General features: G+C 68.0%; 97 protein-coding genes and 1 pseudogene (1 of these 98 running past the window's edge). 45 read left to right on the top strand and 53 right to left on the bottom strand.

The window, feature by feature from the left end:
• A protein-coding gene (locus tag RN02_RS21990; protein WP_043316803.1) for an NADH:flavin oxidoreductase/NADH oxidase family protein crosses the window boundary here: on the bottom strand, positions 1-287 show its 5' end (the start). 946 nt of this gene lie to the left of the window's left edge; only the first 287 of its 1,233 coding nucleotides appear in the window; the start codon lies at positions 285-287; its stop codon lies off the left edge, out of view.
• 297 nt (positions 288-584) lie between these two features.
• On the opposite strand from RN02_RS21990, the gene RN02_RS21985 reads away from it, so the two are divergent.
• Positions 585-1,487 carry an acetoacetate decarboxylase family protein gene (locus tag RN02_RS21985; RefSeq protein ID WP_236695211.1) on the top strand — a complete coding sequence of 301 codons (903 nt, stop codon included), beginning with the start codon at positions 585-587 and terminating at the stop codon, positions 1,485-1,487.
• Positions 1,488-1,811: 324 nt separating this feature from the next.
• On the opposite strand, the gene RN02_RS21980 is transcribed toward RN02_RS21985, so the two are convergent.
• Positions 1,812-2,273 (bottom strand): MerR family transcriptional regulator, encoded by a 462-nt coding sequence (locus RN02_RS21980; protein WP_009621970.1) that lies wholly within the window; start codon positions 2,271-2,273, stop codon positions 1,812-1,814.
• 133 nt (positions 2,274-2,406) lie between these two features.
• Here RN02_RS21980 and RN02_RS21975 point away from each other — a divergent pair, with 133 nt between their 5' ends.
• Together RN02_RS21975 and RN02_RS21970 are read left to right on the top strand one after the other, a co-directional pair.
• Entirely contained in the window at positions 2,407-3,237 is an 831-nt protein-coding gene (locus RN02_RS21975) for an alpha/beta fold hydrolase (RefSeq protein WP_043316799.1), read from the top strand.
• Positions 3,238-3,367: 130 nt separating this feature from the next.
• Entirely contained in the window at positions 3,368-4,354 is a 987-nt protein-coding gene (locus RN02_RS21970) for an NAD(P)H-quinone oxidoreductase (protein WP_043316840.1), read from the top strand.
• A 183-nt stretch (positions 4,355-4,537) separates the two neighbouring features.
• On the opposite strand, the gene RN02_RS21965 is transcribed toward RN02_RS21970, so the two are convergent.
• The 5 genes from RN02_RS21965 to RN02_RS21945 all read right to left on the bottom strand — a co-directional run bounded on the left by RN02_RS21965 (position 4,538) and on the right by RN02_RS21945 (position 8,947).
• Complete coding sequence (locus RN02_RS21965; protein WP_043316797.1) at positions 4,538-5,311, bottom strand: alpha/beta fold hydrolase; 774 nt, start codon at positions 5,309-5,311, stop codon at positions 4,538-4,540.
• Between the two features lie 66 nt (positions 5,312-5,377).
• Entirely contained in the window at positions 5,378-5,881 is a 504-nt protein-coding gene (locus RN02_RS21960) for a cytochrome P460 family protein (RefSeq protein WP_043316794.1), read from the bottom strand.
• A 13-nt stretch (positions 5,882-5,894) separates the two neighbouring features.
• The gene (locus RN02_RS21955) at positions 5,895-6,884 is read right to left on the bottom strand and encodes an alpha/beta fold hydrolase (protein WP_043316791.1); all 990 of its coding nucleotides are present in this window, start codon (positions 6,882-6,884) and stop codon (positions 5,895-5,897) included.
• 46 nt (positions 6,885-6,930) lie between these two features.
• Positions 6,931-8,280, bottom strand: coding sequence for an epoxide hydrolase family protein (locus tag RN02_RS21950; RefSeq protein WP_043272814.1), 1,350 nt, complete (start codon positions 8,278-8,280; stop codon positions 6,931-6,933).
• Positions 8,281-8,530: 250 nt separating this feature from the next.
• The gene (locus tag RN02_RS21945; RefSeq protein ID WP_043272815.1) at positions 8,531-8,947 is read right to left on the bottom strand and encodes an organic hydroperoxide resistance protein; all 417 of its coding nucleotides are present in this window, start codon (positions 8,945-8,947) and stop codon (positions 8,531-8,533) included.
• A gap of 225 nt (positions 8,948-9,172) precedes the next feature.
• Between RN02_RS21945 and RN02_RS21940 the strand changes: the two genes are divergently transcribed.
• The 3 genes from RN02_RS21940 to RN02_RS21930 are packed head-to-tail and all read left to right on the top strand — an operon-like array spanning position 9,173 to position 12,633.
• On the top strand, positions 9,173-11,566 hold the full coding sequence (locus RN02_RS21940; RefSeq protein WP_043316789.1) for a PAS domain-containing protein: 2,394 nt from the start codon (positions 9,173-9,175) through the stop codon (positions 11,564-11,566).
• Positions 11,563-11,934, top strand: coding sequence for a response regulator (locus RN02_RS21935; RefSeq protein WP_009621952.1), 372 nt, complete (start codon positions 11,563-11,565; stop codon positions 11,932-11,934). Before RN02_RS21940 ends, RN02_RS21935 begins: the two co-directional genes overlap by 4 nt.
• A 27-nt stretch (positions 11,935-11,961) precedes the next feature.
• The gene (locus tag RN02_RS21930; RefSeq protein WP_043316786.1) at positions 11,962-12,633 is read left to right on the top strand and encodes a response regulator transcription factor; all 672 of its coding nucleotides are present in this window, start codon (positions 11,962-11,964) and stop codon (positions 12,631-12,633) included.
• 20 nt (positions 12,634-12,653) lie between these two features.
• Here RN02_RS21930 and RN02_RS21925 read toward each other — a convergent pair whose 3' ends face one another.
• Complete coding sequence (locus RN02_RS21925) at positions 12,654-13,859, bottom strand: MFS transporter (RefSeq protein WP_236695210.1); 1,206 nt, start codon at positions 13,857-13,859, stop codon at positions 12,654-12,656.
• A gap of 281 nt (positions 13,860-14,140) precedes the next feature.
• Here RN02_RS21925 and RN02_RS21920 point away from each other — a divergent pair, with 281 nt between their 5' ends.
• Positions 14,141-14,890, top strand: coding sequence for a creatininase family protein (locus tag RN02_RS21920; protein WP_043316783.1), 750 nt, complete (start codon positions 14,141-14,143; stop codon positions 14,888-14,890).
• A gap of 92 nt (positions 14,891-14,982) precedes the next feature.
• Here RN02_RS21920 and RN02_RS21915 read toward each other — a convergent pair whose 3' ends face one another.
• The 4 genes from RN02_RS21915 to RN02_RS21900 all read right to left on the bottom strand — a co-directional run bounded on the left by RN02_RS21915 (position 14,983) and on the right by RN02_RS21900 (position 20,501).
• Positions 14,983-16,422 carry a catalase gene (locus RN02_RS21915; RefSeq protein WP_177331071.1) on the bottom strand — a complete coding sequence of 480 codons (1,440 nt, stop codon included), beginning with the start codon at positions 16,420-16,422 and terminating at the stop codon, positions 14,983-14,985.
• A gap of 268 nt (positions 16,423-16,690) precedes the next feature.
• Positions 16,691-19,558: an ATP-binding protein gene (locus RN02_RS21910; protein WP_043316781.1), complete on the bottom strand. Its 2,868-nt coding sequence runs from the start codon at positions 19,556-19,558 to the stop codon at positions 16,691-16,693.
• Positions 19,559-19,666: 108 nt separating this feature from the next.
• A complete protein-coding gene (locus tag RN02_RS21905) occupies positions 19,667-20,083 on the bottom strand; it encodes an organic hydroperoxide resistance protein (protein WP_043272823.1) in 417 nt (138 codons plus the stop codon).
• Positions 20,084-20,123: 40 nt separating this feature from the next.
• A complete protein-coding gene (locus RN02_RS21900) occupies positions 20,124-20,501 on the bottom strand; it encodes an RNA polymerase subunit sigma-24 (RefSeq protein WP_161796258.1) in 378 nt (125 codons plus the stop codon).
• 408 nt (positions 20,502-20,909) lie between these two features.
• Between RN02_RS21900 and RN02_RS21895 the strand changes: the two genes are divergently transcribed.
• Both RN02_RS21895 and RN02_RS21890 read left to right on the top strand, forming a co-directional pair.
• Positions 20,910-21,974 (top strand): Dyp-type peroxidase, encoded by a 1,065-nt coding sequence (locus RN02_RS21895; RefSeq protein ID WP_177331070.1) that lies wholly within the window; start codon positions 20,910-20,912, stop codon positions 21,972-21,974.
• Positions 21,967-22,773: a family 1 encapsulin nanocompartment shell protein gene (locus RN02_RS21890; RefSeq protein WP_043316778.1), complete on the top strand. Its 807-nt coding sequence runs from the start codon at positions 21,967-21,969 to the stop codon at positions 22,771-22,773. The genes RN02_RS21895 and RN02_RS21890 overlap by 8 nt, the downstream gene beginning before the upstream one ends.
• Before the next feature lie 414 nt (positions 22,774-23,187).
• Here RN02_RS21890 and RN02_RS21885 read toward each other — a convergent pair whose 3' ends face one another.
• On the bottom strand, positions 23,188-25,512 hold the full coding sequence (locus RN02_RS21885; protein ID WP_043316776.1) for an FdhF/YdeP family oxidoreductase: 2,325 nt from the start codon (positions 25,510-25,512) through the stop codon (positions 23,188-23,190).
• A gap of 487 nt (positions 25,513-25,999) precedes the next feature.
• On the opposite strand from RN02_RS21885, the gene moaA reads away from it, so the two are divergent.
• Positions 26,000-27,004: a GTP 3',8-cyclase MoaA gene (gene moaA, locus RN02_RS21880; protein ID WP_043316773.1), complete on the top strand. Its 1,005-nt coding sequence runs from the start codon at positions 26,000-26,002 to the stop codon at positions 27,002-27,004.
• 20 nt (positions 27,005-27,024) lie between these two features.
• Positions 27,025-27,924: a bestrophin family protein gene (locus RN02_RS21875; protein ID WP_043316770.1), complete on the top strand. Its 900-nt coding sequence runs from the start codon at positions 27,025-27,027 to the stop codon at positions 27,922-27,924.
• Here the strand turns inward: RN02_RS21875 and RN02_RS34595 are convergent.
• Complete coding sequence (locus tag RN02_RS34595; protein WP_052267791.1) at positions 27,909-28,088, bottom strand: helix-turn-helix domain-containing protein; 180 nt, start codon at positions 28,086-28,088, stop codon at positions 27,909-27,911. The genes RN02_RS21875 and RN02_RS34595 overlap by 16 nt on opposite strands.
• 14 nt (positions 28,089-28,102) lie before the next feature.
• A pseudogene (gene moaB, locus RN02_RS21865) lies at positions 28,103-28,642 on the bottom strand (molybdenum cofactor biosynthesis protein B).
• 512 nt (positions 28,643-29,154) lie between these two features.
• Here moaB and fdhD point away from each other — a divergent pair.
• On the top strand, positions 29,155-29,985 hold the full coding sequence (gene fdhD / locus RN02_RS21860) for a formate dehydrogenase accessory sulfurtransferase FdhD (protein WP_043316767.1): 831 nt from the start codon (positions 29,155-29,157) through the stop codon (positions 29,983-29,985).
• Between the two features lie 167 nt (positions 29,986-30,152).
• On the opposite strand, the gene RN02_RS21855 is transcribed toward fdhD, so the two are convergent.
• Both RN02_RS21855 and RN02_RS21850 read right to left on the bottom strand, forming a co-directional pair.
• Positions 30,153-32,897, bottom strand: coding sequence for an ATP-dependent Clp protease ATP-binding subunit (locus RN02_RS21855; RefSeq protein ID WP_407733531.1), 2,745 nt, complete (start codon positions 32,895-32,897; stop codon positions 30,153-30,155).
• Between the two features lie 392 nt (positions 32,898-33,289).
• Positions 33,290-34,228: a Dyp-type peroxidase gene (locus RN02_RS21850; RefSeq protein ID WP_043316765.1), complete on the bottom strand. Its 939-nt coding sequence runs from the start codon at positions 34,226-34,228 to the stop codon at positions 33,290-33,292.
• A gap of 1,027 nt (positions 34,229-35,255) precedes the next feature.
• Between RN02_RS21850 and RN02_RS21845 the strand changes: the two genes are divergently transcribed.
• The 5 genes from RN02_RS21845 to RN02_RS21830 all read left to right on the top strand — a co-directional run bounded on the left by RN02_RS21845 (position 35,256) and on the right by RN02_RS21830 (position 39,021).
• Entirely contained in the window at positions 35,256-35,528 is a 273-nt protein-coding gene (locus RN02_RS21845) for a DUF1652 domain-containing protein (RefSeq protein ID WP_009621889.1), read from the top strand.
• 223 nt (positions 35,529-35,751) lie between these two features.
• Complete coding sequence (gene ftsH / locus RN02_RS21840; RefSeq protein ID WP_043316819.1) at positions 35,752-37,566, top strand: ATP-dependent zinc metalloprotease FtsH; 1,815 nt, start codon at positions 35,752-35,754, stop codon at positions 37,564-37,566.
• A gap of 178 nt (positions 37,567-37,744) precedes the next feature.
• Positions 37,745-38,167: a hypothetical protein gene (locus RN02_RS21835; protein ID WP_043316762.1), complete on the top strand. Its 423-nt coding sequence runs from the start codon at positions 37,745-37,747 to the stop codon at positions 38,165-38,167.
• 151 nt (positions 38,168-38,318) lie between these two features.
• A complete protein-coding gene (locus tag RN02_RS33990; protein ID WP_009621884.1) occupies positions 38,319-38,474 on the top strand; it encodes a hypothetical protein in 156 nt (51 codons plus the stop codon).
• Positions 38,475-38,652: 178 nt separating this feature from the next.
• Positions 38,653-39,021: a DUF3509 domain-containing protein gene (locus RN02_RS21830; RefSeq protein ID WP_043316759.1), complete on the top strand. Its 369-nt coding sequence runs from the start codon at positions 38,653-38,655 to the stop codon at positions 39,019-39,021.
• A gap of 1 nt (position 39,022) precedes the next feature.
• On the opposite strand, the gene RN02_RS21825 is transcribed toward RN02_RS21830, so the two are convergent.
• Entirely contained in the window at positions 39,023-39,988 is a 966-nt protein-coding gene (locus RN02_RS21825) for an AraC family transcriptional regulator (RefSeq protein ID WP_043316757.1), read from the bottom strand.
• Positions 39,989-40,132: 144 nt separating this feature from the next.
• Between RN02_RS21825 and RN02_RS21820 the strand changes: the two genes are divergently transcribed.
• The 3 genes from RN02_RS21820 to RN02_RS21810 are packed head-to-tail and all read left to right on the top strand — an operon-like array spanning position 40,133 to position 43,544.
• Positions 40,133-41,056: a bile acid:sodium symporter family protein gene (locus RN02_RS21820; protein ID WP_043316755.1), complete on the top strand. Its 924-nt coding sequence runs from the start codon at positions 40,133-40,135 to the stop codon at positions 41,054-41,056.
• On the top strand, positions 41,053-41,793 hold the full coding sequence (locus RN02_RS21815) for a sulfite exporter TauE/SafE family protein (RefSeq protein WP_043316753.1): 741 nt from the start codon (positions 41,053-41,055) through the stop codon (positions 41,791-41,793). Before RN02_RS21820 ends, RN02_RS21815 begins: the two co-directional genes overlap by 4 nt.
• A complete protein-coding gene (locus RN02_RS21810; protein WP_043316751.1) occupies positions 41,790-43,544 on the top strand; it encodes an N-acyl-D-amino-acid deacylase family protein in 1,755 nt (584 codons plus the stop codon). The genes RN02_RS21815 and RN02_RS21810 overlap by 4 nt, the downstream gene beginning before the upstream one ends.
• Before the next feature lie 224 nt (positions 43,545-43,768).
• On the opposite strand, the gene RN02_RS21805 is transcribed toward RN02_RS21810, so the two are convergent.
• On the bottom strand, positions 43,769-45,163 hold the full coding sequence (locus tag RN02_RS21805) for a spinster family MFS transporter (protein WP_052267789.1): 1,395 nt from the start codon (positions 45,161-45,163) through the stop codon (positions 43,769-43,771).
• Positions 45,164-45,429: 266 nt separating this feature from the next.
• Between RN02_RS21805 and RN02_RS21800 the strand changes: the two genes are divergently transcribed.
• Positions 45,430-45,813 carry a cupin domain-containing protein gene (locus tag RN02_RS21800; protein ID WP_043316748.1) on the top strand — a complete coding sequence of 128 codons (384 nt, stop codon included), beginning with the start codon at positions 45,430-45,432 and terminating at the stop codon, positions 45,811-45,813.
• Between the two features lie 7 nt (positions 45,814-45,820).
• Here RN02_RS21800 and RN02_RS21795 read toward each other — a convergent pair whose 3' ends face one another.
• A complete protein-coding gene (locus RN02_RS21795; protein ID WP_082033859.1) occupies positions 45,821-46,867 on the bottom strand; it encodes an MBL fold metallo-hydrolase in 1,047 nt (348 codons plus the stop codon).
• A 496-nt stretch (positions 46,868-47,363) separates the two neighbouring features.
• Between RN02_RS21795 and RN02_RS21790 the strand changes: the two genes are divergently transcribed.
• Both RN02_RS21790 and RN02_RS21785 read left to right on the top strand, forming a co-directional pair.
• Positions 47,364-48,233, top strand: coding sequence for a 3-hydroxybutyryl-CoA dehydrogenase (locus RN02_RS21790; protein ID WP_043316744.1), 870 nt, complete (start codon positions 47,364-47,366; stop codon positions 48,231-48,233).
• Between the two features lie 196 nt (positions 48,234-48,429).
• Positions 48,430-49,686, top strand: a complete 1,257-nt coding sequence (locus tag RN02_RS21785) for an OprD family porin (protein ID WP_152623802.1) — start codon at positions 48,430-48,432, stop codon at positions 49,684-49,686.
• A 591-nt stretch (positions 49,687-50,277) separates the two neighbouring features.
• Here RN02_RS21785 and RN02_RS21780 read toward each other — a convergent pair.
• Positions 50,278-50,760, bottom strand: a complete 483-nt coding sequence (locus tag RN02_RS21780; protein WP_043316742.1) for a sigma-70 family RNA polymerase sigma factor — start codon at positions 50,758-50,760, stop codon at positions 50,278-50,280.
• 161 nt (positions 50,761-50,921) lie between these two features.
• Between RN02_RS21780 and RN02_RS21775 the strand changes: the two genes are divergently transcribed.
• Both RN02_RS21775 and RN02_RS21770 read left to right on the top strand, forming a co-directional pair.
• Positions 50,922-51,926 carry a FecR family protein gene (locus RN02_RS21775; RefSeq protein ID WP_043316739.1) on the top strand — a complete coding sequence of 335 codons (1,005 nt, stop codon included), beginning with the start codon at positions 50,922-50,924 and terminating at the stop codon, positions 51,924-51,926.
• A gap of 250 nt (positions 51,927-52,176) precedes the next feature.
• Positions 52,177-54,636, top strand: coding sequence for a TonB-dependent siderophore receptor (locus RN02_RS21770; protein WP_052267788.1), 2,460 nt, complete (start codon positions 52,177-52,179; stop codon positions 54,634-54,636).
• A gap of 285 nt (positions 54,637-54,921) precedes the next feature.
• Here the strand turns inward: RN02_RS21770 and RN02_RS21765 are convergent, their stop codons facing one another.
• From RN02_RS21765 to RN02_RS21745, 5 genes are all read right to left on the bottom strand, one after another.
• On the bottom strand, positions 54,922-55,422 hold the full coding sequence (locus RN02_RS21765) for a VOC family protein (RefSeq protein ID WP_043316736.1): 501 nt from the start codon (positions 55,420-55,422) through the stop codon (positions 54,922-54,924).
• A gap of 117 nt (positions 55,423-55,539) precedes the next feature.
• Entirely contained in the window at positions 55,540-56,646 is a 1,107-nt protein-coding gene (zapE, locus tag RN02_RS21760; RefSeq protein ID WP_043316734.1) for a cell division protein ZapE, read from the bottom strand.
• 9 nt (positions 56,647-56,655) lie between these two features.
• Entirely contained in the window at positions 56,656-57,159 is a 504-nt protein-coding gene (locus RN02_RS21755) for an OmpA family protein (protein WP_009621860.1), read from the bottom strand.
• On the bottom strand, positions 57,134-58,441 hold the full coding sequence (locus tag RN02_RS21750) for a diguanylate cyclase domain-containing protein (protein ID WP_043316732.1): 1,308 nt from the start codon (positions 58,439-58,441) through the stop codon (positions 57,134-57,136). The genes RN02_RS21755 and RN02_RS21750 overlap by 26 nt, the downstream gene beginning before the upstream one ends.
• Positions 58,438-59,001, bottom strand: coding sequence for a YfiR family protein (locus tag RN02_RS21745; protein WP_043272878.1), 564 nt, complete (start codon positions 58,999-59,001; stop codon positions 58,438-58,440). The genes RN02_RS21750 and RN02_RS21745 overlap by 4 nt, the downstream gene beginning before the upstream one ends.
• A 275-nt stretch (positions 59,002-59,276) precedes the next feature.
• Between RN02_RS21745 and RN02_RS21740 the strand changes: the two genes are divergently transcribed.
• Positions 59,277-59,918 carry an HD domain-containing protein gene (locus RN02_RS21740; protein ID WP_043316730.1) on the top strand — a complete coding sequence of 214 codons (642 nt, stop codon included), beginning with the start codon at positions 59,277-59,279 and terminating at the stop codon, positions 59,916-59,918.
• Here the strand turns inward: RN02_RS21740 and RN02_RS21735 are convergent.
• The 5 genes from RN02_RS21735 to RN02_RS21715 all read right to left on the bottom strand — a co-directional run bounded on the left by RN02_RS21735 (position 59,890) and on the right by RN02_RS21715 (position 67,039).
• The gene (locus RN02_RS21735; protein ID WP_052267787.1) at positions 59,890-62,712 is read right to left on the bottom strand and encodes a bpX6 domain-containing protein; all 2,823 of its coding nucleotides are present in this window, start codon (positions 62,710-62,712) and stop codon (positions 59,890-59,892) included. The genes RN02_RS21740 and RN02_RS21735 overlap by 29 nt on opposite strands.
• A complete protein-coding gene (locus tag RN02_RS21730; protein WP_052267793.1) occupies positions 62,705-64,543 on the bottom strand; it encodes a hypothetical protein in 1,839 nt (612 codons plus the stop codon). The genes RN02_RS21735 and RN02_RS21730 overlap by 8 nt, the downstream gene beginning before the upstream one ends.
• Positions 64,540-64,968, bottom strand: a complete 429-nt coding sequence (locus tag RN02_RS21725; RefSeq protein ID WP_043316728.1) for a bpX5 domain-containing protein — start codon at positions 64,966-64,968, stop codon at positions 64,540-64,542. Before RN02_RS21725 ends, RN02_RS21730 begins: the two co-directional genes overlap by 4 nt.
• Complete coding sequence (locus RN02_RS21720) at positions 64,965-66,077, bottom strand: AAA family ATPase (protein WP_043316727.1); 1,113 nt, start codon at positions 66,075-66,077, stop codon at positions 64,965-64,967. Before RN02_RS21720 ends, RN02_RS21725 begins: the two co-directional genes overlap by 4 nt.
• A gap of 62 nt (positions 66,078-66,139) precedes the next feature.
• Positions 66,140-67,039 carry a LysR family transcriptional regulator gene (locus tag RN02_RS21715; protein WP_009621852.1) on the bottom strand — a complete coding sequence of 300 codons (900 nt, stop codon included), beginning with the start codon at positions 67,037-67,039 and terminating at the stop codon, positions 66,140-66,142.
• A gap of 122 nt (positions 67,040-67,161) precedes the next feature.
• Here RN02_RS21715 and RN02_RS21710 point away from each other — a divergent pair, with 122 nt between their 5' ends.
• Positions 67,162-67,920 carry an SDR family NAD(P)-dependent oxidoreductase gene (locus RN02_RS21710; RefSeq protein WP_043316725.1) on the top strand — a complete coding sequence of 253 codons (759 nt, stop codon included), beginning with the start codon at positions 67,162-67,164 and terminating at the stop codon, positions 67,918-67,920.
• Positions 67,921-68,445: 525 nt separating this feature from the next.
• Here RN02_RS21710 and RN02_RS21705 read toward each other — a convergent pair.
• The 6 genes from RN02_RS21705 to RN02_RS21680 form a co-directional block, all read right to left on the bottom strand.
• Positions 68,446-68,766: a DUF2025 family protein gene (locus RN02_RS21705; RefSeq protein WP_009621849.1), complete on the bottom strand. Its 321-nt coding sequence runs from the start codon at positions 68,764-68,766 to the stop codon at positions 68,446-68,448.
• Between the two features lie 63 nt (positions 68,767-68,829).
• Positions 68,830-70,002 (bottom strand): 5-demethoxyubiquinol-8 5-hydroxylase UbiM, encoded by a 1,173-nt coding sequence (ubiM, locus tag RN02_RS21700; protein WP_043316723.1) that lies wholly within the window; start codon positions 70,000-70,002, stop codon positions 68,830-68,832.
• 128 nt (positions 70,003-70,130) lie between these two features.
• A complete protein-coding gene (locus RN02_RS21695) occupies positions 70,131-71,267 on the bottom strand; it encodes a saccharopine dehydrogenase family protein (protein WP_043272884.1) in 1,137 nt (378 codons plus the stop codon).
• Between the two features lie 86 nt (positions 71,268-71,353).
• A complete protein-coding gene (locus RN02_RS21690; protein WP_043316721.1) occupies positions 71,354-71,755 on the bottom strand; it encodes a GFA family protein in 402 nt (133 codons plus the stop codon).
• An 81-nt stretch (positions 71,756-71,836) separates the two neighbouring features.
• The gene (locus tag RN02_RS21685; protein WP_236695209.1) at positions 71,837-72,100 is read right to left on the bottom strand and encodes a DUF6021 family protein; all 264 of its coding nucleotides are present in this window, start codon (positions 72,098-72,100) and stop codon (positions 71,837-71,839) included.
• 79 nt (positions 72,101-72,179) lie between these two features.
• Positions 72,180-73,064, bottom strand: coding sequence for a LysR family transcriptional regulator (locus RN02_RS21680; RefSeq protein ID WP_043316719.1), 885 nt, complete (start codon positions 73,062-73,064; stop codon positions 72,180-72,182).
• Between the two features lie 104 nt (positions 73,065-73,168).
• Here RN02_RS21680 and RN02_RS21675 point away from each other — a divergent pair, with 104 nt between their 5' ends.
• Complete coding sequence (locus RN02_RS21675) at positions 73,169-73,891, top strand: CTP synthase C-terminal region-related (seleno)protein (protein WP_043316716.1); 723 nt, start codon at positions 73,169-73,171, stop codon at positions 73,889-73,891.
• On the top strand, positions 73,888-74,220 hold the full coding sequence (locus tag RN02_RS21670; protein ID WP_043316713.1) for an antibiotic biosynthesis monooxygenase family protein: 333 nt from the start codon (positions 73,888-73,890) through the stop codon (positions 74,218-74,220). The genes RN02_RS21675 and RN02_RS21670 overlap by 4 nt, the downstream gene beginning before the upstream one ends.
• Positions 74,221-74,477: 257 nt before the next feature.
• Here the strand turns inward: RN02_RS21670 and RN02_RS21665 are convergent, their stop codons facing one another.
• Both RN02_RS21665 and RN02_RS21660 read right to left on the bottom strand, forming a co-directional pair.
• On the bottom strand, positions 74,478-74,792 hold the full coding sequence (locus RN02_RS21665; RefSeq protein ID WP_009621832.1) for an AzlD domain-containing protein: 315 nt from the start codon (positions 74,790-74,792) through the stop codon (positions 74,478-74,480).
• A complete protein-coding gene (locus RN02_RS21660) occupies positions 74,789-75,487 on the bottom strand; it encodes an AzlC family ABC transporter permease (RefSeq protein ID WP_043316711.1) in 699 nt (232 codons plus the stop codon). The genes RN02_RS21665 and RN02_RS21660 overlap by 4 nt, the downstream gene beginning before the upstream one ends.
• 202 nt (positions 75,488-75,689) lie before the next feature.
• Here RN02_RS21660 and RN02_RS21655 point away from each other — a divergent pair, with 202 nt between their 5' ends.
• A complete protein-coding gene (locus RN02_RS21655; protein WP_236695208.1) occupies positions 75,690-76,235 on the top strand; it encodes a C40 family peptidase in 546 nt (181 codons plus the stop codon).
• Between the two features lie 276 nt (positions 76,236-76,511).
• Here the strand turns inward: RN02_RS21655 and RN02_RS21650 are convergent, their stop codons facing one another.
• From RN02_RS21650 to tpx, 5 genes are all read right to left on the bottom strand, one after another.
• Entirely contained in the window at positions 76,512-77,999 is a 1,488-nt protein-coding gene (locus RN02_RS21650; protein ID WP_043316708.1) for an efflux transporter outer membrane subunit, read from the bottom strand.
• Positions 77,996-81,106: a multidrug efflux RND transporter permease subunit gene (locus tag RN02_RS21645; protein WP_043316705.1), complete on the bottom strand. Its 3,111-nt coding sequence runs from the start codon at positions 81,104-81,106 to the stop codon at positions 77,996-77,998. The genes RN02_RS21650 and RN02_RS21645 overlap by 4 nt, the downstream gene beginning before the upstream one ends.
• Positions 81,106-84,231, bottom strand: coding sequence for an MdtB/MuxB family multidrug efflux RND transporter permease subunit (locus RN02_RS21640; protein WP_043316702.1), 3,126 nt, complete (start codon positions 84,229-84,231; stop codon positions 81,106-81,108). The genes RN02_RS21645 and RN02_RS21640 overlap by 1 nt, the downstream gene beginning before the upstream one ends.
• On the bottom strand, positions 84,228-85,538 hold the full coding sequence (locus RN02_RS21635; RefSeq protein WP_043316700.1) for an MdtA/MuxA family multidrug efflux RND transporter periplasmic adaptor subunit: 1,311 nt from the start codon (positions 85,536-85,538) through the stop codon (positions 84,228-84,230). Before RN02_RS21635 ends, RN02_RS21640 begins: the two co-directional genes overlap by 4 nt.
• Positions 85,539-85,858: 320 nt before the next feature.
• Entirely contained in the window at positions 85,859-86,359 is a 501-nt protein-coding gene (gene tpx, locus RN02_RS21630; protein ID WP_009621821.1) for a thiol peroxidase, read from the bottom strand.
• Positions 86,360-86,972: 613 nt separating this feature from the next.
• Here tpx and RN02_RS21625 point away from each other — a divergent pair.
• Positions 86,973-87,452 (top strand): thermonuclease family protein, encoded by a 480-nt coding sequence (locus tag RN02_RS21625; RefSeq protein WP_043316697.1) that lies wholly within the window; start codon positions 86,973-86,975, stop codon positions 87,450-87,452.
• 51 nt (positions 87,453-87,503) lie between these two features.
• Here RN02_RS21625 and RN02_RS21620 read toward each other — a convergent pair whose 3' ends face one another.
• Positions 87,504-88,112: an FMN-dependent NADH-azoreductase gene (locus RN02_RS21620; protein ID WP_043316694.1), complete on the bottom strand. Its 609-nt coding sequence runs from the start codon at positions 88,110-88,112 to the stop codon at positions 87,504-87,506.
• Between the two features lie 114 nt (positions 88,113-88,226).
• Between RN02_RS21620 and RN02_RS21615 the strand changes: the two genes are divergently transcribed.
• Positions 88,227-89,132 (top strand): LysR substrate-binding domain-containing protein, encoded by a 906-nt coding sequence (locus RN02_RS21615; RefSeq protein WP_043316692.1) that lies wholly within the window; start codon positions 88,227-88,229, stop codon positions 89,130-89,132.
• 6 nt (positions 89,133-89,138) lie between these two features.
• On the opposite strand, the gene RN02_RS21610 is transcribed toward RN02_RS21615, so the two are convergent.
• Positions 89,139-89,825, bottom strand: a complete 687-nt coding sequence (locus RN02_RS21610) for a DUF1294 domain-containing protein (protein ID WP_043316805.1) — start codon at positions 89,823-89,825, stop codon at positions 89,139-89,141.
• Between the two features lie 16 nt (positions 89,826-89,841).
• Positions 89,842-90,672 carry an undecaprenyl-diphosphate phosphatase gene (locus RN02_RS21605; protein WP_043316690.1) on the bottom strand — a complete coding sequence of 277 codons (831 nt, stop codon included), beginning with the start codon at positions 90,670-90,672 and terminating at the stop codon, positions 89,842-89,844.
• 604 nt (positions 90,673-91,276) lie between these two features.
• Here RN02_RS21605 and RN02_RS21600 point away from each other — a divergent pair.
• The 6 genes from RN02_RS21600 (at position 91,277) to RN02_RS21575 (ending at position 96,230) form a co-directional block, all read left to right on the top strand.
• Entirely contained in the window at positions 91,277-91,723 is a 447-nt protein-coding gene (locus RN02_RS21600) for a hypothetical protein (protein WP_043272901.1), read from the top strand.
• A 1-nt stretch (position 91,724) separates the two neighbouring features.
• Positions 91,725-92,300, top strand: coding sequence for a hypothetical protein (locus RN02_RS21595; RefSeq protein ID WP_043316687.1), 576 nt, complete (start codon positions 91,725-91,727; stop codon positions 92,298-92,300).
• A gap of 52 nt (positions 92,301-92,352) precedes the next feature.
• On the top strand, positions 92,353-93,381 hold the full coding sequence (locus tag RN02_RS21590) for a hypothetical protein (RefSeq protein WP_043316685.1): 1,029 nt from the start codon (positions 92,353-92,355) through the stop codon (positions 93,379-93,381).
• A gap of 75 nt (positions 93,382-93,456) precedes the next feature.
• Positions 93,457-94,137 carry a C39 family peptidase gene (locus tag RN02_RS21585; protein WP_009621806.1) on the top strand — a complete coding sequence of 227 codons (681 nt, stop codon included), beginning with the start codon at positions 93,457-93,459 and terminating at the stop codon, positions 94,135-94,137.
• Positions 94,138-94,180: 43 nt separating this feature from the next.
• Positions 94,181-94,915 carry a hypothetical protein gene (locus RN02_RS21580; protein ID WP_009621804.1) on the top strand — a complete coding sequence of 245 codons (735 nt, stop codon included), beginning with the start codon at positions 94,181-94,183 and terminating at the stop codon, positions 94,913-94,915.
• Between the two features lie 55 nt (positions 94,916-94,970).
• Entirely contained in the window at positions 94,971-96,230 is a 1,260-nt protein-coding gene (locus tag RN02_RS21575) for a hypothetical protein (protein ID WP_043316683.1), read from the top strand.
• Positions 96,231-96,284: 54 nt separating this feature from the next.
• Here the strand turns inward: RN02_RS21575 and RN02_RS21570 are convergent, their stop codons facing one another.
• The 3 genes from RN02_RS21570 to RN02_RS21560 form a co-directional block, all read right to left on the bottom strand.
• A complete protein-coding gene (locus tag RN02_RS21570) occupies positions 96,285-97,622 on the bottom strand; it encodes a sigma-54 dependent transcriptional regulator (protein ID WP_009621799.1) in 1,338 nt (445 codons plus the stop codon).
• A gap of 258 nt (positions 97,623-97,880) precedes the next feature.
• A complete protein-coding gene (locus RN02_RS21565; RefSeq protein WP_009621797.1) occupies positions 97,881-98,315 on the bottom strand; it encodes a carboxymuconolactone decarboxylase family protein in 435 nt (144 codons plus the stop codon).
• A gap of 108 nt (positions 98,316-98,423) precedes the next feature.
• Positions 98,424-98,852 (bottom strand): Lrp/AsnC family transcriptional regulator, encoded by a 429-nt coding sequence (locus RN02_RS21560; RefSeq protein ID WP_043316681.1) that lies wholly within the window; start codon positions 98,850-98,852, stop codon positions 98,424-98,426.
• 265 nt (positions 98,853-99,117) lie between these two features.
• Between RN02_RS21560 and RN02_RS21555 the strand changes: the two genes are divergently transcribed.
• On the top strand, positions 99,118-100,800 hold the full coding sequence (locus RN02_RS21555; RefSeq protein WP_043316679.1) for a flavin monoamine oxidase family protein: 1,683 nt from the start codon (positions 99,118-99,120) through the stop codon (positions 100,798-100,800).
• Between the two features lie 16 nt (positions 100,801-100,816).
• Positions 100,817-101,605 carry a carbon-nitrogen hydrolase family protein gene (locus RN02_RS21550; protein WP_043316677.1) on the top strand — a complete coding sequence of 263 codons (789 nt, stop codon included), beginning with the start codon at positions 100,817-100,819 and terminating at the stop codon, positions 101,603-101,605.
• A 404-nt stretch (positions 101,606-102,009) separates the two neighbouring features.
• On the opposite strand, the gene fusA is transcribed toward RN02_RS21550, so the two are convergent.
• A complete protein-coding gene (gene fusA / locus RN02_RS21545) occupies positions 102,010-104,118 on the bottom strand; it encodes an elongation factor G (RefSeq protein WP_043316676.1) in 2,109 nt (702 codons plus the stop codon).
• Between the two features lie 251 nt (positions 104,119-104,369).
• On the opposite strand from fusA, the gene RN02_RS21540 reads away from it, so the two are divergent.
• From RN02_RS21540 to RN02_RS21530, 3 genes are all read left to right on the top strand, one after another.
• The gene (locus tag RN02_RS21540) at positions 104,370-104,873 is read left to right on the top strand and encodes a sigma-70 family RNA polymerase sigma factor (RefSeq protein ID WP_043316674.1); all 504 of its coding nucleotides are present in this window, start codon (positions 104,370-104,372) and stop codon (positions 104,871-104,873) included.
• Positions 104,873-105,847, top strand: a complete 975-nt coding sequence (locus tag RN02_RS21535; RefSeq protein WP_043316672.1) for a FecR domain-containing protein — start codon at positions 104,873-104,875, stop codon at positions 105,845-105,847. The genes RN02_RS21540 and RN02_RS21535 overlap by 1 nt, the downstream gene beginning before the upstream one ends.
• A gap of 160 nt (positions 105,848-106,007) precedes the next feature.
• Positions 106,008-108,416 (top strand): TonB-dependent receptor, encoded by a 2,409-nt coding sequence (locus tag RN02_RS21530; protein ID WP_043316670.1) that lies wholly within the window; start codon positions 106,008-106,010, stop codon positions 108,414-108,416.
• Between the two features lie 36 nt (positions 108,417-108,452).
• Here RN02_RS21530 and RN02_RS21525 read toward each other — a convergent pair whose 3' ends face one another.
• Together RN02_RS21525 and RN02_RS21520 are read right to left on the bottom strand one after the other, a co-directional pair.
• Positions 108,453-109,943: an AbgT family transporter gene (locus tag RN02_RS21525; protein ID WP_043316668.1), complete on the bottom strand. Its 1,491-nt coding sequence runs from the start codon at positions 109,941-109,943 to the stop codon at positions 108,453-108,455.
• Between the two features lie 130 nt (positions 109,944-110,073).
• Positions 110,074-111,234, bottom strand: coding sequence for a M20 metallopeptidase family protein (locus RN02_RS21520; protein ID WP_043272916.1), 1,161 nt, complete (start codon positions 111,232-111,234; stop codon positions 110,074-110,076).
• A 135-nt stretch (positions 111,235-111,369) separates the two neighbouring features.
• On the opposite strand from RN02_RS21520, the gene RN02_RS21515 reads away from it, so the two are divergent.
• Positions 111,370-112,257: a LysR family transcriptional regulator gene (locus RN02_RS21515; RefSeq protein WP_043316665.1), complete on the top strand. Its 888-nt coding sequence runs from the start codon at positions 111,370-111,372 to the stop codon at positions 112,255-112,257.
• 445 nt (positions 112,258-112,702) lie between these two features.
• Entirely contained in the window at positions 112,703-113,362 is a 660-nt protein-coding gene (locus RN02_RS21510) for a DsbA family oxidoreductase (protein ID WP_043316663.1), read from the top strand.
• Positions 113,363-113,588: the final 226 nt, after the last annotated feature.

Genomic DNA, 113,588 nt, shown 5'->3' with positions numbered 1-113,588 from the left:
TGCCCGCCGTGGGAGCGGGCGGCTTGCGCCCAGGCCCGGAAGCGCTCGCCAAACCGCTCGGACTCCAGCACCACCCCGCCCGGCCCGGTCATGGCGCGGCGGTCGATCATGACGTTGCCGGTGATCATCAGCCCGACCTCCCCTTCGGCCCAGGTGCGGTAGAGGCGGATCAGGGCGTCCGAGGGCGCATGGTCCTTGTCCGCCATGTTTTCTTCCATGGCGGCTTTGGCGAGACGGTTGGAAATGACGGCCCCATTGGGCAGGGTCAACGCAGTGAACACTGTCATCACAGGCTCCAGGATTGGCGACTGCCGCACCGTAACCTTTAAGTCAACTTTAATGTCAAGGGTGTTTTCGCGTTCAGTGCCAACCACTCGGAATCCGGGATTGCAGGGGCTTGACCTTAAAGTTCAGTTAAAGGTTAGGGTTCGCCGGCAAGCTGCTGGCCAGCGTGCCGCAAGCCCCACGCCTAACCCTGGAGAGAGTGAACAGTGAAACTCGGAAGTGTTGCCGCGATAGCCGGACTTTTCGTCAATGCCCTTGCAGCCTCCGCATGGACCGAGGTTCCAGCGACCGAAAGCACGATGATCGACATCGCCGGCCATGAAGTGCCTGTGGTGAAAGGCGGGTTGTACGACCGCTACCGTTCGAACCCGCCCCTCTCGGTGATCGCCGCCGAGGCGCCGGACGTCGACCTGAGCTGGTTCAAGGGGCTGACCAAGACGAAGGTGGACATAGGCTTCGAATCCTACTCGCCGAACTTCTACTACAAGAACAGCCGGGTCACCGCCGTCTACACGGCGGACATCGACAAACTGAGGGAGCTGATACCCGCCAAGGTCCTGGAAAAGGTGCAGCCCCTGCAGGTCTGGCCGGGGCGCGGCCTGGTGGCATTCACCGCCTACTCCTATCACTACTGCGACAACGACAGCTACAACGAAGTCGCCCTTTCCATCATCACCAACAAGCCTGGCCGCTCGAACCTCGGCCCCCTCACGCTGGTTGGCCAGTCGCTGTCCAAGGATTATTGGGGGTACGTGCTCAAGCTCCCAGTGAACACCGAACTCGCAAGGGTTCGTGGCGTGGTTGGCTACAACCTGCCGAAGTGGCTGACCGGCATCGACGTCACGGAGGATGCGCACAAGGTGACCTACAACATCGTCGATAGCCGGACAGGCAAGGTGGATGTGGTGTTCCAGGCGGCCAAGCTTGCCGAGCTTTCGCAGAAGGACGAGTTGGTGACCAACAGCTTCACCAATACCGACCGGAACGGCGAGCTGACCTATGGCTACGCGGTGTCGCGCCAGCTCAGCCATGCCTCCAGCAGCGACGGGGATTCGGCGCGGCTGATCCTCGGCGACGGCGAGCTTTCCAGCTACATCAAGTCGCTGAAGCTCGGAAAGATGCTGAAGTACGAGTACGTTCCGCAGTTCCAGAGCGCGCTTTATGCGCCCAAGCCGCTGGGCGCGCTTGTCGGCAAGGACTGACCAGGCGTAGGGCGGATAACCGTTCGCGGTTATCCGCCGTTTGACCTTGCCCCCCGGCGCGCCGCGGATTCCATCCGCGATCGCGGACAAGGTCCGCTCCTACGAAAAGCCGTGCTCGCCTGCAACGTAGGAGCAACTGTCTTGCGCCGAGGTGCTCTTCGTAGGATGGGTTGAGCTTGCGAAACCCATGCGGTTGCGCTGATGGGTATCGCTTCGCTCAACGCCATCCTACGAAAAATCGTGCTTCCTGGAACGTAAGCGGACTCTGTCCGCGATTCGGCGAATAACGTCGTAGGCGGAGAAACAACCGGGAGCTCCGATGGCTCACTCGGCAGAAACGCTACCGACCTTGGCCTGCCTACGGACCGGCATTGCCACACTGCCCTCCTCCCGCAGCCGCTCCAGCACCCGCTGGGTGTTGTCTGCGCACTGCATCCCTTCCGGCTTGCTCTCGATGCTCTCGATGGCCACCAGCAACTGTGCCTTGTTCTGCTCCAGGCGCTTCTGCAGCACCTCGATCTCGCCCACCTTGCGCCTGAGGCCCTCCAGCAATTCGCCATGCTGCCAGCCACTGGCGTTCAACGGCAGCAAGGGGCGGATCTCCTCCAGCGAGAAGCCCGCGCTCTGGGCGCCGGTGATGATCTCCAGGATCACCAGCGTCTCCGGCGCGTAGTCGCGGTAGCCATTGGCCTTGCGCTCGACCGAGTTGATCAGGCCGCTGGCCTCGTAGAAACGAATGCGCGAAGGCGCCAGCCCACTGAGCTTCGCCAGCTCTCCAATTCTCATGCCGCACCCTCGAAAAAGCGTTGACCTTAAAGCTTACTTTAAACCTACAGTGATTGGACGGCCAAGCGATGGGGCGTCCACGCGGTGTCGCATCGCTGGTCACCGAACTCCACCTCACACAGGAGATGCGAACATGGGATATGTCACCACGAAGGACGGCGTCGAGATCTTCTACAAAGACTGGGGCCCCCGCGATGCCCAGGTGATCCACTTCCACCATGGTTGGCCGCTGAGCGCCGACGACTGGGATGCCCAGATGCTCTTCTTCCTGGCCAACGGCTTCCGCGTCGTCGCCCACGACCGCCGAGGGCATGGGCGTTCGAGCCAGGTGTGGGACGGCCACGACATGGACCACTACGCCGACGACGTGGCCGCGGTAGTCGATCATCTCGGCACCCGGGGCGCGGTTCACGTCGGCCACTCCACCGGCGGCGGCGAGGTCGTCCACTACATCGCCCGCCATGGCGAGGACCGTGTTTCCAAGGCCGCCATCATCAGCGCCGTCCCACCGCTGATGGTGAAGACCGACAGCAACCCCGGCGGCCTGCCCAAGGCGGTTTTCGACGACCTGCAGGCCCGACTCGCGGCCAACCGCGCACAGTTCTACTACGACGTGCCCGCAGGCCCCTTCTACGGCTACAACCGTCCAGGCGCGAAGCCCTCGCAAGGCATCATCTGGAACTGGTGGCGCCAGGGCATGATGGGCTGCGCCAAGGCCCACTACGACGGCATAGTCGCGTTCTCGCAAACGGACTTCACCGAGGACCTGAAGAAAATCACCATCCCGGTCCTGGTGATGCATGGCGACGACGACCAGATCGTCCCCTATGAGGATTCGGGCCTGCTCTCGGCGAAGCTGCTTCGCAACGGCACGCTGAAGACCTACTCAGGCTTCCCCCACGGGATGCCGACCACCGAGGCCGATACGATCAACGCCGACCTGCTCGCCTTCATCCGCGGCTGACGAGCCCGGGAGCCAGGTGCGCCTATCCTGGCTCCCCTTCTTTCCTGGCCGATCAGATCGGCCATTTCCACGCTGCGTCAATGCTTATACCGAGGTTCGCAATATGAACGCGCCCAACATTCCTTCCCACATGACAGCCATTGAGATCAGCCACCCGGGAGGACCGGATGTTCTGGTCCCGGTCCAGCGGCCCACTCCCCGCCCGAGCGAAAGGGAAGTGCTGATCAAGGTGCATGCCGCCGGCGTGAATGGGCCCGACGTCCTCCAGCGCAAAGGCCTTTATGCTCCGCCGCCTGGCGCCTCGGATATTCCCGGGCTGGAAATATCCGGCGAAATCGTGGCGCTGGGCGCCGAGGTAAGCAATTTCGCCATCGGTGACAAAGTGATGGCCCTGGTTCCCGGTGGCGGCTATGCCCAGTACGCCGTTGCAGACGAGCGCACCACCCTCCATCTGCCCGAAGGCTTGAGCCTGGAAGAAGCGGCGGCCTTGCCGGAAACCTTCATGACCGTCTGGACCAACCTGTTCCAGCGAGGGCAGTTCAAGGCCGGGGAAGCGGTGCTGATCCATGGCGGCGCTTCCGGCATCGGCACAACGGCCACCATGCTGGCCAGGGCTTTCGGCGCCTCGCAGATTTTCACCACGGTGAAGAACGAGGAACAGCAGGCTGCCAGCCGGTCCCTGGGCTCGGATCACCCCATCGACTACACCCGGCAGGATTTCGTGGCAGAGGTCATGCGCGAGACCGGGGGGCGCGGCGTCGACGTGGTGGTCGACATCATCGGCGGGGACTACGTCGATCGAAACTTCCAGGCAGCGGCCATGAACGGCCGCATCGTTCAGATCGGGCTGGTCAAGGGGCCCGCGGCCACCGTCAATTACTTCCAGATGCTGGTGAAGCGCCTGACGCATATCGGCTCGACCCTGCGTTCTCGAAGCCACGACGAGAAAAAGGCGATCATCGATGAGCTCGAGAGCCAGGTCTGGCCCCATGTCCGCAAGGGCGAGGTCAAGCCCCTGGTTTTCAAGGTCTTCGGCCTGACGCAGGCAAGTGCAGCCCATGAGTTGATGGACTCGGGCCTGCATATCGGCAAGATCGTTCTCGCAAGCCAGCCTTGACGATCCGACCGGCTCGCCATGAAACCTCGGCGAGGCCGGTCTCCCCGCTATCTCCTTTTCCCTGCATCTCATAGCGACGCCGTTTCCCGGAGCCTGCGCGGGAAAGACCAGGGGCCAGCGAATCTGGGTGTCGCTGGCCGCTCCGCAAGGAGCGGCCAGCGCCGTCACCGGCCGAGCGAACCTTTACAGCGAAGCCGCAGCCTTCTCGATCGAGCGCGCCACCGCATCGGGATGCGAGACCATCACCACGTGGGAGGCGCCGCGGACCACTTCGACGTCTTTCGCGTGGGCCCGCTGGGCCATGAAGGCCAGGGCCTGCGGGGGGATGTTGCGGTCCTGGTCGCCGTAGACGAACCACGAGGGAATGCGCTGCCAGGCGGCGGCGCCGGCCTTCTCGTTCAGCGCGGCCTCGGTGACCGGGCGTTGGGCGGCGGCCATCAGCTTGGCCTGCGCAGCGGGCACGTCGGCGGCGAACTGGTCGTGGAACTTGTCCTGCTGGATGTACAGGTCCTTGCCGCCGCCGCTGAGCGCAACCGGCGGCGCCAGGGTCGGGCCGAGGGTGCTGCCGGGGAACTTCCCGGCCAGGTCCGCGGCGCTCTCCCCCGCCTCGGGGGCGAAGGCGGCGACGTAGACCAGCGCCTTGACGTTGCCGGCGTCGCTGGCCGCGGCGCTGATGACGTTGCCGCCGTAGGAGTGCCCGACCAGCACCACCGGCGTCTTCAGGCTGGCGAGGATGTTGGCGACGTAGGCACCGTCGCTGGCGACGCCGCGCAGCGGGTTGGCGGCGGCCACCACGGTGTAGCCGTCATGTTCGAGGATGCGCGTCACGCCGTTCCAGCTGGAGGCGTCGGCGAAGGCGCCGTGGACCAGCACCACGGTGGGTTTCGCGGCGGCGGACGCGCCGGCGGCCATGAGCAGGCCGGCGGCGCAGGCCAGGGCACCGAGGGTTGTTTTCATCGGGGTTCTCCTTGCAGGGGAATGAGGCCGGGGCGCGCGGCCCCGGCCGGTGGTGGGAAATCGGCGCTAGGGCGCGTAGCGGGTGAACACCAGGTCATGGTTCTTCACCCGCGCCTGGTGGCAGGCGTAGCAGGTCTGGTGCTGCGCCTCGTCGGCCGGCTTGCCGTCGATGAAGCGGGCGAAGCCCCAGCCGCCGGTGGCCGCGTACTTCTTCGAGTCCTTGACCATGAACTGCACGGTGGTGGCCGCGCCGGGGATCGAGGCCGGCTCGAATTCCGGCGACTGCACGTGCTTCCAGGCCAGCTTGGCGAGCACGCTGCCGTCGGGGAACGGCAGCTTGCCCGCGCGGTAGGCCCGCATGGCGATGTCGTTGCCGAGCACCGCGCGCAGCTCGTTCAGCGGCGCCGCTTCCTGCGCCGGGGCGACCAGCTGCCAGTTGCGGTAGCCCTCGGGCATGCGCACGCCGTAGATCGGCGAGGCGTCCGCGGCGGGCGCCGGGTCGGCACTGGCGCCGGCGGCCAGGGCGAGCGCCAGGGCAGCCGCGGCGAGTGCGGGGAGTCTGGGGATCATGGCTGCGCTCCGCTCACAGGTGGTCGGCGTCGACCACCGCCTGGACGAAGGCCTGGGGCGCCTCCTGCGGCAGGTTGTGGCCGATGCCGCCCTTGATCAGGCGGTACTCGTACTTGCCGCTGAAGCGCTTGGCGTAGGCCTCGGCCGGCGGGTGCGGCGCGCCGTTGGCGTCGCCTTCGAGGGTGATGGTCGGCACGCCGATCGTGGGGAAGGCCGCTAGGCGCTTCTCCAGTTCCGCGTAGCGCGCCTCGCCCTCGGCCAGGCCCAGGCGCCAGCGGTAGTTGTGGATGGCGATGGGGCCCTGGTCGGGGTTGTCCAGCGCCGCCGCGCTGCGCGCGAAGGTGGCGTCGTCGAAGTTCCACTTGGGCGAGGCCAGCTGCCAGATCAGCTTGGCGAACTCGTGGCGGTACTTGTCGTAGCCTTCGCGGCCGCGCTCGGTGGCGAAGTAGAACTGGTACCACCACTGCAGTTCGGCGCTGGGCGGCAGCGGCGCCTTGCCCGCCGCCTGGCTGCCGATCAGGTAGCCGCTGACCGAGACCAGGGCCTTCACCCGCTCCGGCCACAGCGCCGCGACTATGTCGGCCGAGCGCGCGCCCCAGTCGTAGCCGGCGAGCACCGCGCGCTTGATCTTCAGCGCGTCCATGAAGTCGACGACGTCCACCGCCAGGGCCGCCGGCTCGCCGTTGCGCGGCGTTTTGGCGGAGAGGAAGCGGGTGTCGCCATAGCCGCGGGCATAGGGGATGAGCACGTGGTAGCCCTTGGCCGCCAGCTGCGGCGCCACTTCGCTGTAGCTGTGGATGTCGTAGGGCCAGCCGTGCAGCAGGATGACCGCCGGGCCGTCGGCGGGGCCGGCTTCGGCGTAGGCCACCTTCAGCAGCCCGGCGTCCACGTGGCGCAGCGCGCCGAAGGCGTCGTCGGCGGCCTGCGCCAGCGGGGCGGCGAGGTTCGCCAGGGCGAATGCGAGCACCGGGGCGCCCAGGGCTTTGTACTTGAACGGGTTCATCAGGGGTTCTCCCTTGCTGTGTGCCGGGAATCGGCGGGGCTTCGGTCTAGCGCTCGGCCAGCGAGGCGCGCTGCGGGCGGAAGGCCTCGCGCAGTTCCTCGCTGAACAGCTGCGGTTGCTCCCAGGCGGCGAAGTGGCCGCCCTTGTCCACCGCGTGGAAGTAGTCCAGCGAGGGATAGGCGCGCTGCGCCCAACTCTTCGGCGCGCGGTAGATTTCGCCGGGGAACACGCTGATGGCCACCGGCACCTTGATCTGCGCGGTCTTCTGCGCGGCGGCGCTGAAATTGTTGTTGTTGTTTTCCCAGTAGAAGCGCGAGGACGAGGCACCGGTGTTGGTCAGCCAGTAGAGGGAGATGTCGTCGAGCATCTCGTCGCGGCTGAGCACGCGCTCCGGCTCGCCGCCGCTGTCGGTCCAGGCGGCGAACTTCTCGTACATCCAGGCGGCCATGCCGGCCGGCGAGTCGGCCAGGGAATAGCCGATGGTCTGCGGCCGCGTCACCATCATCGCGCCGTAGGCGGCGTTGCGCCCGAAGAAGGTGCTCAGCGCCTGGTAGGCGGCGCGCTCGTCGGCGGACAGGCCGCTGGGCGCCGGGTCGCCGCTGTTGATCGGCTTGACCAGCTCCGCCGGGATGGTCGCCGGCATGTTCAGGTGGATGGCCAGCAACCCGGGCGGCGCCAGGCGGCCCAGGGCGTCGGAGATCACCGAGCCGTGGTCGCCGCCCTGGGACACGTACTGCCGGTAGCCCAGGCGCTTCATCAGCACGTCCCAGGCCCGGGCCACCCGGTCGGGGTTCCAGCCCAGCTCGGTCGGCTTGCCGGAGAAGCCGTGCCCGGGGATCGCCGGGATCACCACGTCGAAGGCGTCCTCGGCCTTGCCGCCGTAGGCGGTGGGGTCGGTCAGCGGGCCAATGGTCTTGAGGAACTCCAGCGGCGAGCCGGGCCAGCCATGGGTGAGGATCAGCGGCATGGCGTGGGGCTGGCGGGAGCGCACGTGGATGAACTGGATGTCCACGCCGTCGATGCGGGTGACGAACTGCGGCAGGGCGTTGAGCTTCGCCTCGGCCTTGCGCCAGTCGTAGCCGTTGCCCCAGTAGTCGACCAGCGCCTTCAGCCTGGCCAGCTGCACGCCCTGGGAGGCATCGGCGACGGTTTCCTTGTCCGGCCAGCGGGTGGCGGCGATGCGCCGGCGCAGGTCGTCCAGCTGCGCCTGGGGCACCTCGATGCGGTACGGCCGCACGCTGTCGTCCTCGCTCGCTGTGGCGTTGGCGGACGCGACCAGCGCCAGCGGCGCCAGGTGCGCGTGGCTGCCGCCGAGGAGGAACAGGCCGACGGCGCCGGCCAGGAGCGAACGGGTGAACAGGTGCTGAGTCTTCCGTGGGTGCGATGCTGCGAGCATGGTCGATCTCCTTGAGTGGGGGCCGGGGCGTGGACGCAATCGTTCGCCCTCGGCGAAGCGCGAAGCTGGCCACTGTCGGTCGCGCCCGTCCCGCCGGTGGAGGCGCCGCGCAACCCGTGGCATCGATCAGAACAAAGGACGGCGGGCCTGGGGATTGCACGAAGGTGTCGGTCGATACCTTCGTATCGTTGGCCCGCCGACGCCGGGGCGCTGCGGCCACGCCGGCCTGGCGTGGCCGCAGCGGGCTCGTTCAGGCGAGTGAGAGCGCCACGTCGATGTTGCCGCGGGTGGCTTTCGAATAGGGGCAGGTCTGGTGGGCTGTCTCGATCAGGTCCAGGGCGGCGTCCCGTTCCAGCCCCGGCAGGCTGACCTGCAGGCGCGCCCGCAGGAAGTAGCCTTCGCCGCCCTGGCACAGCTCCACCTCGGCGTCGATGGCCAGGTTCGCCGGCAGGGCGATCTTCTTCCGCCGCGCGGCGAGGCCCAGCGCGCCTTCGAAGCAGGCCGACCAGCCGGCGGCGAACAGCTGCTCCGGGTTGGTGCCGGTGCCTGGCGTGCCGGGCAGCGAATGGCGGATGTCCAGGCGCCCGTCGTCGCTGCGCGAGGTGCCGCCGTCGCGGGCCCCGGTGGTGTGGACCCTGGCGGTGTAGAGAACGGTTTCGGTGGTCATGGCTGCCTCCTGGCATGTGCTCGTGCATACCGGGTTCGGTATGTGCCGCCGATCAGAGCAGAGGCCGGCTGCCGGGGACGATTGCACGAAGGTATCGAGCACCCCCGCGCAGCCCCCTGCCCCGTCAACGGCGCCGCTTTCGCCCAGCCGACACCAAGGTATGATGGGCAGCTCCGCCAAGGTGGCGCATGCTCGCGAAACGGCTACCGCCGAGAGAGGATCGGTATGCACAACGAACCCGGCCCTGTCGTCGACAGGCTGCCCGGCCTGGCCTGGACCGCCGCTGCCGACGGCCGGGTCGACTCCGTCAACCGCCCCTGGTGCGCGTACACCGGCCACTGCGCCGACGCGGCGCTGGGCGATGGCTGGCAGTCGGCGGTACACCCCGACGACCTGCCGGCGCTGCTCCAACGCTGGGCCGCCATCTTTCACACAGGCCAGGCGCAGGACATGCAGGCGCGCCTGCGGCGTTTCGACGGCGCCTACCGGCGCTTCCTGCTGCGCGTCGAGCGCCTCGACGCCGCCGCCGGCACCTGGTGCGGCCTGGCCATCGACATCGAGGACCTCGGCCCGGGCCCGGCGACCACCAGCACCCCGGCCCTGGACGCGCTCATCGACAGCATCCCCGGCTTCGTCTGGCGCACCGCGCCCGACGGCAGCGTCGAGTTCCTCAACCAGCGCTGGTTCGACTACACCGGCATGACCCCCGACGAGGCCCGCGGCGTCGGCTGGATGAACGCCGTGCACCCGAGCGACGCGCCGGCGCTGGGCGCCTACTGGCAGGGCCTGCTGGCTGCGGGGCTTGCGGGCGAGTTCGAGGCCCGCCTGCGGCGCTTCGACGGCAGCTACCGCTGGTTCCTGATCCACGCCGTGCCGCAGCGCGACGAAGCCGGCCGCGTGCTCAAGTGGTACGGCGGCAACACCGACATCGACGCACGCAAGCGCGCCGAGCTGCTGCTGGCCGGCGAGAAACGCCTGCACAGCCTGATGGCCGGCGCCGCCGCCCTGCCCCTGGTGCTCGAAGCGCTGTGCCAGCTGGTGGAAGCCAGCCTCGACGACTGCCTGTGCGGCATCACCCTGGTCGCGCCCCGCCGCAGCCGCCGCGCCGTGCAGGCACCGGGCGAACTGCGCCTGCAACCCGGTGCCGGCCCCGGGCTGCCGCCGGACCTCATGGCCAGCGACGGCCAGGCGGTGGACGCCGGCAGCAGCCCTGAATCCCTGGTCGTGCTCGGCGGCGAAACCCTGGTGGTGGCCGACCTCTCCGCCGAAACGCGCTGGCCCGCCTGGTGCGCCGCCGCCCTGGCCCACGGCCTGCGGGCGAGCTGGGCGACGCCGGTGATCGCCACCGGCGGCGAAGTGAGCGGCGTCCTCTCGCTGTTCTTCCGCCACGCCTGGCAGCCCGACGAGGCGCAGCGCAACCGCATCGCGCAGTTCAGCCAACTGGCCAGCATCGCCATCGAGCGTGCCCGCGGCGAGGCCGCGCTCAAGCAGAGCGAGGCCTTCCTCGCCAAGGCCCAGCGCATCAGCCTGACCGGCACCTTCTCCTGGCACGTGGACAACGACGAGATCGCCTGGTCCGACGAGATCTACCGCCTGCTCGACCTGGACCCGGGCCTGACGCCGAGCTTCGAGCTGGTCTATTCGCGGGTCCACCCCGACGACCTCTCCCGCCTCGACGAGGTGTTCCAGCGCCAGCGCCACGCCGCCCGCGACTTCGAACACGAGCACCGGCTGCTGCTGCCCGGCGGCGTGGTCCGCCACGTGCACATAGTGGCCCAGGCGATACGCGACGCCGACGGCGCCCTGGAATACATCGCCGCCGTGCAGGACGTCACCCAGCGCCGCCTTGCCGACGAGGCCCTGGGCCGGGTCCGCGCCGAGCTCGCCCACGTGGCCCGGGTCGCCAGCCTGGGGGCGCTCACCGCGTCCATCGCCCATGAAGTCAATCAGCCGCTGGCCGGCATCATCACCAACGCCAACACCTGCCTGCGCATGCTCGGCGCCACCCCGCCCAACGTCGATGGCGCCCGCGAGACCGCGCGGCGCACCATCCGCGACGGCAACCGCGCGGCCGACGTGATCAAGCGCCTGCGCGCGCTGTTCGCCAAGGACGGGGTGGCCAGCGAGCCGGTGGACCTCAACGCGGCGGCCCGGGAAGTGCTCGCCATGCTGCAGAACGAACTGCAGCGCAACGGCGTGGCCGTGGTGCCGCAGTTCAACGAGCAGCTGCCGCCCGTGCCCGGCGACCGCGTGCAACTGCAGCAGGTGATCCTCAACCTGATCATCAACGCCATGGACGCCCTGGCCGAGGTGCACGGCCGCCCGCGGCAGTTGCGCATCAGCAGCGGCTACGACCTGGACTCCAGCGTGTTCCTGGCGGTGCGCGACAACGGCAACGGCTTCCCCCCGCAGGACGCCCACCGGCTGTTCGACGCCTTCTACACCACCAAGCGCGCCGGCATGGGCATCGGCCTGCTGGTCAGCCGCTCCATCATCGAACACCATGCCGGGCGGATCTGGGCCACGGCCCACGACGGCCCCGGCGCGACCTTCATCTTTTCCATCCCGCTGCCGGCCGCCGACGCCGACGACGACCACGCCAGGGGGAACGCCCGATGACCACGCCTTTGCTCGTGTCGCTGGTGGATGACGACGAGTCCGTGCGCGAATCGCTGCCGGACCTGCTGCGGGAGTTCGGCTTCGCCGTGCAGGCCTTCGCCTCGGCGCCGGCTTTCCTCGACTCGGACTGCCTCGCGCAGACGCGCTGCCTGATCCTCGACGTGGCCATGCCGGAAATGTCCGGGCCGGAGCTGCAGAAGGAACTGGCCCGGCGCGGCTGGCGCATCCCCATCATCTTCATCACCGCCCATGGCGACGCGGCCACCCGCCCGCGCCTGATCGCCCAGGGCGCCGTGGATTGCCTGCTGAAGCCCTTCAGCGAGGCGGAACTGCTCAAGGCGCTCAGCGCCGCGCTGCCGGTCGGCTGACGCCGCAGGCCACCAGGAGAACCAGGCATGTTGAACGCTGTCCCTGCCCCCCAGGGGGGAACCCGGCCACAGGCCGACGCCACGCCGCTGGTCTACGTGGTCGACGACGACGTCTCGGTGCGCGAGTCGCTGGAGCTGCTGATCCGCTTCGCCGGCTGGCAACCGGTGTTGTTCGATTCCGCCCGGGCCTTCCTCGACCAGCCCGCGGCCCTGGTGCCCAGCTGCCTGGTGCTGGACGTCAACCTGCCCGACCTCAATGGGCTGGACCTGCAGCGCAGCGTGGCCGGCGAGCGCCCGGCCATGCCGATCATCTTCATCACCGGCTACGGCGACGTGCCGCTCACGGTGCGCGCGATGAAGGCCGGCGCGGTGGAATTCCTCACCAAGCCCTTCGACGACGACACCCTGCTGCGCGCCATCGCCGAGGCCCTGGCGCACAGCCGCGTGGCCCTGCAGCAGCAGGAAAGGCTGCGCACCCTGCGCGCCGCCTACGCCAGCCTCACGCCGCGCGAACGGGACGTGCTGCGCAGGGTCGTTGCCGGGCGCCTGAACAAGCAGGTGGCCGCCGACCTGGGCATCAGCGAGATCACCGTGAAGGCCCACCGCGGCCGGGCCATGCGCAAGATGAAGGCGCGCTCGCTGCCGGACCTGGTGAAGATGGCGGCGCTGCTGGAGATCGCCCCCGACGGCGAGCGCTGAGTCGCCCTCGCCGCCCGGGCTCAGGCCGGGACCGACAGCGGCCGCCGGCAGCCCAGCCAGACCAGCAGGGCCGCCAGCAGCTGGCTGCCGGCGAAGAAGTCGAACAGGTCCTGCGTGCTCCACTGGGCATCGAGCAGCACCCCGGCGATGGCCGGCGACAGGATCGCCCCCAGGCGCCCGGTCGCCAGCACCAGGCCCACGCCGCTGGTGCGAATCGCGGTGAAGAAGGCCTGGGGCGCGAGGATGAAGAGCGCCGCGATGGCGCCATTGAGCGACAGCCCCGCGCCGAAGCCCACGGCGATGGCCAGCAGCGGGACGCGGGTGGCCGGCACCAGCAGCGTCATCAGCACGGCATTGAGCAGCAGCAGGCCCAGCAACAGCTGGCGGCCCCCCGCCCGGTTCGCCGCCAGGCCCACCAGCAAGGCGCCGAGCATGCCGCCGAGGCCCAGCAACAGCCCGCCGGCGGAGCCCTGCTTTTCGGAAAAGCCGTTGTGCAGCATCAGCGTCGGCGTCCAGCTCATCACGAAGTAATAGCCGAACATGAGCAGCAACAGCCCCAGGGCCAGCGAAAGGGTCAGCTGCCACTGGCCGGGCGCGAACAGCTGCCGGTATTCCGCGCCTCGCGATGGCCGCGAGCCTTCATTCGGTTGCCGGTCGAGGGCCAGGAATTCCGGCGACTCGCGCAGCCAGCGCGCACCCGCGGCCACCGCCGCGAGCGTGGCCGCGCCGCCGGCGAGAAACACGTAGCGCCAGCCGAGCCACTCGTTGAACAGGTGGGCCAGCAGCCCGCCCAGGCTCACGCCCAGCGCGAAGGCCAGGGACTGCAGGGCGATGGCCAGGCTTCGCCGATCCGCCCCGGTGTACTCATGGGCCAGCACGTTGGCCCCCACCAGCACCGCGCCGGTGCCGACGCCGGTCAGCATGCGCAGGAGCATCAGCACGTAGTGGTTCGGGCTGCAGAACGACAGCAACATGCTGATGCCGCTGAGCGAAAGGCCCGCCAGCAGCAAGGGCCGGCGCCCGTAGCGGTCCGCCCGGGGGCTGATGAACGAGCCGCAGGCCATGCCCACCAGGCTGGCGCTGAGCAGCGCGCCGAGCTGGGTCGCAGTCAGCCCCCACTCCGCCGAAACGCTGCCGCCGGTGAAGGCCATGGCCATCGCGTCCAGCCCGTCGATCACGTTGAAGAGCATGCACAGGCCGACGACACCCCACGGGGACGGGGCCATTGCAGCATTGTTGTTCATAGCCTTGGGCACGCAGCCTGTTTCCTTTTTGACGCGCGGTTCGAAGCGCTGCTCGGCCATACCCTTGCGTGCATACCTAAGTATCGACCGACACCATCGTGCAATCGCCGAAGCGACATCCGGGTGCTTTGATCGACCTGCGCAAGCGGCGCCGAATGCAGGGCCGGAAGCATATTACGTCCCGGCCGCTACAGACAGGGCCCCGCGCCTCGAACCCCACCCCACCGGGTTCCGCCAGGAACCTTTCCAAGGAGAGCCCCCAGATGTTCCTGCATCTATCGACCTGGGCCGAGATCGGCCAGTTTCTCGAACGCAGCTGCACCATCGTCATCCCCATCGGCTCCAATGAACAGCACGGCCCCACCGGCCTGCTGGGCACCGACTGGATGTGCCCCGAGATCATCGCCGGCGAAGCGCAGAAGCTGGCGGACATCCTCATCGCCCCGACCTTCAACATCGGCATGGCCCAGCACCACCTGGGCTTCCCCGGCACCATCTCGCTGCGCCCCTCGACCTTCATGGCCGCCATCGGCGACTGGGTGCGCTCGCTGGCCGGCCACGGCTTCGAGAAAATCTTCTTTCTCAACGGCCACGGCGGCAACATCGCCTCGATCGAAGCGGCCTTCTCGGAACTCTATGCCGAAGCGAGTTTCGCCCGGCGCCGCGCCGGCTTCGCCCTGAAGCTGTGCAACTGGTGGGACCTGGAAGGCGTCGATGCCTTGGCGCGGGAGCAGTTCCCCACGGGCCACGGCATCCATGCCACGCCCACCGAGGTCGCCGTGACCCAGTGGGCCTATCCGGACTTCATCAAATCCGCCGAGTATTCGCCACGGATCGCCAACTGGGGCCCCATCCGCGAAGCGCTCGACTTCCGCGCGCGCCACCCGGACGGCCGCATGGGCTCGGACCCGGCGCAAGCCTCCGTCGAAAAGGGCCGGCAACTGGTGGCCCTGGCCGCCCAGGGCCTGGTGCAAGAGGTCCAGGCCTTCGGCGACGAGTCGATACCGGGCTAGATCCGCTGCGAACCGGCCGCGCGCCCATGGATGGGCGCGCGGCTTTTTTCTATAGGCTGCAGAAGCGGCAACGGCCGCTTCTGCCCCGGGCGCTAGCCCCGGCCCAGCCGTTCGATGGCGCTTGCCACGCCCGCGCCGTACGCCGGGTCCGCCTTGCTGCAGTTATCGATATGCCGCTGTTTGGTCTGCGCCGAGGCGCCCTGGATCGAACGCGCGGTATTGTCGAACAGCGCCTGTTGCTGCTCGAAGGTCATCAGGCGGAATAGCGCGCCGGGCTGGGAGAAATAGTCCTGGTCCTCGCGATGGTCCCAGTGGCCCGCGCTGCCTTGCAGCGCCAGGGGCGGCTCGCTGAAGTCCGGCTGTTCCTGCCATTGCCCGTAGCTGTTGGGCTCGTAGCCCAGGGTGCTGCCGGCGTTGCCGTCGGTGCGCATCTGCCCGTCCCGGTGATAGCTGTGGAACGGACATTTCGGCGCGTTCACCGGAATCTGGTGATGGTTGACGCCCAGGCGGTAGCGCTGCGCATCGCCATAGGAGAACAGCCGCGCCTGCAGCATCTTGTCCGGCGAGAAGCCGATGCCGGGCACCACGTTGGCCGGGCTGAAGGCCGCCTGCTCCACCTCGGCGAAGTAGTTCGCGGGGTTGCGGTTGAGTTCGAGAACGCCGACTTCGATCAGCGGGTAATCGCCGTGCGGCCAGACCTTGGTCAGGTCGAAGGGATTGATCGGGCAGGTCGCCGCGTCCGCCTCCGGCATGATCTGCACATAGAGCGTCCAGCGCGGGAAGCGGCCTTCCTCGATGCTGCCATACAGGTCGCGCTGGGCGCTTTCGCGATCGCGGCCGACCAGGGCTTCGGCCTGCTGGTCGGTGAGGTTCTCGATGCCCTGCTGGGTCTTCCAGGTGAACTTCACCCAGGAGCGCTCGTTCTGCGGGCTTATGAAGCTGAAGGTGTGGCTGCCGAAGCCGTGCATGTGCCGGTACGAGCGGGGCAGCCCGCGGTCGCTCATGACGATGGTGACCTGGTGCAGGGCTTCGGGCAGCAGGGTCCAGAAGTCCCAGTTGTTTTCGGCGCTGCGCAGATGGGTGCGCGGGTCGCGCTTGACCGCATGATTGAGGTCGGGGAACTTCAACGGATCGCGCAGGAAGAATACCGGCGTGTTATTGCCCACCAGGTCCCAGTTGCCCTGTTCGGTATAGAACTTTATGGCGAACCCGCGAATGTCACGCTCGGCATCGGCGGCGCCGCGTTCCCCGGCCACGGTGGAAAAGCGCACGAAAACTTCGGTGCTCTTGCCGATCTCGGAAAACAGCCGGGCCTTGGTATAACGGCTTATATCGTGGGTGACGGTGAAGGTTCCATAGGCGCCCGAGCCCTTGGCGTGCATGCGCCGCTCGGGAATCACCTCGCGGTCGAAGTGCGCGAGCTTTTCCAGCAGCCAGACGTCCTGCAGCAGCACCGGGCCCCTGGGGCCGGCGGTCTGCGAATTGTTGTTGTCGACCACCGGCGCACCAGCGGCTGTCGTGAGCTTTTTCATGGTTTTGTCCTGGATGATTGGCGCAATGAACAAACAAGGGGAAACGCCAACCCATCAAACCAAGTTATGCAACCGCCAACCATGATACGAAGGTGTCGCCCGGTAATAGGAAAGTTGTTTTAAGCCGTCCAGTACCGGATAAAAGTGCCGGATAAAAAAGAATAAACAGGCGGGATATGAATACAGTGGCCAGTTAAGGTAAACAGTTCTGTTTCGTTATATAGGGCGCACTCTTCTGTAACGTGCAGAAGAGTGCGCCCTACCCGCCTCAGCCCAGCTGCTGGCGTAACTGCGCCAATTGGCGCATGTCCAGGCTGTCGAAGCCTTCGCTGAGCGCGCAGGCATCGAGCAACTGCGCCGCCTCCGCGTTGCGCCCCTGCTCCAGGTGCAGCTTCGCGCGGTCCATGCCCGCGCGCAGCTCCCAGGCCCGCGCGCCTTGCTGGCGCGCCAGGGTCAGCGATTCGTCGAGCACTGCATCGACCGCCGCGGCGCCCTCGCCCAGCGCCTTGAGCACCTGGGCCTGCAAGCGCAGCAGTTCCGGCAGGGCGAAGGCGTCGCCGCTGCGCCGGCAGTGCTGGACGCTGCGCTGGATCACCGCCAGGGCCCGCGCGTATTGCCCATCGAGGATCAGGCCTTCGGCCAGGGAAATCTCGAACGAGGTGGTCAGCAGCTCGTAGCGCATGCCCTGCAGCCGCGACAGGCTCTCCTCCAGCAGCGGCACCGCGTCGCCGGGCTGCTCGCGGCGGATGGCAATGGCCCCGCGCAGGCCCAGAGAGGCCGCCACGTACGGGGCGAAGGCATTGGCGTGGGCGATCTGGCTGAAGGCCTGCAGGCTCGCCTCGGCCTGCGCCAGGTCGCCGTTCCAGATGTGGATGCACAGCGTCCACACCAGGGCGATGCAGTAGGTGGCCGGGTGCTTCAGCTCCGCGGCCTCCGCCTCCACCTGGGTGGCGAGGCGCCGCGCCTGGTCCGGGAAGCCCAGCAGCCACAGCGTGCGCGCCAGCGCCAGGCCGGTGCGGTTGTGGTGGTCGAAGCCGTAGTGCAGGGTCCGGCTGCGCTCGGAGGGCAGGCTGTTGCGCAGCGAGCGCTCCAGTTCCTGGCGCGCCAGGCGCTGGTCGCCCAGCAGGTGGTGGGAAATGCCCGCCAGCGAGGCGGCGACGGCGATGGCTTCCGGCTCGCCCAGGCTGTCGCCGATCGCCAGCGCGCGCTCGGCCCAGGCCAGCGACGAGGCGAAGTCGCCGATGCGCTCGTAGAAAATCTGCAGGCGGCCCAGCAGGCGCAGCTGCGCCCAGCGGTCGTCCAGCGCCACTGCGATGTCCAGGGCCCGCAGCAAGGCGGTTTCAGCCGCGCCGCTGTTGCCGCGGGTGAACATCAGCACCAGGCCCAGCGCGGCCTGCAGCTCCATCTCCGTGGGCGTGCCGTGGTAGCCCAGCTCCAGCAGTTCGGTGGCCCGCGCGCACCAGGTGCGGCATTCCACCTGCAGCGAGAAGTGCAGGAACAGGGGCGCGCTGGCCGCCGCCAGGGGCAGCGCCAGGCCGGGGTCGCCCTGGGGGCCGAAGCTCCATTCCAGGGCGCTGCGAATGTTGCCGAGCTGGCTGGCCAGGCGCGCGCAACCGTCGAAGATGTCTTCCGGCGAGCTGCCCAGGCCCTCCAGCAGCTTCAGGTAGAAGAGCGCATGGCGGAAGCCGAGGCTGTGCATCTCGGCCGCGCCGTGGGCCGGCAGCTTGTCGCGCACGTAGGCGCGGGTCATTTCCAGCAGGCGGTAGGTGACCGTCGTTTCGCTGCGGTCGACCGTCACCAGTCCCTTGGCGGCGAGTTCGTCCAGGGTGGCGGCGGCTTCCAGCTCGTCGATCCGGGCATCGGCGACGATCTGCGAGGCCGCCTGCAGCGAGAACGGCCCGACGAACACTGCCAGGCGGTCGAACACCAGGCGCTGCGGGGCGCTGAGCAGGTCGTAGCTCCAGTCGAGCATCGCCCGCAATGTCTGGTGGCGCGGCTGCGCGGTGCGCCAGCCGGCCCAGCCGAGCGAGAAACGTTCGCCCAGCAGGGCGTGGGTGGCCTTCACCCCGTGGCTGGCGGCGCGCATCGCCGCCAGTTCGATCGGCAGCGCCATGCCGTCCAGGCGCCGGCACATGTCGGCGACCAGTTGGGCGTCGCCCTCCTCCAGCGCCAGCGAGGCGTTGCCGGCCTTCGCCCGTTCGACGAACAGCCGCAGCGCCGGGAATGCCAGCAGTTGCTCCAGGCTCAGCCCCTCGCTGTCGGCCGGAAAGCCCAGCGGCCCCAGCCAGTGCACCTGCTCGCCGCGCACCCGCAGCGGCTCGCGGCTGGTGGCCAGCAGCGCGACGCCGGGCGCGGCCTCGCCGATGCGCTCGGCAACGGCGGACACCGCGTCCACCAAGTGCTCGCAGTTGTCGATGATCAGCAGCAGCCGCTGCCCGCGCAGGTGGGCGAGCAGCACGAACAGCGGGTCCTCGACCTGCACGGGAATGCCCAGCGAGGCGGCCAGGGCGGAAGGCACCAGCGCCGCGTCCTCGACCTGCGCCAGGTCGACGAAGCGCACCGGCTCCAGGCGCTCGCCGGCGGCGCGGTGGCCCACCTCGACGGCCAGGCTGGTCTTGCCGACGCCGCCGGTGCCGACGATGGTGAACAGCCGCGGCTGCGCCAGACGCTCCAGCACCAGGGCGACGTCCGCTTCGCGGCCGAACAGCCTGGCCCGCGGCGGCAGGCCGCCCACGCTTTCGCCGAGCGGCGCCACGGGGGCGGCCGAAGGCGCTGCGTCCAGGGCCGGGCGCCGGTTCACCGGGGCGACGAAGGCATAGCCGACGCCGACCTGGGTGGCGATGTAGCGCGCCCCCTGCTCGCCGTCGCCGAGCGCGCGGCGCAGGCTGTTCATGTGAAAGCGCAGGCTGCCCTCTTCGACCACCACATCGGGCCAGACGCGCTTGATCAGCTCACGCTTGGACAGCACCTGGCCCGGCTTCTCCAGCAGGGCGATGAGCAGGTCGAGGGCGCGGCCGCCGATCTCCACCGGCTCGCCATCGCGGCTGAGCAGGCGCTTGCCGGGCATGACGCGGAAGGGACCGAACTCGAGGGACGGGTCAAAGGAATCGTGCAATGCGTCCGTTACGGACTCCACGGGAAATTCTCTCGGGCTCGGAAATCCTACGAGGATAGGCGTTTTGCTCGGGCAATCAAGCACATCCTGTAGCGGCCGTGTGGACGCCGCCACAGGATGCGCACCTGTCTACTGCAGGCTCAGCAGCAGCGGAATGTTGCCGCGGGTGGCCTTGGTGAACGGGCAGCTCTGCCGGGCGGCGTCCAGCAGGCAGCGGGCCAGCTCCGCCTCGACGCCGGGCAGCGAGATGGCCAGGTGCGCCCGCAGGAAAAAGCCGTGCTCGCCATGCACCAGGTCCACGTCCGCCTCCACCGTGGCATCGGGGGGAAACGGGACTTTCCGGGCGTTGGCGGCATGCCGCAGCGCACCGATGAAACTGGCCGACCAGCCGACGGCCAGGAGCTGCTCCGGGTTGGTGCCCTGCCCCGGCGCGCCCGGCGGCGAAAAGCGCAGGTCCAGGCGGCCATCGTCGCTGCGCGCGATGCCGTCGCGGCCGCCGAGGGTGCGGGTGTGCGCGGTGTAGAGAACCTTCTCGATCGACTGCATCGGTACTTCCTGACGAACGATGACCGGCGGGCCCGGCGATTCAGAGCACCCGCGCGCACTTGCGACTGGTGCGGGAAAGGCGTTGCCTGGCGTCGGCCTGGGGCAACACCACCTGCGCCGCTGAGCGCCGCTGGTATTCGCCCAGCTCCTGCCGGGCGATATCCAGCAGCCAGGCACGGAAAGGGCCCGCGGGGTCATAGCTGGCACGCTGTGAATCCACGGCCTTCAACGTAGCCCGCAGGACCTCGCCGAGGTCTTCCCCGCGCATCCGCCCGGCCTGTACCTGCCCTTCGAAGAACGCCACGAGCAGCGGAACCAACGCCTTGAGCAGGCGCGGCGACGCCTCGCCGCCGCCCTGCTGCGCCTGGGCCAGCAATGCACCGAATTCCGCATTGCTGCAGCGCCCTGCCAGGCTCATGCAGCCGATACCTTCAGTCATCCGCCCAACCTCCCTTTCCCAAGCAGCCCTGCATTGACTGTCCTGCGCCTTGGCGCGAGGACAGGGACTGCTCATGAGAATGGGGCAGGAGTGCCAAAGTCGCCCGTTATATGCTGTTAGCGCCTGTTAGGCGGGTGCGCCGACCGAAGAGCCCATAGCCACTCGTCGGCGGCAAACGTTGGCAGCAGCGCCAGATTCAGCGTTCCGGTTCCCTCTCTCGACGTATCGGATGCATCTACCTTGCAGGCACGATTTCCTTGGCCTGCAAAAGCAACATGAACTTTACTGAAGCATCTTCCTCGGTGTCGCAAGCCGATAGTCGTCGACCTGCTTCACGCCCGGTGAGCAGGTGGGCGGCGTTTCCGGCGTCCGGTCCTACCCGTTGAAATGAGCCTGCAAGAGGAGCAACGCGTGTCCACAGCCGTTCCCCAGTCGGTCACCGCCCCGCTGAGCCGGGCCGCCATCTTCCTGGTGCTGACGATCAACCCCGGCCAGGCCGGCGAAACCGCCGTGCGCGCGTTGTGCGCCGACCTGCCGGGCCTGTTGCGGGCCATCGGGTTCCGCGCCCCGCAGGGGCTGCTGTCCTGCGTCATGGGCTTCGGCTCGGCGGCCTGGGACCGCCTCTTCGGCCAGCCCAGGCCGCGGGAGCTGCACCCCTTCCGCGAAATCCAGGGCGCGCACCACGCCGTGTCCACTCCGGGCGACCTGCTGTTCCACATCCGCGCCGAGCGCATGGACCTGTGCTTCGAACTGGAAACGCAGATCATGGCCCGCCTCGGCGACGCCGTGGCCACCGCCGACGAGGTGCAGGGCTTCAGCTACTTCGATGCCCGCGACCTGCTGGGCTTCGTCGACGGCACGGAGAACCCGGCGGGCCAGGCCGCGCTGGACGCCACCCTGATCGCCGGCGAGGACGAGAACTTCGTCGCCGGCAGCTACGTCATCGTGCAGAAGTACCTGCACGACCTGGCCCGGTGGAACGCGCTGCCGGTGGCCGAGCAGGAACGGATCATCGGCCGGCACAAGCTCTCCGACATAGAGCTGGACAACGCCGTCAAGCCGAGCAATGCGCACAACGCCCTGACCACGATCGTCGAAGACGGCGAACAACTGGAAATCCTGCGCGACAACATGCCCTTCGGCGATATCGCCAAGGGCGAGTTCGGCACCTATTTCATCGGCTACGCCCGTTCGCCGCGGCGCATCGAACGGATGCTCGAGAACATGTTCATCGGCCTGCCCCCGGGCAACTACGACCGCCTGCTGGACTTCAGCCGCGCGGTGACCGGCAGCCTGTTCTTCGTGCCTTCGGCCAGTTTTCTCGAACAGGTAACCCCGGACGCCAGCGTAGCTGCCGCCCCTGCCCTCCCCGCGCAGGACGACGTGCCTCCGCTGGCGCCCCGCGACGGCTCCCTCGGCATTGGCTCACTAAAGGAATCAGGCAATGAATAACCTGCACCGTGAACTCGCCCCCATCTCCGACAAGGCCTGGGCCCAGATCGACGAAGAGGCCACGCGCACCCTCAAGCGCCACCTCGCGGCCCGCCGCGTGGTCGACGTGCCGCCGCCGGGCGGCCTCGGCCTGTCCGCGGTGGGCACCGGCCACCTGCATGCGCTGCAGGCCCCGGCGGAAGGCATCCAGGCCGCCCAGCGCGATGCCCGGGCGATCGTCGAGCTGCGCGTGCCCTTCGAGCTGAGCCGCCAGGCCATCGACGACGTGGAGCGCGGTTCGGACGATTCGGACTGGGACCCGCTGAAGGACGCCGCCCGCAAGCTGGCCTTCGCCGAGGACCGCGCGGTGTTCGATGGCTATGCCGCGGCCGGCATCCAGGGCATCCGCCAGGCCAGCAGCAACGCCGGCGTGGTGCTGCCGGCCAACGTGCGCGGCTATTCCGGCGCCGTGGCGCAGGCGCTGAGCCAGCTGCGCCTGGCCGGCGTCAACGGCCCCTATGCCCTGGTGCTGGGCGCGGACGCCTATACCGCGGCCAGCGGCGGCAGCGACGAGGGCTACCCGGTCTTCCACCACATGGAGCAGCAGGTGGACGGCGGCATCATCTGGGCCCCGGCGCTGGAAGGTGGGTTCGTGCTCAGCACGCGCGGCGGGGATTTCGAGCTGGACATCGGCCAGGACATTTCCATCGGCTATGCCAGCCACAGTGCGACGAGCGTGGAGCTGTACTTCCTGGAGACCTTCACCTTCCGGGTGCTCACCAGCGAGGCCAGCGTGGTGTTGACGCCGGGCAAGAAATAGCGCCGTACGGATACTCGCGGACGGAGTCCTACAACTCCAGGGAAGCCCCGTAGGATGGGTTGAGCGAAGCGATACCCATCACCGTGGCCTCATGGGTTTCGCAAGCTCAACCCATCCTGCGAAGAGCACCTCGGCGCAGCCGGCAAGAACAGTTGCTCCTACGTTCCAGGACTCACCAGCCACGCCGCCCGGCGTGATTCACGGATGAGCAGGCGCCGGCGAAATGCCGACGCAGGATGGTGTTGAGCGACGCGATACCCATCACCCCTGGCCTTCTGGTATTTCGCCGTCGTGCTCGCCCATCAGCTCGCGGGGCGATTCCACGAACGCCTGGTTGTCGAGGATCGTTCTTCATGGCAAGGCTCCGGCCACCGTCAGCTGTCGTGCGGCTCGCGGGGAGTTTGGGAGTCCGCCTCAGGCGACAGTCGAATGGATCCGATTGTCTTCCCGGGCCTTCTCCAGCCTGATCGCGATGAACTTGGAAGTTGGCGTGAAGGTGCGCTCGCCATAGCTTTCCAGCGGCACCAGCGGGTTGGTTTCCGGGTAGTAGGCCGCGGCCTGCCCGGCCGGCAGGTCGTAGGCCACCAGCTGGAAGCCGTGGACGCGGCGCTCGATGCCGTCTTCCCAGAGCGACACCAGGTCGACCTTCTCGCCCGGCTCGAAGCCCAGGCGGCGGATGTCCCGCTCGTTGGCGAAGACCACTTCGCGCAGGCCGAACACCCCGCGGTAGCGGTCGTCCAGGCCGTACAGGGTGGTGTTGTACTGGTCGTGGGAACGCAGCGTCTGGAGGATCAGGTCGGGCCGCTCGCCGCGGGCCAGCACCGCCTGGTTGACCAGCTCCACCGGCAGTTCGCTGGGGGTGAAGCCGGCCTTGCCGCTGGCGGTCTTCCAGACCCGCTCGGCCGCGTCGTTGCCCAGGTGGAAGCCGCCGGGGTGCTGCAGCCGCGCGTTGAAGTCGGCGAAGCCGGGGATGACGTCGGCGATCAGGTCGCGGATGTGCCCGTAGTCGGCGATGGCCCAGTCCCAGTCGATCGGGCGGTTGCCCAGGGTGGCCTTGGCGATGCCGGCGATGATCGCCGGTTCCGAGCGCAGGTGCGGCGAGCGCGGCTTCAGCTGGCCGTGGGAGATGTGCACCATGCTGAAGGTGTCTTCCACGGTGACGCCCTGGGGCCCGTCGGCCTGCATGTCGACCTCGGTGCGGCCCAGGCACGGCAGGATCAGCGCGTCGCGGCCGGTGACCAGGTGCGAGCGGTTGAGCTTGGTGGCGATGTGCACGGTCAGCTCGCAGTTGCGCAGCGCGGCGTGGGTGCGCGGGGTGTCCGGGGTGGCCTGGGCGAAGTTGCCGCCCAGGGCCAGGAACACCTTGGCGCGCCTGGCTTCCATGGCCTGGATGGCCAGCACGGCGTTGTCGCCGTGGCCACGCGGCGCCTTGAACTTGAAGCGTTTCTCCAGGGCATCCAGCAGCCAGGTCGGCGGCTTCTCGTCGATGCCCATGGTGCGGTCGCCCTGCACGTTGCGGTGGCCGCGCACCGGCGACAGGCCGGCGCCGGGCTTGCCGACGTTGCCGCGCAGCAGTTGCAGGTTGACCACCTCCTGGATGGTCGGCACCGAGTGGCGGTGCTGCGTCAGGCCCATGGCCCAGCACATGATCACGCGCTCGGCGCGGCGGTACATGCGCGCCGCCAGCTCGATCTCGGCCAGGCTCAGGCCGGACTGGCCGACGATGTGCGCCCAGCTGGTGGCGTCCACCGCCGCCAGGTAGTCGTCCAGGCCGCTGGTGTGCTCGCGGATGAAGGCGTGGTCGAACACCGGCGGCTCGCCGTTGGCCTGGGCCTCGCGCTCCCACTGCAGGAGGAACTTGGCCATGCCGCGGAACATCGCCATGTCGCCGCCCAGGGCCGGGCGGAAGTAGGCGGTGTTGGTCGGCTCCGAGCCGTTGCTGAGCATCTCGAAGGGGTGCTGCGGGTGCTGGAAACGCTCCAGGCCGCGTTCCTTCAGCGGGTTGATGCAGATCACCTGGGCGCCGCGGTGCACGGCCTCGCGCAGCGGTTCGAGCATGCGCGGGTGGTTGGTGCCGGGGTTCTGGCCGATGACGAAGATGGCGTCGGCCTTTTCCAGGTCGTCGAAGACCACGGTGCCCTTGCCCACCCCGAGGGTTTCCGCCATGCCCAGGCCGCTGGCCTCGTGGCACATGTTCGAGCAGTCGGGGAAGTTGTTGGTGCCGAAGGCGCGGACGAACAGCTGGTAGAGGAAGGCCGCCTCGTTGCTGGCCCGGCCGGAGGTGTAGAACTCCGCCTCGTCCGGCGACTTCAGCGCCTTCAGGTGCCGGGCGATCAGGGCGAAGGCCTCGTCCCAGGTGGTTTCCACGTAGTGGTCGGTCGCCGCGTCATAGCGCATGGGATGGGTCAGGCGGCCCTGGTATTCGAGCCAGTAGTCGCTCTGCCCGGCCAGCGCGCTGACGCTGTACCTGGCGAAGAAGTCGGGGTCGACGGAGCGCCCGGTGGATTCCCAGTTGACCGCCTTGGCGCCGTTCTCGCAGAACTTCACCAGGCCGTTCTCGGGCGACTCGCCCCAGGCGCAGCCGGGGCAGTCGAAGCCGTTGTTCTGGTTGGTCTTGAGCATCGCCCGCAGGTTCTTGACCGCGTTCTCGCTGCCCAGCCAGCTCTTGGTCACGCTCTTGAGCGCACCCCAGCCGGCGGCCGGTCCGGTGTAGTTCCTTATATGTTCGTCTTGGCTCATTCAGGCATTCCTCGATTACACGCAGAGAATGAAAGTTCTCAGGCAAAAAAGGCGACGCTAAGAGCACGCCAATATCGGAACGCTGAGCGAGCAACTTCCTTGCGCGAAACTTGCTGTTCGCAACACCGGGTGAGTTGTGTTCAGGTCCAAGTTCCAGGCTTTTTTAGAACAATCGACCTGAAAGCTGGAAAGACATTGGTTCGCCTTGTGACATCAGGCTATTGAGAAGCGGAGATTGCGTCCAATCGAAATAAATTAAACCCTGATCAGAACCGTCTATCAGCCCTGGAATGCCCGCAGTAGAAGGGCGTAACTGACAATTAAGGCGCTTGATAGATCACTCTTATCAACCGGTAATCAAAAGCAATTTGACGCCCCTGGACGAACTGACTAGCCTCACCTCGAAGATCGCCAGAGCATTAATAAGAAGATGCCAACGCTTGCGTGCAAAGAGCAATGAACGATCACTTCGAGAGGCAACTCGGAATTGAATGACAATACTGGCGAACTCATCGACGGTTTCAATCGGAAGATCGATTACCTGCGCATGTCGGTGACCGACCGCTGCGACTTCCGCTGCGTGTACTGCATGGCCGAGAACATGCAGTTCCTGCCGCGCCAGCGCATCCTCACCCTCGACGAGCTGTACCGCGTGGCGGAGCGCTTCGTCGCCCTGGGCACGCGCAAGATCCGCCTCACCGGCGGCGAGCCCCTGGTGCGCCAGGGCATCGTCGAGCTGTGCGCGCGCATCGCCGCCCTGCCCGGCCTGCGCGAGCTGTGCATGACCAGCAACGGCTCGCAGCTGCAGCGCCTGGCGCAGCCGCTGCACGACGCCGGCCTGGCGCGCCTGAACATCAGTCTCGACAGCCTGGATGCGCAGCGCTTCAAGGCGCTCACCCGCACCGGCGACCTGCAGCAGGTGATCGCCGGCATCGACGCCGCGCGCCGCGCCGGCTTCCGCCACACCAAGCTCAACTGCGTGGTGCTCAAGGGCCGCAACGACCACGAGGTGGTCGACCTGGTGCGCTTCGCCATCGACCGCCAGCTGGACATCGCCTTCATCGAGGAAATGCCCCTGGGCGTGATCGACGAGCATCAGCGCGACGAGTCCTACTGCTCCAGCGACGAGGTGCGCCAGCGCATCGGCGAGCGGTTCACCCTCATCGAATCCGCCGAATCCACCCAGGGCCCGTCGCGTTACTGCCGCCTGGCCGAGGCGCCGGAAATCCGCATCGGTTTCATCTCACCGCACAGCCACAACTTCTGCGGCAGCTGCAACCGCGTGCGCCTGACCGTCGAGGGCCGCCTGCTGCTGTGCCTGGGCAACGAGCATTCGGCCGACCTCAAGCAGGTGCTGCGCGCCCACCCCGGCGACGCCGAACGGCTGGACAAGGCGATCCGCCAGGCCATGCGGCTCAAGCCCCAGCGCCACCACTTCGAGGTCGGCGGCGAAGTGCAGATACTGCGCTTCATGAACATGACCGGCGGCTAGCCGCCCCTTCCGGAATCGCCATGATCGTCCAATCGCAACCCGACATGCTGCGCGTGCTGTTCACGCTCAAGGGCTCCATCGCCAAGCGCATCGCCTTCCGCAGCCTGCTGGTCACCCTGCTGGCTTCGCTGATCGTGCTCGTCGAAAGCCGCCATCCGGCGTTCTTCGCGCGGGTCAACGCCACGCCCTTCACCCTGCTGGGGCTGTCGCTGTCGATCTTCATGAGCTTCCGCAACAACGCCTGCTACGACCGCTGGTGGGAAGGCCGCAAGACCTGGGGCAAGGTGATCATCGACATGCGCTCGTTCATCCGCGAGAGCGTCGCCATCAGCGACGCCGCCCTGCGCGAACGCCTGCTGCGCGCGCTCTGCGGCTACGCCCACGCGCTCAACGCGCGGCTGCGCAACGAGGACGAGCTGAAGGCCGCCCGCCCCTGGCTCGCCAGCGACACGCCGATCGCCGCGCACAACATCACCGACGGCATCCTCCAGCACATCGGCAGCGTCTGCTCGCAGCTGGCCGAAGAGAAGCGCATCAGCGAATGGCGCTACGTGACCCTGGAGCAGCGCCTGGCCGCCTTCACCGATGCCCAGGGCGTGTGCGAGCGGATCAAGGCCACGCCCATCCCCTTCCCCTACACCCTGCTGCTGCACCGCACCATCTACATCTTCTGCATACTGCTGCCCTTCGCCATGGCCGAGCCGCTGGGCTGGATGGCGCCCATCTTCACCACCATCGTCAGCTACACCTTCTTCGGCCTGGACGCCATCAGCAACGAGCTGGAAGACCCCTTCGGCCGCGAAGAGAACGACCTGCCCACCGACGCCATGGTCCGCGTCATCGAGCGCGACATCCTCGGCGCCCTGGGCTACAGGGACCTGCCGCCGCCCCTGCAACCGGTGGACTACGTCCTCAGCTGAGCGGCACGGTACGCCGAGGGCGGCATGCCCTCCCAGCGCTTGAAGGCGCGGCGGAAGTTGGCCAGGTCGGTGTAGCCCAGGGTGTAGGCGATTTCCTCGATATCGGCGATGGGCGAGCCTTGCGCCAGGTCGAGCAGGCGGCCCAGGGCCTCGTCGACCGGCATCGGCGCCGCGCCCTTCATTGGCGCGGCCCGCAGGCGTTGCCGGGCTTGAGGTGCGCGACGAAGTTGCAGGGGCGGTGCCGCGAATCGAGCTGCTCGACCAGGATGCCCTCCCAGGCCGTCCGGCAGGCCCCGGTGGAGCCCGGCAGACAGCACACCAGGGTGCCGTTGGCCAGGCCGGCCAGGGCGCGGGATTGCACGGTGGAGCTGCCGATGTCGAGGATCGACAGCGCGCGGAACAGCTCGCCGAAGCCCTAGACCTGCTTGTCCAGCAGGCAGGCGACGGCCTCCGGGGTGCTGTCGCGGCCGGTGAAGCCGGTGCCGCCGGTGATCAGCACCACCTGCACCCCCTCCTCGGCGATCCAGGCGGCGACCTGCGCGCGTATCCGGTAGAGGTCGTCCTTGAGCAGCACGCGCGCCACCAGGCGATGGCCGATCTCGACGCAGCGGCTCGCCAGCAACTCGCCCGACGTATCGTTTTCGAAAGTTCGCGTATCGCTGACGGTCAATACCGCGATGTTCAGCGGAATGAATTCCGTATTCGGTTTGACACTCACGGGGCATCGCTCCAGTTGGAAGTTTCCGTGGAAACTAGAGACAAAGACCGGCATCGTCCAATCGATATGGCAAACCCTCCGATCGGAGTCTTCTATCGACAAGAAGAGTGTTTCCATAAGGCGCATCTATCTTCCGGTAAGCATTTTCAATTGGACGCATCCGCTGCAAGTTCTGCAGTTTTCCGCCTTCGATTCCGAGCCTTCGGATACAACGAGCATGAGCACTATCGAAATACCCTGCTCCAGACTTCTGCTCGCCGGTGGAAGGGGCCGGAGAATGGGAGGAAAGGCCAAGGGCCTGCCCTGCGCCTGCAGAACCTGAACAGCCCCGAAGCGCTGCTGGCGGCGCAGAGCGGCGCCATCGTACCCGGCCGTGAAAGCAACTTCCGGCCTGCATCGAATGCGTCGTTTCCGTCATAGAGGAGTCTTATTGACGGATCGGAACAAGCGATTGGACGTTATTTGATCGCCTGCGTAACCTGAAAACAGGCAATAAGACACAAGGTGCCGTGATGGAGCTGATCGACGAAGCTCGAACCGATATATCCGATATCAATGCGCCGCCCGCGCCCGCGCAAACCTATAGTTATGTCGAGTTGGGCGAGAGCTGGATAATCGGCGAGACCGTACTTGCCCGGGAAACGGCATTGGCCATCAGTTATAACGGCATCAACCAAGCGGTGATGATGATATCGCCAGGTAATATGGAAGACTTCGTCAGGGGGTTCAGCCTGACCAATGAAATCGTCACTTCCCCGGATGAAATCCGCGATATAAAAATCACCGGTTCCGGCGAGTCGTACCTGGCCCAGGTCGAAATAACCAACCGCGCCTTCTGGGCGCTGAAGAACCACCGCCGGCAACTGGCCGGCACCAGCGGCTGCGGCATCTGCGGGGTCGAAGCGCTGGACCAGGCGCTGCCGGCGCTGACCCCGCTGCGCCTGGCGCCGCTGCCGGAAGCGCGCCTGCTGGAGGGCCTGCGCGAGCGCATCAACGCCGCCCAGACGGTCGCCCGCGACAGCGGCGCCCTGCACGCCGCCCTGTACCTCGACGCCCAGGGCGAGATGCGCCTGTGCCGCGAGGACATCGGCCGGCACAACGCCCTGGACAAGCTGATCGGCGCCATGGCCCAGGCGCGCTTCGAGCCCGCCGAGGGCTTCGTCGTCGTCACCAGCCGCTGCGGCCTGGAACTCATTCACAAGGCGGTGCGGGCACGCATCGGCACCCTGGTCAGCCTCTCGGCGCCCACCGCCCTGACCGTGGAATGGGCGCGCCGCAACCAGCTCAACCTCATCCACCTTCCCCACCACAGCCTGCCCAGGCTCTACAGCCCGGCGCCCTGACCCGCGCGCCCCGGAGTCCCGATGAAGAAAGCCCATGAGTCCGCGGCGACGAGGTGGCGTTCCTCCCCACGGTGACCGGAGGCTGGATGAGCCAGGGCTTCGATGCCGGCGAGCGCTGGTGACGGCACGGGTAGCGCCCGCCGGGAGCGCTACCCGTCCGCCCGTCTTCAGGTTCCGGTCTGCTCCGCATCGGCCGGCGGCGCGGGCGGCTCGGCCGCCGGGGGCTGGGCGCCGCCCTTCTCCAGGGTCACCTTGCCGGCCTCCTTGTCGTAGCCCAGGGCGATGCTGTCTCCGGAAACCACCTTGTCCCCGAGGATTTCCCGCGCCAGGCGCGTCTCCACTTCCTGGCGTATCTGCCGCTTCAGCTCGCGGGCGCCGAACTCGGGCTGGTAGCCCACGTCGACCAGGTGATCGACCAGGGACTCATCGACCGTCAGGGTGATGTCCTGCGCGGCCGCCGTGCGCACCACCCGCTGCAGCTGGATGCGGACGATGGCGCGGATGTCGTCGCGGGACAGCGCATGGAACACGATGATGTCGTCGACGCGGTTGAGGAACTCCGGACGGAAGTGCCCCTTGAGCACGCCCATCAGCTCGTCGCGCAGCGCCTTGTCGTCCATGCGCTCGGCCTCGGGGCGTTCGAGGTTGTCCATGATGATCGAGGCGCCGAGGTTGCTGGTGGCGATGATGATGGTGTTGCTGAAGTCCACCACCCGGCCCTTGCCGTCGGTGAGCCGGCCGTCGTCGAAGACCTGCAGCAGCACGTTGTTGACGTCGGGGTGGGCCTTCTCGATCTCGTCCAGCAGGATCACGCTATACGGCCGCCGGCGCACGCGCTCGGTCAGCTGGCCGCCCTCGTCGTAGCCGACGTAGCCGGGCGGCGCGCCGATCAGCCGGGCCACGGCATGGCGCTCCATGTACTCGGACATGTCGATGCGGATGATCGCCTGCTCGTCGCCGAACACGCTCTCCGCCAGCGCCTTGGCCAGCTCGGTCTTGCCCACCCCGGTCGGGCCGAGGAACAGGAAGGTGGCGATGGGCCGGTGGGCCTGGCCGAGGCCCGCGCGGGACAGGCGCACCGCATCGCTGACCGCCACCACCGCGTGCTCCTGGCCGATCAGCCGCTCGCGCAGCGTCTCTTCCATCTTCAGCAGCTTCTGGCGTTCTTCCTGGGTCAGCTCCGCCACCGGGATGCCGGTCAGCCGCGAGACCACCTCGGCGATGGACGAGGTGGTGACCTCCAGGGTCTCGGAACCGGTCTTGCGCTCCCAGGCCTCGGAGCGTTCCTCCAGCTGCGTCTGTTTCTCGCCGATCAGCTCCTCGAAGCTCTTCGCCTCGTCGAAGCGCTTGCGCGAGGTGGCGTAGTCCTGCTCGCGCTTGAGCTGGGCGATCTCCGCCTCCAGTTCCTGGATGTCCGCCGGCCGCGAGGTGGCGCCGATGCGCACGCGGGCGGCGGCCTGGTCGATCAGGTCGATGGCCTTGTCCGGCAGGAAGCGGTTGGTGATGTAGCGGTCGGCGAGTTCCGCGGCGGCAACGAAGGCATCGTCGGCGAAGGTCACCTGGTGGTGGGCCTCGAGCTTGTCGCGCAGGCCCCGGAGGATGACGATGGTCTGCTCCACCGTCGGCTCGGGGACGAACACCGGCTGGAAGCGGCGTTCCAGCGCGGCGTCCTTCTCGATGTACTTCTGGTACTCGTTGAGCGTGGTGGCGCCGATCAGGCTCAGCTCGCCGCGGGCCAGGGCCGGCTTGAGCACGTTGGCGATGTCCAGCCCGCCCTCCTCGCCGCCCTGCCCGGCGCCGACGATGGTGTGCAGCTCGTCGATGAACAGCACCAGCTCGTCGTGCTTGGCGGTGACTTCGTCGATCAGCTGCTTGGCCCGCTCCTCGAACTCGCCGCGGTACTTGGCGCCGGCGACCATCGAGTTCAGGTTCACCTCCACCAGGCGCTTGCCGCGCAGCACTTCCGGCACGTCGCCGTTGACGATGCGCTGGGCCAGCCCTTCGACGATCGCCGTCTTGCCGACGCCGGGCTCGCCGATCAGCACCGGGTTGTTCTTCTTGCGCCGGGCCAGCACCTCGATGGCGTTCTCGATCTCCTGGGCCCGCCCCAGCACCGGGTCCAGCTTGCCCTGGCGCGCCAGCTGGGTGAGGTCACGGCCGAACTTGTCCAGCGTCGGCGTGCCGCTGGGGGTATCCACGCGGCCGTCTTCGGCGCCCTTGCCGACGATCTTGACCACCTTCTGGCGCAGCGTCTCGGGGGTCACGCCGTACTTCTTCAGCAGCGTGCCGGCCAGGCTCTCGGGCACCGAGGCCAGGCCGATCAGCAGGTGCTCCGGGCCGACGTAGGAATGCCCCAGGTCCCGCGAGGCCTGGAAGGCCAGCTGGAAGGCCTTCTTCAGGCGCGGCGAGATGGTCATGCGGTCCACCGGCGCGTCGGCGGAGGCGTTGCCGGTCTGCGCGTGCTGGTCGATGTAGCCCTTGATGTCCTGCGGGGACAGCTTCATCTCCTTGAGCAGGGCGACCACCACGTCGGTGTCGGCCAGCACGTACAGCAGGTGTTCGGTGTCCAGCTCGTTGCGCCTGAGCTCGTGGGCCTTTTCCGCGGCGCGCTGGAGAATCTCCAGGGTCTGGGCGCTGAAGGCGTCGGTGGCATCGACCGACTCGCGGGGCACTTCGGCGGCCATGCCGAAGCCATCGCCCTCCTCGCCCGCGCCGCCGAACCTGTCGAAGAAGCGCGAAAGCCCGCCGCCCCCCAGCAGCGAGTCGAACGGATTGAGCATGCTCTGGTGCCGCATCAACTGACGGTAGTCGTGGTCGCAGATCGACATCGACTTGCGCTCGCCATTCTGTACGACGGTCACGCGGGCAACGGCGGGTCGCGCATTACAGATTTCACAGAGAGTCGCCATGATGAACTTTCTCCACGCAACAAGTGGGCGCTTGTAATCGAGCGGCCGCATCTCCAGCAGCGCATACCCGTGGATGAGTTCAATAACGAACCCGAAGCCTGGACATGCACTGTTTTTTTCGAAACGAAAGAGACAGGAGAACTCGAAAAGCAGGAACGGCTATTACACCGTCCGTTCACCATAGTCCGGGAAGTGGAAGAGCGCCAGACGAAATCGACGATAGCCAAGCAACGAAAGATGATAAGCAGCGACGCTATAGTTACAAAACAATGAAACGGCGGAAACTCAGCGGAACATGCCGGAGCAACTTCAGAGTTGCTGCGAAACTATTGCGGCGAAGTGAGTCGCCGCAATAGTCCGGGGAAGTTACCGGAAAATCGCCCGGATAGGGAAAGTTATTCGCCGAGCTGTTCCAGCAGGTCGGCGGAAGGCACGAAGAACAGGCTGCCGGTCACCGCGCGGCTGTAATCCAGCAGGCGGTCGTAGTTGCCCGCCGGGCGCCCGACGAACATGTTCTGCAGCATTTCCTCGATGGGCTCGGGCGAGCGGGCATAACCGATGAAATAGGTGCCGAACTCCCCCGCCCCCGGCCGGCCGAAAGGCATGTTGTCGCGCAGGATCTTCACTTCCTTGCCGTCCTTGACCAGGGTGGTGAGGGAGCTGTGCGAGCAGCTCGGCTTGACCGATTCGTCCAGCTCGATGTCGGACAGCTTGGTGCGCCCGATGATGCGCTCCTGGGCCTCGATGGACAGCTGGTTCCAGCCGGCCATGTCGTGCAGGTACTTCTGCACGATGACGTAGCTGCCGCCGGTGAAGCCGGGGTCTTCGTCGCCGATCAGGGTGAAGTGGGCCGCCTCGCGGCCCGCAGGGTTCTCGGTGCCGTCGACGAAGCCGACCATGCTGCGCATGTCGAAGTAGCGGAAGCCCTGGACTTCGTCGACCACCTCCACCGCCTTGCCCAGCCGGGTGACCACCTGGGTCGCCAGTTCGAAGCACAGGTCCATCTGGTCCGCGCGGATGTGCAGCAGGATGTCGCCCGGCGTGGAAACGGCCACGCGCTCGCCGGAACCCACTTCGCGGAAGGTGTGCAACGCCGCCGGGCGAGGCGCGCCGAACAGCCTGTCCCAGGCGTCGGAGCCGAAGCCGACGACGCAGGAAAGATTGCCCGCCGGCGCCCGCTTGCCGACCGAACGCACCAGGGCGGCGATATCCCCGCACAATGCGCGCACGGCATCGCGGTTTTCCTCGCCGGAAACCAGCGTCATCACGAGAAAGATCGCGCTACTGGTGATCGGACTGTCGACTGCCTGGGGATTGGGGAGTTCTTCTGTCATTTTGCTTGGCAACTACCATCACGGTTGGGCGTTCGAGACTACCAGATAATAGCGGGCGCATGACAATCGTCATCGCGCGTGCCGAATGGTTTTATTCCGAACTGCAAGTAAGGCTGAAAAATAAAGGGGTGCCATTGGCACCCCGGTTATATGTTGGGCAACTTGGTTCAGTTGACTTCCGAGCGCATCACCCGAACCGGCACGGATTTATAGGAGGGCGTTCCGCTGTCGACGTCTATGTAGTCCAAACGATCATTCCAGGCCCGGTAATTCTATACGGCGATATCGTATATCCACCCGTGGATAGCCGCTCTTTATCTGGAAGCCTGGAACATACCTGCCGCTGCGATATCCGGATGCGCTTATAAGCAACTGTCTATTGGGTTATTCCCCTTCGGGCCAGCGCAAGCGCTGTTCGCGATGGAGCCGCGTCCCGCGTTCGCGGGAATAACCCGGAAAACAATGTAGGAGCAACTGTCTTGCCGACTGCACCGAGGCGCTTTTCGTAGGATGGGTTGAGCTTGCGAAACCCATGCGGTTGCGCTGATGGGTATCGCTTCGCTCAACGCCATCCTACGAAAAGCCGTGCTTCCTGGAACCGGAGCGAACTCCGTCCGCGATTATCCATCGTTGAAACCTCCACAAAAACAACCGGGTGAATCGCACACAGGCACCTGGCGCGCCTCCCCCAACTGCCGCCACATCCGCTGTGTCAGGCGCTGGAGGGTGTCGCGCCAGGTGGCCCAGGGATCGTCCCTGCCGCGCAAGGTCAGGCGCTCACCGCGTTCCCCCGGGTCCGTCGCCGGGCCCGCCCTGCCCCTGCCACCATGGCGCTGCCGGGCGGCGAGGCGGTTGCCGAAAGGAGCGTTCGCTGGTTGCAGATGAGAAATCGTTATAACGGCAACTCGCTAGCAAGCTACTGTTCATTTCCTGACGTCGGCTTTTCGGCGTGATCGGACGACCGATCCCAGCTTCGCCGTACCCTGCGGACCCGCTTCAATCAAGTCGATAACTCGGGAGCCACCCGATGCAAACCTATTTGCAGGCCAAACGCATTCTCGAAGACAGCTTCACGCCCTACCGCTGCCAGTGCACCCTCGAAGCGGACGGCTCGATGACCGTGCAACTGCTCGCGCCCAACAGCTGCGACGTGGAACTGACCATCCCGCAGATCCCCCGCCACGACTGGGACAGCCTGCGCGCCGTGGCGAAACTGGCTCTGGAGCTGCGCCAGGCGCTGGACATGGCGCTGTCGGAACAGCAGCGGCCAGCCAAGCCCCTGAGCCTGGCGCCCGGCTAGCCACGCTTCGGGCCACCCTGGAGCCTGCTGCGCGGCGGCCAGGTCTGCCGCTTCCAACTGCAACGCGGCGGCCACTGAGCCCGGCGGCTATCCTTCGCACACGCCGCCTCCGCCTTTGTTTGATCCCGGCCAAGTTCCCGCGCCGCGGTTCGTGCCTCAATGGCGCCAACGCCGGAGCCCGGCGTGCATCCATCCCCCTGCCGGCACGGGAGCGAGCATGGCCATGGAAAAGCACCATCAATGGAACCTCGGCTATTTCGTCGTGGCCTTCGTGGCCATGCTGCTGGTGCAGAACTGGCTGGGCGAGTACTCGGCCGAGGCGCCGATTCCCTACAGCGAGTTCCAGCGCCTGCTGGACGCCGGCAAGGTCAGCGATCTGCGCGTCGACCAGGAGCGCATCAGCGGCACCCTCAAGGAGCCGATCCAGGGCCGCACGCGCTTCACCACCAACCGCGTCGAGCCGCAGCTGGCGGCGGAGCTGGAGAAAGCCCAGGTCGACTTCTCCGGCGTCACCCAGAGCGGCCTGGCCAAGCTGCTGGGCTGGCTGCTGCCGGTGCTGCTGTTCTTCGGCCTGTGGGTGTTCTTCTTCCGCGGGCTGGCCGAGAAACAGGGCTTCGGCGGCATGGTCAGCGTCGGCAAGTCGAAGGCGCGGGTGTTCGTCGAGCGCGACACCGGGGTGACCTTCGACGACGTTGCCGGCATCGACGAGGCCAAGTCCGAGCTGCAGGAAGTGGTGTCCTTCCTCAAGGACCGCCCCACCTACAGCCGCCTGGGCGCGCGGATTCCCAAGGGCATCCTGCTGGTGGGCCCGCCCGGCACCGGCAAGACGCTGGTGGCCAAGGCCGTGGCCGGCCAGGCCGGGGTGCCATTCTTCTCCATCTCCGGCTCGGAGTTCGTCGAGCTGTTCGTCGGCGTGGGCGCCGCGCGGGTACGCGACCTCTTCGAGCAGGCGCGCAAGGCCGCGCCCTGCATCATCTTCATCGACGAGCTGGACGCCCTGGGCAAGATGCGCGGTCTGGGCGCCTTCGGCGGCAACGACGAGAAGGAGCAGACGCTCAACCAGTTGCTCGCCGAGCTGGATGGCTTCGACCCGCGCGAAGGCGTGGTGCTGCTGGCCGCCACCAACCGCCCGGAAGTGCTCGACCCGGCCCTGCTGCGCGCCGGCCGCTTCGACCGCCAGATCCTCATCGACCGCCCGGACCGCCGGGGCCGCGAGGCCATCCTGCGGGTGCACCTGAAACGCGTTAGCGCCGCCGCCGACCTCGATTGCGGGCAGATCGCCGCCATCACCACCGGCTTCACCGGCGCGGACCTGGCCAACCTGGTCAACGAAGCCGCCATCGGCGCCACCCGGCGCGGCGCCGAGGCGGTGGGCATGGCCGACTTCACCGCCGCGGTGGAGCGCATCGTCGCCGGTGCCGAGCGGCGCAGCCGGCTGCTGCTGCCGCAGGAACGCAAGGTGGTGGCCTACCACGAGATGGGCCACGCCCTGGCCGCGGCCTCGCTGCCGCGCATGGACCCGGTGCACAAGGTCTCCATCGTTCCCCACTCCATCGGCGCCCTGGGCTTCACCCTGCAGCGGCCCACCGAGGACCGCTTCCTGATCGGCCGCCAGGAGCTCAAGGACCGCATGGTGGTGCTGCTGGCCGGGCGCGCCGCCGAGGCCCTGGTGTTCGACGAGATTTCCACCGGCGCCGCCGACGACCTGGCCAAGGCCACCGACATCGCCCGCCAACTGGTGACGCGCTTCGGCATGAGCGAGCAGCTCGGCCAGGCCGTGCTGGAGCGGCAGAGCGCGCCCTATCTCGCGGGCGACAACGGCCACCTGGCGGGGCTGCGCGAGAAGGACTACTCGGAGCAGACCGCCCGCGAGGTAGACCTGTGCGTGCGCGAGCTGATCGACGAAGCCTTCCGCCGCGCCCGGGCCCTGCTGGAGCAACGCCGCAGCGACCTGGAGGCCGGCGCGCAACTGCTGCTGGAGCGCGAAACCCTCACCCCGGAGGATTTCCCCGCCCTGGCCGGCGCGCCGGCGCCTTGAGCCCGGCCGCTTCGAACCCCTGGCTATTTGCAGCGCCGCGCATATGCCGGGGAACTCATTGACAGATTGGCGCCAGGCAAGTGTCATGGGCGTTGTCGTCCGGCGCGGTCGAGGTGTGGCGCCGGGATTGCGTGGTCCGTTTGCGTGTTTCCTTATCCCCCGCACAGGAGCCGCCGGCATGTACGACTCTGCACCCAGGGCCTCGGGGCCCGCGGAGGAAGATTTCCTCTTCACCTTCGAGACCCACGTCCTGCAGAAGGCCCTGCCCGCCTTCGAGGAAGCCAGCCGCTTCGCCCGCGACCGCGGCCTGGATTGCCAGGTCGAACTGCTCGTGGACGAGGACGACCACCTGCAACTGTGCCTGTTCGCCCGCCTGGGCAGCAGCCAGCAGCCGAGCTTCTACCGCATCGTCGCCGATACCGAACTCCAGGGCCTGGTCCATGAGCAGTACGCCACCCATGGCCAGCGCATGCGCCGCCTGGGCGCGCAACTGGACTCGCTGGACGGCGAGGTGCTCGACGAACAGCTCGCCGAGTTCTTCCAGCTGGCCTTCGGCATGCACCTGGACGAGCCGGGGCACCGACGAGTCAGCGGCTTCTAGCAGCCGCCCCCTTTTGCCTTGCCTGCCGTTCCTCGCCTCGCGCGGGCGGGTTTTCGCGCGACACTGTGCGCATGAAATGGATCGCACGCGTCCGCCTGCGTGCGGTCCGAGCAAAGGTAAGAGCTGCGATGCCCCTTGCAGGAGTGCCCCTATGAAAAGCCCCGTGGATACCCCGCACCCCGATCCGGTGGTGACCAGGGAAGCCGACGAACTGGAGGAGCTGGTGGAGCTGGACCCGGTCGACAGCGGCCAGGAGCCGCACCTGTCCGCCGCCCACCAGGAAGGCGTGATCGACGAGCAGCACTGAGCGCCGCGGAGCTTGCATTCTGCCGTGCAGGCTTCGTGCAATCGTGCGAAATGCACGGACGCGTCTCTATCGCTATCGAATAACCAGCTGATTTAAAAAGAGAAAATTTTCAAGCGAAGCTGGAACGCATGCTGCAACGGCTCTCCCATCGGCTTCACGGATACCAAGGGAGAGCGTCATGCACAACGACCGTAGCCAAGCCCCGCAACTCCTCGGCGAACAGTTCAGCGACTACCGCGTCGACCTCCAGCAGCGCCCGGACGGCGGCCTGCTGCTGAGGCTGCGTGACCACGAGAACCGGCGCCTGCTGACCACCTGGGCGATCCCGGCCAGCGAGTGGCGCGACCCGGCGCGCCTGAACAGCTTCATCGAACGCATCCGCCGCGACCTGCTGACCGCCGAGGGCCAACCCCTGCAGGAGGACCAGGTGGACTGCTTCCGCAAGCGCATCGAACTGCAGACCTTCAACCCCGGCCAGGGCCGCCACCGCCAGCGCAAGATCGTGGTGGCCGGCGAGCGCCTGCGCGCCCTGGCGGCCAACGCCTGAGTCAGTCCGCGCCCTGGCGGAACTGCCCGGGGGTCATGCCGCTCCAGCGGCGGAAGGCCTTGGCGAAGGCGCTTTCGTCGGAAAAGCCCAGGCGCTCGGCCACTTCCGCCAGCCGCGCGGGGCCGTGCAGCAGTTGCTCGGCCATGGCGTGCAGCACCCGCTCGCGCAACAGCTTGAAGCTGCTGCCCTCCTCGGCCAGGCGCCGGTTCAGGTGCCGCCCGCTGAGGCCCAGGCGTTCGGCGATGCGCTCCTTGCCCCACTGAGGGTGCTCGCGCAGCAGGCCCTGCACCTGCGCTGCGAGGCTCTGCGCGCCCAGGCGCTGCAACTGGGCGTCGGCGAGTTGGCGCAGGTGCTCGCGCATGGGCGCATTGGCCTGGATCAACGGCACCTGCAGGTCGTTTTCGGCGAACAGCAGGCCATCCTCGTCGGCACTGAAGTCGGGCAGCAGGCCCAGTAGTTCTTGGTAACTGCCCGCTTCGCCACGGGCCGGGTGGCCGATGCGCACCGCCCGCGGATGCACGCGCTCGCCGGTGATCCAGGCGCTCAGGCGCACCAGGCTGGCCAGCACCGCCTCCACCCGCGCCTCGCGGCGCACGCGGTAGCTGGGGCGGTAGACCAGTGCAACGCCGCCGGCTTCGCGGCGCAGGGCGAATTCACTGCCCTCGGCGATGATCGGGTAGTACTCCAGCAGCGCTTCCAGGGCTTCGCCGAAGCTCTCGCAGCTCATCAGCAGGGCGCCGACCATGTCCAGGTGGCCGACCTGCAGGGCGCTGCCCAGGCGCAGGCCCAGCAGCGGGTCGGCGCTGGCGGCGCACATGCCCTCCCACAGCTCGTCCTGGCGCGCCAGCGGGATGCGCGCCTCGCGGCCCAGCTCGCGCAGGTCGGCGGGCAGTTGCAGGCCCTGGCGCGTAGCGGCCTGGAGGATGCCCTGGGCGTAATGCACGGTGATCGAGGGGCTGTTGGGCATGGTCCCGAAATAACCGGAAAAAGTCCTGATTGAGCCAGCAAAGCGCGGCGCGGGGCGGGTATCCTTGCCCATTACAACGAGAAATACAAACGAGCCGCGCATGCCTTGCAAACCGTGCCCCGCGCCCCTTAGGGAGGCGCGCTGATGCCCACCGTCCACCTGGAATTCGCCGGCGCCTCGATGCTGGCCCTGAACGCGATCATCGCGCTGATGATGTTCGGCGTCTCCCTGGAACTGCGCCGCGAGGACTTCACCCGCATCGTCCGCGCGCCCAAGGCGCCGCTGATCGGCATGTTCATCCAGTTCCTGCTGCTGCCGGCCAGCGCCTGCCTGCTGGCCAACCTGCTGCCGATCGACCCGCAGCTGGCCCTGGGCATGCTGCTGGTGGCCACCTGCCCCAGCGGCAGCTTCTCCAACGTCATGACCTGGCTCGCCCGCGGCAACGTCGCGGTGTCGGCCAGCGTCACCGCGGTGTCCGGGCTGTCCGCCGGGTTCTTCACGCCGTTCAACTTCGCCCTCTACGCAAGCCTTGCGCCGGAGACCCGCGCGCTGCTCACGCAGATCCACATCGATCCGCTGGAGCTGCTGGCCACGGTGCTGCTGGTGCTGGTGGCGCCGATGCTCGCCGGCATGGCCCTGGGCCGGCGCCGCCCGCAACTGGCGCGGCGCCTGGAAAAGCCCATGCGGGTGTTCTCGCTGCTAGTGCTGGCGGCCTTCGTGGTGATGGCCTTCATCAAGAACTACGCGCAGTTCGTCGCCTACTTCCACCTGTTCTTCTGGCTGGTGGCGCTGCTCAACGGCGCCGCCCTGGGCCTGGGCTACCTGTGCGCGCGGGCCTGCCGGCTGGGCGAGGCCGACGTGCGCGCGGTGACGCTGGAAAGCGGCATCCACAATTCGGCGCTGGGCATGGCGCTGATCCTCACCTTCTTCCCCGAGGCCGGCGGCATGCTGCTGATCGCCGCCTTCTGGGGCTGCTGGCAACTGCTCACCGGGCTGGGCCTGGCGCTGTTCTGGTCGCGCCGCGCGCCGCTGCCCAAGCTCGCCGCCGCCGGGGGGAGAACGCCATGAGCTACGTGGCCCCTGCCCTGGGCAGCTTCATTCTGCTGGCCTACACCCTGGAAGCGGTCACCGGCTTCGGCAGCGTGGTGCTGGCGCTGTCCCTCGGCGCCCTGCTGCTGCCCATCGAACAGCTGCTGCCGGTGCTGGTGCCGCTGAACGTCGGCCTGACCAGCTACCTGGCCTGGCGCCACCGGCGCCTGGTGCAGTGGCGGCTGCTGCTGGCCACCCTGCTGCCGGGCATGCTGCTGGGCATGGTGGCTGGCTACCTGCTGCTGCCCTGGCTGGACCCGCAACTGCTCAAGCGCGGCCTCGGCCTGCTCATCCTGTGGTTCGCCGCCCGCGAGCTGCAGCGCAGCGCCAAGGGCACGCCCAGGGGCCAGGTGCCGGCCTGGGCGATGCGCCTGGCCACCGGCGCAGCCGGCGTCTGCCAGGGCCTGTTCGCTTCCGGCGGGCCGTTGCTGGTCTACGCCCTGGCCGGCCAGCAACTGGACAAGTCGCGCCTGCGCGCCACCCTGGTGTGCGTCTGGTTCAGCCTCAACGGCCTGCTTACCCTGGCCTTCCTGGTCGACGGCCGGCTGCGCCCGGCGCTGCCCCAGGTGCTGGCCTACGCGCCGCTGCTGCCGCTGGGCCTGTGGCTGGGCGAGCACCTGCACCGGCGCTGCCCGGAACGCCACTTCCGCCTGGCCATCCACCTCCTGCTGCTGGTCAGCGGGGTCCTGCTGCTGTCTCCCTGGAGCCTCCTGTGAGCTACGACATCATCGTCAAGAACGGCCTCTACTTCGACGGCAGCGGCGCCCCCGGCGCGCTGCGCCACCTGGGTATCCGCGCCGGGCGCATCGACACCTTGAGCGCCTCGCCGCTGGACGAGGCCGGCTGCCCGCAGGTGCTCGACGCCGCCGGCAAGTGGGTGACCCCGGGCTTCCTGGAAATCCACTCGCACTACGACGCCGAGGTGATAGCCGCGCCGGCGCTGAAGGAATCGGTGCGCCACGGCGTGACCACGGTGGCCCTCGGCTCCTGTTCCATCAGCATGGTGCTGGGCGAGGCGGAGGACTGCTCCGACCTGTTCACCCGCGTCGAGGCGGTGCCGCGCGAGGTGGTGCTGCCGATCCTGCGGGAGAAACGCACCTGGCGCGACGCCGCCGGCTACCGGGCCTTCTACGAGCAACTGCCGCTGGGGCCGAACCTGTGCTCCTTCCTCGGCCATTCCGAGCTGCGCGTGGCGGTGATGGGGCTGGAACGCGCCACCAGCGGCGCCAAGCCCACCGAGGCCGAGCTGCAGCGCATGGAGCAGCTGCTCAACGAGGCGCTGGACGCCGGCTGCTTCGGCCTCTCGGTGATGACCACGCGGCTGGACAAGATGGACGGCGAGCGCGCCTGGTCCAGCCCGCTGCCCTCCACCTTCGCCAGCTGGAAGGAGTTCTCCCGGCTGTTCGCCGTGCTGCGCCGGCGCGGCGCGCTGATGCAGGGCGCGCCCAACGCGGTGACCAAGATCAACGTGTTCGCCTTCCTCTGGCAGGCCCACGGCTGGTTCCGCCGGCCGCTCAAGTGCAGCATGCTCACCGCCCTGGACCTCAAGTCGCAGCCCTTCATGCACCGCATCACCCGCGCCTCCGGCTGGCTGGCCAACCGCGTGCTGCGCGGGCGCTTCCGCTGGCAGACGCTGCCGGCGCCGTTCAACGTGCGCATCGAGGGGCTGAACATGAACGGCTTCGAGGAGTTCGGCGCCGGCGAAATCCTCCGCGACATCAAGGACCCGGAGGAGTTGTACGCACGCATCCAGGACCCGGCCTTCCGCGAGCGCTTCCGCAAGGACATCAAGGCCACCCTCAGCCTGGGCCTGTGGCACCGCCGCCTCTCCGACTGCTGGGTGCGCGAATGCCCGGACGCGAGCCTGATCGGGCGCAACTTCGAGGACATCGGCCAGCAGCAGGGCAAGGATGCGGTGGACGCCTTCTTCGACCTGGCCAGCCAGTACCGCAACGCGCTGAAGTGGACCACCTGCTACGGCAACCACCGCCCGCAGGTGATGGCCAAGCTGCTGGCCAGCCCCTGGACGCAGCCGGGCTTCGCCGACTCCGGCGCGCACCTGGCGTCCCACGCGCAGTACAACTTCCCGCTGCGCCTGCTCAAGTACGTGCGCGACGCCGAACTGGCCGGCCAACCGTTCATGGACACGGGCCGCGCGGTGCAGCGCCTGACCGGCGAACTGGCCGACTTCGCCGGGCTGGACGCCGGCTACCTGCGCGTGGGCGACCGCGCCGACCTGGTGATCGTCAACCCCGAGGGGCTGACCGACGAGCTGGACGAAGTGAGCGAAGCGCCCATGGAAAACCTCGGGCTGGTGCGCCTGGTGAAACGCAACGATGCGGCGGTGGACGCCACCGTGATCAACGGGCGCGTGGCGTACCGGCGGGAAAGCGGCTTCGCCGAGGCGCTGGGCAAGGAACGCGGCTTCGGACGCTTCCTGCCGGGCCGCGAAGTGGTGCCGGCGTAGCGCGGATGAATCCCACCCACGCCATTCCCCTGTAGGAGCGCGCCCTGCGCGCGATTTCGCGCGGCAGGGCCCGCTCCTACAGGTTTCCGGGAGGCACGGCATGTCCCCGTAGGAGCGGACCTTGTCCGCGATAGCCGGAACCACCGGCGCGGTTCGCGGATAAGATCCGCTACGCTGCCCCACCCACGCCATTCCCTGTGGCACGAAGCGCGGACGGAGTCCGCTCAGGCACGCTCCGCCTGTTCACGCACCAGGCTCGCGCGATAACTGCCGCAGCCCTTCCACAACAGCCCGATGGTCAGCAACGCAGCCACTGCGGAAACGATGGCGATCGACGCCCCCACCGCCGCCGGGTCGCCGAACACCCGGTCGGTGATCAGCGCCACCAGGGTGGTGCCCAGGCCCACCGCCAGCAGGTTGCTGACCAGCAGGAAGATCGCCGAGACCTGCGCGCGCACCTGGTTCGGCGCCAGGTTCTGCATGGCCGTGGTGGAGGTCGGCAGGGGGAAGGAGGCGAAGAACATCGCCGGCACCAGCAGCGCCAGGGACAGCCACAGCGGTTCGACCACGGCGAACAGTGCCACCGGCACGAGCATGCCGATGGCGCCGATCACGCCCGTGCGCATGGCCGCGTCGCCGTGGCCGCGGCGGGCCAGCAGGTCGGTCAGCCAGCCGCCGCAGTACACGCCGGCGGTGTTGGCCAGCAGCAGCACCACGCCCAGGGTGTAGCCGGTGCTCACCGGGTCCAGGCCGTGCTTGCGCATGTACAGCGCCGGGGTCCAGCTGAGCATGGCGTACAAGGCCATGGCGTAGCAGGAGAAGCCCAGGTACAGGCAGATGAAGGTCAGCCGGTGGCGGCCGAGGAAGCGCACGCCGTCGCCCGGCGCCACGGCCTTGGCCTGGCCGCTGGCGTCACGGCTCAGGCCCTGGCGCTGCGGGTCGCGCACGGTCAGCCAGATCAGCAGGCCCACCAGCACCCCGGGCAGGCCGACGATGAAGAAGGTCAGCTGCCAGGCCTTGACCTCGCCCAGCACTGGCAGCACCAGCGCGTGGGTGTCCTTGAGCAGGTCGATGACGTAGCCACCGACCAGGAAGGCCAGGCCGCCGCCGAGGAAGGAGCCGATGGAGTAGATGCCCACCGCGCGGCCCAGCTTCTCCCGCGGGAACAGGTCGCTGAACATCGAGTAGGCCGCCGGCGACAGCGCCGCCTCGCCCACGCCGACGCCGATGCGCGCCAGGAACATCTGCAGGAAGTTCTTCGACAGCCCGCAGGCGGCGGTGGCCAGGCTCCAGAAGACCACGCCGACGGCGATGATCCGCGGCCGCGAGAAACGGTCGGCCAGGTAGGCGATGGGCCAGCCCATCACCGCGTAGAACAGCGAGAAGGCCAGCCCGTGCAGCAGGCTGAACTGGGTGTCGCTGAGCTGCAGGTCGGCCTTGATGGGCTCGATCATCAGCGCCAGGATCTGCCGGTCCACGAAGGAGAAGATGTACGCCACCATGCACAGGCTGACGACGTACCACTCGTAGGCGTAGCGCTTGCGCGCCGGGCGCGCCGCGCAGGCGTCGATGGCGGCTGGAGCCGTGCGCGGGGCGCGGCACGAGGAGGAAGGGTTCATGGCGAGGTCTCTTGTCGTTATGGGCAGGCGTGTCGCTGCAAGGCGCCCTCGCCCTCGAAGGGCGGGGCCAGGGGCACCTTAGGGGATGGGCCCCGGGGCGGACCATACGGGGAAACGGCCTCGGCATGGGGGTAGGCTCCCGTAGGCATTGGGGATTTCCTTAGGCGGAAAATCCGCCCCGCCACCGCACCCATGCGCAGGAATATGCAAGACGCCCGCGCCCTGGGCGCCCTACCCTGGCCACTCGATGATCCAGGAGCTGAAACATGCCGCAAACATCCCCACGCCCCTACCAGCCGGTCAACCTCGCTGCCAAGCTGGCGGCCATCCACGAGCAGTGGCAGCCACGGGTGGTGGCCGAGATGAACGACTACCAGTTCAAGCTGGTGAAGCTGGAAGGCGAGTTCGTCTGGAACAGCCACGCCGACACCGACGAGACCTTCATCGTGCTCGACGGCGAGCTGCGCATCGACTTCCGCGACAGCGCCGTGCAGCTGCGCGCCGGGGAGATGTACGTGGTGCCCCGCGGCGTAGAGCACAAGCCCTTCGCCGCGCAGGAGGTGCAGGTGCTGCTGATCGAGCCGCGCGGCGTGCTCAACACCGGCGACCAGGGCGGCGAGCGCACCGCGCCCAACGACGTGTGGGTCTGAGCCCGCCTCAGGCCAGGCTGTACCAGGCCACGCCCTGCCCGTCCTCGCTGGCCGTCACCCGGCCGCGCTGCGCCAGGTAGTTGAGGTTGGCCAGGCACTCGCCGGTGGCCAGGGCCAGCAGGTCCTGGTCGATGCGCCGGGCGAAGAGCGCGCCGAACAGGTCGATGGCGCGCTTCGGGCCTCCGTCCAGTAGTTCCTGCAGGCGTTCCAGGCCGCGCTGGTGGCCACGCTCCAGGTGCTCCAGGCGTGCGTGCAGGGGCTGGAAGGGTTCGTTGTGGGCCGGCAGCACCAGCACGTTGTCGGGCACCTCGCGGCGCACCTTGGCCAAAGACTCCAGCCATTGGCCCAGCGGGTCGGCCGCCGGCTCCGTGGGGAACACCGAGACGTTCGGCGAGATGCGCGGCAGCACCTGGTCGCCGGCCACCAGCAGGCGCAGGCTGGGGCAATGGAAGCAGGCGTGCTCGGGGGAATGCCCGGAACCCACCACCACCCGCCAGTCGTGCGCGCCGATGCGGATGCGCTCGCCGTCGCGCAGGCGCCGGTAGCTTTCCGGCAGCGGCCAGATGAACTTGCCGAAGCCGCCGAAGCGCGCCCGGTAATGGGAGATGGCCGCCTCGTCCCAACCAGCGCGGCGGTAGAAGCGCACGCCTTCCGGCGGCGCCTCGCGGCCGCTGTCGGCGGCCAGCACGCGGCAGTTCATGTATTCGCCGAAGGTCATCCAGAGTTCGCAGCCGTACTCGCGGGTGAGCCAGCCGGCCAGGCCGACGTGGTCCGGGTGCATGTGGGTGACGAACAGCCGCGTCGGCCGCCGCCCGCCCAGCGCGCCGCCGGGGGCCAGCAGCGTGCGCCAGGCGTCGAGGGTGGCCTGGGTGTGCATGCCGGTGTCGAACAGCGCCCAGCCGTCGCCGTCTTCCACGGCCCACAGGTTGATGTGGTCGAGGCTCAGCGGCAGAGGCATGCGCAGCCAGTGCACGCCCGGAGCGATCTCGCGGCTGGCGCCGGGGTCCGGAGCGGGGCCGCAGGGGTAGTCCAGGGGGATGCGTTCGGATTTCATGGGGTTGCCTGGGTTGTTCATGCCGAAGGGGCGTTCCGGTGCGCGCGGAGATTTCTCTGGAAGTCCGAATCGCGGACGGAGTCCGCTCCTACGGCATGAGCGAGCATGGCTTTTCGTAGGATGGTGTTGAGCGAAGCGATACCCATCACCGCGGCAGCATGGGTTTCGCAAGCTCAACACCATCCTACGAAAAGCAGCTCGGCGCAGTCGGCGAGACAGTTGCTCCTACAGCTCCAGGGAAGCACAGGCGTAGGAGCGGACTTCGTCCGCGATTGGACTCACCAGCCATGCCGGACGCCCACGACAATACTGTGCCAAAGACTCATCCCCAACCCCACCCACATAGACTAACCCGCCATGAAATGGCGCATATGCCCTCGGCAAAGTCACAGCTGCCAGCCCCCGTCCCGCAGGAGGCTCGCCCTGGGCCGGCGCCTGCGCTATCGTCGCCGCCGGCGCCGCGGGGCGCTTCATTCATCGCAGAGGAACGACAGGCATGAGTACAGCAGACACCACTCCCGGCATCCGCAAGATCGGCGTGATCGGCGCCGGCACCATGGGCAACGGCATCGCCCAGGTGTGCGCCGCGGCCGGGCTCCAGGTGGCGATGATCGACGTGTCCGACGTCGCCGTCGAACGCGGCCTGAAGACCATCGACGGCAACCTCGAACGGCTGATCAAGAAGGACAGGCTGGCCGCCGCCGACAAGCCGGGCATCCTCGCGCGCATCCACGGCGGCACCGACTACGCCGCGCTGAAGGACGCCGACCTGGTGATCGAGGCCGCCACCGAGAACCTCGAACTCAAGCTGCGCATCCTGCGCCAGGTGGACGAGCTGGTCGGCCCCGACTGCGTGATCGCCAGCAACACCTCGTCCATCTCCATCACCCAACTGGCGGTGGTGGTGCGCAACCCGCAGCGCTTCATCGGCCTGCACTTCTTCAACCCGGTGCCGGTGATGGGCCTGCTGGAAGTGATCCGCGGCCTGCAGACCGCCGACGAGACCCACGCCCGCGCCCTGGCCTTCGCCGGCCTGGTCGGCAAGACCGCGGTGAGCGTGAAGAACGCCCCGGGCTTCGCGGTCAACCGCATCCTGGTGCCGATGATCAACGAGGCCATCTTCGTGCTCCAGGAAGGCCTGGCCAGCGCCGCCGACATCGACGCCGGCATGCAACTGGGCTGCAACCACCCGATCGGCCCGCTGGCCCTGGCCGACCTGATCGGCCTCGACACCCTGCTGGCGATCATGCAGGTGCTCTACGACGGCTTCGACGACTCCAAGTACCGCCCTGCCCCGCTGCTCAAGGAAATGGTCGCGGCCGGCCGCCTGGGCCGCAAGAGTGGCCAGGGTTTCTTCAGCTACTGACCGCCCTCGAAGAAGGGGCCTTGCGCCCCTTCCGCCAGCCAAGCGCCATTAGATAGCTATCACACGATTCTCAGCGGCAGGCTCTAGCACGCGGTTTCCAGCCGTAGGAAATTTCCGACGAATGACAACCCGGTCACTGGTGATAGCACGAAAAACTGCTAAAACCTGAAAGTTGGAAACCAAAGGAGCTATATCCATGAGGATCATGAAACGCCACGCGCTGGCCTTCGCCGTGATGGCCGCGGGCACCCAACTGGCCCAGGCCAGCGCCCAGGACGAGGCGAAGGGATTCATCGAGGACGCCAGGCTCGACCTGCTGCTGCGCAACGTCTACTGGAACCGCGACTACAAGGACCACACCAACGACGCCAAGGTCTGGGGCCAGGGCTTCATCGGCACCTTCGAGTCCGGCTTCACCCAGGGCACCGTGGGCTTCGGCGTCGACGCCTACGGCCTGCTCGGCGTCAAGCTCGACAGCGGCCGCGGGCGCAACTACACCGGCATCTTCAACGAACACGACGACGGCAAGCCGGTGGACAGCCTGTCCGAGGCCGGCGGCGCGGTGAAGCTGCGCTTCTCCAATACCGTGATCAAGTACGGCAACCAGTTCCCCGACCTGCCGGTGCTCTCCCGCGACGACTCGCGCATGCTGCCGCAATCCTTCACCGGCACCCTGCTGACCAGCGAGGAGATCAAGGGCCTGCAGCTGAACGCCGGCAAGTTCACCGCCGACAGCCCCATGGGCAGCCCGGCGCGCGACCCCAACCACCTGGACGAGATCTACCTCTACGGCGGCAGCTACGCGGTCACCGACGACCTCAGCGTGGCGCTCTACCACAGCGACGTGCGCGACGTCTTCGCCAAGACCTACGCCAACGTCAACTACAGCCTGCCGCTGGCCGCCGAGCAGGCGCTGAACTTCGACTTCAACATCTACCGCACCAAGTACGACGACGGCTCCCAGGCCGCGCTGGACTTCGGCGGCGACGGCGACAACGACCGCAACACCATCTGGAGCCTGGCGGCCAAGTACAGCGTCGGCCCGCACGCCTTCATCCTCGCCCACCAGCGCAGCAGCGGCGATGCCGGCTACGCCTACGACTACGGCGACGGCGGCGGCACCATCTACCTGGCCAACTCCTACTACGCCGACTTCAACCTCAAGGACGAACGCTCCTGGCAGGCCAGCTACGAGCTGGACTTCGGCGGCTACGGCGTGCCCGGGCTGACCTACAAGATCGCCTACGTACGCGGCGACAACATCGACACCGGCGGCGACTCCGACGGCACCGAGCGCGAGCTGTTCAACCAGGTCAAGTATGTGATCCAGAGCGGCCCGGCCAAGGACCTGTCGTTCAAGCTGCGCAACTCCATCTACCGCGCGGACAACGACGTCGGCCCGGACCTCAACGAGGTGCGCGCCTTCATCGAGTACCCGCTGAGCATCCTCTGATGCCCCGGGTCCGCGGCGAACCATCGTCCCGGCCCATATGCACTATCAAGCGCATTCATCATTAGCCTGCGAACAATTTGCTAGCTTATTACCCCATCAGGTGTTGCTCGCCTGGTTTTGAAGCATCAAGGCCGTTACCACCCCCGCTTCCCCCGCGACTCGGTAACGGCCTTTTTTTCGTCTGCGATTCAGGGTTGGGATTGCGCGGCGGGCTCCAGAGCCCCCTCACCCCAGCCCTCTCCCGGAGGGAGAGGGGGCCTGCGGCGGAGGCGTTGAGTCCGCTCCTACGCCTGCCGGCAAACCACCCCGTAGGATGGTGTTGAGCGAAGCGATACCCATCACCGCAGCCGCATGGGTTTCGCAGGCTCAACCCATCCTACGAAGAGCACCTCGAAGAGTGGCTTTTACGTTCCAGGGAAACCGGGCGTAGGAGCGGACTCTGTCCGCAATTCGGACTTCCAGAGAAACCTCCGAGCGCAGCGAAACGCCCCTTCAGCAGGCCGGGCAAACTCGGAGCGGCACAGAAACACCCAGACCAAGACAGTTGCCCGCGTTCGCGGGCATGACGGGGCGTGAGCCCCATGGTTCCCCCTACTCCTGCCCACCCCACTGCAACAACCGCTGCCGACAATGCCGCATGGCATTGACGATATGCTTCTCCACCATATCCCGCGAAATCCCCAGACGCTCAGCGATCTCGGCATGGGAACAGCCCTCCACCTTGCGCAGCAGAAACGCCTCCCGACAGTTCTCCGGCAACTGCGCCAAAGCCCGATGCAACATCAGCAACTGCTGTTGCTGGATAGCCTCGGTCTGCGGACAACGCTCATCGAGGCAACCTTCACGGTCCAGCGCCTCCAGGTCCTCGTTGCGACGGATACGCGCCCGCCGGCGCAAGTCGATGCTGAGATTGACGGCAGTCTTGAAGAGGAACGCCCGCGGCTGCTCGATGCGCTCCTCGGCCTTGCGGTCGAGCAGGCGCAGGAAAGTCTCCTGGGTCAGGTCCGCGGCGGCATGGCGGTCCCCCAGGGTGCGACTGAGGAAGGCGGTCAGTTCCTGGTAGTAGCGAATCAAGAAAAAAGCGCTCCGCCCGTTAGGGGGCTTGCGGGTAAGATCGGCTCTCGCAGCCGACGCTGGCTGACAGCCCGCGCCGGAGGTAATTATAATCACTCGCATCAAGCCGAAAAGAAAGCGTGATCTGGGCGCACTTCGCCGCCCAGCCGTGGAAGCCTTCGATGAACCAGCCCCCCGCCGAGCATGACGACCAGAGCCTGAGCGCCGAAGCCGCGCGCTGGTGCTCGCGCCTGCACGAGGCGGACTGCACCCAGGCCGAGCGCGACGCCTTCGACGCCTGGTGCGCCGAAGACCCGCGGCACCGCGACGAATACCTGGCGATGCTGGAAATCTGGCGCCTGGCCGAACGCCTGCAGGCCCCGGCGCGAGCGCCCCTGTCGCATCCTCCACGCACCACTGCGCGACCACGGCGCTCGCGCATCAAGCGCTTCGCCACCGCCGCGGCCATCGCCTGCCTGGCGCTGGGCACGGTCTGGTCGACGGGCTGGTCCGCCGGCTGGCTGCCGTCGCGCATCGGTTACTACAGCGCCACGGACACGCCGCGCGAAGTGCGCCTGGCGGATGATTCGCAGGTGCGCCTGAACGCCCACTCCAGCCTGTTCTTCGCCCTCTACCGCGACCGCCGCGACGCCCGCCTGGGCAGCGGCGGCGAGGCCTACTTCAGCGTCAGCCACAACGCCCTGCAGCCGTTCACGGTACGCACCGACAACGGCAGCGTGCGCGTCACCGGCACCCGCTTCAACGTCTGGACCGACGCCAACCAGATGCTGGTCACCCTGCTGGAAGGCTCGGTGATAGTCACCCCGCCGCCCGGCGTGGACAGCAACGCCGCCCAGCTGACCCCGGGCATGCAGGCCCGCTACAGCAGCGCCACCGGGCAGTTCGAACTGGCCCAGGTGGCCCCGGGCGACGCCATCGCCTGGCTCGACGGCCGCCTGGTGCTGCAGGACCAGCCGCTGCAGGCGGCCATCCCGCAGATCAACCGCTACCTGGCGCACCCGGTGCGCCTGGACGACCCGGTGGTGGCGGCCATGCGCATCGGCGGCATCTACGACACCAGCGACCTGCAGGCGCTGGTCGACTCCCTGCCCAAAGTGCTGCCGCTGGAAATGCGCCGGCACGACGACGGCAGCATCACCCTGGCCAGCAGGTACGTGCCGCTCTGACAGATCCACCTGTAGGAGCGCGCCCTGCGCGCGAATCGCGGGCAGGGCCCGCGCCTACAAGGCGCGCGTCGTAGGATGGGTTGAGCGATCACCCCCAACCGCATGGGTTTCGCAAGCTCAACCCATCCTACGAAAAGCCATCGCCCCTGCGTGCCCCCCCCTCCAATCCATGCCCGCGAAAAAAGTCTTCCGGTTTTTTCCGGTAGCTGCGTCATAGAAGGCTAATCATTCGCATTAATAACAAAACTGCATGGATAGGAGTGTCCCAGTGAACCGCAAGCCCCTGCACAGCAAGCGCAGCCCCCTGGCCCGCCTGGTCGGCGCCGCCGCGCTCGGCCTGACCCTGAGCGCCACCAGCGCCTTCGCCGCGCCGGTGCGCATCGATATCCCGGCGCAACCGCTGGCCTCGGCGCTGACCAACCTCGGCAGCCAGGCGCACCTGCAGATCATCTTCAACCAGGCCCAGGTGCAGAACCTGCGCAGCCCCGGCGTGCACGGCGAGATGGAGCCGGCGCGGGCGCTGGAGCAACTGCTGCGCGGCACCGGCATCCGCTACCAGGTCGACGGCAGCCGCGTGACCCTGCTGGGCGCCGACGCCGCCGGCAACGACACCCTGGCGATGCCGGCCCAGGTGGTCACCGCCGCCCCGGAAGGCACCGACAGCTACGTACCGCGTACCAGCACCAGCGCGAGCAAGACCGATACCCCATTGCTGGAAATCCCGCAGTCGGTCTCGGTGATCACCCGCAAGCAGATGGACGCCCAGGGCGTGCAGAACGTCAGCCAGGCGCTGCGCTACGTGCCCGGCGTGCGCGTGGAGACCTACGGCCAGGACCCCAAGGGCTATGACTGGCTGTTCATCCGCGGCTTCAACGGCCAGACCACCAGCGACTACCTCGACGGCCTGCGCCAGTTGAACAACAGCTACACCTTCTTCCGCACCGAGCCCTATGCGCTGGAGCGCATCGACGTGGTCCGCGGCCCCTCCTCCACGCTGTTCGGCCTGGGCGACGCCGGCGGCATCATCAACCGCGTCAGCAAGCTGCCCACCGCCGCCGGCGTGCACGAGGTGGAACTGGGCTTCGGCAACCACGACCGCATCCAGGGCCGCTTCGACATCGGCGACCGCCTGGTGGACGACGGCAGCCTGCTGTACCGCGTGGTCGGCGTGGTGCGCAAATCCAACACCGAGTTCGAGTACGACGACGGCCACGAGGTCAAGGACGATCGCTACTACATCGCCCCGTCCTTCACCTGGGCGCCGGACGAAGACACCAGCTTCACCTTTCTCAGCAGCTTCATGAAGGACGACAGCGGCGGTACCATCGCGGTCAACACCCCGCAATACGGCCATACCGACAACACCCTGCTGGGCGACCACAGCTTCAACCACTCGTACCAGGACCAGTTCACCCTGGGCTACCAGTTCCGCCACCGCTTCAACGACAACGTCGAGTTCCGACAGAACCTGCGCTACGGCCAGGTCGACTTCATCCTCAACAACATGTTGCCGCTGGGCACCGTGCAGAGCGCCGTGCCGGCCCTGGCCGCGCTGGTCCCGTCCCTGGCCAACGACGTCCTGCGCTCGCCGCGGCGCTGGGACGAGCACATGAACGCCTTCACCGTCGACAACCAGTTGCAGTTCGACTTCGACACCGCGGGCATCCAGCACACCCTGCTGACCGGCATCGACTATTCGCGCACCGAATCCGACGTCAAGCGCTACTTCGAGAGCCTGAGTCTGGCCAACCTGTCGTACTTCCTGCCGCTGCTGCTGGACCCGAGCAACCCGAAATACGGCCTGAACATCAACCGCCCGAGCACCATCCAGGTCAACTACGACCAGGACATCGACGCCGTCGGCTACTACGCCCAGGACCAGATCCGGTTCGACGACAACTGGCTGCTGACCCTCGGCGGGCGCTACGACAACGTGCGCAGCAGTACCGACGACCACATCGCCGGCAGCCACACCCTGGCCAAGGACGACGCCTTCACCGGCCGCGTCGGCCTGACCTACCTGACCGACTTCGGCCTGGCGCCGTACGTGGCCTACTCCGAGTCCTTCGTGCCCAACAGCGGCATCGACGGCAACGGCAACACCTTCGACCCGAGCACCGCGCACCAGTGGGAGACCGGGGTGAAGTACCAGCCTACCGACAAGTTCCTGCTGACCCTCGCCGGCTTCGAGATCGAGAAGACCAACGTGCTCACCAACGAGGTGCTCAACGGCGTCAGCACCGGCTTCCAGAAGACCACCGGCAAAGTGCGCTCGCGCGGCATCGAGGCCGAGGTGAAGGCTCAGCTCGATGAGCACTGGGACCTGCTGGGCTCCTACACCTACACCAAGACCAAGATCCTCAAGAGCAACAACGGCGACGAGGGCAACCGCTTCGCCAACGTGCCCGAGCACATGGCCTCGGCCTGGCTCAACTACACCTTCCGCGAGGGTGTGGCCAACGGCCTGAGCGTCGGCGGCGGGGTGCGCTACACCGGCTCGGTGTACGGCGACAACGGCAACACCTTCCACGTCGACAACTACACCCTGTACGACGCCGGCGTGAGCTACCCGGTGAACAAGAACGTCACCCTCTCCTTCGCCGCGCAGAACCTGCTCGACGAGAAGTACGTGACCACCTGCGACGACATCGCCGAGTGCTACCCGGGCGAAGGCCGCACGGTGCTGACCAGCGTCAAGTACGCCTGGTAGGCCCACGCCATTCCTCTGTAGGAGCGCGCCCTGCGCGCGAATCGCGGGCAGGGCCCGCTCCTACAGGTTGCCGGGAGGCACGGTATTTCTTCCCCGTAGGAGCGGACCTTGTCCGCGATGGCCGGACGCCCCAGCGCGTTTCGCGGATGAGATCTCCTACGCCCCCCACCCACGCCATTCCCCTGTAGGATGGGTTGAGCGAAGCGATACCCATCACCATGGTCCGATGGGTATCGCAAGCTCAACCCATCCTACGAAAAGCACCTCGGCGCACAGGTACGTAGCTCACGCCCCGTCATAGGCCCTGCGCAACGCCGCGATATCCAGCTTCTTCATCCCCAGCAGCGCCTGCATCAGGCGTTGCGACGCCGCCGTCGCCGGGCCGGCTATCAAGTCCGTGAGCATGGCCGGCACTATCTGCCACGACAGGCCGAACCTGTCCTTCAGCCAGCCACACTGCTGCGCCTCCACCGGGCCGCCGGCGGACAGGCGTTCCCAGTAGTGGTCGATCTCCTCCTGGCTGTCGCAATTCACCTGCAGCGACAGCGCCTCGCTGAACTTGAACAGCGGCCCGCCGTTGAGCGCGGTGAAGGCGACGCCGTCCAGCTCGAAGGCCACGGTCATCACCGAGCCCGGCGAGCGGCCGTGGATTTCCTGGCCGGCCTCGCCGTAATGGCTGACGGCGCCGATGCGCGAGTTGGGGAAGATGGCCGTGTAGAAGGCCGCGGCCTGCTCCGCATGGTCGTCGAACCACAGGCAGGGGGTGATGCGCTGGATGCGGGACATGGGCTGTCTCCTCGTGTGGACGCGCGGCCACCATGGCCGCGCCCTGTTCCTGGTCGTCCGGCGGGACGCGGAATCGACAAGTCTGGAACAGCTCCGACGAACGCGCCCGCGGGCCGCTCAGCGGCCGAAGCGGCTGGTCTGCATCTCGCGCAGGCGGCTCAGGGTGCGGCGGAACGGGAATTCCAGGCCGCCCTGGGTGTACAGCGCCTCCAGCGCCACCTCGGCCTCCAGGTACAGCGGCACGCCACGGTCGTAGCATTCGTCGACCAGGGCGATGAAGCGGCGCACGCCGTCGTCCCGGGCCGACAGCGCCGGCAACTGGCGGTCGCCGGCCACCACCCGCCGGGCGCCATCCTCGGTGCCGCGGGCGATGCGCGCCTCGCGGCGCTCGCCGCCCAGCTCGGGGATGTCGCCGAGCAGGATGGCGTGGAAGCGGTCGCACAGGCCGATGAAATCCTGGGCCGACCAGGGCCGCTCGCAGAGGTCGGCATAGCGGCACCAGAGCACCCTGCGGCCGTGGCGCACCACGGCCAGTTCGCGGTTGCCCAGCGCCAGCGGCGCCTCGCTGCCGCTGCCGGCCAGCGCGGCGAACACGTAGCCCAGGGCGCTGGGCACCCCGGCGCGGCACAGCCAGTAGCGCTGCACCGGCGCGCCCGGGTGCAGGCGGTGGTCCTGGCCGCCGTCGGTGGCCAGCACCTGCATGTGGCGCTCCAGGGCGGCGATGGCCGGGAGGAAGCGCTCGCGGTTGAAGCCGTCGGCGTACAGCCCCCGGGGCGGCTGGTTGGAGGTGGCGACCACCACCACGCCCTGCTCGAACATGGCCTGCAGCAGGCCGCCCAGCAGCATGGCGTCGCCGATGTCGCTGACGAAGAGTTCGTCGAAGCACAGCACCCGCACCTCGCCGGCCAGTTCGGCGGCCAGCGCCTGCAAGGGCGAGGCGGTGCCGGACAGCTGGAACAGGCGCCGATGCACCCACTGCATGAAATGATGGAAATGCTGGCGCCGCACGGGCACCCGCAGGCTGGCGTGGAAGCGGTCCAGCAGCCAGGTCTTGCCGCGCCCCACCGGCCCCCACAGGTACACGCCCAACGGCCGCTCGCCACGGTGCAGGGCCGCCTGGCATTCCTCCAGGCGCTGTGCCGCGTGCCATTGCGCAGCATCCTCGACGAACCCCCGCTCGCTCACAGCGAGGCGGTAGGCAGCCAATGGCGAAGACCGCTCCACGGCGACTCCTTACTCGGCCGGGACGATGATGGAGACCCGGCGGTTCTCCATGCGCCCGGCGGCGCTACTGTTGTCCGCCACCGGGCGCTGCATGCCGCGGCCGATGACTTCGAGGTTGTCCCGGGGCATGCCGATGCCGGCCAGCACCTGGGCCACAGACTGTGCCCGGCGCACCGAGAGCTGCTGATTGTAACCCGCATCGCCGTAGGAATCGGTATGGCCTTCCAGACGCAGCTTGTCGATGCCCACCGCCAGCAACGCGTGGCCGATGCGCTCGACCTCGCCGCGGCTGGACGGGTCGATGCTGTCGACGTTGTTGCCGAACAGCACCTTGCTCGACAACCCCAGTTCCCAGCCCTCGTCGCCCAGCTGGAAGCCCTGCTGCTGGAGGGCTGCGACCTGTTCGGCGCTCAGCCCCTTCTGCGGCGCCGGCGGCGTCTGGCAGCCGGCCAGCAGCAGCGTCAGCAGCAGGCCGATGAACAGACGGCTAGGTTTCAGGGGCTTGGCTATCACGGGCTATCTCCTTGTAGTCCTCGGTGTTGGAATCCGTGTCCTCGCCGGCCAGGCTGCGCATGCCCCGGCCACGGCGCTTGGCCTGGTACATGGCGCCGTCGGCGCGGTGCAGCAGCTCGGCCAGGGTGCGCCCGTGGCGCGGGTAGAGCGCCACGCCGACGCTCAGCGAGGTGCTGATGCTGCTGCCGTCCGGCAGAGCGATGGGCGCCGCCATGCTGGCCAGGATGTCGTCGGCGATGCGCAGCGCCGCGCGGCTGTCCGGCAGCGGCGCCAGCAGCACGGCGAATTCGTCGCCGCCCAGGCGCGCCACCAGGTCGCTGTCGCGCAGCTGGCCGCGGATGCGCTCGGCGATGGCCACCAGCACCCGGTCGCCGGCCGCGTGGCCGAGTTCGTCGTTGATCGCCTTGAAGCGGTCGGAGTCGATGTACAGCACCGCCGCCTGCTCGCCGCGCTGGGCCAGTTCGCGCAGGGTGCGGCTCAGGCGGCCCTCGAAGAAGGCGCGGTTGGGCAGGTGGGTGAGGCTGTCGTGGTTGGCCTGGTGCGCTAGGGAGGCGTTCTCGCGCTCCAGGTGCTGCTGCCACGCTTCCAACTCGTCGAGCAGCGCGTTGAAGTCGCCGCCCAGCTCGTCCAGCTCGGCGATGCGCGCCGAGGGCACGCGCCGCGAGAACTGGCGGTCGCGGCGCACCGCGTGGGCCACCCGGGCCAGGCGGTCGAGCGGCGTGACGATGCGGCTGACCATGCGCCGCGACAGGTAGAAGGCGCCCAGGGCGGTCAGCAGCAGGCAGCCGAGCATGCCGCCCAGGCCGGTGATCAGGAAGGTCAGCAGGCGCCCGCCGGTGCCGGTCAGGCGGATTTCGCCGATCTGCCGGCCGTCGTGGACGATGGGCTGCACTTCCTCGTGGTTGAGCCACCAGCGCCCGACGAAATGCCGCAGCGCGCTCACTCCGTGGCCGCGCTCCCAGGTCGCCAGCAGGCGGCCCTGGGCGTCGTACACGGCGCAGCGGCGCACTTCCTCGGTGCTGGCCACCAGGCGCAGGGCTTCCTCAGCGGCGGCGCTGTCGTTGAACACCACCGCGGCCTCGACGGTGTAGGCCATCGAACGGCCGATCAGGTGCAGGTTGTGCTCGGCATAGGCGCGCAGGGTGAGCAGGCCGACCACCGCCACCGCCAGCCCGGCCATGCACACCGAGGCCAGGGCCACCCCCAGGTGCGCGCGGTACAGCAGGCGGCCCAGCGACTTGCGCCGGGTGCTGCGGCGCTCGGTCAGGCGCGGCAGGTTCATGGCTGGCCCCTCCGCCGGCCGAGGTTGAGCACGTTGGGGTGCACCCGCACGCCGCTGTGCGCCACCGAATCCAGGTTCACCGCGAAGGACGGCGGCGTGGCGCTGAAGTCCAGGCAGAACACGCTGCCGACGCTGCAGTCGGGGTCGTGCTCGCTGAGCGACAGCACCGGGTGCCCGGCGACCCCGGCGAACGCGCGCCGGCGCTGCGCCTCATCCAGCAGGCCGAGATAGAGGACGTTGCAGCGCTCGCCCAGGGCGGGGTCGTCCACCTGCGCGCGGCGCACCTCGACGCGGCGGCCGTTGGCCTGCAGCAGGCTGCCCCGGCGCAGCAGGTCCTCGGCGTATTCGCTTTCGCCCAGCACGCACAGCTCCAGGGTCTGCGGCTCCCGCGGCCAGCGCACGTAGCTGAGGATGCCCAGCAGCATGCCGCGCAGGGCTGCGCCATCGCCGTCCGCGGCGCCGGAAGCCGCCAGGCACAGGGGCGCCGCCAGCACCCACAGGGTGAGTACCAGGGCACGCTGCAGCAGTGCGGGACGAAGGGAGGGAAAAACGAAGGACACGATGACGGCTCGGCGAGTACCAATACGGCGACAGCACGCGCGGCATCTTAATGGATTGCGGCAGGAATGTGACGTAGAACTGACTTTTAGCTTGACCTGGAACAAGTTTCGTCAGTTTTATGACGTCATTTTCAGCGGAGTCTTACCAGCAGTTGGCAGCGCATCGGCTTCACTTGGCAGGATTTGGCTCTCTGGATCGATTGCTGCCAATGCGGCGCGGGCTTCCAATGAGGGCACGGCAGCACAGCGCCGCAACCACTCACCAGGAGGCCGCCATGACCCTCGACATCCAAGGGGTGAAAGTCCCCGACAGCCAGCTCGCCCGCGAGATCACCGAACTGGTGCGCGACACCGCCACCCCGCTGCTGTTCCACCACTCCTCGCGGGTGTACTACTGGGGCGCGCTGGCCGGCGCGCGCCGGGGCCTGCAGTACGACGCCGAGCTGCTCTACGCCGGCGCCATGTTCCACGACATGGGCCTGCTGCCGCGCTACTGCAGCAAGTGCGAGCGCTTCGAGGTGGACGGCGCCGACTGCGCCGCCGGGTTCCTGCGCAGCCACGGCATCGCCGAGCGCGACGTGGAGACCGTGTGGACCGCCATCGCCCTGCACACCACGCCGGGCATCCCGCAGCACATGCGCGCGGAGATCGCCCTGGTCACCGCCGGGGTGGAGATGGACGTGCTGGGCATCGACTACGCCGAGTTCCCCGAAGCCGTGCGCGACGCCGTGGTGGCCGCCCACCCGCGCGGCGGCGACTTCAAGAACGACATCATCGAAGCCTTCTACCAGGGCATCAAGGACAAGCCGCAGACCACCTTCGGCAACGTCAAGGCCGACGTCCTGGCCCTGAAGGACGCGCAGTTCGAACGCGCCGACTTCTGCCGGATCATCCTCGACTCGGCCTGGCCGGGCTGAGATTGCCCAGGCTGATGCCATGCAGGACACCCTGGCGTACCCCGACATGCGCCAGGCGTCCCTGTTGGTCGAAGATCAGCCAGTCCTCGCCACTACGGCGCAACTGCGCTTCGCCGGCCAGCGGCCAGTCGAGTGTTGCACAGCTTCGGGCGCTGGGCCGATGGATGAAACGCCAACCCGTCCGCCCGTTATCCCGGGTATGCAGAAGCACCAGCCACTGCTCATCGAAGGTCAGCCAGGGACGGCTTTCCATATCGGGCAGATCGACGGTGAGAATCTTTCCATCAGGGCCACGGAACTGCAGCGAATCACCTTCCCCCGGCCAGCACACCATCAGTTCGCCATCGAGGCCGAGCACCTCCCAACCACCGAAGTCTCCGCCGGACGACAGCAGGTCGCGGCCGACCAGGCGCTGCTCCGGCTGGCGGTAGGCCCAGCGCTCCAGGCCTTCCGCCGTGTCCACCAGGACTATCCGCAGCTGGGCGTTGCCCGACAGGGCATGCAGGTTGCCCGGCAGGTCGGCGACCTGCCAGAGCGTGTCGAAGTCCCGGTCGACATCGACCACGCGCAGTTGCCGGCCCCGTCCCAGCGCCCAGCCGGTGCCGTCGAAGGTGTCCGCGCAGACCGCGAAGTCCAGTACCCCGAGCTCGCGTGCCACGCCCCGCACCAGATCGAGATGGCTGATCCGCCACAGTTGTTCGCGCCGTGCCAGCGCCAGCGCCACCAGGCCGTTGTGGGCCATGACCAGGCGCTGTGCAGGAACGGCGAAACGCTTCAAGCTGCGACCGCGGCCATCCACCAGTTGCACACCGTTCTCGCCCAGTGCCAGAAGGTAGCGCCGCCCCGGCAGCAACCCAGCGTCGAAGATAGGCCAGTTACCAGCGGCCGGCGCCGACCATTGCCGCAGTGCTGCCGGGACCCAGAGCGGCGTGGGCTCCTGGCGCGGCAGCAGCGTCTTCGGCAGGTCCATCTGCAGCAGGCTGTCGCCGCTCAGTTTCAGCAGGCCGCGCAACTGCTCGCCGCTCAACGCCGACAGGCCGCGGGCCTGGTCCGCCAGGCTGGCCCGGGCGACACATCTGGCCAGCCCCGCCAGGGCTGCGTTGCCATGCTTGTGCTGCAACAGCGCCAGGACCAGCGCGTGGCGCTCAAGATGCCGCTGCGGGTCATCGCGCAAGCGCGCCAGACGTTCGCGATCGAGCTCGAGGCTGTCCGGCAGCAACAGTGCCCGCAACACCAGGGCCTGCACCTCCAGTTCACCGCCGGCGACCTCGGCGGCTCGCAGCCATTCGGCGGCCCGGTCGCGTAGCGGCGGCGACACCCAGGCCACCTGCACGGCGCTCAGGAGCTCGCCGCGCGCATGCAGCATCTCGGCCCACTCCCCCCTCAGGCGCGCCGCGAGTTCCGCCTGGGGCCCCTCGAGTTGCGCAATGGCATCGGCAAAGGCGTTGTCGCGCCGTGCGATCTGCACGGCGCGGTGCCACTCCCCGGCCAGGCACAGCAGGCGAACTATCTGCGCCGCGGGCCGCTCCCAGGCCAGGGCCAGCTCGGCGGCTTGGGCCAGGTGCTGGTGGCGCTCGAGATAGTCCAGGGCCTCCTGGTGGTTGCGCAGCAGTTCGCCGAGGACGAAGGCCGCCTCCTCAACCCGCCCCTCGCGGTCCAGCTTGTCGAAGCTGGCGCGGTACAGCTTGCGCAGGTGCTCCTGCAGGCTCGCGGCGCAGGCCAGGGACCGCCCCGGGCCGGCCTGGGGCCCCAGGCCCAGGTGCTCGCGCCGGCGCGGCGGCGCCAGGGCCTCGCCCAGCGACTGCCGGCCATCGCCCAGCGGGATCGCATGGCGCAGCGCCTCGTCCAACTGGCCGTCCTCGAACATCCGCAGCATGCGCCGCAGGTAGGCCGCCTGGCGGAAGTCCAACGCGCGATGCAGTTGGCTGACCATCAGCAGGCGCTCCCACAGCGGCAGACGCGGCGGAGGTGTGGCGGTTTTCCTGGGCGGCACGGCAGCTTCATCAGCCATCTGCTGCACCACGGCCCAGGCTCGCGTCCGCCGCAACCGGCGTGAAAGCCACATCAGGACGAGCAGCAACGGCAGCAGGAAAAGCAGCCCCCGCCACAGCCCAAGGCCGGGTTCCCCGTCGAGCAGGACCGCGCCCAGGCAGAATGCCGCCAGCGGCAATGCCAGGTGCCAGGGCACCCGCGGACGCGCCCGCTGCCTGCCCGGCAAACTGGCGGCTTCCTTCCCGGGCGCACCGGACCCACGCCGTTCCGCCCTGTCGAAGAAGGCCCGGCGCGCCTCGCTCGGCGCCACCCGGGCGCCGAGGATATGGTGCAGTTCGGCCCCCGTCTCGGGCGGTTGGCCGATGTGCTGCGGCAGTGCCTCGCGACAATCGAAGGCTTTAGCCCACGCCAGCCCGGACAGGTCCAGGAAGGCGCCAGGCTGCAACGGTTCCGCGCTGGACAACGACAGCGAGACGACGCCGCCGCCGCGCACGAGATGCAGGTCCGCCGGAGGCAGGCCCGCCAGCTCGTCCTCTCCCAGCGGCGCGGAGCAGAGTGCGCCGCCCTGCCGCCGCAGCGGCCAGAACGGCAGGCACTCGCAATGTTCAGGAGAGGATTGCGCCAGGCACAGCAGGTCGCCCTCTGCGAAGCGGAACGCCCGCGCCCCGGGCTGCCAATGGCGAACCAGCAACTCGCGACGCGCCGCCTCGCCCAAGTACGCGGCATCCAGCCAGAACCCGTCCAGCGGTTGCCGGCCACGCCACAACGGATGGCGAATGGGCGCCGCCCTGGTTTCACTCATCGGCGACTCCGTTGCATTGCAGGTTCAACAACATCGCCTCGTCGTCCAGCGAGTACACCAGCAATTCCCGCATCTCGGTCAGCACGGCGACTACCCGCCCGAGTGGCGAATAGCTGGCGCGCGCAATCCGCGCCGGGCTGGAGCAGAAGGTGCGCGCGCCCTTCTGCCCGTGCAATTGCAGGTGCCTCCGGTCGGCGCTCAGGACTACCAGTTGTGGGATATCGTCATCGGCATCGAGCAGCACGCCCAGCGCCCGGGCGCCAGGTGGCAATTCGAGGCTGGCGCAGGCCCCCGGAAGGGCCTGCACCTTGTACAGGCGCCAGGTCTCACGGCCACCACGCCCCTGGCGTACGGCACAAGCGGGCAGCATGTTGCTGCGCCGGGCAGAGGGGCAGAACAGTGCCAGGTCGGCCTTTTCGGCATCGCCCAGCAGCCAGTTCTGCTCCTCGAAAACCGCCTGGTGGACATTGCGCGCGGCCAGTACCCGCTGCAGCCACAATTGCCCGGAGCGCTCGAGCAGGTAGAAGAACTGGTGTTCGCCGGCACGCTGCAGGCCCAGCACCTTTTCCGCAACCCGATACAACCGCGGGTCGTCGTGACGCATGCGCCAGTACCCCAGGCGCCCGGCGGCATCGAGCAGGTACAGGCGGCATTCGCCACCATTGTGCAAGAACTCGCAAGGCAGCAGGTTGGCCGTGCCCACTGGCGCCTGCAGGATTTCGCGGGGCGGCAGCGGCAGGTCGTAGTGGCCGGGGAGCTTCCAGAACGCCAGCTTGCCGCCGCCGGCCAGCAGCGCGCCCGCGGTCTTGCCGGTGAAGGCCATGGCCAGTGGCTCCAGCCCGGCGCTCCACAACTGCCGCCGCGGCGTAGAGGGCTTGCGCTGCCCAGCGCTGGGGATGCGGATGTTCAACACGCCCGGCTCGTCGAGCAGCACGACGCTAACCTGGTTCGCCGATGGCGAGATCATTGGCGGCAGGCTCAGCGAGACCCGCCAGCCGGAACGGCGGATGGCATCCCGGCGGACAGCTGCCTGGAAATGCCCGCCGAGCAGCCGGCGGGCCAGCTCGCCTGCTGGCAGCGCAAGCCGGGCCTCGGCCTGTCGGCCGGGGACGAGGCGTACCTGAAGGGCCTTGCCGTCCAGGCTTTCGTCGATGCTGACGCCATGGCTGCAGAAGTCGTCCGGAGTGGAGCCGATGCCCCAGCACTCCCCCGGCACCTGGGGCGCCGCCGCTAGGCATTCGCGCCACGCCTGCCAGTGCCGCGGGGTACAGATGTCCAGCGTCCGCGCCCCCAGCAACGCACGCAGCCCAGCGAGGTCATCCAGACCGCGCAGTTCACCCGGCTGCTGCAGCACGCCCCAGCGGAACTCCGCTCCCGCTTCCCGCGCCCGGCGCGCCAGGAGGATCGCCAGAGCCAGGTGTGCCAGGCGCGGCGCGCCCAACTGCAGCGGCCCGGCGTCGAACAAAGCGACTATCCAGCGACTGGCTCGCTGGCGACGCGGCTGGCGCGCCAGGAACAGGTGTTCGCCAGTGGCCGCGCGCCGCAGGAATTCGTCTGGCAACTCCTGCGCGAGCATCCATTCGCTGTGCAGCAAGCGTTCGTAGGCGCCGCGGCGCTGCAGGCCGGCTACCCCGTCGGGCTCCTGCTCGCCGCCGGTGCCGTAGCCACGGCAGGCGCCCAACAGCGGTTCGAGGCGGCCGAGCAGGTCGGCGAACACCGGAAGCAGTTCCGCGTCCAGCCCCTGCAGCCAGGGCGCCCAGGGGCGCAGCGCGGCCGGCAGTTCGGCTTCGCCGCCCGCCGTCGGCGAGGCGGCGGGCAGTCCGGGGCTCATGGGCATCGCCACCTCGCTTCGATGGTCTCGAGCAGCCTCTGCGTCAGCGGCAGCAGGCGATCCAGTGCGATGCGCGCCGCCGGCCGCCGCCAGAGCAACGTCTGGCACGACGGACCGTCGGCGGCCAACGCCTGGGCCAGCAATTCGTCGCAAACATCGGCACGCCACCCCGTGGGCAACCAGAGCCGGGCCGCCAGGGGGGACGGCGCGGCGTACTCGATGCCGTCGAGCCAGGGCAACGCTTCGGCCGGCCCGGTGACGATGAGGAAGCCTTCCCCGGCCTGCGCCTGCAGCCCCCGCAGGCGTTGCTCCGGGGCTTGCGACAGGTGCCGGTGCAACTCGCCGGCGAGCCCATGCCAAGCTACCGCGGCGCAGGGCGGCAGGGGCGCATCGCGCGGCACCCAGCGCCAGGCGACCCCGCTCATGGGCCTGGCGCCATGTCCAGCAGGCGCTGGCGCAACGGCTGCAGTTCCGCCGGCAAGGTTTCCCGGGTGAAATTGGCATCTATCTCCCGCAGCACGCTTTCCCGCAGCGCGCCCCCCTCTGCGGACTGCAGGCACAGGTTGGCCCGCTCGACGAGGCGATACAGGCGCGACAGCGGCTGCAGGGAAACCTCTTCGACGGCGCTGAACAGGTGCGGGTTGCTCGAGGCCGCCAGCCGGTCGCCGAGCACCTCGCGCCCGCGCTGCTGCAACTCGCGGGTGGGCAATGCGTAGAGCAGCGGCCAGAGGTCCCCCGCACCAGCGACCTGACGCCCGGCCAGCACGGTAGCCGCTGCGATCAATCGTTGCGACTTGACGATGCGCCGATCGGAAAGGCCGATGCCGGCAGCGCGCAATTGGCGGATGGCGTCAGCCAGGAGGGGCCATAGAGTCTCCAGATCGACATTCGCAACGGCCCTGTTCAGTTGGTCCAACTCAGACAGCCCCAGGCCAGCACCCTGGAGATCACGCTGGGCGCTCCAGCCACCGGCGAGCATCTCCTCAAGTTGATGGTCAGCCACCGGTTCGACGAAGAGATGCAGCAGGAAGCGGTCGGCGAACGCGGCCAAGCCTTCGTCGTCCGGGAGCGCGTTGGCCGCACCGACGCATACCCGCAGCGGACATTCCAACTGGGTATGACCACGGCGAAAGCGCCTTTCATTGAGCAACCCGAGCAAGGTGTTGAGAATCGCAGTGGAGCCGAGGAAGACCTCATCGAGAAACACAACTTCGGCCTCCGGCAGCATGCCGCTTGTGTCGGTCTCCACAACGCCTTCGCGCAGCTTCTTCAGGTCTACCGGACCGAACAGTTCGGAGGGTTCGGTGAAGCGCCCCAACAGGTATTCGAAATAGCGGCCGCCGATGCTTCGCGCTACGCGCCGGACCACGGCGCTCTTGGCGGTACCCGGCGGCCCGATGACCAGCAGATGTTCACCGGCAACGGCGGCGAGAATGATCAATTCTGCCAGTTGGTCCCGGCCAACCAGCCCCGAGGTCGCCTGTTTCACCGCATGTCGGACCTGGGCGGCCGCATGCTGCAAGGTGGTTTCCATGGTTCGTCCTTGATGATCAAAGCGGCAATCTTGCCTCATGCCGGCCCGTACTCGCCAGGGGTTCAGAGGCCGGCCACCTCCTCCACCAGGCCCTGCAGCCACTGCATGAACAGCCGCACCCGCGGCGGCTGGCGGCGGTGCGCGTAGAGCAGCGTCACCTCCAGCGGCGCCGGGCGCAGGTCCGGCAGCACCTCCAGCAGACGGCCGTCGGCCAGGTAGTCGCGCAGGCCGTGGCGCGGCGCCTGGATGATGCCCAGCCCGCCGAGGCAGGCGCCCTCGTAGGCCTCGGCGTTGTTCACCGTCACGCTGCCGGCCATCGGCAGAAAGTGCGTCCTGCCCTCGCGGCGGTATTCGAAGCCCGCCGGGCGTGTGCCCAGCACCGGAACGTAGTGGACCAGGCGGTGCCCGGCCAGGTCGTCCAGGCTGCGTGGGGTGCCGAAGGCCTGCAGGTAGGCGGGGCTGGCGCAATTCACCTGCTCGAAGCCGCCCAGCGGGCGCGCCACCAGGGAGGCGTCCGCGGCGCCGCCCACGCGCAGCACGCAGTCGAAGCCTTCGCGCACCAGGTCGACGCGGCGGTCGGTGCTGCTCACTTCCAGTTCCAGCTGCGGATGGCGGGCGGTGAATTCGCCCAGGCGCGGCATCACCACCTTGCGCGCCACTATGGTCGGCATGTCCACCCGCAGGCGCCCGGCGAGCACCTCGCCGTCGCGGCGGAACAGCCCCTGCAGCTCGTCCATCTGCGCCAGCAGCTCCTTGCTACGCTCGTAGAACACCAGGCCGTCCTGGGTCGCCCGGACCTTGCGCGTGGTGCGCTGCAGCAGGCGGGTGCCGAGCAGTTCCTCCAGCGCCTGGACCTGCTCGGAAACGCTGGAGCGCGGCAGCCCCAACTGCTCGCCGGCCTGGGTGAAGCTGGAGAGTTCGGTGACGCGCACGAAGGTGCGCAACAGTTCGGGCTTGATCATGGGCGGCGGGGCCTACGGATTGTTCGGTTATGGCGAGCAGTATTTCCGATTCCGCCAGGTTTATCAGCAACCAGCAGGACAATAACCTTGTCCCCGAAGCCAACCCCCACAGGAGCCACGCCATGTCCCGCAAGATCGCCCTCATCACCGGCGCCAGCCGCGGCCTGGGCCGCAACGCCGTGTTGCACCTGGCCGAAGCCGGCGTCGACATCATCGGTACCTACCGCAGCCAGGCCGACGAGGCCCGCATCGTCGCCGACGAGATCGAGCAGCACGGCGCCCGGGTGCGGATGCTGCCCCTGGACGTCGCCGACAGCGCCAGCTTCTCCGACTTCGCCCACCGCGTGGAGAGCGTGCTGAAGGAGCACTTCGGCCGCCCGCAGTTCGACTACCTGGTGAACAACGCCGGCATCGGCATCCACGCGGCCTTCGCCGAGACCACCGAGGCGCAGTTCGACCAGTTGCTGAACATCCACCTCAAGGGCCCCTTCTTCCTCACCCAGAAGCTGCTGCCGCTGCTCGCCGATGGCGGGCGCATCCTCAACGTCTCCACCGGCCTCACCCGCTTCACCCTGCCCGGCCATGCCGCCTACGCGGCCATGAAGGGTGCCATGGAGGTGCTGACCCGCTACCAGGCCAAGGAACTGGGCGGGCGCGGCATCTCGGTGAACATCCTCGCCCCTGGCGCCATCGAGACCGACTTCAGCGGTGGCCTGGTGCGCGACAATGCCGAGGTCAACCGGCAGATCGCCGGCAACACCGCGCTGGGCCGCGCCGGTCTGCCGGACGACATCGGCGGCGCCGTGGTGGCGCTGCTGGCCGATAACAGCCGCTGGATCAATGGCCAGCGGGTGGAGGCCTCCGGCGGGATGTTCCTCTGAGCCTGCCGGCCATCCTGGCGCCCTTGGGCAACGGCGTTATCCGCCGAATCGCGGGCGGATTCCGCTCCTACCCCACCGGCGAACACGACGCCGCGTAGGATGGCGTTGAGCGAAGCGATACCCATCGCCACGACCGCATGGGTTTCGCCAAGGCTCAACCCATCCTACGAAAAGCACCTCGGCGCAAGACAGTTGCTCCTACCCCACCGGCGAACACGACGCCGCGTAGGATGGCGTTGAGCGAAGCGATACCCATCACCCCGACCGCATGGGTTTCGCCAAGACTCGACCCATCCTACGAAAAGCACCTCGGCGCAAGACAGTTGCTCCTACCCCACCGGCAAACACGACGCCGCGTAGGATGCCGTTAAGCGAAGCGATACCCATTGCCACGACCGCATGGGTTTCGCCAAGGCTCAACCCATCCTACGAAGAGCGCCCCGGCGCAGCCGGCAGGGAAGCTCGGGCGTAGGAGCGGACTCACCGGCCACAAATGCATTGGCCGACGCTTCCAGGCGACACCGGCTACTTCAGCTGGCGCTGGGCGCAAATCTCCGGCAGGTCGGTGCGCCGCAGGTAGGTCTGCAGCGCCTCGCCGAATTCCAGGCGCTCGGCGATGTTCTGCGCCTGGAGGATCTGCAGGCATTCGCGGCTGAGGGTCATCAGCTCGCCGGTCTTCTGCGCCCAGACGAACTCGCAGGCCGGGACGATGCTGTCCTCGTCCACGTCGAGGCCGAAGGAGTCCTCGCTGAAACGCACCAGGTACTTGCCGGTCTTGCGGTTGAAGCCGACGAAGCCCTTCAGGCGATCGGCGGCGGCGCAGATGTCGGCGGATGTCAGGGCCATGGTCTTTCCTCCCGTTCTTTCTCGGATCGCGGCCCGCGCCCTCCCCCGGGCCAGGCCGGTGTGTCAGGCGTTCTGCGTCAGGTGCCGGGCGATGGCCTGGCGCAGCGGCGGCAGGCCCTGGGCCAGGCGCAGGCCGGCGTTGCGCAGCAGGCGCGCCGGCGGGCGCGGGTCGTTGTACAGCCCGGCGATCAGGCTGGTGGCCTGGTACAGCGGCCAGGTCGCCAGGCGGTGCGCCAGGGCGTAGCGGCGCAGCGGGCCGGCGGCGCCCGGGTCGCCGCCCTTGCGCTTGGCCGCCAGCACTTCGGCGGCCAGGCGCCGGGCGCTCTGCAGGCCGAAGTTGAAGCCGTGGGCGGTGACCGGGTGCATGCCCACCGCGGCGTCACCCAGCAGCGCGCAGCGCGGGCCGGCGAAGCGGTCGGCGTAGACGCCCACCAGCGGGTAGCAATGGCGCTGCCCGAGCAGGGCCATGCTGCCCAGGCGGTGTTCGAAGCGGCGCTCGATGTCGCGGGCGAAGGCTGCTTCGTCCAGCGCCACTACCTGGGCCATCTCGTGCTGCGGCAGGGTCAGCACCACCGACGAGACGTCGCCGTTGAGCGGCAGCAGGGCCAGTGTCTGGCCGTAGCCGAACCATTCCCAGGCCACCTGCTGGTGGGGCTTGGCGTGGGCCATGCGGCAGACCAGCATGGTCTTGCCGAAGTCTTCCATGCGCGCGCCTATGCCGAGCATGCGGCGGGTTTCCGAGAAGCGGCTGTCGGCGGCCACCAGCAGGTCGGCGGTCAGTTGCTCGCCGTTGTCGAGGGTGAGCCGGGCGCGGTCGCCGACGACCCTGGCCGATTGCAGTGCGCGGCCGTCGAGCAGGGTCACGTCGGCGCAGTCCTGCAGCGCCTCGAAGGCGGCGCGGCGGATCGCCCGGTTCGGCACCAGGTGGCCGAGCTGGCCGGCGCCGGCCAGGCCGGCATCGATGCGCAGGGCGAATAGAGAGGGGCCGTTGAGCACCTGGGCGTCATGCAGCGGCGCGATGTCCTGCGCGGCCAGCCGCGGCCAGATGCCGAGCTGTTGCAGCTGGTTGCGCGAGGCGTGCGTCAGGGCGATCTCGCGGCCGTCTTCCGCCGGCTCGGCCAGGGCGGCGCGGGCCTGGCGCTCGATCAGAAGGATCGACAGGCCATGGCCGGACAGGGCGCGGGCCAGGCAGAGCCCGGCGGGGCCGGCGCCGACGATGGCGATATCCACGTGCATGGGTGACTCCTCTCGCGGGATGGGCGGTCACGGAGTCTAGGGCGGGCGCCCGGCGCGTTTCTTGTCGTGGATCAGTAGCCGGCGGCGGACGGGCCTGCGGCGCCGGCGCGCATACCGCTTGCGGGGTATCAGCCGCGGGCGCTCTCCGACCCCAGCTCGCGCAGGCCATGGCGCACGCTCAGGCCTTCCAGCTCGGCGAGGTAGTCGTCCAGGCCCAGCAGGCCGACGCAGGGCGTGGCGCCGCGCTTGTCCAGGCGCCCGGCCGCCAGCTTGCGGGCCAGGGCCACTGCCGCCATGCAGGGGATGTTCGGCCCGTGGTCGTCGGCCGCCTGCAGCTCCCAGCACAGGCGCAGGGGCCGGCCGTCGGCGCCCTCGCCTTCCAGGCGCACGAACATGCCGCTGCGCCCGTCGCCCAGCGGCTCCAGGCCCTGGGCCAGGCGTTGCAGCCAGGGGCTCAGGCGGCTGGCGTCGCGCAGCACGCCCAGGCGCACCAGCCAGGACAGCGCCCAGGTGCCGAAATGCGTGCTGCGCAGGCCCAGGCCGGCGCCGAAGCGCACTTCGCGCACCGTTGGGTAGCGCTGCGGGAAGAGTTCCAGATCGGGCACGTCGCAGTTGGCCAGCCAGCGCCGCCCCAGGGGCGCCGGGAAGCGGTGGGCGACCAGGTCCTGCCAGCCGTACACCGCCTGCCAGCGGCCGTCGCGCAACTGGCGCAGCGGCTTGCCGCAGTAGCCGAGCACGGCCGCCAGGGTGGCCTGGCCGGGAATCTTCGCCGACGAGCTGATGCCGTGGTGGATGACGTCCAGGCGGGCGAAGCGCGGCAGCAGTTCATCGACCACCGCGGCGCTGAGCGCCGGCACCGAACTGGCGCCGGCGCACACCAGCACCCCGGCGCTGCGCGCCGCGCGGTCCAGCTCGCCGATGGCGCAGACGAATTCGCGGGCGTCGGCCAGGTCGACGTAGTGCGCCCCCGCTGCTACCGCGGCGCGCGCCGCCCGGTAGTCCTGGGCCTGGAACGGGCCGGCGGTGGAAATCAGCAGGTCCACCCCCAGCTCGCGCAGGCGCCCGGCGAGGGTCGGCTGGTTCATGTCCAGGCACACCGCCTCGCCGCCCACCTCCGCGGCCAGCAGGCCGGCGCGCTTGCGGTCGCGCCCGGCGACCAGCACGCGCATGCCGTCGATGCCGGCCAGGCGGCGGACGATCAGGCTGCCGAAATTGCCATAGCCGCCGAGCACCATGACGCGAAAATGGCCGGGTGATGCCGACATCGTTTCTCCTTGACGATCAGCCACTCAAACGGCCCACAGGGTAACGCGCGGTGAACGCAACGAACATGACAACCTCGCCGCCGCGCTCAACCGGGCTTGCCGGCGGGATGGCGCGGCAGGTCGTCGTCCAGCGGCCACCAGTTGGCCGCCGAGGCCACGTGGTAGTGAGCCTCCGGGCGGCTCGGCAACTCCCCGTCGAGGGCGCCGGCGCGCAGCCGCAGGATGCCGGGCAAGGCGTCGCGTTCGCTGTAGATCGGCGAGCCGCAGCGCGCGCAGAACCAGCGGCGCTTGCCCGGCGAGGACTCGAAGGCGCGCAGCTGTTCCTGGCCCGCCAGCAGGCGCAGGGCCTCGCGGCGCACCGGGATGTTGGTGGCGAAAGGCCCGCCCTGGGCCTTGCGGCACTGCCCGCAGTGGCAGACCTGGATGGGCGCCAACTCGCCTTCGAGCACGAAGGCGATGGCGCCGCACAGACAGCTTCCCCGGTACATGCCTTGCTCCCCTATCCATGAAAGACGCCAGTCTAGGGGATGTGCACGGGCGATGCAGCCCTGCCGTTGGCTGGCCCGGCCTCAGTCGCCGTAAGGCGGGTACTGCTCGCCCGGCGCGCGTTTGTGGCGCTGCGGGCTGGGGCCTTCGCGGGGTGGGTGGGGTGGCTGCGGCGGGTCGATCTGCGGGTCGGCCAGGTCCGGCGAGTCGGGGTCGAAGCCCAGGCTCCTGACGATTTCCGCGTCCTGCTCGGCGTCCCGCGGGTAGCCCGGCAGGCCGCGGGCGGAGTTTTCGCCGTCGCGTTGCGGCCAGGGGTTGCCCAGCCATTTGTGCAGAGTCGGGTTCATGGCGACCTCCGGTCGATGCGGCGATGGCCATTGGAGGACGATGGCGGGCGCAGGTTCGCTCTTTTCGTCGGACAGCCGTTCAATGTCCGGCCTGCGGCGGCAGGCGGATGTGCCGCGCCAGTTCCTCGAACAGCGTGACCACGGTGCGCAGGGCCCGGCAGTCCGGCCGCGTCAGCAGCCACAGCGCAGTGGCGCAACCCGGCAGGTCGTATTGCAGCACGCGCAGGCCGTCGCCTTCGCGCAGCAGGTAGTCCGGCAGCGCCGCCAGGCCCAGGCCGGCGCGGCACAGTTCGAGCACCGAGAGGATGCTGCCGCAGCGGTAGGCCGGGGTGAGCGCCGGGTACAGCTGGCGGCGCCAGGCGACGCTGGGGTGGTCGGGCATGAATTCGTCCGGAGCGATCCAGCTCAGTTCGCTCCAGTCGCGCCCGGCCTGGGCGGCCAGGTAGCTTTCGTGGGCGCACAGGGCGTAGCGCACCTCGCCCAGGCAGCGGCCCACCAGGTAGTCCGGCGGCGCGGTGGTCAGGCGCAGGGCGACGTCGGCGTCGCGCCGGCTGAGGTTGGCGAAGGCGTTGGAGGTGGAGAGTTCCAGGTGCAGGCCGGGGTAGCCGCTCATGAAACGGCCCAGCGCCGGCAGCAGCAGGCCGTGCAGCACGGCGTCGGTGCAGGTCAGGCGCACCGTGCCGCTGAGCACTTCGCGACCCTGCTCCAGGCCCACCCGCGCCGCCTCCAGGGCCTGCTCGGCCAGTTCCGCCTGGCGCGCCAGCTGTTGCGCGGTGGCGCTGGGCAGGTAGCCGGCGCGGCCCTTCTCGAACAGCGCCATGCCCAGGGCCTTCTCCAGCCGGCGCACCGCGCGGAACACCGTGGACACGTCCACCGCCAGCAGTTCCGCGGCCCGCGCCAGGCTGCCGCCGCGCACCAGGGCCAGTACCAGGGAAAGGTCGGCGTATTCCAGTCGATATTGCATTGACGCACTCTTGAATTGCGCAACCGCCCATTTCGATTGCATCGGCGCAACTATAAATTGCCCGGAGAAGCCCGCCAACGGGGCCAGCGCAGGGGGAACGAGCGATGCGGAAGGTGCGGAAACTACTGCGGATCGGCCTGATCGGCGACCGCGACAGCCGGGTCACCGCGCACTGGGCCATTCCCCTGGCGCTGCAGCAGTCGCTGCTGCCCCATGCCGGCGCCCTGCGCCTGGAGTGGCTGGATACCGAACGCCTGGCCAACGGCCTGGCGCTGGATGCCTATTCCGGCTTCTGGTGCACCCCCGGCAGCCCCTACCGCAGCACCGAGGGCGCGCTGCGCGCCATCACCTACGCGCGCACCCGCGACGTGCCCTACCTGGGCACCTGCGCCGGCTTCCAGCACGCCCTGCTGGAGCGCGCCCGCAACGTCCTGGGCTGGGACGACGCCGCCCACGGCGAGGTCGAACCCCGCGCGGCGCGGCCGGTGATCCACGCCCTGCCCTGCTCGCTGATCGAGGTACGCGAGGACATCCGCCTGCAGCCCGGCTCGCGCCTGGCCAGCGTCTACGGCAAGCCGAGCATCCGCGAAGGTTATCGCTGCAGCTATGGCGTCAACCCGGATTACCAGGCGGCGCTGTTCGACAGCGGCCTGCACGCCACCGCCCACGGCGAGGACGGCAGCATCCGCGCCCTGGAGGCCAGCGACCATCCGTTCTTCGTCGCCACCCTGTTCCAACCCGAGCGCAAGGCCCTGGCCGGGGTCAGCGTGCCCCTGGCCGAAGCCTTCCTGCGCGCCGCCAACCAGTACGCCAGGAGCGCAGCATGACCGCCACGACGCCCGAGCCACCCTACTACGCGGTGATCTTCACTTCGCTGCGCACGCCGCTGGAGGCCGGTTACGGCGAGGCGGCCGAGCGCATGCTCGAACTGGCGGCGGAACAGCCGGGGTTCCTGGGGGTGGAGTCGGTGCGCGGGGCGGACGGGCTGGGTATCACGGTGTCGTACTGGCAGGACGAAGACAGCATTCGCCGGTGGCGGGAGAATGCCGAGCACAAGCTGGCGCGTGAAGGTGGGCGGCGGGATTGGTACGAACGCTTTCGCGTGCGGGTGGCGAGGGTCGAGCGAGCCTATGGGTTCGAACGCCACTGCCCGTAGGGCGCATAACGCCTACGGCGTTATCCGCCGTTTAGCCTTGATCCCCGGCGACTCCGGGGAGACCTGGGCGTTGGCCATGGCGTCGGTGTATCGGCGGATAACCGCGAACGGTTATTCGCCCTACGGATCCAGGGACGCACGGTCGTAGGATGGGGTGACCTGCGAAACCCATGCTGCCACGGCGATGGGTATCGCTTCGCTCAACACCATCCTACGAAAGACGCCGCCATGTAGGAGCGGACTCCGTCCGCGATTCGCTACAACCACCAGCGCAACAGGAAGAACACCCCCATGCTCAGCAGCACGCTGAGTAGCGTGTTGCGTGTCCACAACACCAGCCCCACCGCCACCAGCGAGCCCAGCAGGTAGGGGTTGTCCAGGCGCAGGTTCAGCTGGTGCTCGGGCAGGAACACGATGGGCCCGCAGATGGCCGTGAGCATCCCCGGCACGGCGAAGCCGAGGAACTGCCGGACGTTGCTGCCCAGGCGGATGGGCAGGCGCGGCTCGAGGAACACGTAGCGGTTGAAGAAGACGATCAGCCCCATGCCGATGATCACGGCCCACACCATCATGCCGACCTCCCGCCGAACTTGTTGCAGACAAAGCCCGCGGTCATGCCCGCCAGGCCCGCGAGCACCAGGGACGAGCCCAGTTGCCAGTAGCTGAACAGCACCGAGCAGAACAGCGACACCGCCACGCAGACCACCGTCGGCACGCTGCGCACCACCGGCGCGATCAGCGCCACGAAGGTGGCGGCCACGGAGAAGTCCAGGCCCAGGTGCTCCAGGCCCGGGATGCTGCTGCCCAGCAGCACGCCGGCCAGGGTGAAGAGGTTCCAGGCCACGTAGAAGGTCAGGCCCACACCCAGGGCGTACCAGCGGTTGAAGGTCTCGCGGTCGTGCTGGCTGGTCAGGGCGAAGAATTCGTCGGTGAGCAGGAAGCCCAGGCCCAGGCGCCAGCGCCCCGGCAGGCCGGCGATCACCGGGCGCATGCTCATGCCGTAGAGCAGGTGCTGCGAGGTCAGCAGCAGCGTGGTGATCATGATCGAGAAGAACCCGGCGCCGCCCTTGAGCATGCCGATGGCCACCAGTTGCGCGGCGCCGGCGAAGACGATGGCCGACAGGCCCTGGCCGTGCAGCGGCGAGAGGCCGGCCTCGATGGCCAACGAGCCGGCCAGCAGGCCCCAGGGCAGCACCGCGATGGACAGCGGCAGGATGGCGATGGCGCCCTTGAGGAAGGCGCGGGAGGGAAGCAGTTGTTCTGACATGGATGACGCTTTCGAGGCAGTAAGGCGCCCAGCTTGGCAGAAACCTTCGTCGCCCGCCTTGAACGTTCTTGCGCACTTGCCAGTGGCGCATTGGAAAGTGTTAGGCACTTTCCGCCTGGAGTAGATGAATTTTCCGACTGACCGTTCGTAGGCCGATACCTAGGATGGCTGCAGCTCCCACTACCTCCTTGCGGTCCCTGTCGTGCGTATCTTCCTGCTGTCGTTGTTCTGCCTGTTTCCCCTGGCCACATCGGCCGACCTGCTGGACGCGCCGACCTGGCGCAGCTACCAGGCGCAGGAAGGCGCCCTGACGCAGTTCTTCCGCCCCGGCGCGCAGCCCGGCCTGAAGCCCGGCGCCCCGGACGGCGACATGCACCGCCTGCTGCAGAGCGCGCAGGAACTGGTGGGCACGCCGTACCGCTGGGGAGGTACCTCGGCGAAAACCGGCTTCGATTGCAGCGGCCTGCTGGTCTACCTGTTCCGCAAGGAGATCGGCCTGGAACTGCCGCGCACCACCCGCTCGATGATCCGCCAGAAGCACCACCAGGTGCCGCGCCACGCGCTCAAGCCGGGGGATGCGGTGTTCTTCAGCCACAATGGCGGCGCGCGGGTCAGCCATGTCGGGCTGTACCTGGGCGACGACCGCTTCATTCACGCGCCGCGCAGCGGCAAGTCGGTGCGCATCGATTCGTTGAGCAACAATTATTGGGATCGTAATTTCACCACGGCGCGGCGGTTCAGGCATTGAAGTTCGCGGTTATACGCCGATACACCGAGGCCACAGCCAACGCCCAGGCCAACCCCGGAGCCGCCGGGAATCAAGGTCAAACGGCGGATAACGCCGTAGGCGTTATGCGCCCTACGCCAGACCCGACCTTGACGTAGGGCGTATAACCGTTCGCGGTTATCCGCCGATACACCAGGGCCACAGCCAACGCCCAGGTCAGCCCCGGAGCCGCCGGGAACCAAGGTCAAACGGCGCATAACGCCGTAGGCGTTATGCGCCCTACGGAGAGGGGCGGGGTCAATCGGCCTTGGCCGCCTTCTCGCCTTCGGTGGCGATCTGGCCGGCGTCCCAGCCGCCGCCCATGGCGGCTATCAGTTGCACGCTGGCCACCAGGCGGTTGCCGTAGAGGCTCAGGACGTTGCGCTCGTTGGACAGCGCGGTGGTCTGGGTGGTGACCACGCTGTTGTAGTCCACGGTGCCGGCCTTGTACTGGTTGCTGGTCAGGCGCAGGGCTTCGCGGGCGGCGTCCAGGGCTTCGTTCTGCGCCCCGCTCTCCTCTTCCAGCACCTTGAGCTGGACCATGTAGTCCTCCACTTCGCGCATGCCATCGAGCACGGTCTGGCGGTAGCTGGCCACGGTCTGGTCGTAGCTGGCCTCGGCCTGTTCCACCTGGGAGGAAATCAGGCCGCCGTCGAACAGCGTCATGGCGAACTGCGGGCCGATGGACCAGTAGCGGTTGGGCGTCTCGATCCAGTCGTGGAAGCTGCCGCTGCGATAGCCGCCGGCGGCGCTGAGGGTCAGGTCCGGGTACCAGGCGGCCTTGGCCACGCCGATCTTGGCGTTGGCCGAGATCACCTGGCGCTCGGCGGCGGCGATGTCCGGGCGCCGCTCCAGCAGCTGCGAGGGTACCAGCGCCGGGATCGCCGGCAGCTTCGGCACCTGGCCGGTGGCGGCCAGGCCGAAGTTGGCCGGGGCCTGGCCCACCAGCACGGCGATGGCGTGCTCCAGCTGCGCGCGCTGGTACTTGAGGTCGATGGCCTGGGCCTCGGTGCTCTTGAGCTGGGTGCGCGCCTGGGCCACGTCGGCCTTGGTGACGATGCCGGCGTTGTACTGGTTGGTGGTCAGCTTGAGCGCGCGCTCGTAGGCCTCGACCGTGTCGTTGAGCAACTTGATCTGCTGGTCCATGACGCGCAGCTGCAGGTAGTTCTGCGCCAGCTGCGACTGCAGCGACAGGCGCGAGGCGGCTAGGTCCGCGGCGCTGGCGTCGCGGCTGGCGGTGTCGGCTTCCAGCTGGCGGCGCAGCTTGCCCCACAGGTCCAGTTCCCAGCTCACGCCCAGGCTCGCGCTGTAGCTGTTGCTGATGCCGCCGCTGCCGCCACTGCTGACCGTGGAGCCATCGGGCAGGCGCACGCTGCCGCTGCCACTGCCGCCCTGGCCGGAGCGGGTCTTGCCGACGTCGGCGCTGATGGTCGGGAAGAAGGAGGCGCGCGAGCCCTTCACCAGGGCCGCGGCCTGGCGGTAGGAGGCCTCGGACTGCGCCAGGGTCTGGTTGGCCTTGAGCAGGCGCTGCTGCAGGTCGTCCAGCACCGGGTCGGCGTACAGCGTCCACCACTGGCCGTGGCCCGCCAGGTCGGCCGGCTGCGCCAGGCGCCAGCCCTCGCCTTCCTTGAAGGCGGCCGGCACGCTCAGCTCGGGGCGCTGGTAGTCGGGGCCGACCGCGCAGCCGGCGAGCGCCGCGCACAGCGCCAGGGCGAGCAGGCTGCGGGATGGGTTCGGGCGGTTCATAGCGGAGTCTCCAGGGCGCCGTCGGTGCGCACGCCGCGCTTCTGGTTGACCCAGTGGCGCAGGCGGTCGAGGTAGAGGTAGACCACGGGGGTGGTGTAGAGGGTGAGCAGCTGGCTGCCGATCAGGCCGCCGACGATGGTCATGCCCAGCGGGCGGCGCAGCGCGGCGTCGCCGCCGATGCCGAAGATCAGCGGCAGCGCGCCGAGGATGGCGGCCAGGGTGGTCATCATGATCGGCCGGAAGCGCTTCATGCAGGCTTCGAGGATGGCTTCGCGCGGCGACAGGCCGAGGGTGCGTTCGGCGTCCAGGGCGAAGTCGATCATCATGATGGCGTTCTTCTTGACGATGCCGATCAGCAGGATCACCCCGATCAGCGCGATCAGCGACAGCTCGGTGCGGAACAGCATCAGCGTCAGCAGCGCGCCCACCCCAGCCGAGGGCAGCGTGGAGAGGATGGTCAGCGGGTGCACGTAGCTTTCGTAGAGGATGCCCAGGACGATGTAGACCGCCACCAGCGCCAGCAGGATCAGCCAGGGCATGTCGTTCTGGGTGTCCTGCACGGCGCCGGCGTTGCCTTCGAAGCTGGCCTGGATCTCCAGCGGCAGGTGCAGCGGCTCCAGCGCCGCCATCACCGCATCGCGGGCCGGGCCGATGAGCGCGCCGGGAGCCAGGTTGAAGGAGAAGGTGGTAGCGGCGAACTGCCCCTGGTGGTTGACCGCCAGTGGCGCGCGGCTGGGCTCCACGTGGGTGAAGGCCGACAGCGGCACCTGCTGGCCGTCGGCGCCGATCACGTAGACCTGGCGCAGCTCTTCGGGTGTCTGCTGGAACGGCTGGTCCACCTCCATCACCACGTGGTACTGGTTCAGCGGGTTGAAGATGGTCGACACCTGGCGCTGGCCGTAGGCGTTGTTCAGCACCGCGTCCACCGCCGCCACGTCGATGCCGAGGCTGGCCGCGCGGTCGCGGTCGATCACCAGGCGGCTCTGCACGCCCTTGTCCTGGGCGTCGCTGTTGACGTCCACCAGTTGCGGGACCTTGTTCAGCACCGCCTCGACCTTCGGCGCCCAGTCGCGCAGCAGGGTGAGGTCGTCGCTGCGCAGGGTGAACTCGTACTGCGCGTTGCTCTGCCGGCCGCCGATGCGCACGTCCTGGCCGGCGGTGAGGTAGAGGTTGGCGCCGGGGATTTCCGCCAGCTTCTTGCGCAGCCGCGCGACTATGGCCTCGGCGGAGTCGCGCTCGGTGATGGGCTTGAGGGTGACGAAGAAGGAGCCGGTGTTGCTCGACTGCCACCTGCCGCCGCCGACGAAGCCGACCACGTTCTCCACCCCCGGGTCCCGGGAGAGGATGTTGCGGAACTCCGCCATCTTCTTGTCCAGGGCCTGGAAGGAAATGCTCTGGTCGGCCACCGCGAAACCGCGCAGGCGCCCGGAGTCCTGTTGCGGCAGGAAGCCCTTGGGCACGATGGCGAACAGGTAGAGGTTCAGCGCGATGCAGCCGAACATGATCACCACCATCAGCCGCGAGTGCTCCAGCGCCCAGCTGAGGCTGGCGCGGTAGCGCAGCATGAAGGCGACGAAGTAGCGGTTGCTCTGCCGCGCCACCGAGGCCTTCTGCGGCCGCTCGGCGCGACGCAGCAGGCGCGCGCAGAGCATGGGCGTGAGCGTCAGGGAAACCACCAGCGAAACCAGGATGGCCGCCGCCAGTGTCACCGAGAACTCGCGGAACAGCCGCCCGGTGATGCCGCCCATGAGCAGCAGCGGGATGAACACCGCCACCAGCGAGAGGGTCATCGACAGCACCGTGAAGCTCACCTCGCGGGCGCCGCGGATGGCCGCCCGGATCGGGTGGTCGCCCTCCTCGATGCGCCGGGCGATGTTCTCCACCACGACGATGGCGTCGTCCACCACGAAGCCGGTGGCGATGATCAGCGCCATCAGCGACAGGTTGTTCAGCGAGAAGCCGCACAGGTACATGACGGCGAAGGTGCCCACCAGCGACACCGGCACCGCCAGGCTGGGGATCAGCGTGGCGCGGCCGTTGCGCAGGAACAGGTAGACCACCAGGATCACCAGCAGCACCGAGATCACCAGGGTCAGCTCGGCCTCCTCCAGGGAGGAGCGGATCGACGGGCTGCGGTCGTCCATGACGCTGAGCTTGACCTGCGGGCCGAGCACGTCCTGGATGATCGGCAACTGCGCGTGGATGGCGTCGGTGGCCTCGATGATGTTGGCGCCGGGCTGGCGGGTGACGATCAGCAGCACCGCCGGCAGGTTGTCGGAGAAGCCGGCGTTGCGCACGTCCTCCACCGAGTCGCTGACCTTGGCCACGTCGCGCAGGCGCACCGCGGCGTTGGTCTCGGCGTTGTAGTGGATGATCAGCGGCGCGTACTCGCTGGCCTTGCGCAGCTGATCGTTGGCGTCCACCTGCCAGTGCCGCTCGCCGAACTCCAGGGCGCCCTTGGGCCCGGTGGCGTTGGTGTTGTCGATGGCGGTGCGCACCGTGTCCAGGGAAATGCCGTAGTGGCTGAGCTGGTCCGGGTTGACGTCCACCCGCACCGCCGGCAGCGAGGAGCCGCCGATGCTCACCTGGCCCACGCCCTTCACCTGGGACAGCTTGGGCGAGACGATGGTCGAGGCCAGGTCGTACATCTGCCCGCGGGTGTAGGTGTCCGAGGTCAGGGTGAGGATCATGATCGGCTGGTCCGACGGGTTCGCCTTGCGGTACGTCGGGTTGTTCGGCATGCCGGTGGGCAGCAGGCTCATGGCCGCGTTGATCGCCGACTGCACCTCGCGGGCGGCGCCGTCGATGTCCTTGGACAGGTCGAACTGGACGATGACGGTGGTGTTGCCCAGGGAGCTGGTGGAGGTCATGTCGGTGACCCCGGCGATGCGCCCCAGCGAGCGCTCCAGCGGCGTGGCCACGGTGCTGGCCATGGTCTCCGGGCTGGCGCCGGGCAACGCCGCCTGCACCACGATGGTCGGGAAATCGACGTTGGGCAGCGGCGCCACCGGCAGCAGGCCGAAGGACAGCGCCCCGGCCAGCAGCAGCGCCAGGGTCAGCAGCAAGGTCGCCACCGGCCGCAGGATGAACGGGCGGGAGATGTTCATCAGCCCTGCTCCAGGCCTTCGTCGGGGCTGTTCACGTCCAGCCCGTGGCGCTTGCGCCAGTTGGCCCAGCGCAGCGCCAGGCGGTCGAAGTAGAGGTAGATCACCGGGGTGGTGAACAGCGTCAGCAACTGGCTCAGCAGCAGGCCGCCGACCATGGTCACGCCCAGCGGCTGGCGCAGCTCGGCGCCGGCGCCGCCGGCGAGCATCAGCGGCAGCGCGCCCAGCAGCGCGGCCATGGTGGTCATCAGGATCGGCCGGAAGCGCAGCAGGCAGGCCTGGTAGATGGCCTCATGGGGCGGCTTGCCCTCGTTGCGTTCGGCGTCCAGGGCGAAGTCGATCATCATGATCGCGTTCTTCTTGACGATGCCGATCAGCAGGATGATGCCGATGATCGCCACGATGCCGATGTCCTGCCCGGCCAGCATCAGCGCCAGCAGCGCGCCCACGCCGGCCGAGGGCAGCGTGGAGAGAATGGTGATCGGGTGGATGAAGCTCTCGTAGAGGATGCCCAGCACGATGTACATGGTGACGATGGAGGCCAGCACCAGCAGCAGGGTGTTGGACAGCGACGCCTCGAAGGCCTCGGCGGCGCCGCGGAAGCTGCCTTCCAGGCTGGCCGGCATCTGCATCTGCGCCTCGACGTCGCGGATGGCCTGCACCGCCTCGCCCAGGGCCACGCCCTTGGCCAGGTTGAAGGACAGCGTCGCCGAGGGGAACTGGGCGATGTGGTTGACCGCCAGCAGGGTGTGGCGCTCCTCCACCTTCGCCAGGCTCGACAGGCGCACCTGGGTGCCGTCGCTGGCCGGCACGTAGAGGTTCTCCAGCGACTGCGGGCCGAGCTGGAAGTCCGGCGCCACCTCCAGCACCACGCGGTACTGGGTGGCCTGGGTGAAGATGGTGGAGATCAGCCGCTGGCCGAAGGCGCTGTAGAGCACGCTGTCGATGCTCGACAGGCTCACGCCCAGGCGCGAGGCGGTGTCGCGGTCGATGTCGATGTAGGCCTGCAGGCCCTTGTCCTGCCAGTCGCTGGCCACGTCGGCCAGCTGCGGCAGCTGCTGCAGGCGCTCAACCAGCTTGGGCACCCACTCGGCGAGCACCTCGGGGTCGGCGTCCTGCAGGGTGAACTGGTACTGGGTGCGGGCGATGCGGTCCTCGATGGTGAGGTCCTGCACCGGCTGCAGGTACAGCTTGATGCCGGCGACCTTGTCCAGCTCCGGCTGCAGGCGGCGGATCACCTCGCTGGCGGTGAGGTCGCGCTCGCTGTGGGGCTTGAGGTTGATCAGCATGCGCCCGGTGTTGAGGGTGGCGTTGCTGCCGTCGACGCCGATGAACGACGACAGGCTCTCCACGTCCGGGTCGGCCAGGACTACCTTGGCCAGTTCCTGCTGGCGGCTGGCCATGGCCTGGAAGGAGATCGACTGCGGCGCCTCGGCGATGCCCTGGATCACCCCGGTGTCCTGCACCGGGAAGAAGCCCTTGGGCATGAACAGGTAGAGCGCGGCGGTCAGCAGCAGGGTGCCGATGGCCACCAGCAGGGTCAGCCCCTGGTGGCGCAGCACCACGCGCAGGGCGGCGGCGTAGCGCTCGATCATGCGCTCGATGAAGCGCCCGGCGGCGCGGGCGAAGCGGCCTTCCTGCTCCGGCTCGATGTGTTTGAGCAGCTTGGCGGCGAGCATCGGCGTGAGGGTCAGGGAGACGAAGCCGGAAATCAGGATGGCCACCGCCAGGGTCACGGCGAACTCGCGGAACAGCCGCCCGGCCACGTCGCCCATGAACAGCAGCGGGATGAGCACGGCGATCAGCGAGAAGGTCAGCGAGATGATGGTGAAGCCGATCTGCCTGGAGCCCTTGAGCGCCGCGTCCAGGGGGCTGTCGCCCTGCTCCAGGTAGCGGGCGATGTTCTCCACCATGACGATGGCGTCGTCCACCACGAAGCCGGTGGCGATGGTCAGCGCCATCAGCGTCAGGTTGTTGATGGAGAAGCCGGCCAGGTACATGACGCCGAAGGTGCCGATCAGCGACAGCGGCACGGCGAAGCTGGGGATCAGGGTGGCCGAGAGGTTGCGCAGGAACAGGAAGGTGACCATCACCACCAGGCACACGGCGAGGAACAGCTCGAACTGCACGTCGGCCACCGAGGCGCGGATGGTGGTGGTGCGGTCGGTGAGCACCGTGACCTCCAGGTTGCCCGGCAGGGTCGCCTGCAGCTGCGGCAGCATCTTCTTGACGCTGTCCACCACCTCGATGACGTTGGCCCCCGGCTGGCGCTGGATGTTCAGCACCACCGCCGGGGTGTCGTTGGCCCAGGCGGCCAGGCGCACGTTCTCGGCATCGTCCTCGACGCTGGCGACGTCGCGCACCCGCAGCGGCGAGCCGTTCTTGTAGGCGATGATCAGGTCGCGATAGGCGTCGGCGGACTTGAGCTGGTCGTTGGCGTCGAGGGTCGAGGAGCGCGTCGGGCCGTCGAAGCTGCCCTTGGGCCCGTTGAGGTTGTTGCTGGTGATGGTGCTCTGCAGGTCTTCCAGGCTCAGCCCGGCGGCGGCCAGGGCCGCGGGGTTGGCGCGGATGCGCACGGCCGGGCGCTGGCCGCCGCTGATGCTGACCAGGCCGACGCCGGAGATCTGCGAGATTTTCTGCGCCAGGCGCGTATCGACCAGGTCCTGGATCTTCGGCAGCGGCATGTCCGGGGACATCACCGCCAGGGTCAGGATGGGCGCGTCGGCCGGGTTGACCTTGCTGTACACCGGCTGGTTGGGCAGGTCCTTGGGCAGCAGGCTCTGCGCGGTGTTGATCGCCGCCTGCACTTCCTGCTCGGCCACGTCCAGGTCGACCTGCAGGCTGAACTGCAGGGTGATCACCGAGGCGCCGCCGGAGCTGGTGGAGGACATCTCGTTGAGCCCGGGGATCTGCCCCAGCTGGTTCTCCAGCGGCGCGGTGACCGACGAAGTCATGATGTCCGGGCTGGCGCCGGGATACAGGGTGACCACCTGGATGGTCGGGTAGTCCACCTCCGGCAGCGCCGAGATCGGCAGGAAGCGGTAGGCGATGATGCCCGACAGCAGGATCGCCACCATCAACAGCGTGGTGGCGACCGGCCGCAGGATGAACAGGCGCGACGGGTTCATTCGCTCTTACCGCTGTCCTGGGCCGGGGAGCCCGAGCCGAAGGGTTTCGGCGAGGCCGCCTCGCCCTCCTCGGTGGCGGCGGCGCGGGCCTGTTCGTCGCTGGCGACTATGTGCAGGAGGGTGCCGTCGCGCAGGCGGTCGGTGCCTTCCACCACCACGCGCTGGCCTTCCTTCAGGCCCTCGGTGATGACCACCCGCTCGTTCTCGCTGGTGCCCAGGCTGACCAGCTGGCGCTTGGCCTTGTTCCCGGCGTCGGCGATGTACACGTAGGTGCCGTCGTTGCCGCGCTGCACGGCGTTGGCCGGGATGGTCAGCACGCCATGCAGGGTCTCGGCGAGCAGCCGCACGTTGACGAACTGGTTGGGGAACAGCTTCTGGTCGGCGTTCTCGAAGACGGCCTTGAGCTTGACCGTGCCGGTGGTGGTGTCGATCTGGTTGTCGAGGGTCTTGAGCACGCCGCTGGCGAGGGTCAGGTTCTGGTTGCGGTCCAGCGCCTCCACCGGCACCGGCTGGCTGCCGGACAGCTGGCGGGCGACGGTGCCCAGCTGCTGCTGCGGCAGGCTGAACACCACGGAGATCGGCTTGACCTGGGTGATCACCACCAGCGGCGTGGTGTCGCCGGAGGTGACCAGGTTGCCGACGTCCACCTGGCGCAGGCCGACACGGCCGGAGATGGGCGCGCGTACCTGGGTGAATTCGAGGTTGAGCTTGGCGTCGTCGACCTGGCCCTGGTTGGTGCGCAGGGTGCCTTCGTACTGGCGCACCAGCGCTTCCTGGGTGTCGAGGGTCTGCTTGGCGATGGAGTCCTCGGCGTACAGGCCCTTGTAGCGCGCCAGGTCGATCTGCGCGTTCTTCAACTGCGCCTGGTTCTGCTGCAGGGTGCCCACCGCCTGGTCCAGCGCCGCCTGGAAGGGCCGCGTGTCGATCACCGCGAGGACGTCGCCGGCCTTGACCTGCTGGCCTTCCTGGAACGGCACCTTGACCAGTTGGCCGCTGACCCGCGCCCGCACGTTCACCGTGTTGTAGGCGGTGACGGTGCCCAGCGCGTGGTAGTGCACCGGCAGGTCGCCCTTGGCCACCGGCGCCACGCTGACGGTGATGGCCGTGCCGCCACCCTGCCCGCCCGGCCCGCGCCCGGCCATGGCCGCCCCGCGAGCGCCGCGCCCGCCGCCGGCCTGCGGCTCCGGCGCCGAGCTGGTCTTGTGCAGCCACATGCTCAACCCCACCACGGCGGCGAAGACGGCGGCGGTAATCAGCCAGGGGCGCAGCTTGCGGAGTTTCGAGGGCGTTCCATTGCTTGGAGTCATAGCGGTCATCAGGCGGCCAAAGGTTTGGATGATAACGAGGCGCAAGGCAAAGCGCCGCATCCACGACGCGGCGCCCACACTTCTATACCTTCAGGGTCGAACGATAAGCACAGCAAGGCGCCGGGCAAAGCCTCTTTACCCGCTATTTACCTTTGTTTTACCGAGAGTTACGGCGCCTGGGCGAGGTTGCGCCGCAACTGTTGCCACAGCAGCAGGGCCAGGGCTGCTGCTCCCTGCGCAGCGCCAAAAACGAAGATGCCGCCCGGCCATTGGGCGGGGCGGCATCCGGGGCCTGCGGCAGCCGGGGCTGCGGCGGGCGATCAGCTCAGCGCGGCGACGGCGGCGGCGTAGTCGGGCTCGTCGGCGATCTCACCGACCAGTTGGCTGTGCAGCACCTGGTCGTTCTCGTCCAGCACCACTACGGCACGGGCGGCCAGGCCGGCCAGCGGGCCGCTGGCGATGGCCACGCCGTAGTTGGCCAGGAAGTCGGCGCCACGCATGGTCGACAGGTTGACCACGTTCTCCAGGCCTTCGGCGCCGCAGAAGCGCTTCTGGGCGAACGGCAGGTCGGCGGAGATGCACAGCACCACGGTGTTGGCCAGTTTGCTGGCCTCGACGTTGAACTTGCGCACGGAGGTGGCGCAGGTGGGGGTGTCGACGCTGGGGAAGATGTTCAGCACCTTGCGCTTGCCGGCGAAGTTCTCCAGGGTCACGTCGGCCAGGTCGCCGCCGACCAGCTTGAAGGCCGGGGCCTTTTCGCCTTTCTGCGGCAGTTTGCCGTCGACGTTGATCGGGGAGCCCTTGAGGGTGACTTGAGCCATTGCGGTATTCCTTCTATCGAGGGGATGGCCCCGCCGGAGAGGCCGGCGGGGCCGGGGATTTCGGGGCCGGGCGTCATCCTAGCATGAACTTGTCCGAGTGAATCTGTCGGGAATGACGGGGTAAGGTGAGGCGTATCAGGATGACTCAGGATTCTCCCCCCACTCCGAACAGCCCCCTCTCCCTCCGGGAGAGGGCTGGGGTGAGGGCAACGGACTCCGCCCGCACACCTCTGCCAAACCTCTACTCCGCTCCCCCTCCCTAACCCTCCCCCGCAAGCGGGAGAGGGAACCGTTCGGCATGAAGCGCAATCACCAGGCTCCCTGAGCCACAATGCGCAAACCGCAGGCGAACGGCTCCAGGAAAGCACGGTCGTAGGAGCAACTGTCTTGCGGGCCGCACCGGGGCGCTCTTCGTAGGATGGGTTGAGCTTGCGAAACCCATGCGGTTGCGCTGATGGGTATCGCTTCGCTCAACACCATCCTACGAAAAGCCATGCTCACTCATGCGGCAGGAGCGGACTCTGTCCGCGATCACCCCACCAGCCGCACCGGACCATCCGACGACACAGCCCCATTGCGACGCTATCCTGCAACCACACTCTCAGGAGGCTCCATGCGACTGCTTTATCCCACCCTGCTCCTCGCCCTTTCCCTCCCCGCTCTCGCCCTCGCCCAGACCGACGGCCCCTGCCAGGTCACCGCCGTCGCCAGCGGCGATCGCCTGACCTGCCGCCTGGCCGAGCGCAGCGTCGATGTGCGTCTGCGCGGCATCGAGGCGCCCAGGGCCGGCGAACCCTATGCCCAGGCTTCCCTGGACAACCTGCGGCGCCTGGCCGAGGGTCGCAGCGCCACCCTGGTGCTGCCGCGCGAGGAAGCTGCCGGTGCGCTCAGCGCCGCCGTATGGGTGGAGCCCGTGGACTGTCCGGGCTGCGGCCATACCCTGGACGTCGGTCGCGCCCAGCTTGCCGTGGGCATGGCGCGCTGGCGGGTGGACGATCCCCAGGGCGAGGAAGAACGCGCCCAGTACAACTTCGAGGAACAGGAAGCGAAGGCGCGCAAGGTCGGCCTGTGGCGGCCGGCGCGCACGCCCTGAAAGCACGAAGCCCCGGCACTGCCGGGGCTTCGTCGTTCCACTCGCAGCGGATCAGGCGCTGGCGAAGGTCGAGGCGATCTCGGCGCGAGCGCCCTTGATGGCGTTGGCGCGCGGTTCCTCGCCGTAGGCCAGGCCCTCGGCGCGGATCACTTCGATGTCGGTGATGCCGAGGAAGCCCAGCACCAGCTTCAGGTAGTCCTCGTGGGCGGCGCCGCTCGGCTGGCCGGCGTGCAGGCCGCCGGCGGTGGAGACGATGATCACCTTCTTGCCGCCAGCCAGGCCCTGCGGGCCGTTCTCGGTGTAGCGGAAGGTCTTGCCGGCCACGGCGATGCGGTCGATCCAGGCCTTCAGCTGGCTGGGCACGGTGAAGTTGTACATGGGCGCGCCTATGACGATGGCGTCGGCGGCGAGGAATTCCTCGATGCTGTTCTCGCCCAGGGCGGCTTCGTGCTTCTGCGCGGCGTCGCGCAGTTCCGCCGGGGTGCCGGCGGCGACCAGGCTGGCGGCGGACAGGTGGCTGATGGCGTCGGCGGCCAGGTCACGGTAGGTCACCTGTACGCCCGGCTCGGCGGCGGCCCAGGCCTGGACCACTTCCTGGCTGAGCTGGCGGGAGGCCGAGGCGTCGCCGAGGATGCTGGAATCGATGTGCAGAAGTTTCATGGGGTTGCTCCTGTGAATGGGGGTAGGAAGCGATGGGATGGATGCTACGCATGTAGCCAATGAGCGATAAGTCGGCAAAAATGCGATGAATCGTCCCACCAGCAGGACAATCCCATGCAGGACCTCAACGATCTCTTCTATTTCGCCAAGGTGGTGGAGGCCGGTGGCTTCGCCGCCGCGGGCCGCGAACTGGGGCTGCCGAAGTCTCGGTTGTCGCGGCGCGTCGCCGAGCTGGAGGCGCGCCTGAACGCGCGCCTGCTGCAGCGCACCACGCGCAAGCTGGCGCTCACCGACATCGGCGAGCGCTACTACCGGCACTGCCAGGCGATGCTGGTGGAGGCGGAGATGGCCGACGAGGTGGTCGCCCAGCTCAGCGCCGAGCCCCGCGGGCGGGTGCGCCTGTCCTGCCCGGTGGCGATGGCCGAGACGTCGCTCAACGCCATGCTGCCGGGCTTTCTCGCCAGCTATCCGCAGGTCAACCTGGAGCTGCTGCTGACCAACAGGCGCGTCGACCTGGTCAACGAAGGCGTGGACGTGGCGCTGCGCGTGCGCGCCCCCGGCGACGAGGACCCGTCGCTGGTCACCCGCCGCCTGCGCCCGGCCGCGGCAGTGCTGGTGGCCGCGCCGGAGCTGCTGCGCGGCCGCCGGTTGCAGGGCCCGGACGACCTGGCCGGGCTGCCGGTGCTGGGCGCCATCGGCAACGACCGCAAGGTGCACCTGCAGTTGCACGGCCCCAGCGGCGCAGTCCGTGAGCTGGCCCTGGAAGCGCGCCTGGCGGCGGAAGACTTCAACCTGCGCAAGAACGTGGCGCTGGCCGGCCTGGGCATCACCACCCTGCCCCTCTATTACTGCCTGGAAGAACTGGCCAGCGGCCAACTGGTGCGGGTGCTGCCCGACTGGCAGGAACCGGCGGCCTTTATCCAGGCGGTGTACCCGCACCGGCGCGGGCTGCTGCCGGCGGTGCGGGCGCTGATCGATTACCTGGCCGAGGGCTTCGGCCGCAGCGACGAACCGCTGTAGGGCGGCTCAGAGCGCCGGCAGCACCCGCGCCAGCAGCACGCCACCGAGCAGGCGGTCCAGCCAGAACACCTGGTGCAGCAGCACTATCGCCCAGAACACCAACTGGTAGCTGGGCTTGCGCGTCTTGTGGCGCAGCAGGCGCTGGGCCAGGAAGGCGCCCGGCCAGCCGCCCAGCAGTTCCAGCAGGTGCAGGGTCTGTTCCGGCGTGCGCCAGGCGCCCTGCTCGGCGCTGCGCTTGTCGCGCCAGTAGGCGAAGAAGGCGACCAGGCTGAACAGCGGGTAGGCCAGCAGCCACCAGGGCGCGGCGCCGGCGAGCAGCAGGCGGCCGGCGCCAATCGCAGGCAACAGCAGCAAGGCGGCGAGCCAGCCCAGCGCCCTGCCCCAGCCGTTCGGCCGGGACGGCTCGGCGATCTGCCGGCCGCTGCGGACCTTGGCGCGGGTCGCAGGCGCCGCCGGCTTGCGGCGGATCTCGGGCAGGTCCACGGCCAGCCCGGCCAGACGCGCATGTTCGGCGCGCGGGCGGCCCTGGCGATCGGAACCTGCGACGAAGCGCACCGCATCGCCGGCCTGGGGCCGGCGGTCGCCGCGGAATGCCGAGATGTGCAGGAAGAATTCCTCGCCGCCGGCGCGCGGGCGGATGAAGCCGAAGCCCTTGTCGTCGTCCCAGCGGCTGATGACGCCGTCCTTTTCCATGTTCATCCGCGCGGCCTCAGGGAGCGGCGCTGCTCCAGTCGATCAGGCTGAACTGCCAGGTCGCCAGGATCAGCAGGCCGAAGCCGATGCGGTACCAGGCGAACATCGCGTAGCTGTGGTTGGCGATGAACTTCAGCAGCCCGCGCACGGCGATCATGGCGAAGATGAAGGAGGTGACGAAGCCCACGGCGAACACCGGCAGGTCGCTGGGCTGGAACAGGTCGCGGTATTTGTAGCCGGAATAGACGGCGGCGCCGACCATGGTCGGCATGGCCAGGAAGAAGGAGAACTCCGTGGCCGCCTTGCGCGACAGGCCGAACAGCAGGCCGCCGATGATGGTGGCGCCGGAGCGCGAGGTGCCGGGGACCAGCGCCAGGCACTGGGCGCAACCGACCTTCAGGGCGTCCTTCCAGGTCATGTCGTCGACGCTCTCGGCGCGGATGCGGTGCTCGCGCTTCTCGGCCCAGAGCATGACCACCCCGCCGAGCACCAGCGCCGCCGCCACCGTGATGGGGTTGAACAGGTAGTGGTGGATCAGGTCGGCGAAGGCCACGCCCAGCACCACGGCGGGGAAGAAGGCGACCAGCAGGTTGACGGTGAAACGCTGTGCGCGAGGCTGGCTGGGCAGGCCGCAGATGACCTCGAGGATTTTGCCGCGGAACTCCCAGACCACCGCCAGGATGGCGGCCAACTGGATGATGATGTTGAAAGCCTGTGCCCGCTCACCGACGAAGCCCAGCAGGTCGGCGACTATGATCTGGTGTCCGGTGCTGGACACCGGCAGGAACTCGGTCAGCCCCTCGACCACTCCCAGGACGAACGCCTGAAAGGCATTCCAAAACTCCATACTGCTTCCCCCGAAGGCGCATTTTTCGTGTTTCTTCTGTTTTGTGTGCAGCCATCCGGCCCCGCTGGTGGGCCCGACGAAAGGCTGGGCATGCTACTGCATTGCGCTGCCGCGGGTCAGCGTGTAACGAAAATTTCTCGCATCAGCGCAATCCATCCTTCGGCCCTGGCCGCGAACAGGCGGTGGAATGAGACAGGCAGCGCTCGCGATCATTCCCTTAACACTCGCATTCCCGTCGCTAAACCCTTGAAATGAAAAGTGCACATTCGTACCAAAAGCCCCTCTGAGTGGCCATCATGTATCAGCCCTGAAACAGCCCGAGAGTGCTCAGCCTCAGGAATGACGCAAACAACGATGGCATCACGAAAAACTGTTTCAACGCTGATACGCCTGTACGCAAAGCCCCATTCCAGAGGGCTTGCCCCACTTTTGGTGGGGATGGCCACCCGCCCTTCTGTCTCAACGGCGAAACAGGTTTCTCTCAGAGGTTTCTGTCAGTAATTCGTAAGCCCATGAATTTCAAGCGATAAGCAAAAGCGGCACGGCTTCTGCTCCATCCCGGTACTGCTGTTTAGGGCACAGCGCACCAGAAGGGATCGCCATCATGGGGAACATCGACTCAAGGATCGTCGGACTGCTCGCCTCCCTCGCCTGCATGACCGCTGCTGCGTTGCCGCCGACGGTTCAAGCGGGTGACGGCACCATCGTCATCCAGCGCACCGTACAGCCACGGGTCGCCACCCGCCCGACCATGGTGCCCGATCCGAATCCGATCACCGTCAATCCGAACATCTCCGCCCAGATCAACCGCCAGGTCGGCAACGCCGAACTGGATGACGCCGAGTTCGCCCGCGTCACCAGCGGTTCGAGCCTGTCCCAGCGGATTCTCCCGGGCGGCAACCTGGTGGGCATGGACAACGGCGTCAACCAGACGCTGCAGTCCGGCAGCCTGGGTGGCGGCGGCGGCAGTGGCGCCGGCATCTCCAACTCGGTCAATCGCACCGTGCAGCAAGGCCTGTCGCCGCTGCGCATGCTGACGGGAGATCGCTGACATGAAAGCACGCCTGCCCCTCCTCGCCCTGCTCTGCTGCTCCAGCGCCTTCGCCGCCGACCCGCAGTTGGTGAACAACGCCAGCATCGACAACGCCGGGCGCGGCTACAACGGCGTGGCCAGCGTCAACCAGGCCGCCGGCGACGAACAGCAACAGGCCAACGGCCGCGCCATCGCCATCGGCACCAGCGGCGGCGCCAGCACCCGGTTCCAGCAGAGCGTCATCACCACCGCCGACCCGAGCCAGGCCGCCAAGGCCTCGATCACCGGCAACTCATTCTCCAACGGCAGCGGCGCCCTGGGCGTGAACCAGGCCGCCGGTACCGCCAACCAACAGGTCAACGCCATGAGCATCAGCGTCACCGCGGTGCCTCAGAGCGTCGACGACAACGTGCTGTCGCAGCAGAACATCACGTTGTCCCAGAACTCCGGCCCAGCCGGTTCCACCATGGGCAGTCGGCAGGTCGTCACCAGCGACCAGGCATTCGCCGGCAGCCGGGGGGTGGTCCAGGTGAGCCAGAGTGCCGGTATCGGCAATCGCATTGCCAATACCTTGAGCATCCGGGTCGCAGATTGACCCACGCCAACAACCAGAAACACTAAGCACACTAAATGCAAGGAGATACACCATGAAACCTACAATGGCCCTCAAGCCTCTGGTTTTCGCTGTTACGGCAGTCATGGCTGTAAGTGTTTACGCAGGCAATGACCATGATCGTGACCGTCGCCACGGCCATGACCACGACAACCATCACGGCCAACAGCAGTACGATCCGTACAAGGATCCGCGGATTCAGGCCGGCGCCAGCGCTACCGTTACCGATAGCCAGAACAGCTACGACAACAACGTCATCAACCAGGGGACCAAGAACACCGCAGGTGTCAGCAACTCCCTGGGTGGCGCTTCGGGCAACGTCGGGGCCAACGTCGCCGCTGGCGACATGAACCAGCAGGCCAATGCCGCCGCGCTGGCCACCGCGGATGAACACTTCATCTTCGGCTCCGCCTACGCGTCCACTTCGGTGACCCAGACCAACACCAACAACACTGCCTGGAACTTCTCCACCGCCAACAACGCCGCTCTGAACAACTCGGCCAACGGCGCCTCGGGCAACGTCGGCATCAACATCGCCGCCGGCAACTACAACCAACAGAAAAACGACATGGCCGCCGCCGTTTCCGGTGGGCGCCTGGCCGGTGCCAACAGCGGCGCCAGCCAGACCTCCAGCGGCAACAACGTAGCCAACCTGGGCATCGCCACCTTCGACACCAAGACCCTCAAGTCCAGCTTCTACGCTCATGGCACCTATCAGGGCCATGGCTCGGGCGTAGTGCTGGATGACCCGGAAAAAGGTGGTCATCACGGCGGCTATGACAACAAAGGCAAGGACCACGACAAGGTGGACAAGGATCCGCTGTACTTCAGCGAGTCGGGCACCATCGATCTGCGTGGCCAGGCTACCTATCAGGTCCTGGTTCCCACCGGCTGGAAGGACCCGGTCGTGAACAACGCTTCCATCAACAGCTCGCTCAACGGCGTGTCGGGTAACGTAGGTGTGAACGTTGCTGCCGGCGTCGGCAACCAACAGAGCAACTCGCTGTCCATCGCCGCCGGTTGCCAGGCTTGCGTAAGCACTGGCGCAGTCACTGGCTTCTAAGCGACATCGTGCTGTACCTGGAGGCTCCGGCAACGGAGCCTCCCCTTTCTCAGCGCTGGCATAGGCGTCACGATCATGCGCACGCTCGCTTTCCTGCTCCTCGCACTCTGCTCCGGCCTGCTCCAGGCCGCGCAGCTGCCCTTCGCCATACTGCCCGGGGGCACGCTGGCCTATAAGCACGTGGAGAGCATCCGCGAACGTCGCTTCAGCAACCTGGTGGAGCAGAAGACCGACTTCAGCTGCGGCGCCGCCGCACTGGCCACCATCCTGCGCACCGGCTACAACCTCGACGTCGACGAGGAGTTCGTCATCCGCGGCATGCTGGTCAAGGCCGACCCCCAACTGGTGCGTACCCAGGGCTTCTCCATGCTGGACATGAAGACCTACCTGGAAAGCATCGGCATGCGGGCCCGCGGCTACCGCATCCCGGTCTCCTCCCTGGAGAAGCTGACCATTCCAGTGATCGTGCTGCTGGACGTGCGCGGCTACAAGCATTTCGTCGTGCTGCAGCGCACGCACAACGGCCATGTCTACGTGGGCGACCCCGTGCTCGGCCACAAGCGCTACACGGAAGAAGATTTTCTCAAGGGCTGGAACGGCATCATCTTCGCCATCATCGGCCCCGGCTATGACAGGGCCAACGCCCTGATGAGCCCGCCGGAACCGCTGACCGCGAAGAACCGCCTCGATACCTTCCGCCCCGTCAAGGACGCGGAGCTCATGGATTTCGGATTCATCCAGAGCGACTTCCTGTGAGCCAAACGATAACGAGAGGTGGGATCCTCTCGGGGAGCGAACGATGAGAACCATTCCGCTGCTCGCCACCGCCTGCCTGGTGGCCAGCCTGCCGATCCAGGCCTCCGAGATATTCCGGCCGATCGAGCTGCACGACCAGGAGCTGGCCCAATTGCGCGGCCGCTACGTCATGCCCGGGCGCATCATCAGCTTCGGCATCGTCATGAGCAGTACCTGGAAAAACGCCGTCGGCGACAACATCGGCGCCAAGGTGAGCATGCAGATCCAGGAATCCACCATCAAACCGCAGTTCTACGTCACCACCACCAAGGAAACCGGCAACGGCGGCACACCCTCGGCCGCGACCGGCAGCATCGTCGGTGGCGCGGGGCTCAACCAGACCCAGGGCGTCACCCAGAGCGCACGCTCGGCGGGTGACTACAACACCGCCTACAACAATGTCGGCATCAACGTGAGCGAAGCCGACCAGGCGCCCGCCGCAAGCAACCAGGGCACGCCCCTGAACGGCCCGGTCAGCGCCAGCAACGGCGCCGGCACCGTCACCGTGTCCCCCGGCAACGGGAACATCCAGTTGGCGATCAACGCCAACGGCCAAGGCTCGAGCCTCCAGCAACTGGGGGCCGGCGGCCTGGTGCAGGCCACCAACCTGCTGGGTAGCAGCAACCTGGTCAACAACCTCACCCAACTGAACGTGGTCCTGCGTAACAACGCACCTTCCGTCGGAGCGCTGGATTGCAATCTCGACCAGCTCAAGGGCCTGCGATCCATGGGAATGTGATCTACGCTCAGTGGCGGAAGTAGTGCCCAAACGATAAAGATAGGGATAGCGCGCCATGCACCGATCGCTCACGCTTCGCACTGCAATCTGTGTATCCGCTTTGCTCCCCTCGGCCTTCGTCCATGCTGCGACGGAGGCCGAGGTGGAGGCTCTGAAACAGGAACTCATCGAGCTCAAGCAACGCTACGAGTCGCAACAGAAAGCGCTCATGGTGCTCGAGCAGCGGGTTCGCCAGGTAGAGGAACAGCCGGCGGCGACCCCGGCGCAGCCCAAGCGCCTGGTCACTGCCACCAACAAGCCGACGCCGCCGGGCACCGGAAGCTCCTACGGCGAATCGCTCAAGGACGACAGCAACAACCCGCCCAAGAGCGTGGAGAACCTCTACGACGAGGCCAGCGGCTTCTTCGGCAACGGCGCCTTCAGCTTCGAGACGGGCCTGACCTACACCCACTACGACACCAAGCAGCTGATCCTCAACGGCTTCCTGGCGCTGGACACCATCTTCCTGGGCAACATCGGCGTGGACAACATCAAGGCCGACAACTGGACCCTGGACCTGACCGGCCGCTACAACTGGAACAACCGTTGGCAGTTCGACATCAACGTGCCCGTGGTCTACCGCGAGAGCACCTACTCCTCGGCCGGCGCCGGCAACTCCACCGCGCAGTCCACCGACGAGAAGGTCGACCGCGACCCGACCCTGGGCGACGTCAACCTCGGCATCGCCTACAAGTTCATGGACGAGACCGAATCGCGTCCGGACGCGGTGTTCAGCCTGCGGGTGAAAGCCCCCACCGGCAAGGACCCCTACGGCATCAAGCTGGTCCGCGCGCCGGACAACGACAGCCTCAACGTGCCCGACGACCTGCCCACCGGCAACGGCGTCTGGTCCGTCACCCCGGGCATCTCGCTGGTCAAGACCGTCGACCCGGCGGTGCTCTTCGCCAGCCTGAGCTACACCCACAACTTCGAGCGCGACTTCAGCGACATCAGCCCGCAGCAGGGCACCAAGCTCGGCGGCAAGGTGGACCTGGGCGACTGGTTCCAGGTCGGCGCCGGCGTGGCCTTCGCGCTGAACGAAAGGACCAGCATGTCGTTCTCCTTCTCCGACCTGATCTCGCAGAAGAGCAAGCTCAAGCCCGACGGCGGCGACTGGCAGTCGATCACCGACAGCGACGCCAACGCGGCCTACTTCAACTGGGGCCTGACCTACGCCTGGAGCAACAACCTGACCATAGTGCCGAACCTGTCCATCGGCATCAGCCCCGATGCCCCGGACTTCAGCTTCAGCGTCAAATTCCCCTACTACTTCTGAACCCCGCATACGACAACGGCCCCTTTCGGGGCCGTTGTCGTTGCTGCACCCTGCTCAGCGCAGCTGGTGCTTGTGCAGCAGGCGGTAGAAGGTCGGCCGCGAGATGCCCAGCATGCGCGCCGCCAGGCTCAGGTTGTCGCCGTGGCGGGCCAGGGCGTCGCACATGGCCTGGCGCTCGGCGCCCAGCTTGTACTCCTCCAGGGTCACCAGCGGCACCTTGCCGGAGCCGCCGCGCTGGCGCTCCAGGCCCAGGTCGCGGGCCTCGATCTGCCTGCCTTCGGCCAGCACCAGGCCACGGCGCACGCGGTTGGCCAGCTCGCGCACGTTGCCCGGCCAGGCGTGCTCGGCCATCGCCGCCAGGGCGTCGTCGCTGAAGCGCCGCGGGCGGCGGCCGGTCTCGACGCTGTAGAGGTGGGCGAAGTGGTTGGCCAGCAGCGCCAGGTCGCCATTGCGCTCGCGCAGCGGCAGGGTCGACACCTGCAGCACGTTCAGGCGGTAGTACAAGTCCTCGCGGAAGCTGCCGGTGCGGATGGCGTTCTCCAGGTCCAGGTGGGTGGCCGCCAGCACCCGCACGTCCACGGCGATGGGCTGGCTGCCGCCGACGCGCTCGATCTGCTTCTCCTGCAGCACCCGCAGCAGGTTGGCCTGCAGCTCCAGCGGCAGGTCGCCGATCTCGTCGAGGAACAGGGTGCCGCCGTTGGCCTGCTCGAAGCGGCCGATCTTGCGCTGGTGCGCGCCGGTGAAGGCGCCCTTCTCGTGGCCGAACAGCTCGGACTGGATCAGGTGCTCGGGAATCGCCCCGCAGTTGATCGCGATGAACGGCCGGTTGGCCCGCCGCGACTGGCGGTGCAGGGTACGCGCCACCAGCTCCTTGCCGGTGCCGCTCTCGCCGCGGATCAGCACCGGCGACTCGGTGGGCGCGAACTTCGCCAGCAGGCGGCGCAGCTCCTGCATCGAGCGGCTCTCGCCGAGCAGCTCGTGCTGGTGCTCCAGGCTGTGGTAGGTGCCGCCGCGCCCGCGCAGGCGCGCCATGCCGAAGGCGCGGCCGAGGGTGACCTGCACCCGCGCCACGTCGAACGGCAGGGTATGGAAATCGAAGAACCATTCGCAGACGAAATCGCCCACCTCCTGGATGGGCAACGCGTCCGGGCTGAGCACCGCGATCCACTCGGTGCCGCTGCGGGTGATGAGGTCCTTCACCGACTCCGGGCGCTCCAGGTGTTGCGGATGCAGACGCAGCAGGCCGACGTCGCAGTTGCGTTCGCTCGCCACGTCGAGCCCGCAACTGTCTACCTCCCACCCTGCTGCCCGGAGCCCGGGCAATAATCGCTGGCAGTCATCGCAGGGATCGACCACCAGCAGGCGACGCCGTTTCGACGCTACTTCGAGCATGCTCCCTTCCTTGGCGCCATTTTTTTGAAAAACTTTATAAAACAGAAACTTGGCGCTCCAAGTTGTAAAGCTAGCAATATCTTGACGCGTCCATTGACCGTTTTCCTATAAGGCCGATGCCAAAACGATCTCAGCAGCCCGTTCCGGCCTATTGACTTATGCCGAAAGCCTCTGGGAAAGCCCTCCTTCATGCCCTTTCCACTCACCTCGCGTCGGAAAATCGTCTTTTCCGGGTGACGAGGGCCCGCAGCCGGCCGCTCAGGGCACCATGGCCATGCCGACGCCGAAGCGGTTCCAGGCGTTGATGGTGGCGATGGCCAGGGTCAGGTCGACGATCTCGGTGTCGTTGAAGTGTTCGCGCAGGGCGTCGAACTGCGCCTGCGGGGCGTGCTTCTCGGCCAGCAGGGTGAGGCTTTCCACCCAGGCCAGCACGGCGCGCTCGCGGGCGCTGAAGAAGTTGGTCTCGCGCCAGACGCTTAGGGTCTGCAGGCGCGCCTCGCTCTCGCCGGCCTTGCGCGCGTCGTCGGCGTGCATGTTCACGCAGTAGGCGCAGCCGTTGATCTGCGAGGCGCGCAGGCGGATCAGCTCCAGCAGGCCATGGTCCAGGCCGGACTTCGCCAGCGCCTGCTCCAGCCCAAGCATGGCCTTGTAGGCGCTGGGGGACTGCCCGGCCCATTCGATACGTGCACTCATGTCTCTCTCCAGTGGGGCCCGCCGGTTGCGGGAATGCAGCTACCTTAGCCGCCGTTGCGGAGCCGCCGAATAGCCAATGCCGGGCAATAGCGGGAGTCCATTGCGGCCCTAGCGGTCGATGCGGGTGGAGAGAATGATCGACGACATGGTGCGCTCCACCCCGTCCAGCGCGCCGATGCGGTCGAGCAAGGCATCCAGGTCGCGGATCGACAGGGCCTCGACGATGGCGATCATGTCGAACTGGCCGCTCACCGAGTGCAGCGTCTTCACCTCGGGGATCTTCTCCAGCGCCTGCACCACCTGATGCGACAACTTGGGCAGCGCCGTCACCAGCACATGGGCGCGCACCAGCGACTGCGCGTAGCTGTCGGCGACCTTGATCGAGTAGCCGCTGATGATGCCCTGCTGCTCCAGGCGCTCGATCCGGCTTTGCACCGTGGAGCGCGACACCCCGAGCTTGCGCGCCAGCTCGGAAACCGACTCGCGGGCATTGGCGCGCAGGAGGCTGAGCAGGGCCGCATCGGCGTTTCTCGTCATTTTGTCGAATCCATTGGTTGAATTGCCTGGAATAGCTCCGTCATTTTGCAGATTGGCGGATTCATTTCAACGACCGGCTTTGCCACCATGTGCACCAGCGCCGGCCCGCCAGGGCCGGCCGACAAGCCTGGCCAGGCTTGCCCTCTCCGCGTTCGCGCCATCCATCGGAAGGCCGGCTGCGGAGCGCGTGCGGCGGTGCAAGAGACACCTGCCTGGGCAATGCTGGAACAAGGGCCAGGCACGCCAGAATCCTTGGGAGAGATAAATGCACAACAACCGCCACCCCCATACCCCCGGCAAGCAACCGGTGACCATCTTCGGCCCGGACTTCCCCTTCGCCTTCGACGACTGGCTGGAGCACCCGGCGGGCCTGGGCAGCATCCCGGCGCATAACCATGGCCAGGAAGTGGCCATCGTCGGTGCGGGCATCGCCGGGCTGGTGGCGGCCTACGAACTGATGAAGCTGGGCCTGAAGCCAGTGGTCTACGAGGCCTCGAAGCTGGGCGGCCGGCTGCGCTCGGAGCCCTTTGAAGGCGCCGAGGGCGTCATCGCAGAACTCGGCGGCATGCGCTTCCCGGTCTCCAGCACGGCCTTCTACCATTACGTGGACAAGCTGGGCCTTGAGACCAGGCCCTTCCCCAACCCGCTGACGCCGGCCTCCGGCAGCACCGTGGTGGACCTGGAAGGCACCAGCCACTACGCGGAGAAGATCGACGACCTGCCGCAGATCTTCCGCGAGGTCGCCCAGGCCTGGGCCGACGCCCTGGAGGACGGCGCACGCTTCTCCGAGATCCAGGACGCCATCCGCGAACGCGACACCGTCAAGCTCAAGGCGCTGTGGGACGAACTGGTGCCGCTGTGGGACGACCGCACCTTCTATGACTTCGTCGCCACCTCCAAGGCCTTCTCGCGCCTGTCCTTCCACCACCGCGAAATCTTCGGCCAGGTCGGCTTCGGCACCGGCGGCTGGGACTCGGACTTCCCTAACTCCATGCTGGAAATCTTCCGCGTGGTGATGACCAACTGCGACGACCACCAGCACCTGGTGGTCGGCGGCGTCGAGCAGGTGCCGCGCGGCATCTGGAACCACGTGCCGGAGCGCTGCGCGCACTGGCCGGCCGGCACTTCCCTGGCGAAGCTGCACAACGGCGCGCCGCGCCCGGGGGTGAAGAAGATCGCCCGCGCCGCCAGCGGCAACCTGGCGGTCACCGACTACTGGGGCGACACCCGCGAATACGCCGCGGTGCTGACCACCTGCCAGAGCTGGCTGCTGACCACCCAGATCGAATGCGAGGAAGCGCTGTTCTCGCAGAAGATGTGGATGGCCCTAGACCGCACCCGCTACATGCAGTCGTCGAAGACCTTCGTCATGGTCGACCGGCCGTTCTGGAAGGACAAGGACCCGCAGACCGGCCGCGACGTCATGAGCATGACCCTCACCGACCGCCTGACCCGCGGCACCTACCTGTTCGACAACGGCGACGACAAGCCGGGGGTGATCTGCCTGTCCTACTCCTGGATGAGCGACGCCATGAAGATGCTGCCGCACCCGGTGGAGAAGCGCGTGCAGCTTGCGCTGGATGCCTTGAAGAAGGTCTACCCGAAGGTGGACATCGCCAGCCACGTGATCGGCAACCCCATCACCGTGTCCTGGGAGGCCGACCCGCACTTCCTCGGCGCCTTCAAGGGCGCCCTGCCCGGCCACTACCGCTACAACCACCGCATGTACTCGCACTTCATGCAGGATGACCTGCCCGCCGAGCAGCGCGGCATCTTCATCGCCGGCGACGATGTATCCTGGACCCCGGCCTGGGTCGAAGGCGCGGTACAGACCTCGCTGAACGCCGTGTGGGGCATCCTGCACCACTTCGGCGGCACCACCCACCCGGACAACCCCGGCCCCGGCGACCGCTATGCCGAACTGGGCCCCGTGGCCCTGCCCGACTGACCAAGGAGGAAGCGCCATGCGCCTCGCCCTCTACCAGTGCCCCCCGGGGCCCGACGACCTCGCCGGCAACCTGCGCCGGCTGCGCGAGGCCGCGCAACGCGCGGCCGCCCAGAGCGCGGACCTGCTGGTCTGCCCGGAAATGTACGCCAGCGGCTACAACATCGGCGCCGAACGCGTCGCCGCCCTGGCCGAAGCCGCCGACGGCGCCATCGCCGAGACGGTGGCGGGGATCGCCCGGGAGTTCGACGTCGGCATCCTCTACGGCTACCCGGAAAGCAACCCGGCCGGCGCGCCGTTCAACAGCGTGCAGCTGATCGACCGCCGCGGCGAACGCCGCGCCAACTACCGCAAGACGCACCTGTACGGCGACCTCGACCGCGACCAGTTCAGCCCCTCGGACGAGCCGCCGGCGATCGTCGAGCTGGACGGCTGGAAGCTCGGCCTGCTGATCTGCTTCGACGTCGAGTTCCCCGAGGCCGTGCGCACCCTGGCCCTGGCCGGCGCCGACCTGGTGCTGGTGCCGACGGCCAACATGCACCCCTACGAGTTCGTCTGCCAGGTGCTGGTGCCCACCCGCGCCTACGAGAACCAGGTGTTCCTCGCCTACGCCAACTTCCAGGGCAGCGAAGGCGAGCTGGAATACTGCGGCCTGAGCTGCGTGGTGGCCCCGGACGGCCAGGTGATGGCCCGGGCGAAACAGGCCGGGGAACTGCTGATCGCCGACCTTGAGCCGGAACGCATCGCCATGGTCCGCGAGGGCTACAGCTACCTGCGGCTGCGCAGGCCGATGCTGTATCGGTCCTGATGGAGCGGCTGCAAGGTACAGGAGCAACTGTCTTGCGCCGAGGTGCTCTTCGTAGGATGGGTTGAGCTTGCGAAACCCATGCGGTCGCGGCGATGGGTATCGCTTCGCTCAACACCATCCTACGAAAAGCCGTGCTTCCTGGAACCTAGGACCTTGTCCGCGATAGCCGGACGTTCCGGCGCGGATCGCGGATAAGATCCGCTCCTACGCCGCCCCACCCACACCACGCCCTGTAGGAGCGCGCCCTGCGCGCGAATCGCAGGCAGGGCCTGCTCCTACAGTCCCCTGGGGGCACGGCTTCTCGTAGGAGCAAGCTTGCTCGCGAACCGCAGTCACCATGAGGCATCGCATCCCGCCCCAATGAAAAACGGCGCCCTCGGGCGCCGTTCTTCACCCCGCAAACCTCACCCGTTGTTCTTCTTCACGATGGCATCGGCGATATTCGCCGGCGCCTCGGCGTACTTGGTGAACTCCATCGAGTAGCTGGCGCGCCCCTGGGACATCGAGCGCACGTCGGTGGCGTAGCCGAACATCTCGCCCAGCGGCACCTCGGCGCGGATCACCTTGCCCGCCGGGGTGTCTTCCATACCCTGGATCAGGCCGCGGCGGCGGTTCAGGTCGCCCATCACGTCGCCCATGTAGTCCTCGGGGGTCACCACCTCGACCTTCATCACCGGCTCCAGCAGCACCGCGCCGCCCTTCTGCGAGAGCTGCTTGGTGGCCATGGAGGCGGCGATCTTGAAGGCCATCTCGCTGGAGTCGACGTCGTGGTACGAGCCGTCGTACACCGTGGCCTTCAGGCCGATCAGCGGGTAGCCGGCGAGCACGCCGTTCTGCATCTGCTCCTCGATGCCCTTCTGGATCGCCGGGATGAACTCCCGCGGGATCACCCCGCCGACCACCTCATTGTGGAACTCCAGGCCGTCCTTGCCCTCGTCGCCCGGCTCGAAGCGGATCCAGCAATGGCCGAACTGGCCGCGCCCGCCGGACTGGCGGACGAACTTGCCCTCGATCTCGCACTTCTTGCGGATCGCCTCGCGGTAGGCCACCTGCGGCTTGCCGATGTTGGCCTCGACGTTGAACTCGCGGCGCATGCGGTCGACGATGATGTCCAGGTGCAGCTCGCCCATGCCGGAGATGATGGTCTGCCCGGTCTCCTCGTCGGTCTTCACGCGGAACGAGGGGTCCTCCTGGGCCAGCTTGGACAGGGCGATGCCCATCTTCTCCTGGTCGGCCTTGGTCTTCGGCTCCACCGCCACCGAGATCACCGGGTCGGGGAAGTCCATGCGTTCGAGGATGATCGGCTTGTCGATGGCGCACAGGGTGTCGCCGGTGGTGACGTCCTTCATGCCGATCAGCGCGGCGATGTCGCCGGCGCGCACTTCCTTGATCTCTTCGCGCTGGTTGGCGTGCATCTGCACCATCCGCCCGACGCGCTCCTTCTTGCCCTTCACCGAGTTGAGCACCGCGTCGCCGCTGCTCAGCACGCCGGAGTACACGCGGGTGAAGGTCAGGGTGCCGACGAAGGGGTCGGTGGCGATCTTGAAGGCCAGCGAGGAGAACGGCTCATTGTCGTCGGCGTGGCGCTCGTCGTGCTTCTCCTCGTCGTCCGGGTGGGTGCCCTTGATCGCCGGGATTTCCGAGGGCGCCGGCAGGTAGTCGATCACCGCGTCCAGCACCAGCGGCACGCCCTTGTTCTTGAACGAGGAACCCAGCACCGCCGGGACGATCTCGTTGGCCAGGGTGCGCTGGCGCAGGCCGGCCTTGATTTCCTCCAGGCTCAGCTCCTGGCCCTCGAGGTACTTGTTCATCAGCTCGTCGTTGGCCTCGGCGGCGGCCTCGATCATGTGCGCGCGCCACTCCTCGGCCAGCGCCTGCAGCTCGGCGGGGATCGGTTCCTCGCGGTAGCTGGTGCCCTGGTCGTCGTCGTTCCAGTAGATGGCCTTCATCTTCACCAGGTCGATCTGCCCGTTGAAGTTCTCCTCCGCGCCTATGGCCAGCTGGATCGGCACCGGGTTGTGGCCCAGGCGCCGCTTGATCTGCTCGACCACGCGCAGGAAGTCGGCGCCCTGGCGGTCCATCTTGTTCACGTAGGCCAGGCGCGGCACGTGGTACTTGTTGGCCTGGCGCCACACCGTCTCGGACTGCGGCTCGACGCCGTCGGCGCCGCTGAACACCACCACGGCGCCGTCGAGCACGCGCAGCGAGCGCTCCACCTCGATGGTGAAGTCGACGTGGCCGGGGGTGTCGATGATGTTGAAGCGGTACTTGTGCGGGTACTGCTTGGTCGAGCCCTGCCAGAAGGCGGTGGTGGCCGCCGAGGTGATGGTGATGCCGCGCTCCTGCTCCTGCACCATCCAGTCCATGGTCGCCGCCCCGTCGTGCACCTCGCCCATCTTGTGGTTGACCCCGGTGTAGAACAGGATGCGCTCGGTGGTGGTGGTCTTGCCGGCGTCCACGTGCGCGACTATGCCGATGTTGCGATAAAGCTCGATGGGCGTGGTGCGAGCCATGATGTGCTCCGTTTCTGCTGGATGACATGAGGTTTCGACCGCGAACGGCGAAGCCGTCCGCCGAAGAAGGCAAACCCTCGAATTATGCATTCGGGACAGGCTCAAGGTAGCGCGTCTGCGCGGCAATTCCAGTGCCGATGACGGCGCCCGGCACATGCGCCGACCGGCTGCGGCATCGCGGCATTGCGCCGCGCGGCGGAACCGACATAAAATGAGAGTCATTCGCAAATGATCATCTGGCGCACGACACCGTGGCATTCGCCGAACCCTCCGCCGACCAGCACCTGCACACCCTCTACGAACGCCACCACGGCTGGCTGCAGCAATGGCTGCGCGGCCGCCTGGGCAACGCCTGGGATGCCGCCGACCTGGCCCAGGACACCTTCCTGCGCCTGCTGCGCCGGCCGCTGAGCGACGTCGGCGAACGCCCGCGCGCCCTGCTCACCCACATCGCCAAGGGCCTGCTGGTGGACCGCTGGCGCCGCCAGGAGCTGGAACGCGCCTACCTCGAAGCCCTCGCCGCGCTGCCCGAGGAACTGGCCCCCGGCCCGGAAGCCCGCGAACTGATCCTGGAAACCCTGGAGCGCATCGATGCGGCGCTGGGCGAACTGCCCGCACTCACCCGCGAAGCCTTCCTGCTCGCGCAGCTGGACGGCCTCACCTACCCGGCCATCGCCGAGCGCCTGGGCCTGTCCCTGGCGACCGTCAAGCGCTACATGCGCGCGGCCTTCATCGCCTGCCTGAGCCTGGCCTGATGCACGAGCAGACGCTGGACCCGCGCATCCTCGGCGAAGCCGCCGACTGGCTGGTGCGCCTGGGCGAACGCCCGGCCAGCGCCGCCGACCTGCAGGCCATCGAGCAATCCATCGAGCAATGGCGCGGGCGCAGCGCGCAGCACGCCGAAGCCTGGCGCCGCGCCGAAAGCCTGCTCGGCGGCCTGCACCAGTTGCCGCCGGGCATGGGCCGACAGAGCCTGCAACGCCTGGGTGAGCGCGGTCTGAGCCGGCGGCAGATGCTCAACCGCCTGGGCCTGCTGCTGGCGGTGGCGCCCGCGGCCTGGCTGGGCGCGCGCCAGTTGCCTTGGGCCGAATGGAGCGCCGACCAGCGCACCGCCACCGGCGAGCGCAAGCGCGTGCAACTGCCCGACGGCAGCCTGCTGACGCTCAACACCGGCAGCGCCGTGGACATCCGCTTCAGCCCGCGGGAACGCCGCCTGCGCCTGCTCGACGGCGAAATCCTCGTCGCCACCCACGCCGACCCGGCGCCCGAGCCGCGGCCGTTCCTGGTGGAAAGCCGCCAGGGCCTGCTGCGCACCGCCGGCGCGCGCTTCGCCGTGCGCGACCTGGGCGAGACGTGCCGGGTGGCCGTGCTGGAAGGCAGCGTCGCCGTGGAGCCCTTCGCCACCGCCGCGCGCCGCCAGGTCGAGGCCGGCCAGCAACTGCTGTTCAGCGCCAGCGCCCTGCAGGCCGTGCAGCCGGCGGACGCCAATGCCAGCAGTTGGGAGAACGGCATGCTGCTGGCCCAGGGCATGCGCCTGGACGCCCTGCTGGCCGAACTGGGCCGCTACCGCAACGGCGTGCTGCGCTGCGCGCCCCAACTGGCCGGGCTGCGCGTCAGCGGCGCCATTCCCCTGGGCAACGACGACGCAGGCCTGCGCCTGCTGGCCGACATGCTGCCGCTGAAGGTCAACAGCCTGACGCGCTACTGGGTGACCCTGGAGCCCGCCTAAACCCCTCCGCTCGTAGGATGCGGTTGAGCGCAGCGATACCCATCACTACGCCGCCCCAACGACCCCGGAAAAATTTTTCATCCGCCATGACACCTTTTTCCTGCTCGTCCGGTGAAGGAGGAAACACCCCATTCACTCTTCGCGCCGACAGGACCACCGCATGACCACCCGCCTCCGCCTGAAGCCCCACACTCTCGCCCTGGCCATCGGCCTCGCCCTACAGGGCGCCGCCCTGCCCGCCCTGGCCGCGGAAACCGCCAGCGTGCAGCGCCAGTACGACATCGCCCCCGGCCCGCTGGGCGAGGTGCTGGCCCGCTTCGCCGCCCAGGCCGGCGTGCCCCTGGCCTTCGAGGCCGCCACGCTGAACGCCCGCCACAGCGACGGCCTGAAAGGCAGCTACGACGCCGAGGACGGCCTGATGCGCCTGCTGGAAGGCAGCGGCTACCGCCTGGTGCGCAAGCCCAGCGGCTACGGCGTCGAAGCCATCGCCCAGGACGGCGAGGCCCTGGAGATGGGCGCCACCACCGTCAGCGCCGTGGCCCAGGCCCCCGGCGAACTGCCGCCGGCCTATGCCGGCGGCCAGGTGGCCCGCGGCGCCCGGCTGGGCATGTTGGGCAACCAGGACATGCAGGACGTGCCCTTCGCCTTCTCCAGCTACACCGCGCAGGCCATCAAGGACCAGCAAGCGCAGACCGTCGGCGACGTGCTGCTCAACGACGCCGCGGTGCGCCAGGGCAACGGCTACGGCAACTTCTCGCAGATCTTCGTCATCCGCGGCCTGCCGCTGAGCACCGACGACGTCTCGCTCAACGGCCTGTACGGCGTGACGCCGCGGCAGATCATCGGCACCGAGTCGCTGGAGCGCGTCGAGCTGTTCAAGGGCTCCAACGCCTTCATCAACGGCGTGACGCCCAGCGGCAGCGGCATCGGCGGCGCGGTGAACCTGCAGACCAAGCACGCCGAGGACGTCCCCACGCGCAGCTTCGCCCTGGACTACGGCAGCGACAGCCAGGTCGGCGAACACCTCGACCTGGGCCAGCGCTTCGGCGAAGACAACCGCTTCGGCGCGCGGCTCAACCTGGCCCAGCGCGAAGGCGACAGCGCCATCGACGACAACGCCCAGCGCTACAAGCTGGCCAGCGTCAACCTCGACTACCGCGGCGAACGCCTGCGCCTGAGCAGCGACTTCGGCTACCAGAAGCAGCGCATCAACCAGGGCCGCCCGGTGGTCTACGTCGGCAGCGGCGTCACCAGCATCCCCCACGCGCCCGACGCCGACAGCAACTACGGCCAGGCCTGGAGCTACTCGCAGCTGGAAGACACTTACGGCATGTTCCGCGGCGAGTACGACCTGAACGACAACTGGACGGTCTACCTCTCCGGCGGTGCCAAGCACACCCGCGAGAACGGCAGCTACTCCTCGCTGACCCTGAGCGACAACGCCGGAACCGCCGGCGGCGGCACCATGGACGCCACCCACGACGAGGACAACAAGAGCGCCATGGCCGGTCTCAACGGCCGCTTCCACACCGGAGCGGTGAGCCACCAGTTGAACCTCGGCCTGGCCGGCATCTGGGCCGAGCAGCGCAGCGCCTACCGCATGGCCCTGAGCAAGTACCCGGCCAACCTGTACCGCCCCGTGCAGGTTGCCAAGCCGGCCACCACCTACTCCGGCGGCGATTACAACGACCCCGGCATCGTCGGCAAGACGCGCAACCGCAGCGCCGCCGCCTCCGACACCCTGGGCTTTCTCGACGACCGCGTGCTGCTGACCCTCGGCGTGCGCCGCCAGAGCATCGGCACCGACGGCTGGAACTACGCCGGCGTGCGCAACGCCGACTACCGCGAGTCCATCACCACGCCGGTGTACGGCATCGTGGTCAAGCCCACCGACTACCTGTCGCTGTACGCCAACCGCATCGAAGGCCTGGCCGCCGGCCCCACCGCGCCCTCCACCGCGGTCAACGTCGGCGAGGTGTTCGCCCCGCAGCGCTCCAAGCAGATCGAAGTGGGCGCCAAGCTGGACTTCGGCAGCTACGGCGGCAACCTGGCGTTCTACCGCATCGAACAGCCCACCAGCGTTACCGACCCGGACACCAAGGTCTTCAGCGTCGATGGCGAACAACGCAACCGCGGCGTCGAGCTGAACCTGTTCGGCGAACCGCTGCAAGGCCTGCGCCTGCTGGCCGGCGCCACCTGGATCGACACCGAGCTGCGCAACACCGCCGGCGGCGCCAACGACGGCAACCGCGCCATCGGCGTGCCGCGCTTCCAGTACAACCTCGGCGCCGACTGGGACGTGCCCGGCCTCGACGGCCTGGCGCTCAACGGCCGCCTGCTGCGCACCGGCGGCCAGTACCTGGACCAGGCCAACAACCTGAGCATCCCGGCCTGGACCCGCGTCGACCTGGGCGCCCGCTACCGCTTCAAGGTCGAGCAGCGCGAGGTGACCCTGCGCGCCAACCTGGAGAACGTCGCCAACGAGGACTACTGGGCCTCCACCATCGGCGGCTACCTGACCCAGGGCGAGCCGCGCACCCTGCGGGTGTCCGCCACCGTCGACTTCTGAGGCCGCGGGCCGGGCGCGCGTTCGCCCGGCCCTCGCTCAGTCGAGGTACAGGCCCACACCGGGGGCTATCGGCAACCCCAGCTCCATCCAGAGGATGAGGAACAGCGTCCAGCACAGCAGGAAGCCCAGGGCCACCGGAATGGTCATCGACGCCAGGGTGCCAATCCCGGCGTCCTTCTGGTAGCGCTGCAGGAAGGCCAGGCACAGGCTGAAGTAGGGGCTCATGGGCGTGACTATGTTGGTCGAGGAGTCGGCGATGCGGTACGCCGCCTGCACGAAGGCCGGCTCGAAACCCACCAGCATCAGCATCGGCACGAAGATCGGGGCCATCAGCGACCACTGCGCCGAACCCGAGGTGATGAACAGGTTCATCAGCGTCACCAGGCCCAGGAACGCCAGCACCAGCGGGATGCCGCCGAAGCCGCTGCTGTCGAGCAGGTGCGAGCCGCCGACGGCGATCCATTCGCCCAGGTGCGTCCACTTGAACCAGGCGAGGAACTGCGAGATGGCGAAGAACAGCACCAGGGTCGGCGCCAGCTCCTTGATCGCCTCGGCCATGAAGCCGATGGCATCGCGGGCGTCGCCGATCTTCCCCACGCTGCGGCCGTAGACCCAGCCCAGGACCAGGAAGAAGATGGCGAAGACGGCCACCGCACTGGTGAGGAACGGCGAAGGCACCAGCCCGCCCTCGGCGTTGCGCAGCGGCGAGCCGGCCGGCAGCACCGCGGCGAGGACCAGGGCGGCCAGCACCAGCGCAGCCCAGCCGGCGCGCTTCAGCCCCTTGAGCTCCCGCGCGCTGATCGGCTGGATGTCGACCACCACGCTGCCGCGGTACGGGCCGGCCAGGGGCTCGACGATGCGCTCGATGATGAAGGCGCCGATCACCGACAGCAGCACGGCGGAACAGGCGACGAAATAGTAGTTGTCGATGGGCGAGACGTAGGCCGCGGGGTCGATGGTCTGCGCGGCGCTGGTGGTGATCCCGGAGAGGATCACGTCGGTCGGGGTGATCAGCAGGCTGGCATCGTAGCCCGCCCCCACCGCGACGAAGCCGGTCACCGCGCCGACCAGGGGGTTGCGCCCGGTGGCCTGGAAGATCATCGCCGACAGCGGGATGAGGATCACGAAGGCGGCGTCGGCGGCCACGTGGCTGCACATGCCGACGAGGAAGATGACGAAGGTGGTCAGGTAGCGCGGTGCCTTCATCACGCTCACCTGCATCAGCGCCCCGACCAGCCCGGTCTTGTCGGCCACGCCGATGGCCAGCAGGATGACCAGCACCGCGCCCAGCGGCGGGAAGCTGACGAAGTTCCTGACCACCGAGGTCAGTGCGAAGACCAGGCCCTCGCCGGAAACCAGGCTCCTGACCGTGACCAGGTCGCCGGTCTTGGGATGGACGCCGGACACCCCGGACGCCGCCAGCGCCCAGGACAGGAGCGCGACGCCCAGGCACAGCCAGGCGAACAGGACGACCGGGTGCGGGAGCTTGTTGCCCGCCCGCTCGATGGCGTTGAAGAAACGCTGCATGGTGAATTTTCCTTTGCCAGCCGCCGGCCGCTCGGGGGCGCGGCGAAGCTGGCCTGCACGGGTTGCCGGATGGCCCGCCTCGGCGCCGCCGCAGGATGGCGGCGCGGCGCGGGCCCGTGAGTACCTTCGCTCAGGGATTGGTCCCGAGGCGCCGCTCGGCGATGGCGACGAACATCCCCGCCGCGACGGGCAGGATTTCGTCGCGATAGTCGTAGTGCGGATGGTGAAGGTAGGCGCCGTCCTCGCCGTTGCCGACGAAGAAATAGCAACCCGGCACTTTCTCCAGGTAGAAAGCGAAATCTTCCGCCCCCATGGTCGGAAGCTGGTGCATGTAGCCCGCCTTGTCCGCGCCGAGGGCGTCGATGGCGGTTTCCACCACGAACGCGGTTTCGTCGGCGTCGTTGACCAGCGCCGGGATGCGCATCGTCCGCACCAGCTCGGCGCTGGCGCCATGGGCCTGGCAGACCTGGGCGACGACGCGGCGCAGCGTCTCGTCGATCACCGCGGCGGCTTGCGGCGAGCCGTCGCGGGTGTTGATCATCAGCGTCGCCTGGCCGGGGATGACGTTCTGGCTGTTGCCGCCATGGAACTGCGTGACCGTCACCACCCCGGACTCCAGCGGCGACAGGCGGCGGCCGACCACGCCCTGCAGCGCCTGGACCACCGCCGCGCCGACGAAGATCGGGTCGATGGCCAGGTCCGGGCGCGAGGCATGGCCGCCCTTGCCGCTGATGGTGACCTCATACAGCGAGCTGCCGCCCATGCTCGGCCCGGCCTTGGCGAACACCCGGCCCAGCGGATAGCCCGGGCGGTTGTGGTAGCCGAAGATGGCCTCGACGCCCTCCAGCGCGCCCTCCTCGATCATCCGTTCGGCGCCCAGGCCGCCTTCCTCCGCGGGCTGGAACAGCAGCTTGATGCGCCCGCGAAGATGGTCGTGATGCCGGGCGAGCCGGCCGGCTGCCAGCAGCAGCGAGGCGGTGTGCCCGTCGTGGCCGCAGGCGTGCATCTTGCCTGGCGTGCGCGAGGCATAGGGCAGCTCGGTGTCCTCCAGGATCGGCAAGGCATCCATGTCGGCGCGCAGGCCGATGGTGGGGCCGGGGCGGCCGGTGTCGAGCAGCGCGACGACGCCGGTCCCGGCCACGCCGGTGCGCACTTCGTAGCCATGGCGGCGCAGGAAGGCGGCGACGAGGTCGGCGGTGGCGTGCTCTTCGTACTTGAGTTCGGGGTGGCTGTGCAGTTGCTGGCGGATGGCGGTGGCCTCGGCAATCGCCTCGCCGGTGAATACGGACATCGATGATCTCCCAGAGGGGTTTCGTTGTTGTTGTTCTGCCCGGTCTGTCGGCGAGGATTGTTAGCAGTCCGCGCGCGATGCCACAATTTCATTAATTCGCAGCCACCCTTGCCTTTTATGCAAAGCACAACCGCCATGCAGCATCTAGCCCTGCGTTACTTCCTGGAAGTGGCCCGCAGCGGCTCCATCACCGAGGCCTCGGCCCGATTGCACGTCTCCGGCTCCGCGATCAGCCGGCAGATCGCCCGCCTGGAGCAGGAGCTGGGCGTCGAGCTGTTCGAACGGCGGCCGCGCGGCATGCTGCTCAGCCCGGCCGGCGAACTGCTGGCGCAGCGCGCCCGGCGCATCGCCCTGGACACCGAAAGGGCCCTGGCGGACGTGCGCGAACTGCAGGGCCCGCAGCGTGGCCTGGTGCGCCTGGCGGCCTACGAGGGCTTCGCCATCGACTGGCTGCCGCGGATACTCGCGGACTACCGCCGCACCTACCCGGGCGTGCGCTTCCACGTCTGGGTGGGCAACTCGGCGGACATCTGCGCGCGCGTCGGCGACGGCAGCGCCGACATCGGCATCACCTACAGCTATTCCGCGCCGGCCGGGGTGAAGGTGGAACGCATCGTGCGCCGGCCGATGCACGTGCTGGTGCCGCGCGACCATCCGCTGGCCACGCGGGAACAGGTCACCCTGGCCGACCTGGCGTCCGAGCCCATGGCCCTGCCGGACCAGCAGCGCACGCAGCGCCAGCTGGTCGACACCGCGCTGGCCACCCAGGGGCTGTCCATGGAGCCGGTATTCACCACCAACTCCATGGCAAGCCTGAAGGCCTTCGCCCTGGCGGCCGGGACGCTGATGTTCATCAGTTCCCTGGGCAGCCGGGGCGGCAACCTGCCCGAAGGCGTGGTCGCGGTGCCGGTGGCGGACGACACCATGCAGGCCAGCGTGCTGCAGATCGTCACCCTGCAGGGGCGCCATCTGCCTGCCGCCATCGTCGAATTCCTGGGTTTCCTCGATCGGGCGATCGAGTGAGGGCGGGTTGCCGGGGCGTGGGCGGGACAGCTAGCAAACCTCGAAAATAATTCATTTATTTTCAGTAGGTTGCATGTCACTTCTAATGTCGAACATATAATTTCCGGCAGGAATAGCCTGCGCATTCGCATGATAAATTATTGAATATCAATAGCTTATGATTGATATAGAGAAACAACCTCATGCCCAGTCACTTCCTCCGCATCCCGCCATCGCGCCGGAGTCCAGGCAGGGCAAGGCCTGTAGCCTGTACCCGGGCAGTTGGAAGCGCGCCTGAGTTAAAGTCATTTCTAGAATAGAAATATTCCTTATATATCAAATAGATAAAAATAAAACCTAAAGTCATCAGGAAGAAGCAGCTACGCCACGCCCCACCGGCACTGGATCACCCGGGGCAAAAAGGTCCATGCTTGAACACCGAAACCCCAAGGCGGAGATCGCCCGTATGCGCGAAGCCATCACCCTCGATTTCGTCTCAGACGTGGTCTGCCCCTGGTGCGCCATCGGCCTTTGCGGATTGCTCGAAGCCATCCAGCGCGTCGACGGCGAGATCGACGTCGAGCTGCGGATCAAGCCCTTCGAACTCAATGCCGACATGCCCGCCGAAGGCGAGGACCTGGTCGAGCACCTGCAGCGCAAGTACGGCAGCAGCGCCGAAGACATCGCCAGCAACCACAAGCGCATCCGCGACTTCGGCGAGGAAGTCGGCTTCCACTTCGACCTGCACAAGCGCCAGCGCATCTACAACACCTTCGACGCCCACCGCCTGCTGCACTGGGCCGCCGAACAGGGCCGCGACCTGGCGCTGAAGCAGGCGCTGCTGCACGCCTACTTCGGCGAAGGGCGCAACATCAGCGACAGCGAGGAACTGCTGGACCTGGCCACCAGCGTCGGCCTGGACCCGGTGCGCACCCGCGAGATCCTCGACAGCGACGCCTATGCCAGCGAAGTGATCGAGGAAGAGGAATTCTTCACCAGCCACGGCATCCGCGCCGTGCCGGCGGTGATCATCAACGGCCGCCAGCTGATCTCCGGCGCGCAATCGGCCGACTACTACGAAAAGGCCCTGCGCCAGGTGGCCGAGAAATCCGAGCCGGTGCCGTAGCTTCCCAGCCGCGCCACGGTGCTCTTCGTAGGAGCGAGGGGGACGCCTAGTTCTTGCTCGCGAACAAACCCGGTGCCATGCGGTTCGCGAGCAAGCTCGCTCCTACGAGAAGCAATGCTCGCCTGCTACGTAGGAGATTCTATGTCAATGACGGCTTATCCCCGGGGTTGGTAGGTCGTCTGTGTCTGCATCAGGGCAAAGGCGATTCTGGCGAGTTTGCGGGCCA

The sequence above is a fragment of the Pseudomonas sp. PI1 genome (assembly GCF_000812405.1).
GTDB lineage: Bacteria > Pseudomonadota > Gammaproteobacteria > Pseudomonadales > Pseudomonadaceae > Pseudomonas > Pseudomonas citronellolis.
Note: the sequence above shows the minus strand (reverse complement) of the source record. Positions and strands in the feature narration are given on the sequence as shown.

Bases quoted from the DNA above. Each gene is read 5' to 3' on its own strand.
- ubiM (WP_043316723.1), bottom strand. From the start codon at position 70,002: ATGCACGTGGATATCGCCATCGTCGGCGCCGGCCCCGCCGGGCTCTGC.
- RN02_RS21560 (WP_043316681.1), bottom strand. From the start codon at position 98,852: ATGACGAGAAACGCCGATGCGGCCCTGCTCAGCCTCCTGCGCGCCAAT.
- RN02_RS21950 (WP_043272814.1), bottom strand. From the start codon at position 8,280: ATGCTCGCAGCATCGCACCCACGGAAGACTCAGCACCTGTTCACCCGT.
- RN02_RS21805 (WP_052267789.1), bottom strand. From the start codon at position 45,163: ATGAACCCTTCCTCCTCGTGCCGCGCCCCGCGCACGGCTCCAGCCGCC.
- RN02_RS21790 (WP_043316744.1), top strand. From the start codon at position 47,364: ATGAGTACAGCAGACACCACTCCCGGCATCCGCAAGATCGGCGTGATC.
- RN02_RS21980 (WP_009621970.1), bottom strand. From the start codon at position 2,273: ATGAGAATTGGAGAGCTGGCGAAGCTCAGTGGGCTGGCGCCTTCGCGC.
- RN02_RS21590 (WP_043316685.1), top strand. From the start codon at position 92,353: ATGAAACCTACAATGGCCCTCAAGCCTCTGGTTTTCGCTGTTACGGCA.
- RN02_RS21725 (WP_043316728.1), bottom strand. From the start codon at position 64,968: ATGAGCGGGGTCGCCTGGCGCTGGGTGCCGCGCGATGCGCCCCTGCCG.
- RN02_RS21580 (WP_009621804.1), top strand. From the start codon at position 94,181: ATGAGAACCATTCCGCTGCTCGCCACCGCCTGCCTGGTGGCCAGCCTG.
- RN02_RS21885 (WP_043316776.1), bottom strand. From the start codon at position 25,512: ATGAGCCAAGACGAACATATAAGGAACTACACCGGACCGGCCGCCGGC.
- RN02_RS21515 (WP_043316665.1), top strand. From the start codon at position 111,370: ATGCAGCATCTAGCCCTGCGTTACTTCCTGGAAGTGGCCCGCAGCGGC.
- RN02_RS21830 (WP_043316759.1), top strand. From the start codon at position 38,653: ATGCACAACGACCGTAGCCAAGCCCCGCAACTCCTCGGCGAACAGTTC.
- RN02_RS21635 (WP_043316700.1), bottom strand. From the start codon at position 85,538: ATGACTCCAAGCAATGGAACGCCCTCGAAACTCCGCAAGCTGCGCCCC.
- RN02_RS21915 (WP_177331071.1), bottom strand. From the start codon at position 16,422: ATGAAAAAGCTCACGACAGCCGCTGGTGCGCCGGTGGTCGACAACAAC.
- RN02_RS21835 (WP_043316762.1), top strand. From the start codon at position 37,745: ATGTACGACTCTGCACCCAGGGCCTCGGGGCCCGCGGAGGAAGATTTC.
- RN02_RS21930 (WP_043316786.1), top strand. From the start codon at position 11,962: ATGTTGAACGCTGTCCCTGCCCCCCAGGGGGGAACCCGGCCACAGGCC.
- RN02_RS21535 (WP_043316672.1), top strand. From the start codon at position 104,873: ATGCACGAGCAGACGCTGGACCCGCGCATCCTCGGCGAAGCCGCCGAC.
- RN02_RS21680 (WP_043316719.1), bottom strand. From the start codon at position 73,064: ATGCAATATCGACTGGAATACGCCGACCTTTCCCTGGTACTGGCCCTG.
- RN02_RS21750 (WP_043316732.1), bottom strand. From the start codon at position 58,441: ATGAACCTGCCGCGCCTGACCGAGCGCCGCAGCACCCGGCGCAAGTCG.
- RN02_RS21770 (WP_052267788.1), top strand. From the start codon at position 52,177: ATGGATAGGAGTGTCCCAGTGAACCGCAAGCCCCTGCACAGCAAGCGC.
- tpx (WP_009621821.1), bottom strand. From the start codon at position 86,359: ATGGCTCAAGTCACCCTCAAGGGCTCCCCGATCAACGTCGACGGCAAA.
- RN02_RS21660 (WP_043316711.1), bottom strand. From the start codon at position 75,487: ATGTCAGAACAACTGCTTCCCTCCCGCGCCTTCCTCAAGGGCGCCATC.
- RN02_RS21550 (WP_043316677.1), top strand. From the start codon at position 100,817: ATGCGCCTCGCCCTCTACCAGTGCCCCCCGGGGCCCGACGACCTCGCC.
- RN02_RS21850 (WP_043316765.1), bottom strand. From the start codon at position 34,228: ATGACAGAAGAACTCCCCAATCCCCAGGCAGTCGACAGTCCGATCACC.
- RN02_RS21985 (WP_236695211.1), top strand. From the start codon at position 585: ATGATCGACATCGCCGGCCATGAAGTGCCTGTGGTGAAAGGCGGGTTG.
- RN02_RS21690 (WP_043316721.1), bottom strand. From the start codon at position 71,755: ATGTACCGGGGAAGCTGTCTGTGCGGCGCCATCGCCTTCGTGCTCGAA.
- RN02_RS21695 (WP_043272884.1), bottom strand. From the start codon at position 71,267: ATGTCGGCATCACCCGGCCATTTTCGCGTCATGGTGCTCGGCGGCTAT.
- RN02_RS21795 (WP_082033859.1), bottom strand. From the start codon at position 46,867: ATGAAATCCGAACGCATCCCCCTGGACTACCCCTGCGGCCCCGCTCCG.
- fdhD (WP_043316767.1), top strand. From the start codon at position 29,155: ATGGAGCTGATCGACGAAGCTCGAACCGATATATCCGATATCAATGCG.
- RN02_RS21735 (WP_052267787.1), bottom strand. From the start codon at position 62,712: ATGAGTGAAACCAGGGCGGCGCCCATTCGCCATCCGTTGTGGCGTGGC.
- RN02_RS21555 (WP_043316679.1), top strand. From the start codon at position 99,118: ATGCACAACAACCGCCACCCCCATACCCCCGGCAAGCAACCGGTGACC.
- RN02_RS21670 (WP_043316713.1), top strand. From the start codon at position 73,888: ATGACCGCCACGACGCCCGAGCCACCCTACTACGCGGTGATCTTCACT.
- RN02_RS21565 (WP_009621797.1), bottom strand. From the start codon at position 98,315: ATGAGTGCACGTATCGAATGGGCCGGGCAGTCCCCCAGCGCCTACAAG.
- RN02_RS21955 (WP_043316791.1), bottom strand. From the start codon at position 6,884: ATGAACCCGTTCAAGTACAAAGCCCTGGGCGCCCCGGTGCTCGCATTC.
- RN02_RS21765 (WP_043316736.1), bottom strand. From the start codon at position 55,422: ATGTCCCGCATCCAGCGCATCACCCCCTGCCTGTGGTTCGACGACCAT.
- RN02_RS21960 (WP_043316794.1), bottom strand. From the start codon at position 5,881: ATGATCCCCAGACTCCCCGCACTCGCCGCGGCTGCCCTGGCGCTCGCC.
- fusA (WP_043316676.1), bottom strand. From the start codon at position 104,118: ATGGCTCGCACCACGCCCATCGAGCTTTATCGCAACATCGGCATAGTC.
- RN02_RS21710 (WP_043316725.1), top strand. From the start codon at position 67,162: ATGTCCCGCAAGATCGCCCTCATCACCGGCGCCAGCCGCGGCCTGGGC.
- RN02_RS21530 (WP_043316670.1), top strand. From the start codon at position 106,008: ATGACCACCCGCCTCCGCCTGAAGCCCCACACTCTCGCCCTGGCCATC.
- RN02_RS21815 (WP_043316753.1), top strand. From the start codon at position 41,053: ATGAGCTACGTGGCCCCTGCCCTGGGCAGCTTCATTCTGCTGGCCTAC.
- RN02_RS33990 (WP_009621884.1), top strand. From the start codon at position 38,319: ATGAAAAGCCCCGTGGATACCCCGCACCCCGATCCGGTGGTGACCAGG.
- RN02_RS21935 (WP_009621952.1), top strand. From the start codon at position 11,563: ATGACCACGCCTTTGCTCGTGTCGCTGGTGGATGACGACGAGTCCGTG.
- RN02_RS21645 (WP_043316705.1), bottom strand. From the start codon at position 81,106: ATGAACATCTCCCGCCCGTTCATCCTGCGGCCGGTGGCGACCTTGCTG.
- RN02_RS21875 (WP_043316770.1), top strand. From the start codon at position 27,025: ATGATCGTCCAATCGCAACCCGACATGCTGCGCGTGCTGTTCACGCTC.
- RN02_RS21800 (WP_043316748.1), top strand. From the start codon at position 45,430: ATGCCGCAAACATCCCCACGCCCCTACCAGCCGGTCAACCTCGCTGCC.
- RN02_RS21685 (WP_236695209.1), bottom strand. From the start codon at position 72,100: ATGAACCCGACTCTGCACAAATGGCTGGGCAACCCCTGGCCGCAACGC.
- ftsH (WP_043316819.1), top strand. From the start codon at position 35,752: ATGGAAAAGCACCATCAATGGAACCTCGGCTATTTCGTCGTGGCCTTC.
- RN02_RS21605 (WP_043316690.1), bottom strand. From the start codon at position 90,672: ATGGAGTTTTGGAATGCCTTTCAGGCGTTCGTCCTGGGAGTGGTCGAG.
- RN02_RS21705 (WP_009621849.1), bottom strand. From the start codon at position 68,766: ATGGCCCTGACATCCGCCGACATCTGCGCCGCCGCCGATCGCCTGAAG.
- RN02_RS21715 (WP_009621852.1), bottom strand. From the start codon at position 67,039: ATGATCAAGCCCGAACTGTTGCGCACCTTCGTGCGCGTCACCGAACTC.
- RN02_RS21965 (WP_043316797.1), bottom strand. From the start codon at position 5,311: ATGAAAACAACCCTCGGTGCCCTGGCCTGCGCCGCCGGCCTGCTCATG.
- RN02_RS21890 (WP_043316778.1), top strand. From the start codon at position 21,967: ATGAATAACCTGCACCGTGAACTCGCCCCCATCTCCGACAAGGCCTGG.
- RN02_RS21575 (WP_043316683.1), top strand. From the start codon at position 94,971: ATGCACCGATCGCTCACGCTTCGCACTGCAATCTGTGTATCCGCTTTG.
- RN02_RS21595 (WP_043316687.1), top strand. From the start codon at position 91,725: ATGAAAGCACGCCTGCCCCTCCTCGCCCTGCTCTGCTGCTCCAGCGCC.
- RN02_RS21920 (WP_043316783.1), top strand. From the start codon at position 14,141: ATGTTCCTGCATCTATCGACCTGGGCCGAGATCGGCCAGTTTCTCGAA.
- RN02_RS21640 (WP_043316702.1), bottom strand. From the start codon at position 84,231: ATGAACCCGTCGCGCCTGTTCATCCTGCGGCCGGTCGCCACCACGCTG.
- RN02_RS21520 (WP_043272916.1), bottom strand. From the start codon at position 111,234: ATGTCCGTATTCACCGGCGAGGCGATTGCCGAGGCCACCGCCATCCGC.
- RN02_RS21675 (WP_043316716.1), top strand. From the start codon at position 73,169: ATGCGGAAGGTGCGGAAACTACTGCGGATCGGCCTGATCGGCGACCGC.
- RN02_RS21525 (WP_043316668.1), bottom strand. From the start codon at position 109,943: ATGCAGCGTTTCTTCAACGCCATCGAGCGGGCGGGCAACAAGCTCCCG.
- RN02_RS21510 (WP_043316663.1), top strand. From the start codon at position 112,703: ATGCGCGAAGCCATCACCCTCGATTTCGTCTCAGACGTGGTCTGCCCC.
- RN02_RS21970 (WP_043316840.1), top strand. From the start codon at position 3,368: ATGACAGCCATTGAGATCAGCCACCCGGGAGGACCGGATGTTCTGGTC.
- RN02_RS21720 (WP_043316727.1), bottom strand. From the start codon at position 66,077: ATGGAAACCACCTTGCAGCATGCGGCCGCCCAGGTCCGACATGCGGTG.
- RN02_RS21825 (WP_043316757.1), bottom strand. From the start codon at position 39,988: ATGCCCAACAGCCCCTCGATCACCGTGCATTACGCCCAGGGCATCCTC.
- RN02_RS34595 (WP_052267791.1), bottom strand. From the start codon at position 28,088: ATGCCGGTCGACGAGGCCCTGGGCCGCCTGCTCGACCTGGCGCAAGGC.
- RN02_RS21945 (WP_043272815.1), bottom strand. From the start codon at position 8,947: ATGACCACCGAAACCGTTCTCTACACCGCCAGGGTCCACACCACCGGG.
- RN02_RS21600 (WP_043272901.1), top strand. From the start codon at position 91,277: ATGGGGAACATCGACTCAAGGATCGTCGGACTGCTCGCCTCCCTCGCC.
- RN02_RS21730 (WP_052267793.1), bottom strand. From the start codon at position 64,543: ATGAGCCCCGGACTGCCCGCCGCCTCGCCGACGGCGGGCGGCGAAGCC.
- RN02_RS21905 (WP_043272823.1), bottom strand. From the start codon at position 20,083: ATGCAGTCGATCGAGAAGGTTCTCTACACCGCGCACACCCGCACCCTC.
- RN02_RS21625 (WP_043316697.1), top strand. From the start codon at position 86,973: ATGCGACTGCTTTATCCCACCCTGCTCCTCGCCCTTTCCCTCCCCGCT.
- RN02_RS21975 (WP_043316799.1), top strand. From the start codon at position 2,407: ATGGGATATGTCACCACGAAGGACGGCGTCGAGATCTTCTACAAAGAC.
- RN02_RS21785 (WP_152623802.1), top strand. From the start codon at position 48,430: ATGAGGATCATGAAACGCCACGCGCTGGCCTTCGCCGTGATGGCCGCG.
- RN02_RS21925 (WP_236695210.1), bottom strand. From the start codon at position 13,859: ATGGCCCCGTCCCCGTGGGGTGTCGTCGGCCTGTGCATGCTCTTCAAC.
- RN02_RS21845 (WP_009621889.1), top strand. From the start codon at position 35,256: ATGCAAACCTATTTGCAGGCCAAACGCATTCTCGAAGACAGCTTCACG.
- RN02_RS21775 (WP_043316739.1), top strand. From the start codon at position 50,922: ATGAACCAGCCCCCCGCCGAGCATGACGACCAGAGCCTGAGCGCCGAA.
- RN02_RS21585 (WP_009621806.1), top strand. From the start codon at position 93,457: ATGCGCACGCTCGCTTTCCTGCTCCTCGCACTCTGCTCCGGCCTGCTC.
- RN02_RS21900 (WP_161796258.1), bottom strand. From the start codon at position 20,501: ATGAGCCTGGCAGGGCGCTGCAGCAATGCGGAATTCGGTGCATTGCTG.
- RN02_RS21940 (WP_043316789.1), top strand. From the start codon at position 9,173: ATGCACAACGAACCCGGCCCTGTCGTCGACAGGCTGCCCGGCCTGGCC.
- RN02_RS21740 (WP_043316730.1), top strand. From the start codon at position 59,277: ATGACCCTCGACATCCAAGGGGTGAAAGTCCCCGACAGCCAGCTCGCC.
- RN02_RS21650 (WP_043316708.1), bottom strand. From the start codon at position 77,999: ATGAACCGCCCGAACCCATCCCGCAGCCTGCTCGCCCTGGCGCTGTGC.
- RN02_RS21895 (WP_177331070.1), top strand. From the start codon at position 20,910: ATGAGCCTGCAAGAGGAGCAACGCGTGTCCACAGCCGTTCCCCAGTCG.
- RN02_RS21610 (WP_043316805.1), bottom strand. From the start codon at position 89,825: ATGGAAAAGGACGGCGTCATCAGCCGCTGGGACGACGACAAGGGCTTC.
- RN02_RS21665 (WP_009621832.1), bottom strand. From the start codon at position 74,792: ATGATGGTGTGGGCCGTGATCATCGGCATGGGGCTGATCGTCTTCTTC.
- RN02_RS21615 (WP_043316692.1), top strand. From the start codon at position 88,227: ATGCAGGACCTCAACGATCTCTTCTATTTCGCCAAGGTGGTGGAGGCC.
- RN02_RS21820 (WP_043316755.1), top strand. From the start codon at position 40,133: ATGCCCACCGTCCACCTGGAATTCGCCGGCGCCTCGATGCTGGCCCTG.
- RN02_RS21570 (WP_009621799.1), bottom strand. From the start codon at position 97,622: ATGCTCGAAGTAGCGTCGAAACGGCGTCGCCTGCTGGTGGTCGATCCC.
- RN02_RS21620 (WP_043316694.1), bottom strand. From the start codon at position 88,112: ATGAAACTTCTGCACATCGATTCCAGCATCCTCGGCGACGCCTCGGCC.